The sequence below is a fragment of the Micromonospora sp. R311 genome, from assembly GCF_056780015.1.
The window spans coordinates 113,142-226,203 of sequence record NZ_JBSWCE010000006.1; the positions used below are offsets into that span (position 1 = coordinate 113,142).

General features: G+C 73.6%; 105 protein-coding genes and 1 tRNA gene (2 of these 106 only partly in view). 67 read left to right on the plus strand and 39 right to left on the minus strand.

What is annotated here, in order from left to right; translation table 11 throughout:
• From AC1WTP_RS06840 to AC1WTP_RS06860, 5 genes are all read left to right on the plus strand, one after another.
• Positions 1-34 carry the end of a YciI family protein gene (locus tag AC1WTP_RS06840; RefSeq protein ID WP_447136143.1) on the plus strand. Its footprint begins 332 nt before the window's first position, so only the last 34 of its 366 coding nucleotides appear in the window; its start codon lies off the left edge, out of view; its stop codon occupies positions 32-34.
• Between the two features lie 368 nt (positions 35-402).
• On the plus strand, positions 403-1,851 hold the full coding sequence (gene pyk / locus AC1WTP_RS06845) for a pyruvate kinase (protein ID WP_481648368.1): 1,449 nt from the start codon (positions 403-405) through the stop codon (positions 1,849-1,851).
• Positions 1,848-2,732 carry an acyl-CoA thioesterase gene (locus AC1WTP_RS06850; protein ID WP_481648369.1) on the plus strand — a complete coding sequence of 295 codons (885 nt, stop codon included), beginning with the start codon at positions 1,848-1,850 and terminating at the stop codon, positions 2,730-2,732. Before pyk ends, AC1WTP_RS06850 begins: the two co-directional genes overlap by 4 nt.
• Before the next feature lie 81 nt (positions 2,733-2,813).
• Positions 2,814-3,284, plus strand: coding sequence for an RrF2 family transcriptional regulator (locus AC1WTP_RS06855; RefSeq protein WP_481648370.1), 471 nt, complete (start codon positions 2,814-2,816; stop codon positions 3,282-3,284).
• Positions 3,285-3,417: 133 nt separating this feature from the next.
• Positions 3,418-4,380 (plus strand): sulfite exporter TauE/SafE family protein, encoded by a 963-nt coding sequence (locus AC1WTP_RS06860; RefSeq protein ID WP_481648371.1) that lies wholly within the window; start codon positions 3,418-3,420, stop codon positions 4,378-4,380.
• A gap of 37 nt (positions 4,381-4,417) precedes the next feature.
• Here AC1WTP_RS06860 and AC1WTP_RS06865 read toward each other — a convergent pair whose 3' ends face one another.
• Positions 4,418-5,800 (minus strand): pyridoxal-dependent decarboxylase, encoded by a 1,383-nt coding sequence (locus AC1WTP_RS06865; RefSeq protein WP_481648372.1) that lies wholly within the window; start codon positions 5,798-5,800, stop codon positions 4,418-4,420.
• Positions 5,801-6,020: 220 nt separating this feature from the next.
• On the opposite strand from AC1WTP_RS06865, the gene AC1WTP_RS06870 reads away from it, so the two are divergent.
• Complete coding sequence (locus tag AC1WTP_RS06870) at positions 6,021-8,270, plus strand: rhamnogalacturonan lyase family protein (protein ID WP_481648373.1); 2,250 nt, start codon at positions 6,021-6,023, stop codon at positions 8,268-8,270.
• 206 nt (positions 8,271-8,476) lie between these two features.
• Here AC1WTP_RS06870 and AC1WTP_RS06875 read toward each other — a convergent pair whose 3' ends face one another.
• Together AC1WTP_RS06875 and AC1WTP_RS06880 are read right to left on the minus strand one after the other, a co-directional pair.
• The gene (locus AC1WTP_RS06875) at positions 8,477-9,481 is read right to left on the minus strand and encodes an LLM class flavin-dependent oxidoreductase (RefSeq protein ID WP_481648374.1); all 1,005 of its coding nucleotides are present in this window, start codon (positions 9,479-9,481) and stop codon (positions 8,477-8,479) included.
• Positions 9,482-9,527: 46 nt separating this feature from the next.
• Positions 9,528-10,007, minus strand: a complete 480-nt coding sequence (locus AC1WTP_RS06880) for an Lrp/AsnC family transcriptional regulator (protein ID WP_481648375.1) — start codon at positions 10,005-10,007, stop codon at positions 9,528-9,530.
• Positions 10,008-10,090: 83 nt separating this feature from the next.
• Between AC1WTP_RS06880 and AC1WTP_RS06885 the strand changes: the two genes are divergently transcribed.
• The gene (locus AC1WTP_RS06885; RefSeq protein ID WP_481648376.1) at positions 10,091-11,269 is read left to right on the plus strand and encodes a trans-sulfuration enzyme family protein; all 1,179 of its coding nucleotides are present in this window, start codon (positions 10,091-10,093) and stop codon (positions 11,267-11,269) included.
• Positions 11,270-11,340: 71 nt separating this feature from the next.
• On the opposite strand, the gene AC1WTP_RS06890 is transcribed toward AC1WTP_RS06885, so the two are convergent.
• The 3 genes from AC1WTP_RS06890 to AC1WTP_RS06900 all read right to left on the minus strand — a co-directional run bounded on the left by AC1WTP_RS06890 (position 11,341) and on the right by AC1WTP_RS06900 (position 12,953).
• Complete coding sequence (locus AC1WTP_RS06890) at positions 11,341-11,991, minus strand: Rossmann-fold NAD(P)-binding domain-containing protein (RefSeq protein ID WP_481648377.1); 651 nt, start codon at positions 11,989-11,991, stop codon at positions 11,341-11,343.
• A 102-nt stretch (positions 11,992-12,093) separates the two neighbouring features.
• Entirely contained in the window at positions 12,094-12,843 is a 750-nt protein-coding gene (locus AC1WTP_RS06895) for a helix-turn-helix domain-containing protein (protein WP_481648378.1), read from the minus strand.
• 32 nt (positions 12,844-12,875) lie between these two features.
• A tRNA-Leu gene (locus tag AC1WTP_RS06900) sits at positions 12,876-12,953 on the minus strand.
• A 96-nt stretch (positions 12,954-13,049) separates the two neighbouring features.
• Between AC1WTP_RS06900 and AC1WTP_RS06905 the strand changes: the two genes are divergently transcribed.
• The 8 genes from AC1WTP_RS06905 (at position 13,050) to polA (ending at position 23,027) form a co-directional block, all read left to right on the plus strand.
• Positions 13,050-13,670 carry an ANTAR domain-containing response regulator gene (locus AC1WTP_RS06905; RefSeq protein WP_302921694.1) on the plus strand — a complete coding sequence of 207 codons (621 nt, stop codon included), beginning with the start codon at positions 13,050-13,052 and terminating at the stop codon, positions 13,668-13,670.
• A 55-nt stretch (positions 13,671-13,725) separates the two neighbouring features.
• Complete coding sequence (locus tag AC1WTP_RS06910; RefSeq protein ID WP_481648379.1) at positions 13,726-14,904, plus strand: hypothetical protein; 1,179 nt, start codon at positions 13,726-13,728, stop codon at positions 14,902-14,904.
• Between the two features lie 317 nt (positions 14,905-15,221).
• Positions 15,222-16,370: a branched-chain amino acid ABC transporter substrate-binding protein gene (locus AC1WTP_RS06915; protein ID WP_481648380.1), complete on the plus strand. Its 1,149-nt coding sequence runs from the start codon at positions 15,222-15,224 to the stop codon at positions 16,368-16,370.
• A gap of 62 nt (positions 16,371-16,432) precedes the next feature.
• Positions 16,433-17,416, plus strand: a complete 984-nt coding sequence (locus AC1WTP_RS06920) for a branched-chain amino acid ABC transporter permease (protein ID WP_481648381.1) — start codon at positions 16,433-16,435, stop codon at positions 17,414-17,416.
• Positions 17,413-18,570 (plus strand): branched-chain amino acid ABC transporter permease, encoded by a 1,158-nt coding sequence (locus tag AC1WTP_RS06925; RefSeq protein WP_481648382.1) that lies wholly within the window; start codon positions 17,413-17,415, stop codon positions 18,568-18,570. The genes AC1WTP_RS06920 and AC1WTP_RS06925 overlap by 4 nt, the downstream gene beginning before the upstream one ends.
• Entirely contained in the window at positions 18,563-19,504 is a 942-nt protein-coding gene (locus AC1WTP_RS06930; RefSeq protein ID WP_481648383.1) for an ABC transporter ATP-binding protein, read from the plus strand. The genes AC1WTP_RS06925 and AC1WTP_RS06930 overlap by 8 nt, the downstream gene beginning before the upstream one ends.
• On the plus strand, positions 19,491-20,204 hold the full coding sequence (locus tag AC1WTP_RS06935) for an ABC transporter ATP-binding protein (RefSeq protein ID WP_481648384.1): 714 nt from the start codon (positions 19,491-19,493) through the stop codon (positions 20,202-20,204). The genes AC1WTP_RS06930 and AC1WTP_RS06935 overlap by 14 nt, the downstream gene beginning before the upstream one ends.
• Positions 20,205-20,327: 123 nt before the next feature.
• Complete coding sequence (polA, locus tag AC1WTP_RS06940) at positions 20,328-23,027, plus strand: DNA polymerase I (RefSeq protein ID WP_481648385.1); 2,700 nt, start codon at positions 20,328-20,330, stop codon at positions 23,025-23,027.
• A 63-nt stretch (positions 23,028-23,090) separates the two neighbouring features.
• Here polA and AC1WTP_RS06945 read toward each other — a convergent pair whose 3' ends face one another.
• From AC1WTP_RS06945 to AC1WTP_RS06955, 3 genes are all read right to left on the minus strand, one after another.
• Positions 23,091-23,519 carry a DUF3140 domain-containing protein gene (locus AC1WTP_RS06945; protein ID WP_481648386.1) on the minus strand — a complete coding sequence of 143 codons (429 nt, stop codon included), beginning with the start codon at positions 23,517-23,519 and terminating at the stop codon, positions 23,091-23,093.
• Positions 23,506-23,727 carry a hypervirulence associated TUDOR domain-containing protein gene (locus tag AC1WTP_RS06950; RefSeq protein WP_481648387.1) on the minus strand — a complete coding sequence of 74 codons (222 nt, stop codon included), beginning with the start codon at positions 23,725-23,727 and terminating at the stop codon, positions 23,506-23,508. Before AC1WTP_RS06950 ends, AC1WTP_RS06945 begins: the two co-directional genes overlap by 14 nt.
• A gap of 105 nt (positions 23,728-23,832) precedes the next feature.
• Positions 23,833-24,636, minus strand: a complete 804-nt coding sequence (locus tag AC1WTP_RS06955) for a class I SAM-dependent methyltransferase (RefSeq protein WP_481648388.1) — start codon at positions 24,634-24,636, stop codon at positions 23,833-23,835.
• 390 nt (positions 24,637-25,026) lie between these two features.
• On the opposite strand from AC1WTP_RS06955, the gene rpsA reads away from it, so the two are divergent.
• Both rpsA and coaE read left to right on the plus strand, forming a co-directional pair.
• Positions 25,027-26,517: a 30S ribosomal protein S1 gene (gene rpsA, locus AC1WTP_RS06960; RefSeq protein WP_481648389.1), complete on the plus strand. Its 1,491-nt coding sequence runs from the start codon at positions 25,027-25,029 to the stop codon at positions 26,515-26,517.
• 745 nt (positions 26,518-27,262) lie between these two features.
• Positions 27,263-28,444: a dephospho-CoA kinase gene (coaE, locus tag AC1WTP_RS06965; protein WP_481648469.1), complete on the plus strand. Its 1,182-nt coding sequence runs from the start codon at positions 27,263-27,265 to the stop codon at positions 28,442-28,444.
• Between the two features lie 63 nt (positions 28,445-28,507).
• Here the strand turns inward: coaE and AC1WTP_RS06970 are convergent, their stop codons facing one another.
• Complete coding sequence (locus tag AC1WTP_RS06970) at positions 28,508-30,184, minus strand: hypothetical protein (RefSeq protein ID WP_481648390.1); 1,677 nt, start codon at positions 30,182-30,184, stop codon at positions 28,508-28,510.
• A gap of 532 nt (positions 30,185-30,716) precedes the next feature.
• Here AC1WTP_RS06970 and uvrB point away from each other — a divergent pair.
• From uvrB to AC1WTP_RS06985, 3 genes are read left to right on the plus strand one after another with little or no spacing between them, the layout of a single operon-like run.
• Complete coding sequence (uvrB, locus tag AC1WTP_RS06975; protein ID WP_481648391.1) at positions 30,717-32,828, plus strand: excinuclease ABC subunit UvrB; 2,112 nt, start codon at positions 30,717-30,719, stop codon at positions 32,826-32,828.
• A 60-nt stretch (positions 32,829-32,888) separates the two neighbouring features.
• Positions 32,889-33,374 carry a VOC family protein gene (locus AC1WTP_RS06980; RefSeq protein ID WP_481648392.1) on the plus strand — a complete coding sequence of 162 codons (486 nt, stop codon included), beginning with the start codon at positions 32,889-32,891 and terminating at the stop codon, positions 33,372-33,374.
• Entirely contained in the window at positions 33,293-34,150 is an 858-nt protein-coding gene (locus AC1WTP_RS06985; protein WP_481648393.1) for a helix-turn-helix domain-containing protein, read from the plus strand. The genes AC1WTP_RS06980 and AC1WTP_RS06985 overlap by 82 nt, the downstream gene beginning before the upstream one ends.
• Before the next feature lie 31 nt (positions 34,151-34,181).
• Here the strand turns inward: AC1WTP_RS06985 and AC1WTP_RS06990 are convergent, their stop codons facing one another.
• Both AC1WTP_RS06990 and AC1WTP_RS06995 read right to left on the minus strand, forming a co-directional pair.
• Entirely contained in the window at positions 34,182-34,940 is a 759-nt protein-coding gene (locus tag AC1WTP_RS06990) for an SDR family oxidoreductase (protein ID WP_481648394.1), read from the minus strand.
• 137 nt (positions 34,941-35,077) lie between these two features.
• The gene (locus tag AC1WTP_RS06995) at positions 35,078-35,371 is read right to left on the minus strand and encodes an antibiotic biosynthesis monooxygenase family protein (RefSeq protein ID WP_481648395.1); all 294 of its coding nucleotides are present in this window, start codon (positions 35,369-35,371) and stop codon (positions 35,078-35,080) included.
• Positions 35,372-35,526: 155 nt separating this feature from the next.
• Between AC1WTP_RS06995 and AC1WTP_RS07000 the strand changes: the two genes are divergently transcribed.
• Both AC1WTP_RS07000 and AC1WTP_RS07005 read left to right on the plus strand, forming a co-directional pair.
• On the plus strand, positions 35,527-35,703 hold the full coding sequence (locus AC1WTP_RS07000) for a hypothetical protein (RefSeq protein WP_481648396.1): 177 nt from the start codon (positions 35,527-35,529) through the stop codon (positions 35,701-35,703).
• Between the two features lie 370 nt (positions 35,704-36,073).
• Positions 36,074-37,072 (plus strand): TerC family protein, encoded by a 999-nt coding sequence (locus AC1WTP_RS07005; protein ID WP_481648397.1) that lies wholly within the window; start codon positions 36,074-36,076, stop codon positions 37,070-37,072.
• Positions 37,073-37,177: 105 nt separating this feature from the next.
• Here AC1WTP_RS07005 and AC1WTP_RS07010 read toward each other — a convergent pair whose 3' ends face one another.
• Both AC1WTP_RS07010 and AC1WTP_RS07015 read right to left on the minus strand, forming a co-directional pair.
• Positions 37,178-38,095, minus strand: coding sequence for a C40 family peptidase (locus AC1WTP_RS07010; RefSeq protein WP_481648398.1), 918 nt, complete (start codon positions 38,093-38,095; stop codon positions 37,178-37,180).
• A 59-nt stretch (positions 38,096-38,154) separates the two neighbouring features.
• Positions 38,155-39,252 (minus strand): mandelate racemase/muconate lactonizing enzyme family protein, encoded by a 1,098-nt coding sequence (locus AC1WTP_RS07015; protein ID WP_481648399.1) that lies wholly within the window; start codon positions 39,250-39,252, stop codon positions 38,155-38,157.
• Between the two features lie 124 nt (positions 39,253-39,376).
• On the opposite strand from AC1WTP_RS07015, the gene AC1WTP_RS07020 reads away from it, so the two are divergent.
• Positions 39,377-40,174 (plus strand): tyrosine-protein phosphatase, encoded by a 798-nt coding sequence (locus AC1WTP_RS07020; protein WP_481648400.1) that lies wholly within the window; start codon positions 39,377-39,379, stop codon positions 40,172-40,174.
• On the opposite strand, the gene AC1WTP_RS07025 is transcribed toward AC1WTP_RS07020, so the two are convergent.
• Both AC1WTP_RS07025 and AC1WTP_RS07030 read right to left on the minus strand, forming a co-directional pair.
• Positions 40,140-40,841 (minus strand): lysoplasmalogenase, encoded by a 702-nt coding sequence (locus tag AC1WTP_RS07025; RefSeq protein WP_481648401.1) that lies wholly within the window; start codon positions 40,839-40,841, stop codon positions 40,140-40,142. The genes AC1WTP_RS07020 and AC1WTP_RS07025 overlap by 35 nt on opposite strands.
• A 73-nt stretch (positions 40,842-40,914) precedes the next feature.
• Positions 40,915-41,817, minus strand: a complete 903-nt coding sequence (locus tag AC1WTP_RS07030; protein ID WP_481648402.1) for a serine hydrolase — start codon at positions 41,815-41,817, stop codon at positions 40,915-40,917.
• Positions 41,818-41,919: 102 nt separating this feature from the next.
• Here AC1WTP_RS07030 and AC1WTP_RS07035 point away from each other — a divergent pair, with 102 nt between their 5' ends.
• Entirely contained in the window at positions 41,920-42,585 is a 666-nt protein-coding gene (locus AC1WTP_RS07035; RefSeq protein WP_481648403.1) for a class I SAM-dependent methyltransferase, read from the plus strand.
• A gap of 118 nt (positions 42,586-42,703) precedes the next feature.
• Here the strand turns inward: AC1WTP_RS07035 and typA are convergent, their stop codons facing one another.
• Entirely contained in the window at positions 42,704-44,572 is a 1,869-nt protein-coding gene (gene typA / locus AC1WTP_RS07040; protein WP_481648404.1) for a translational GTPase TypA, read from the minus strand.
• Between the two features lie 136 nt (positions 44,573-44,708).
• Here typA and AC1WTP_RS07045 point away from each other — a divergent pair, with 136 nt between their 5' ends.
• The gene (locus tag AC1WTP_RS07045; protein ID WP_481648405.1) at positions 44,709-46,112 is read left to right on the plus strand and encodes a DedA family protein; all 1,404 of its coding nucleotides are present in this window, start codon (positions 44,709-44,711) and stop codon (positions 46,110-46,112) included.
• A 31-nt stretch (positions 46,113-46,143) separates the two neighbouring features.
• Positions 46,144-47,022: a lytic transglycosylase domain-containing protein gene (locus tag AC1WTP_RS07050; protein ID WP_481648406.1), complete on the plus strand. Its 879-nt coding sequence runs from the start codon at positions 46,144-46,146 to the stop codon at positions 47,020-47,022.
• Between the two features lie 52 nt (positions 47,023-47,074).
• Here the strand turns inward: AC1WTP_RS07050 and AC1WTP_RS07055 are convergent, their stop codons facing one another.
• A complete protein-coding gene (locus tag AC1WTP_RS07055) occupies positions 47,075-49,201 on the minus strand; it encodes an MMPL family transporter (RefSeq protein WP_481648407.1) in 2,127 nt (708 codons plus the stop codon).
• 148 nt (positions 49,202-49,349) lie between these two features.
• On the opposite strand from AC1WTP_RS07055, the gene AC1WTP_RS07060 reads away from it, so the two are divergent.
• From AC1WTP_RS07060 to AC1WTP_RS07080, 5 genes are all read left to right on the plus strand, one after another.
• Entirely contained in the window at positions 49,350-49,862 is a 513-nt protein-coding gene (locus AC1WTP_RS07060) for a MarR family winged helix-turn-helix transcriptional regulator (RefSeq protein WP_447136223.1), read from the plus strand.
• A 2-nt stretch (positions 49,863-49,864) separates the two neighbouring features.
• Positions 49,865-51,529, plus strand: a complete 1,665-nt coding sequence (locus tag AC1WTP_RS07065; protein WP_481648408.1) for a CocE/NonD family hydrolase — start codon at positions 49,865-49,867, stop codon at positions 51,527-51,529.
• 157 nt (positions 51,530-51,686) lie between these two features.
• A complete protein-coding gene (locus AC1WTP_RS07070) occupies positions 51,687-52,571 on the plus strand; it encodes a hypothetical protein (protein ID WP_481648409.1) in 885 nt (294 codons plus the stop codon).
• A 105-nt stretch (positions 52,572-52,676) separates the two neighbouring features.
• Entirely contained in the window at positions 52,677-53,252 is a 576-nt protein-coding gene (locus AC1WTP_RS07075; protein ID WP_481648410.1) for an ArsR/SmtB family transcription factor, read from the plus strand.
• Positions 53,249-54,571, plus strand: coding sequence for an MFS transporter (locus AC1WTP_RS07080; protein ID WP_481648411.1), 1,323 nt, complete (start codon positions 53,249-53,251; stop codon positions 54,569-54,571). Before AC1WTP_RS07075 ends, AC1WTP_RS07080 begins: the two co-directional genes overlap by 4 nt.
• 48 nt (positions 54,572-54,619) lie before the next feature.
• Here the strand turns inward: AC1WTP_RS07080 and AC1WTP_RS07085 are convergent, their stop codons facing one another.
• The gene (locus tag AC1WTP_RS07085) at positions 54,620-54,823 is read right to left on the minus strand and encodes a cold-shock protein (protein WP_007072071.1); all 204 of its coding nucleotides are present in this window, start codon (positions 54,821-54,823) and stop codon (positions 54,620-54,622) included.
• Positions 54,824-54,995: 172 nt separating this feature from the next.
• Here AC1WTP_RS07085 and AC1WTP_RS07090 point away from each other — a divergent pair, with 172 nt between their 5' ends.
• Both AC1WTP_RS07090 and AC1WTP_RS07095 read left to right on the plus strand, forming a co-directional pair.
• Positions 54,996-55,691 (plus strand): class I SAM-dependent methyltransferase, encoded by a 696-nt coding sequence (locus tag AC1WTP_RS07090; RefSeq protein ID WP_481648412.1) that lies wholly within the window; start codon positions 54,996-54,998, stop codon positions 55,689-55,691.
• Between the two features lie 101 nt (positions 55,692-55,792).
• Positions 55,793-56,401, plus strand: coding sequence for a DedA family protein (locus AC1WTP_RS07095; protein ID WP_481648413.1), 609 nt, complete (start codon positions 55,793-55,795; stop codon positions 56,399-56,401).
• A gap of 198 nt (positions 56,402-56,599) precedes the next feature.
• On the opposite strand, the gene AC1WTP_RS07100 is transcribed toward AC1WTP_RS07095, so the two are convergent.
• Positions 56,600-57,253 (minus strand): MBL fold metallo-hydrolase, encoded by a 654-nt coding sequence (locus AC1WTP_RS07100; RefSeq protein ID WP_481648414.1) that lies wholly within the window; start codon positions 57,251-57,253, stop codon positions 56,600-56,602.
• A gap of 8 nt (positions 57,254-57,261) precedes the next feature.
• Positions 57,262-57,978, minus strand: a complete 717-nt coding sequence (locus AC1WTP_RS07105) for a maleylpyruvate isomerase family mycothiol-dependent enzyme (protein ID WP_481648415.1) — start codon at positions 57,976-57,978, stop codon at positions 57,262-57,264.
• A gap of 169 nt (positions 57,979-58,147) precedes the next feature.
• Here AC1WTP_RS07105 and rsgA point away from each other — a divergent pair, with 169 nt between their 5' ends.
• The 4 genes from rsgA (at position 58,148) to uvrC (ending at position 65,288) form a co-directional block, all read left to right on the plus strand.
• Positions 58,148-59,227 (plus strand): ribosome small subunit-dependent GTPase A, encoded by a 1,080-nt coding sequence (gene rsgA / locus AC1WTP_RS07110; protein WP_481648416.1) that lies wholly within the window; start codon positions 58,148-58,150, stop codon positions 59,225-59,227.
• A gap of 175 nt (positions 59,228-59,402) precedes the next feature.
• A complete protein-coding gene (gene uvrA, locus AC1WTP_RS07115; protein ID WP_481648417.1) occupies positions 59,403-62,345 on the plus strand; it encodes an excinuclease ABC subunit UvrA in 2,943 nt (980 codons plus the stop codon).
• Positions 62,346-62,557: 212 nt separating this feature from the next.
• The gene (locus AC1WTP_RS07120) at positions 62,558-63,040 is read left to right on the plus strand and encodes a Rieske (2Fe-2S) protein (RefSeq protein ID WP_481648418.1); all 483 of its coding nucleotides are present in this window, start codon (positions 62,558-62,560) and stop codon (positions 63,038-63,040) included.
• A gap of 262 nt (positions 63,041-63,302) precedes the next feature.
• The gene (gene uvrC, locus AC1WTP_RS07125) at positions 63,303-65,288 is read left to right on the plus strand and encodes an excinuclease ABC subunit UvrC (RefSeq protein ID WP_481648419.1); all 1,986 of its coding nucleotides are present in this window, start codon (positions 63,303-63,305) and stop codon (positions 65,286-65,288) included.
• A 153-nt stretch (positions 65,289-65,441) separates the two neighbouring features.
• Here the strand turns inward: uvrC and recQ are convergent, their stop codons facing one another.
• Positions 65,442-67,289: a DNA helicase RecQ gene (gene recQ, locus AC1WTP_RS07130; RefSeq protein WP_481648420.1), complete on the minus strand. Its 1,848-nt coding sequence runs from the start codon at positions 67,287-67,289 to the stop codon at positions 65,442-65,444.
• Positions 67,290-67,528: 239 nt separating this feature from the next.
• Between recQ and rapZ the strand changes: the two genes are divergently transcribed.
• From rapZ to AC1WTP_RS07170, 8 genes are all read left to right on the plus strand, one after another.
• Positions 67,529-68,416: an RNase adapter RapZ gene (gene rapZ, locus AC1WTP_RS07135; protein ID WP_447136221.1), complete on the plus strand. Its 888-nt coding sequence runs from the start codon at positions 67,529-67,531 to the stop codon at positions 68,414-68,416.
• On the plus strand, positions 68,413-69,393 hold the full coding sequence (locus tag AC1WTP_RS07140) for a gluconeogenesis factor YvcK family protein (RefSeq protein WP_481648421.1): 981 nt from the start codon (positions 68,413-68,415) through the stop codon (positions 69,391-69,393). The genes rapZ and AC1WTP_RS07140 overlap by 4 nt, the downstream gene beginning before the upstream one ends.
• A gap of 55 nt (positions 69,394-69,448) precedes the next feature.
• Positions 69,449-70,429 carry a DNA-binding protein WhiA gene (gene whiA / locus AC1WTP_RS07145; RefSeq protein WP_076467662.1) on the plus strand — a complete coding sequence of 327 codons (981 nt, stop codon included), beginning with the start codon at positions 69,449-69,451 and terminating at the stop codon, positions 70,427-70,429.
• 261 nt (positions 70,430-70,690) lie between these two features.
• Positions 70,691-71,695: a type I glyceraldehyde-3-phosphate dehydrogenase gene (gap, locus tag AC1WTP_RS07150; protein ID WP_481648422.1), complete on the plus strand. Its 1,005-nt coding sequence runs from the start codon at positions 70,691-70,693 to the stop codon at positions 71,693-71,695.
• Positions 71,692-72,891 (plus strand): phosphoglycerate kinase, encoded by a 1,200-nt coding sequence (locus tag AC1WTP_RS07155; RefSeq protein ID WP_481648423.1) that lies wholly within the window; start codon positions 71,692-71,694, stop codon positions 72,889-72,891. The genes gap and AC1WTP_RS07155 overlap by 4 nt, the downstream gene beginning before the upstream one ends.
• Positions 72,891-73,682, plus strand: coding sequence for a triose-phosphate isomerase (gene tpiA, locus AC1WTP_RS07160; RefSeq protein WP_481648424.1), 792 nt, complete (start codon positions 72,891-72,893; stop codon positions 73,680-73,682). Before AC1WTP_RS07155 ends, tpiA begins: the two co-directional genes overlap by 1 nt.
• Before the next feature lie 93 nt (positions 73,683-73,775).
• A complete protein-coding gene (gene secG / locus AC1WTP_RS07165; protein ID WP_447136025.1) occupies positions 73,776-74,036 on the plus strand; it encodes a preprotein translocase subunit SecG in 261 nt (86 codons plus the stop codon).
• Between the two features lie 136 nt (positions 74,037-74,172).
• A complete protein-coding gene (locus AC1WTP_RS07170) occupies positions 74,173-74,517 on the plus strand; it encodes an RNA polymerase-binding protein RbpA (RefSeq protein ID WP_481648425.1) in 345 nt (114 codons plus the stop codon).
• Between the two features lie 54 nt (positions 74,518-74,571).
• On the opposite strand, the gene pgl is transcribed toward AC1WTP_RS07170, so the two are convergent.
• The 6 genes from pgl to tkt form a co-directional block, all read right to left on the minus strand.
• Complete coding sequence (pgl, locus tag AC1WTP_RS07175) at positions 74,572-75,342, minus strand: 6-phosphogluconolactonase (RefSeq protein WP_481648426.1); 771 nt, start codon at positions 75,340-75,342, stop codon at positions 74,572-74,574.
• Between the two features lie 81 nt (positions 75,343-75,423).
• A complete protein-coding gene (locus AC1WTP_RS07180; protein WP_481648427.1) occupies positions 75,424-76,440 on the minus strand; it encodes a glucose-6-phosphate dehydrogenase assembly protein OpcA in 1,017 nt (338 codons plus the stop codon).
• Between the two features lie 70 nt (positions 76,441-76,510).
• The gene (zwf, locus tag AC1WTP_RS07185) at positions 76,511-78,061 is read right to left on the minus strand and encodes a glucose-6-phosphate dehydrogenase (protein WP_481648428.1); all 1,551 of its coding nucleotides are present in this window, start codon (positions 78,059-78,061) and stop codon (positions 76,511-76,513) included.
• Positions 78,062-78,063: 2 nt separating this feature from the next.
• The gene (locus AC1WTP_RS07190; RefSeq protein ID WP_481648429.1) at positions 78,064-79,713 is read right to left on the minus strand and encodes a glucose-6-phosphate isomerase; all 1,650 of its coding nucleotides are present in this window, start codon (positions 79,711-79,713) and stop codon (positions 78,064-78,066) included.
• A gap of 76 nt (positions 79,714-79,789) precedes the next feature.
• Positions 79,790-80,968 (minus strand): transaldolase, encoded by a 1,179-nt coding sequence (gene tal / locus AC1WTP_RS07195; protein WP_481648430.1) that lies wholly within the window; start codon positions 80,966-80,968, stop codon positions 79,790-79,792.
• Positions 80,969-80,983: 15 nt separating this feature from the next.
• A complete protein-coding gene (gene tkt / locus AC1WTP_RS07200; RefSeq protein WP_481648431.1) occupies positions 80,984-83,122 on the minus strand; it encodes a transketolase in 2,139 nt (712 codons plus the stop codon).
• Between the two features lie 277 nt (positions 83,123-83,399).
• On the opposite strand from tkt, the gene AC1WTP_RS07205 reads away from it, so the two are divergent.
• The 3 genes from AC1WTP_RS07205 to AC1WTP_RS07215 all read left to right on the plus strand — a co-directional run bounded on the left by AC1WTP_RS07205 (position 83,400) and on the right by AC1WTP_RS07215 (position 85,948).
• On the plus strand, positions 83,400-84,356 hold the full coding sequence (locus AC1WTP_RS07205; RefSeq protein WP_481648432.1) for a heme o synthase: 957 nt from the start codon (positions 83,400-83,402) through the stop codon (positions 84,354-84,356).
• A gap of 333 nt (positions 84,357-84,689) precedes the next feature.
• Positions 84,690-85,025 (plus strand): hypothetical protein, encoded by a 336-nt coding sequence (locus AC1WTP_RS07210; RefSeq protein WP_447136017.1) that lies wholly within the window; start codon positions 84,690-84,692, stop codon positions 85,023-85,025.
• A gap of 2 nt (positions 85,026-85,027) precedes the next feature.
• On the plus strand, positions 85,028-85,948 hold the full coding sequence (locus tag AC1WTP_RS07215) for an ATP-grasp domain-containing protein (RefSeq protein ID WP_481648433.1): 921 nt from the start codon (positions 85,028-85,030) through the stop codon (positions 85,946-85,948).
• Positions 85,949-86,247: 299 nt separating this feature from the next.
• Here AC1WTP_RS07215 and AC1WTP_RS07220 read toward each other — a convergent pair whose 3' ends face one another.
• The gene (locus tag AC1WTP_RS07220) at positions 86,248-87,252 is read right to left on the minus strand and encodes a COX15/CtaA family protein (RefSeq protein WP_481648434.1); all 1,005 of its coding nucleotides are present in this window, start codon (positions 87,250-87,252) and stop codon (positions 86,248-86,250) included.
• Between the two features lie 98 nt (positions 87,253-87,350).
• On the opposite strand from AC1WTP_RS07220, the gene AC1WTP_RS07225 reads away from it, so the two are divergent.
• The 10 genes from AC1WTP_RS07225 (at position 87,351) to AC1WTP_RS07270 (ending at position 95,859) form a co-directional block, all read left to right on the plus strand.
• A complete protein-coding gene (locus tag AC1WTP_RS07225; protein WP_481648435.1) occupies positions 87,351-88,109 on the plus strand; it encodes a helix-turn-helix transcriptional regulator in 759 nt (252 codons plus the stop codon).
• Positions 88,106-89,536: a Fe-S cluster assembly protein SufB gene (gene sufB, locus AC1WTP_RS07230; protein WP_481648436.1), complete on the plus strand. Its 1,431-nt coding sequence runs from the start codon at positions 88,106-88,108 to the stop codon at positions 89,534-89,536. The genes AC1WTP_RS07225 and sufB overlap by 4 nt, the downstream gene beginning before the upstream one ends.
• A gap of 134 nt (positions 89,537-89,670) precedes the next feature.
• The gene (gene sufD, locus AC1WTP_RS07235; protein WP_481648437.1) at positions 89,671-90,819 is read left to right on the plus strand and encodes a Fe-S cluster assembly protein SufD; all 1,149 of its coding nucleotides are present in this window, start codon (positions 89,671-89,673) and stop codon (positions 90,817-90,819) included.
• Positions 90,819-91,145, plus strand: coding sequence for a non-heme iron oxygenase ferredoxin subunit (locus AC1WTP_RS07240; RefSeq protein ID WP_447140048.1), 327 nt, complete (start codon positions 90,819-90,821; stop codon positions 91,143-91,145). The genes sufD and AC1WTP_RS07240 overlap by 1 nt, the downstream gene beginning before the upstream one ends.
• Positions 91,145-91,918: a Fe-S cluster assembly ATPase SufC gene (sufC, locus tag AC1WTP_RS07245; RefSeq protein WP_447140047.1), complete on the plus strand. Its 774-nt coding sequence runs from the start codon at positions 91,145-91,147 to the stop codon at positions 91,916-91,918. Before AC1WTP_RS07240 ends, sufC begins: the two co-directional genes overlap by 1 nt.
• An 18-nt stretch (positions 91,919-91,936) precedes the next feature.
• A complete protein-coding gene (locus AC1WTP_RS07250) occupies positions 91,937-93,241 on the plus strand; it encodes a cysteine desulfurase (protein ID WP_481648438.1) in 1,305 nt (434 codons plus the stop codon).
• Positions 93,241-93,717, plus strand: coding sequence for a Fe-S cluster assembly sulfur transfer protein SufU (gene sufU, locus AC1WTP_RS07255; protein WP_481648439.1), 477 nt, complete (start codon positions 93,241-93,243; stop codon positions 93,715-93,717). Before AC1WTP_RS07250 ends, sufU begins: the two co-directional genes overlap by 1 nt.
• Positions 93,714-94,121: a metal-sulfur cluster assembly factor gene (locus AC1WTP_RS07260; RefSeq protein ID WP_481648440.1), complete on the plus strand. Its 408-nt coding sequence runs from the start codon at positions 93,714-93,716 to the stop codon at positions 94,119-94,121. Before sufU ends, AC1WTP_RS07260 begins: the two co-directional genes overlap by 4 nt.
• 386 nt (positions 94,122-94,507) lie before the next feature.
• A complete protein-coding gene (locus tag AC1WTP_RS07265; RefSeq protein WP_481648441.1) occupies positions 94,508-95,134 on the plus strand; it encodes a LysE family transporter in 627 nt (208 codons plus the stop codon).
• A gap of 71 nt (positions 95,135-95,205) precedes the next feature.
• On the plus strand, positions 95,206-95,859 hold the full coding sequence (locus AC1WTP_RS07270) for an acVLRF1 family peptidyl-tRNA hydrolase (RefSeq protein WP_481648442.1): 654 nt from the start codon (positions 95,206-95,208) through the stop codon (positions 95,857-95,859).
• 127 nt (positions 95,860-95,986) lie between these two features.
• On the opposite strand, the gene ypfJ is transcribed toward AC1WTP_RS07270, so the two are convergent.
• Positions 95,987-96,901 (minus strand): KPN_02809 family neutral zinc metallopeptidase, encoded by a 915-nt coding sequence (gene ypfJ / locus AC1WTP_RS07275; protein ID WP_481648470.1) that lies wholly within the window; start codon positions 96,899-96,901, stop codon positions 95,987-95,989.
• A gap of 246 nt (positions 96,902-97,147) precedes the next feature.
• Here ypfJ and AC1WTP_RS07280 point away from each other — a divergent pair, with 246 nt between their 5' ends.
• On the plus strand, positions 97,148-98,752 hold the full coding sequence (locus tag AC1WTP_RS07280; RefSeq protein WP_481648443.1) for an ABC-F family ATP-binding cassette domain-containing protein: 1,605 nt from the start codon (positions 97,148-97,150) through the stop codon (positions 98,750-98,752).
• A gap of 56 nt (positions 98,753-98,808) precedes the next feature.
• On the opposite strand, the gene AC1WTP_RS07285 is transcribed toward AC1WTP_RS07280, so the two are convergent.
• Together AC1WTP_RS07285 and AC1WTP_RS07290 are read right to left on the minus strand one after the other, a co-directional pair.
• Positions 98,809-99,543, minus strand: a complete 735-nt coding sequence (locus AC1WTP_RS07285; protein WP_481648444.1) for a VOC family protein — start codon at positions 99,541-99,543, stop codon at positions 98,809-98,811.
• 158 nt (positions 99,544-99,701) lie between these two features.
• Positions 99,702-100,301, minus strand: coding sequence for a cadmium resistance transporter (locus AC1WTP_RS07290; RefSeq protein WP_481648445.1), 600 nt, complete (start codon positions 100,299-100,301; stop codon positions 99,702-99,704).
• Between the two features lie 233 nt (positions 100,302-100,534).
• Here AC1WTP_RS07290 and AC1WTP_RS07295 point away from each other — a divergent pair, with 233 nt between their 5' ends.
• From AC1WTP_RS07295 to AC1WTP_RS07305, 3 genes are all read left to right on the plus strand, one after another.
• On the plus strand, positions 100,535-100,762 hold the full coding sequence (locus AC1WTP_RS07295; protein WP_007462679.1) for a helix-turn-helix domain-containing protein: 228 nt from the start codon (positions 100,535-100,537) through the stop codon (positions 100,760-100,762).
• Positions 100,763-100,808: 46 nt separating this feature from the next.
• Positions 100,809-101,576 carry an enoyl-CoA hydratase/isomerase family protein gene (locus tag AC1WTP_RS07300; RefSeq protein WP_481648446.1) on the plus strand — a complete coding sequence of 256 codons (768 nt, stop codon included), beginning with the start codon at positions 100,809-100,811 and terminating at the stop codon, positions 101,574-101,576.
• 112 nt (positions 101,577-101,688) lie between these two features.
• The gene (locus tag AC1WTP_RS07305; protein ID WP_481648471.1) at positions 101,689-103,665 is read left to right on the plus strand and encodes an ABC transporter ATP-binding protein; all 1,977 of its coding nucleotides are present in this window, start codon (positions 101,689-101,691) and stop codon (positions 103,663-103,665) included.
• Between the two features lie 3 nt (positions 103,666-103,668).
• Here the strand turns inward: AC1WTP_RS07305 and mug are convergent, their stop codons facing one another.
• From mug to AC1WTP_RS07335, 6 genes are all read right to left on the minus strand, one after another.
• The gene (gene mug, locus AC1WTP_RS07310; RefSeq protein WP_481648447.1) at positions 103,669-104,343 is read right to left on the minus strand and encodes a G/U mismatch-specific DNA glycosylase; all 675 of its coding nucleotides are present in this window, start codon (positions 104,341-104,343) and stop codon (positions 103,669-103,671) included.
• Complete coding sequence (locus AC1WTP_RS07315) at positions 104,340-105,101, minus strand: SDR family oxidoreductase (RefSeq protein ID WP_481648448.1); 762 nt, start codon at positions 105,099-105,101, stop codon at positions 104,340-104,342. The genes mug and AC1WTP_RS07315 overlap by 4 nt, the downstream gene beginning before the upstream one ends.
• A gap of 91 nt (positions 105,102-105,192) precedes the next feature.
• Positions 105,193-105,627, minus strand: coding sequence for an SCO6045 C-terminal-like domain-containing protein (locus tag AC1WTP_RS07320; protein WP_481648472.1), 435 nt, complete (start codon positions 105,625-105,627; stop codon positions 105,193-105,195).
• 200 nt (positions 105,628-105,827) lie between these two features.
• The gene (locus AC1WTP_RS07325; protein WP_481648449.1) at positions 105,828-106,646 is read right to left on the minus strand and encodes an MbnB/TglH/ChrH family RiPP precursor modification enzyme; all 819 of its coding nucleotides are present in this window, start codon (positions 106,644-106,646) and stop codon (positions 105,828-105,830) included.
• Positions 106,643-107,551 (minus strand): TIGR04222 domain-containing membrane protein, encoded by a 909-nt coding sequence (locus AC1WTP_RS07330; protein WP_481648450.1) that lies wholly within the window; start codon positions 107,549-107,551, stop codon positions 106,643-106,645. The genes AC1WTP_RS07325 and AC1WTP_RS07330 overlap by 4 nt, the downstream gene beginning before the upstream one ends.
• A gap of 162 nt (positions 107,552-107,713) precedes the next feature.
• Positions 107,714-108,286 carry a TetR/AcrR family transcriptional regulator gene (locus tag AC1WTP_RS07335; protein ID WP_447140035.1) on the minus strand — a complete coding sequence of 191 codons (573 nt, stop codon included), beginning with the start codon at positions 108,284-108,286 and terminating at the stop codon, positions 107,714-107,716.
• A 105-nt stretch (positions 108,287-108,391) separates the two neighbouring features.
• Between AC1WTP_RS07335 and AC1WTP_RS07340 the strand changes: the two genes are divergently transcribed.
• From AC1WTP_RS07340 to AC1WTP_RS07350, 3 genes are all read left to right on the plus strand, one after another.
• Positions 108,392-109,261 carry a carbon-nitrogen hydrolase family protein gene (locus AC1WTP_RS07340; protein WP_481648451.1) on the plus strand — a complete coding sequence of 290 codons (870 nt, stop codon included), beginning with the start codon at positions 108,392-108,394 and terminating at the stop codon, positions 109,259-109,261.
• A 112-nt stretch (positions 109,262-109,373) separates the two neighbouring features.
• Positions 109,374-110,018, plus strand: coding sequence for an HAD family hydrolase (locus AC1WTP_RS07345; protein WP_481648452.1), 645 nt, complete (start codon positions 109,374-109,376; stop codon positions 110,016-110,018).
• A gap of 228 nt (positions 110,019-110,246) precedes the next feature.
• Positions 110,247-111,176 carry a serine protein kinase RIO gene (locus AC1WTP_RS07350; protein WP_481648453.1) on the plus strand — a complete coding sequence of 310 codons (930 nt, stop codon included), beginning with the start codon at positions 110,247-110,249 and terminating at the stop codon, positions 111,174-111,176.
• 52 nt (positions 111,177-111,228) lie between these two features.
• On the opposite strand, the gene AC1WTP_RS07355 is transcribed toward AC1WTP_RS07350, so the two are convergent.
• Positions 111,229-111,477 carry a DUF2630 family protein gene (locus AC1WTP_RS07355; protein WP_447140031.1) on the minus strand — a complete coding sequence of 83 codons (249 nt, stop codon included), beginning with the start codon at positions 111,475-111,477 and terminating at the stop codon, positions 111,229-111,231.
• A gap of 102 nt (positions 111,478-111,579) precedes the next feature.
• Between AC1WTP_RS07355 and AC1WTP_RS07360 the strand changes: the two genes are divergently transcribed.
• Both AC1WTP_RS07360 and AC1WTP_RS07365 read left to right on the plus strand, forming a co-directional pair.
• A complete protein-coding gene (locus AC1WTP_RS07360) occupies positions 111,580-112,497 on the plus strand; it encodes an N-acetyltransferase family protein (protein ID WP_481648454.1) in 918 nt (305 codons plus the stop codon).
• Between the two features lie 161 nt (positions 112,498-112,658).
• Positions 112,659-113,062: the beginning of a cytochrome P450 gene (locus AC1WTP_RS07365; protein ID WP_481648455.1), read on the plus strand. 982 nt of this gene lie beyond the right edge of the window; only the first 404 of its 1,386 coding nucleotides appear in the window; its start codon is at positions 112,659-112,661; its stop codon lies off the right edge, out of view.

Below are 113,062 nucleotides of genomic sequence, written 5' to 3' on the forward strand. Positions count from 1 at the left end.
GCTGGAGTTTCCGCTGGCCAAGACGGAGAGCTGAGCGGGGCGGATCCAAAGGTGGCTGTCGTCGTCGCGACGGCGCCCGGCCGGTGCCCGGTGCCACGGTGGCGCAGCGAGGAGCACCATCCGGGCGCGCCGGGTGCCGGCGGCCGGGCCCGGTCGAGGAGTCGCCATGACCTCCGCCACCACCCCCGGTGTCGAGTTGGGCCGCCGGCGGGAGCACCCGGGCGCCGGTCCGCGGTGGGGGCGTACGATTCCCGGCGCGCGGTCGCCGATGCCCGCCACCTCAACGTTCCCGGCGCGGGTTCCGCCCGCCGGCTGCGCGCGGATCGCGCGTCGTTGGACAATTTGTTCCGCAGTCCCGCAAGGGGTCGGCCCGAAGTGCGACCCGGAGGAGAGACTAGCCTGATGGGCGTGACACGCCGCGCGAAGATCGTCTGCACTCTTGGTCCTGCCACCTCGTCGCCGGAACGGATCCGGGGGCTCGTCGAGGCGGGCATGAACGTGGCGAGACTCAACTTCAGCCACGGCAGCCACGAGGACCACGAGGCGGTGTACCGGCTGGTCCGCGAGGCGGCGGAGGCGGCCGGGCGGCCGGTGGCGGTGCTGGCCGACCTCCAGGGGCCCAAGATCCGGCTGGGCCGGTTCGCCGAGGGCCCGCACGAGTGGCGCACCGGCGACTCGGTGGTGATCACCGGCGACGAGGTGCTCGGCAGCAAGGACCGGGTCTCCTGCACCTATCGGAAGCTGCCGCAGGAGGTCAAGCCCGGCGACCGGCTGCTGATCGACGACGGCCGGGTGGCCGTGGAGGTCACCGACGTCACCGGCAACGACATCCGCGTCCTGGTCACCGAGGGCGGCCCGGTCTCCAACAACAAGGGCGTGTCGCTGCCCAACGTGGCGGTCAGCGTGCCCGCCCTCTCCGAGAAGGACGCCGAGGACCTGCGCTTCGCCCTCGGCCTCGGGGTCGACCTGGTCGCTCTCTCCTTCGTCCGCTCCGCCGACGACATCAAGCTGGTACACGGGATCATGGCCGAGGTCGGGGTGCACCGGCCGGTGCTGGCCAAGGTCGAGAAGCCGGAGGCGGTCGATCACCTCGAGGCGATCGTGCTGGCCTTCGACGGGGTCATGGTCGCCCGCGGCGACCTCGGCGTGGAGCTGCCGCTGGACCAGGTCCCGCTGGTGCAGAAGCGCGCCGTGCAGCTGTGCCGGGAGAACGCCAAGCCGGTCATCGTGGCCACCCAGATGCTCGACTCCATGATCGAGAATTCCCGGCCGACCCGGGCGGAGGCCTCCGACGTCGCCAACGCCGTGCTCGACGGCGCCGACGCGGTGATGCTCTCCGGCGAGACCAGCGTCGGCAAGTACCCGGTGCTCACCGTCAGCACCATGGCCAAGATCGTCACCACCACCGAGTCCGGCTCGATCGGGGTGCCCCGGCTGCAGCACGACCCGCGTACCCACGGCGGCGCGCTCACCGTCGCCGCCTCCTCGATCGCCCGGGCGATCAGCGCCAAGGCGCTGGTCGCGTTCTCGCAGACCGGCGACACGGTGCGACGGCTCAGCCGGCTGCACTGCGACCTGCCGCTGCTGGCCTTCACCCCGGTGCCCGAGGTGCGCAACCAGCTGGCGCTCTCCTGGGGCGTGGAGACCTTCCTGATGCCGTTCGTCGAGCACACCGACGACATGTTCCGCCAGGTCGACCAAGCGCTGCTCGGCCTCAACCGGGCCAACCCCGGCGACTACGTGGTGATCGTCGCCGGCAGCCCGCCCGGCACCCCCGGCTCGACCAACACGCTGCGCGTACACCAGCTCGGGTCGCTGGTCGACGCGGCGTCCGCACGGGCGCTGCAGTGACCACCCCCGGGGCCGTGGTCGGCCAGGCCGCCGTCGACCAGCTGCTGGAGGTCCTCGACCTCACCCCGACCGGCGAGATGACCTTCCGGGGGATCAGCCCGCCGGTCGGCCCGCAGCGGGTGTACGGCGGCCAGGTCGCCGGTCAGGCGCTGGTCGCCGCCGGCCGGACGGTCGACCCGGAGCGCACCGTGCACTCGCTGCACGGCTACTTCGTGCGGGCCGGCGACCCGGTCGAGCCGATCGCCTACGAGGTGGAGAACATCCGCGACGGCCGCTCCTTCTCGGTGCGCCGCTGCGTCGCGCTCCAGCACGACAAGCCGATCTTCTTCATGTCGGCCTCGTTCCAGCGGGCCGAGGAGGGGCTGGACCACCACGCCCCGCTCCCGCCGGACGTGCCCGGCCCGGACGACGTCCCGACCATGACCGACCGGCTCTCCCGCTACCCCGAGCGGCTCGGCATCTGGGGGCAGATCCCGCGCCCGATCGACGTGCGCTACGTCGGCGAGCCCGGCTGGGTACGCCCCGGTGACCGGCCCGCCGACCCGCACCAGCGGGTCTGGATGCGCATCGACGGCAAGCTGCCCGACGACCCGCTGCTGCACGCCTGCGCGCTGGCCTACGCCTCCGACCTCACCCTGCTGGACTCGGTGCTCTCCGTGCACGGCGAGGTCTGGGGCCCGGGCGGGGTGGTGGGCGCCAGCCTGGACCACGCGCTCTGGTTCCACCGGCCGTTCCGCGCCGACGAGTGGTTCCTCTACGACTGCTGGAGCCCGTCCGCGTCCGGTGCCCGGGGGCTGGCCACCGGCCGGATGTTCACCCGTGACGGCCGGCAGATCGCCAGCGCCGTCCAGGAGGGTCTGCTGCGCCGCGTCGGGGCGTGAACCGGGCCGCGCACCGCGTCCGGCCGTTCGGCCGAGGGGCGATCGTCCAGGCGGGGTGACCGGCCGGCTAACCTTGCCGGCATGCGTCTCTCCGCCCGGGTCGACTACGCCCTTCGAGCGGTCGTCGAGCTCGCCTCGGTGACCGGTGGCGCCGGGCTCGGGCGGGGCCGACCGGTCACCGCCGAGCAGATCGCCCGCGCCCAGGAGATCCCGCCGAAGTTCCTGGAGAGCATCCTGCTGCAGCTGCGCCGGGGCGGCATCGTGCAGGCCCAGCGCGGCCCCGAGGGCGGCTACTGGCTGGCCCGTCCGGCGGCGGAGATCTCGCTGGCCGAGGTGATCCGGGTGATCGACGGTCCGCTGGCGCACGTCCGCGGGCAGCGCCCGGAGCAGCTCGGCTACCACGGCGCGGCCCGCGCGTTGCAGGACGTCTGGATCGCCCTGCGAGCCAGCGAACGGGAGATCCTCGAACTGGTCACCGTGGCCGACGTGGCCGGCGGCACGCTGCCCGGGCGGATCACCGAGCTGGTCGCCGACCCGCGCGCCTGGACCTGATCCCGCTCCCCGTTCCGGGCCCCGAGGGCGGGGCGCTGTCGTCTCATTGACCGAGCGGAGGCTTGACCCCGGCGGCGTCGTACCGCATTGTCGACCAAGTCGGTAGGAGATGCCGGAAAGTCGGGGGGCGCCCGTGCGCAAGCTGCTGGTCCTCGCCCTGGTCGGGCTCGCGGCGCAGCTGGTCGACGGCGCGCTCGGCATGGCGTACGGGCTGACCTCCTCCACCCTGCTGCTGTTCGTCGGCGTGGCACCCGCCGCGGCGTCGGCCTCGGTGCACCTGGCGGAGATCGGCACCACGCTCGCGGCCGGGGTGGCCCACTGGCGGTTCGGCAACGTCGACTGGCCGGTGGTGACCCGGATCGCCCTCCCCGGCGCGCTCGGCGCGTTCGCCGGCGCCACCTTCCTCAGCTCGGTCTCCACCGCCGCGGCCGCGCCGTGGATGGCCGGCGTCCTCTTCGCGCTCGGCGCGTACCTGCTGGTCCGCTTCTCCCGGCCGCTGCGGCGCAACCCCGCCGCCGGGCGGGCGCGCGGGCGGTTCCTCGGCCCGCTCGGCCTGGTCGCCGGCTTCGTCGACGCCACCGGCGGCGGGGGCTGGGGCCCGGTGGCCACCCCGGCGCTGCTGGTCGGCGGCCGGATGGCGCCGCGCAAGGTGATCGGCTCGGTGGACACCGCCGAGTTCGTCGTCGCCGGCGCGGCCAGCCTCGGCTTCCTCATCGGGCTCGGCGCGGAGGGCTTCCTGCTGCCCACGGTGGCCGCGCTGCTCGTCGGCGGCCTGATCGCCGCCCCGGTCGCGGCGTGGCTGGTCCGCATCGTCCCCGCCCAACTGCTCGGCGCGGCGATCGGCGGGGTGATCGTGCTGACCAACGCGAGGACGCTGATGCGCGCCGCCGATCTCGGCGCCCCGGCGAGGCCGGCCGTCTACGCCCTGCTGGCCGCCGGCTGGCTCGCCGCCCTGGCGCTGGCGCTCCGGGCACTGCACCGCACCCGGCGCGCCCCGGCCACGGCGGCCACCACGGGCGCGGCCGCCGGCCCGGTCGGTGCCCCGGGGGAGGTCCCGTCCGTCGCGCCCCGCCCGCTCGCCCCGGTCGACGGCTGACCGCCCCACGGCGTCCGCGTGGCGCGGGCGGGACCGGCTACCGCTCGTCGGCGGCGGCGCTGAGCAGCTCCCACGCCTCGTCGACGTGCGCCGGCCGGGTGAGCGGGGAGCCGACGGCCAGGCGCAGCGTGTACCGGCCGGCCACCCGGGTGTGGGGCAGGTGCACCCGGCCGGTGGCGTTCACCCGCGCCAGCAGCCGAGCGCTCGCCTCGTCACCGGCGCGTAGCCGGAAGCAGACCAGCGAGAACGGGTGCGGCGCCGCCAGCTCGAACCGCTCGTCGGCGCGGACGTGCGCCCGCAGCCCCTCGACCCCGTACCAGCGCAGCACGAACCAGAGCTTCAACGCCCGGAACCGGCGCCCCAGCGGCACCTGCCAGTCCCGGTAGTCGATCACCGCTCCGGACTCGGTGGCCGCGTTGCGCAGGAACTCCGGCATCACCGTCAGCGCCTCGATCAGCTCGCCCCGGTCGGCCACCCAGAACGCGTCGCAGTCGAAGCCGGTGAGCAGCCACTTGTGCGGGTCGAAGCAGTACGAATCGGCGTACTCCAGGCCGGCGTGCGACCAGCGCAGCTCCGGGCAGACCGCGGCCGCCCCGGCGTACGCGGCGTCCACGTGCAGCCAGCTGCCGTACTCCGCGCAGACGGCGCCGATCTCCGGCAGCGGGTCGACGGCGGTGGTGGAGGTGGTGCCGATGGTGGCCACCACGATCGTCGGTACGGCGCCGGCCGCCAGGTCCGCCTCGATCGCCACGCGCAGCGCCTCCGGCCGCATCGCCTGGCTCTCCGGGTCGACCTCGACCGGGCGTACCCCGTCGGTGCCCAGCCCGGCGATCCGGGCCGCCTTCTCGATCGAGGAGTGCCCGTGCGTCGAGGTGTACACCCGGTACCGCCGGTCGACGCCGGCGTCGCGCCACCGGCCGCCGCTGGCCCGGTGCAGCGCGGCCAGGGTGGCGACCAGGGTCGCGGAGGAGGCCGAGTCCTGGATGACCCCGCCGCCGCTGCCGCCGGAGCGGAACCGGGCCGGCAGGTCCAGCAGGTCGGCCAGCCAGTCCAGCATCGCCGTCTCCAGCTCGGTGCACGCCGGACCGGTCGCCCAGAGCATGCCCTGCACGCCGAGACCCGAGCTGACCAGGTCGCCGAGGACGCTGGGACCGCTGGTGTTCGCCGGGAAGTACCCGAAGAACCCGGGATGCTGCCAGTGCGTCAGCCGGGGCGCGACCAACGCGTCCAGGTCGGCCAGGACGGCGTCGACCGGCTCCCCCTGCTCGGGCGGGCCCGGCGGCAGCGCCGCGGCCAGGGCGCCCGGCGGGTCCGGCGAGGTGACCGGGCGCCGCTCCAGCGTCGCCCAGTAGTCGGCGATCCAGTCCACCACGGCATGCCCGGCGCGCCGGAACTCGTCCGGGCTCATGTGCTCAGCCACCCGACGAGTCGATCAAGAAACCGCCCCGTCCGGCAAGACCACGGTCGATTGTGTCGGGGAACCGGCCGCCCTAGCATCACTGGTGCGCGGAGCCCGCCACACCGACGCTGACCACGCGCGTCGGGACCATCGCCGCCAGCGCGGCGTACGCCCTCCGCCGGCCCGGGGCAGGCCGGCGGCGCCCGGTGGCCGCGCGCCCGCACCTCTCCGGAGGATCCGCATGCCCGTCATCCCTCGCCGCGCCGTGCTGCTCGCCGCGGCCGTCGCGGCCACCCTCACCGCCGGCGCCCTGACCACCCTCACCGCCGCGGCCGCCGCCGCCGGCTGCCGGGTCGACTACCGGGTCACCGACCAGTGGCCGGGGGGCTTCGGTGCCGACGTCACCGTCACCAACCTCGGCGACCCCTTCTCCGGCTGGACGCTGACCTGGACCTATTCCGCCGGCCAGCGGGTCGGCCAGGCGTGGAACGCCACGATCGGACAGTCCGGCGCGGAGGTCACCGCCCGCAACGTCGACTGGAACGCCGCCCTCGGCACCGGCGGCACCGCCACCTTCGGTTTCAACGCCACCTGGACCGACGCCGGCAACCCGGCCCCGACCAGCTTCGCCCTCAACGGCACCACCTGCACCGGCACCGTCCCCACCGGCACCCCGTCGACCCCGGCGCCGCCGACCACCAGCCCGCCGCCGACCAGCCCGCCGGCCGGCGCCGTGCAGATGGAGGACCTCGACCGGGGGCTGGTCAGCGTCCGCTCGGGCAGCGGCAACCTGGTCTCCTGGCGGCTGCTCGGCACCGAGACCGCCGGCGTCTCGTTCAACCTCTACCGCGGCACCACCCGGGTGAACGGCACACCGATCACCGGCGCCACCAACCATCTCGACGCGGGCGCGCCCGCCGGCGCCGCGTACACCGTGCGGGCCGTCGTCGGCGGCGTGGAACAGCCGGCGTCACCGCCCGCGCTCCAGTTCACCGCCGGCTACCTCGACGTGCCGCTACAGGTGCCGGCCGGCGGCACCACCCCGACCGGGGAGGCGTACACCTACTCCGCCGACGACGCCTCCGTCGGGGACCTCGACGGCGACGGGCGCTACGAGATCGTGCTCAAGTGGGAACCGTCCAACGCCAAGGACAACTCCCAGTCGGGCTACACCGGCAACGTCCAGGTCGACGCGTACACCCTGACCGGCACCCGGCTGTGGCGCGTCGACCTGGGCCGCAACATCCGCGCCGGCGCCCACTACACCCAGTTCCAGGTGTACGACTACGACGGCGACGGCCGCGCCGAGGTGGCCATGAAGACCGCCGACGGCACCCGCTCCGGCACCGGCCAGGTGATCGGCGACGCCTGGGCCGACCACCGCAACTCCAGCGGCTACATCCTGACCGGCCCCGAGTACCTGACCATGTTCGACGGCCGCACCGGCGCGGCCCTCTCCACCGTCGCCTACGACCCGCCGCGCGGCACCGTCTCCTCGTGGGGCGACAGCTACGGCAACCGGGTCGACCGGTTCCTCGCCGCCACCGCCTACCTCGACGGGCAGCGCCCCTCGCTGGTGATGGCCCGCGGCTACTACACCCGTGCGGTCATCGCCGCCTGGGACTTCCGCGACGGCACCCTGCGCCGGCGGTGGACCTTCGACTCGAACTCCGCCGGCAACGGCGCCGCCGCCGGCCAGGGCAACCACAACCTCTCCATCGCCGACGTCGACGCCGACGGCCGCCAGGAGATCGTCTACGGCTCGGCCACCGTCGACGACAACGGCCGGTTGATGTACGCCACCGGCTTCGGCCACGGCGACGCGCTGCACGTCGGCGACCTCGTGCCCGGCCGCACCGGCCTGGAGGTCTTCACCATCCACGAGTCCGGCGGCGCACCCGCGGCCGACCTGCACGACGCCCGCACCGGCCAGGTGATCTGGCAGCGGCCGAACAACGGCGGTGCGGAGGGTCCGGGCCGGGGCGTCGCCGGGGACATCCACGCCGGCAGCGCGGGCGCGGAGTTCTGGGGCGCCGGCACCACCATGGGCAACCTCTACAACGGCTCCGGCGGCAGCGTCGGGCGCAACCCGTCGTCGGCGAACTTCCTCGCCTGGTGGGACGGCGACCCCGTCCGCGAACTGCTCGACGGCACCCGGATCGACAAGTACGGCAGCGGCGGCGACACCCGGCTGCTCACCGCGAGCGGGGTGGCGGCGAACAACGGCACCAAGGCCACTCCCGCGCTCTCCGCCGACCTGCTCGGCGACTGGCGCGAGGAGGTCGTCTGGCGGACCACCGACAGCCGGGCGTTGCGGATCTACAGCACGCCCACGCCGACCAACACCCGGATCCACACCCTGATGCACGACCCGCAGTACCGGGTCGCGGTCGCCTGGCAGAACACCGCCTACAACCAGCCCCCGCACCCGGGGTTCTTCCTCGGCGACGGCATGGCGACCCCGCCGGCACCGGACATCCACCTGCGCTGAGCCCACCCCGCCGGCCCGGTCACGCCGGGCCGGCGGCGGAGGCGGCAGGCACCGGGCCGCGGCCGCGGAAATCCGCACAGCCACGGCCCGGTGCGCCACACCGCGGCATTCCCGACCCGTCCCGACCGGAAATGCCGTACCACCACCGGCACCAACGTTAGGCACGCTCCGCGTCGCGAGGGTGACGCCGGCGTGAAGATCGTGTTTCAGCGGCGCAGGCCGCCGGCCACCTGCTCGGCGATCAGCTCGTACGACCGCACCCGGTCGTCGACGTCGTAGACCAGCGTGGTGAGCATCAACTCGTCCGCGCCGGTGCGGGCCAGCAGGTCGGTCAGCTGCCGGCGTACCGTCTCCGGCGAGCCCATCGCCTGCCCCTCCCGGCGCTGCGCGACGAACTCCCGCTCCACCTCGGTGTACGGGTAGGCCGCCGCCTCGTCCGGCGTGGCCAGCGGCTCCGGGCGACCCGAGCGCAGCTTCAGGAACGACAGCCCGCTCGGTCCGGCCAGCCACTCGGCCCGCTCGTCGGTGTCCGCGCAGACCGCGTTCACCGCCACCATCGCGTACGGCCGCTCCAGCCAGCGCGACGGCCGGAAGCTCTGCCGGTACAGCGCCAGGGCGGGCAGGGTGTGCTGCGCGCTGAAGTGGTGCGCGAAGGAGAACGGCAGCCCGAGCAGGCCGGCCAACTGGGCGCTGAAGCCGCTGGAGCCGAGCAGCCAGATCGCCGGCTGCTGCCCCCGACCGGGAGTGGCGGTGATCGGGCCGGGCCGCTCGCCGCTGAAGTAGTTCATCAGGTCGGCCAACTCGCGGGGGAAGCCCTCCGCCGACAGCCCCTCCACGGTCCGGCGCAGCGCCAGCGCGGTCACCTGGTCGGTGCCCGGCGCCCGGCCGATGCCCAGGTCGATCCGGCCCGGGTGCAACGCCTCCAGGGTGCCGAACTGCTCGGCCACCACCAGCGGCGCGTGGTTGGGCAGCATCACCCCGCCCGAACCGAGCCGGATCGTGCCGGTGTGCGCGGCCAGGTGCGCCAGCAGCACCGCCGGCGCCGACGAGGCGATCGCCGGCATGTTGTGGTGCTCGGCCACCCAGAACCGGTGGTAACCCAGCTCCTCGGTACGCCGGGCCAGCTCGGTGGTGTGCCGGAGCGCCTCGCCGACGGTGGCGCCGGCCGCGACCGGAGCAAGATCAAGAACGGAGAGCGGTACGTCGATCACACGCCTGGCCAACCCGCAACGCGCCGGATCTGTTCCCCGGAGCGACTCAACCCACCCCGCGCGCCTGCTCGAAGATGAGGCTGGTCTCGGTGTGCTGCACCGCCGGATCGACCGCCAGGTGGTCCAGCACGAAATCCCGCAACGCGTCCGCCGACGCCGCCCGCACGTGCAGCACGTAGTCGTCCGCACCGGCCACGTGGAACACCGACACCACCCCGGGCAGGCGCACCGAGCGGGCCCGGAACGCGTCCACCACCGGCCGCTCGTGCGCGGTGAGCCGTACCGACACCAACGCCTGCAGCGGCAGCCCCACCGCCGCCGGATCCACCTCCGCGTGGAAACCCCGGATCGCCCCGCACTCGCGCAGCGCGCGGGTGCGGGCCAGGCAGGTTGAGGGCGCCACGCCGACCCGCTCGGCCAGGGCGTTGTTCGGCAGCCGGCCGTCCGCGGTCAACTCGGCCAGGATCGCGCGGTCGACGTCGTCCAGCGCCGCGAACCGCCGCACATCATTCGCTACAAGGGGCATGGAGCCATCCTCCATCGAATCAGCGCGACGCACCAAGGGCATTTCCCGAATCATCTGCGGAAGTATTGCTACCGATCGGCGTGATGTTCGATGCTCCCCCCATGACGACCGTGGACACCCGAGCCGTGCACGCCGGCCGCGACGACCTCGCCGGCCTCGGCGTCCACGTCCCGCCGATCGACCTCTCCACCACCAACCCGCTGCCGTCGGTCGACGCCGGCGGCGACGCGTACGAGACGCTGGCCACCGGCGGCACCCTCCCGCCCGGCGCCAGCGCCGTCTACCAGCGACTGTGGAACCCCACGGTGGCCCGCTTCGAGACCGCCCTCGCCACCCTCGAAGGCACCACCGAGGCGGTCGCCTTCGCCAGCGGGATGGCCGCCCTCACCGCCACCCTGCTCGCCGCCACCGCCGACGGGCGCCGCCACGTCGTCGCCGTCCGCCCCCTCTACGGCGGCACCGACCACGTCCTCGCCACCGGCCTGCTGGGCACCACCGTCACCTGGGCGGCCGCCGACCAGGTCGCCGCCGCGGTCGGGCCGGACACCGCCCTCGTCGTCGCCGAGACCCCGGCCAACCCCACCCTCGACCTGCTCGACATCGCCGCGCTCGCCGACGCCGCCGGCGACGTGCCGCTGCTCGTCGACAACACCGTCGCCACCCCGGTGCTCCAGCAGCCCGCCCGGCACGGCGCCGCGCTCGTCCTGCACAGCGCCACCAAGAGCATCGGCGGCCACGGCGACGTCCTCGCCGGCGTCGTCGCCTGCGACACCGACTGGGCCACCCGGCTGCGCCAGGTGCGCGCCCTCACCGGCGCGATCCTGCACCCGCTCGGTGGCTACCTGCTGCACCGTGGCCTGCAGACCCTGCCCGTGCGGGTCCGCGCCCAGCAGGCCGGGGCGGAGAAGCTCGCCGGCTGGCTCGCCGAGCACCCCGGCGTCGTCCGCGTGCACCACCCCTCGCTGCACGATCCCGCCGGGCTCGTCGGCCGGCAGCTGAGCGGCACCGGCAGCCTGCTCGCCTTCGAGGTACGCGGCGGCGCGCCCGCGGCCGCCGCCGTCGCCGGGGCCTGCCGGCTGATCACCCACGCGGTCTCGCTGGGCGGGGTGGACACGCTGATCCAGCACCCGGCCTCGCTGACCCACCGCCCGGTGGCGGGGGAGGCCAAGCCGGCCGGCGGACTGCTGCGCGTCTCGGTCGGGTTGGAGGACCCGGAGGACCTGCGCGACGACCTGGCGCGGGCGCTCGCGGAACTGGGCTGACCGCGCCGCCCCGCCCCTACGGTCAGGCGACGGGTGGGCCGGTTGGCGGCCGCGAGTTCGGTGACCGTCGGTCAGGTCAGGTCCCGGTTGGTCAGCACCCGCCGGGGCGAGCCCTGCCGGGCCACCCGCAGCATCGCCCGGCCGAGCCGGTCGGTGGTGGTGACCTGATTCGGCAAGAGCCGGCGCAGCAGCGGGAAGAGCGGACGGGTGACCGCGTACCCCAGCCGGTACCAGCGGGTCTTCGACACCACCCCGTGGGTCGGCTGGATGAAGCCGGGCCGGGCCGCGTAGCCGTTCGGCAGCAGGTCGAGGACGGCGTTCTCGGTGCGGCCCTTGACCCGCGCCCACATCACCCGGCCCCGGCCGGTCGGGTCGGTGCCGACGCCGGACACGTAGACGAACGTGACATCCGGGCTGACCTCGGCGAACAGCCGCGCCGCCGCCACCGGGTAGTCGTAGCTGACCCGGGTGTACGCCGCCTCGTCCAGGCCCAGCGACGAGACCCCCAGGCAGTAGAAGCAGGCATCCGCCCCGGCCAGCTCCTCCCGGAGCGGGTCGAGGTCGGCGAAGTCCTCGTGCCGGATCTCGCGCAGCTTCGGATGGCGCTGGCCGGTGGACGTCCGCCCGATCACCAGCACGCTGTGCACGTCGTCGGCGAGCAGGCACTCGCGGAGCACACCCTGCCCGACCATCCCGGTGGCCCCGAAGATGACGCCCCGCACCGGTACGCCCCGTTCCTCCCGGTCTCCCGGGCTGCGTCTGATACCCGAGCCGCGCCGGGCCTGTCGACCGCGTCGGCGGGCGAATACTACGGGGTTGACGCCTCAGGACTTCGGGCCGACGTGGTGGTCGAGGGCGGCGACGGCCTCGCGGCGGGCCACCGAGAGCGAGTTGCGGCGGTTCATCCGCCAGGCTATGCCGAGCAGGTCCAGCGCCCACTGGCAGAGGCCCATGATGTCCGCCGACTCGTTGGTGAACATGTAGCGCGGGTAGACGTATTTCCTGCCACGGACTGTCACCCGGTTGGCGAACCGGCAGCCGTCGGAGTGGAAGAGACCACGCAGGAAGTGGCCCGGGTAATCAGTGACGATCTTTTCCTGCCAGTCGGTCAGGACGATCGGCCGCTCGTGTTTCTTGCCGGGCCCGTGCTGCGGTAACAGGCACGGCCAGTGTGTGCCGTAACTCTGGACACCCACGCACCCCTGCTTCTGGACGTGTTGCACCGTGGTGGCCATCACCGCCCGCATGGCCTCGTCGCACGCCTTGATCAGGTTGGGCCAGGTGTCACTGCAGTAGATCCGGAGTACCGGCACCCGAGCCGTTGTCACAAGGTGGCCGTCCCCGAGATAGAGGCCGAGGAGATAGCCGTAGGCGGCGGGATCTGTCGGATTGTCGACGTCCCTCCGGCAGCGGAAGCACCGCACCTGGGTACCTTGCATCTTGGGTTCCGGGCGATCTCTGCACCAATACCGCACGGTGGCGTAGGGCAGCCGGAAGCGGCGGGCGACCTCTGCGACAGTGGCGCCGGCAAGAAACTGCTGCCGGGCGCGGGCGCGTATCTCTAGCGAGTGCACGACCCATCTTCGAACACCCGTACGACAATTTCTGGTGCCCTCGGTGGGATTCGAACCCACACTGTATGGATTTTGAGTCCACTGCCTGCTGCCGGTTGGGCTACGAGGGCATTCCGTGATTCAGCGTTACAAGCGTACCCACTACGCTAAGGGCGGCGACACCCGGCTGGGCGGGTGTCGGGTTCTGACTGGTGGGGGTAGGGCTCGTGGCCGAGACGCAGACGGATGCCGAGCGCAGGCGGGTACTGATCGCCGAGGACGAGGCGCTCATCCGGCTGGACCTCGCCGAGATGCTGGCCGAAGAGGGCTACGAGGTGGTGGGGGAGGCCGGTGACGGCGAGACCGCAGTCCGGCTCGCCGAGGAGCTCAAGCCGGATCTGGTCATCCTCGACATCAAGATGCCGATCATGGACGGGCTGGCCGCCGCCGAGCGGATCGCCGGCGCCCGGATCGCCCCGGTGATCATCCTGACCGCGTTCAGCCAGCGCGACCTGGTCGAGCGGGCGCGGGCGGCCGGTGCGATGGCCTACCTGGTGAAGCCCTTCCAGAAGAGTGACCTGGTGCCGGCGGTCGAGATTGCGCTCTCCCGCTACTCCGAGATCGCCGCGCTGGAGGCGGAGGTCGCCGGGCTCACCGACCGGCTGGAGATCCGCAAGACCGTCGAGCGGGCCAAGGGCGCGCTGATGACGACGTACGGGATGACCGAGCCGCAGGCGTTCAAGTGGATCCAGCGCACCGCGATGGACCACCGGATGACCATGAAGGAGGTCGCCGAGCGGATCCTCGCCGAGACCGCCGGCGGCGAGGTCGCCCAGCCGACCTCCTGAGGTACGCCGGTTCGGGGGGCACCGCGCCGGCCCCGTGATCGATAGCATCGGATCCATGCGTGGTCGGCGGCTGGTGGCGGTGCTCGGCATACTCGCCGTGCTGCTCGCCGGCTGCGAGCGGTCCACCGCGCACGACGGCGACAACCCCCAGCCGGTCAGCCCGGCCTGGCAGCCACTGACCCTGCCGGCGCCGCCAGGCGCGCCGGGGCGGCTGATGCTGCGCGACGCGGTCGCCTGCGCCGGCCGGTGGTACGTGGTGGGCGGCGTGGCCGACGCGGCCGGCGCGACCCGGCCGGCGGCCTGGACGAGCGGCGACGGCTCGTCGTGGACGGCGCTGCCGATCGTCGCGGATTCCTTCTACGGCAGGCAGAACGTGCTCTATTCGGTCGGCTGTCGCGACGGGGTGGCCGCCGTGGTGGGCGCGAAGGTCGGCGGCGCGCACGGCTATCCCCGGGTGAGCACCTGGCGGCAGCGTGCCGACGGCGCGCTGATCGAGGTTGCGGCGTCGTTCGAGACGTACGGCGGGCCGAAGGCGGTCAACGTGTCGCGGCTGACCGGCGGGCCGGCCGGCTGGTTGATCGTGGGAAACCGGTCCAGCGGCGCGGCGGCCTGGGTGTCGCCGGACGCGGCGGACTTCGCGATCATCGAGGGCGCGCCGGAGCTGGCCTCCGACGCGCGCGGGGTGAGCTGGGCGTTCGACGCGGTCGCCGGCCGGCAGGGCTGGCTGGCGGTGGGCGGCGTGCTGCCGAAGGGTCGAATCGACCGCGATCCGGCCGTCTGGACGTCGCCGGACGGGCGGTCCTGGCAGCGGACGACCCTGCCGGGCAGCGCCGACTACGAGGAGTTGCAGCGGGTGGTGCTGGCCGGCGAGACCGCGGTCGCGGTGGGGTTGCGCGGTCGGTCGTTCGGCGCGTGGCGGCAGGAACCGGGCGGCGACTGGGTCGCGGCGGGCGGTTTCGGCCAGCTCGGTCCGGGCGGCGTGCCGTCGGTGAGCGCGCTGGTGGCGTCCGGCGGGCGGCTGCTGGCCGCGGTCTCGGACGGGGCGCGGCACAGCGTCTGGACGTCGTCCGACCGGGGTGGGTCGTGGCAGGAGGTGGTCCCCGCGACGCAGTTGCCGGCGGGGGCGGACCGGGACGTCAGCCTGGTGGCGGCGGGGGACCGCTGGTGGCTGGCGGCGGACGACGGCACGCGGAGCGCCCTCTGGTGGGCGGTCGCCGGGCCGGCGCCGGGGTGATCGATTCGGGTCACTGGTCGACCGGCCGCTGACCGGCTTGCCGGGGTTTGCGCCGTCCCGCTCTGCGGACGGCCAACCGCCTAAGGACCGGTCAGCGGATTGACCTGTTACGGACATTGGTTGGATCCGGCGCGTCTTCGTAACGGTTTCGCAGACCCCGCCTCTAGGCCTTCCGAGACGGTATGAGTGTGGGTACGCTCCGCCATCACGAGCCGTAACGCAGGGGGCGTCCCTGCGGGGTGGGTGGAACTGCGGGTTGATGCTGTCCCCGTTGGTCGGGGTCGGTCACGCCCGCATCTGGAGGAGGTCAGGAAGCCGTGAGGCGAAGCTATGTACGGGCGCTCGGCACCGCCGCGCTCGCCGCGACGCTGGTTGCCGCAGCTGGATGCCAGGACTCTGGTGGCGATGGCGGCACCGCGTCCGGCGACTGCGGCGGCAAGATCGCGATCTTCGGCGCGTTCACCGGCGACAACGCGGGTCTGGTGATCCCGTCGCTGAACGGCGCGAAGCTCGCCGTGAAGCAGCACAACGAGAAGAACCCGGACTGCAAGGTCACCATGCAGGAGTTCGACACGCAGGGTGACCCGGCCGTGGCCACCCCGTTCGCGAACCAGATCGCCGGTGACAACTCGTTCCTCGGCGTCATCGGTGGTCACTTCTCCGGTGAGTCGGACGCGACCATGCCGATCTACCAGGCCGCCGGCCTGGCGATGGTGGCCCCGTCGGCGACCCGGACCGACCTCACCCAGAAGGGCAACACGTCCTTCTTCCGGGTGGTCGGCCACGACGGCACCCAGGCCGCCGCGGTGGCGGTCTACATGAAGTCGCAGAACGCGCAGAAGGTCTTCGCGATCGACGACGGCAGCGCCTACGGCGCGGGCATCACCGCCGAGCTGGGCAAGGCCCTCGGCCCGACCCTGGTCGCCACCGACAAGATCCAGGAGCGGCAGTCGCAGTTCGACGCCACCATCTCCAAGATCAAGGCGGCGCAGGCCGACTTCGTCTTCTACGGCGGTTACACCCGCGAGGCCGCTCCGCTGGTGCGGCAGATGCGCGCGGCCGGTGTCCAGGCCAAGTTCGTCGGCCCGGACGGTCTCTACGACCCGGCGTTCCCGCAGGGTGCCTCCGGTGGCGCCGAGGGCTCGATCATCACCTGCCCGTGCCTCCCGGCCGACAAGGCCGGCGGCACCTTCTCCGCCGACTACCAGAAGGAGTACGGCCAGGCGCCGGGTTCCTACGGTGCGGAGGGCTTCGACGCCGCGCAGATCTACCTGGACGCCTTCAAGGACGGCAAGAAGAGCCGGGCCGACATCCTGGCCTACGTGAAGGCGTACGACAAGCAGGGCGTGTCGAAGTACATCAAGTTCGACGACAAGGGTGACGTCGACCCGACGAAGGTTGTCATCTGGGCCTACCAGATCAAGGGCACGGCGATCGAGCCGCTGCAGGAGCTCAAGCTCAGCTGACGACAGCACTGGAGTACGGCCGGGGTGTTCGCCCCGGCCGTACTCGATGCAAGGAGACCCCGGTGAATTTCGACGAACTATTCGGCCATATCGGCCAGCACACCGTCGACGGGTTGTCCAAGGGGGCGATCTACGCCCTGATCGCCCTGGGCTACACGCTCGTCTACGGCGTCCTGCGCCTGATCAACTTTGCCCACTCCGAGGTCTTCATGGTCGGCACCTTCGCGGTGCTGGGCGTGTGGACCGCCTTCGGGGTGCAGAACAACCCGCCGATCGGGCAGGCCGTGCTCTTCCTGGTGCTCGGTCTGGTCGCCGCGGCGGTCGCCTCCGGCGGCACCGCGTTGGCGATCGAGCGGATCGCCTACCGCCCCCTGCGGCGCAAGAACGCGCCGCCACTGATCTTCCTGATCACCGCGATCGGCCTCTCGCTGGTGCTGGTCGAGGTCTTCGGCCTGCTGCTGCCGGACGTCGCGGGCGGTGCGCTGCCGTCGATGTTCGGCCGCGCCCGGCAGATCGTCGGCATGCCGACGATCATCCAGCAGGAGACGCTCTTCACCGTCGCCGGCACGGCGATCACGAACATCCAGATGATCGTGTTCGTCTCGGCCGTCGTGATGATGGCGGCCCTGGACTGGTTCATCAACCGCACCCGCTACGGCCGGGGCGTGCGGGCGGTGGCGCAGAACCCGGAGACGGCGGCCCTGATGGGCGTCAACCAGGAGCGCGTGATCATGCTGATCTTCGTGCTCGGCGGGATCATGGCCGGCGCCGCGGCCCTGCTGTGGAGCATGCGGTTCGGCTTCACCCAGAACAGCATCGGTTTCGTGCTGGGCCTGAAGGCGTTCACCGCGGCCGTGCTCGGCGGCATCGGCAACCTGCGTGGCGCGCTGGTGGGCGGCCTCTTCCTCGGCATCGTCGAGGTCTACGGCGCCACCCTCTTCGCGTCCAACTGGGAGGACGTCATCGCCTTCGTGGTGCTGATCGTGGTGCTGATGTTCCGTCCGACCGGCCTGCTGGGTGAGTCGCTCGGGAGGGCCCGCGCATGATCGACAAGATTCGCTCCGCAGACCAGCGGCGGGTCAGCCTGCTGACCTCGGTCGGCGACCGTTGGCGGGCGCTGCCCCGCTGGCAGCAGGCGATCGGGTTCGTCGCCTTCGTGGCGTTCCTCTACTACCTGCCGCTGCTCGGCGTCCCGGGCCTGACCTGGCTGCGTACCGACTCGATCGCCGGCGGCAACAACTGGGCCGGTGTGCTGTTCGTCTGCGCCATCTACGTGCTGGTGGCGATCGGTCTGAACGTGGTGGTGGGCCTCGCCGGCCTGCTCGACCTCGGCTACATCGGCTTCTTCGCCATCGGCGCGTACAGCGTGGCGCTGTTCGGCTCGGTGAACTCGCCGGTGGTGAAGTGGATCCAGCAGGAGTTCGACCTGCCGCCCACCTGGGCGGTGACCTGGGCGATCTGCCTGTTCATCGCGCTCGTGCTGACGCTGATCTCCGGCGTGCTGCTGGGCTGGCCGACGCTGCGCCTGCGCGGCGACTACCTGGCCATCGTGACGCTCGGCTTCGGCGAGATCATCCGGATCGTGGCCCGCAACGCCACCGGGGTGACCAACGGCCCGCAGGGCATCTCGGCGATCCCCGGGCCGGAGGGCCCGCCGTCGGCGCAGAACCAGATCTTCGGCCTGATCGACGCGAAGCCGTGGTACTGGTTGGCGATCACGACGGTGCTGTTGATGGTCTTCGCGGTGCGCCGGCTGGAGCACAGCCGGGTCGGCCGCGCCTGGCTGGCCGTCCGGGAGGACGAGGACGCCGCGGCGGTGATGGGTGTCTACCCGTTCAAGTTCAAGCTGTGGGCGTTCGCGATCGGTGCGGCGCTCGGCGGCCTGTCCGGCTTCCTGTTCGCCAGCCGGAACGCGTTCATCGACCCGACGCAGTTCAACGTGAACCTGTCCATCCTCTTCGTGGCGATGGTCGTGGTCGGCGGCTCCGGCAACATGGTCGGCGTGTCGCTCGGCGCGGTGCTGCTGGCCTACCTTCCGGAGCGGTTCCGGGAGATCGCCGACTACCGGTGGCTGGCCTTCGGTCTGGCCATGGTGCTGGTGATGATCCTGCGCCCGCAGGGCCTGATCCCCAGCCGGCGGCGGGCCCGCGAGTTGAAGGACCGCGCGGCGGAGGCAGAGGAGGCGCCCGCTCATGTCTGACCAGACCACCAGCACGACGGCGCCGAAGATCCCGACCCAGCCCGGGCCGCGGCCCGTGCTGCTCGAGGTCGACGACGTCACCCTCCGGTTCGGCGGCGTGGTCGCCCTCGACGGGATCAACTTCCAGATCCACGAGGGTGAGATCCTCGGCCTGATCGGCCCGAACGGCGCCGGCAAGACCACCACGTTCAACGTGATGACCGGGGTGTACAAGCCGACCTCCGGGTCGGTCCGGTTCCAGGGGCAGCGGGTCACCGGCCGCAAGCCGCACCAGATCAGCAAAATGGGCATCTCCCGGACGTTCCAGAACATCCGGCTCTTCCCGGAGATGACCGCGCTGGAGAACGTCATGGTCGGGACGGACTCCCGGCACAAGACCAGCGTGCCCGGGGCGCTGTTCCGGCTCTACCGGGTGCGGCCGAAGCCGGAGGAGCTGCCGCAGGTCACCGCGGACGCCGGCATCCGGCGGTCGTGGCAGGAGGTGCGCCGGACGTTCGCCAGGACGTTCGGTCTGTCCCGGCACACCCTCGAGGAGCGGGCGGCCGAGGCCAAGGCGATGGACCTGTTGCGCTTCGTCGGCATCGCCGACCGGGCCAACGACGCGGCGCGCAACCTGCCGTACGGCTACCAGCGCCGGCTGGAGATCGCCCGGGCGCTGGCCACCGAGCCGAAGCTGATCTGCCTGGACGAGCCGGCCGCCGGCTTCAACCCGGCGGAGAAGGAGGAACTGCTCGCCCTGATCCGCAAGATCCGTGACATGGGCCTGACCGTCCTGCTCATCGAGCACGACATGCGGCTGGTCATGGGGGTCACCGACCGGATCGTGGTGCTGGAGTTCGGCCGGAAGATCGCCGACGGCGCGCCCGCCGAGGTCAGTCGGGACCCGAAGGTGATCGCCGCGTACCTGGGGGAGTCCGCCGATGACGCTGCTTGAGCTCGAGAACGTTACCGTCGCCTACGGCCGGATCGAGGCGCTGCACGGCATCAGCCTCACCGTCAACGAGGGCGAGGTGGTGGCCCTGATCGGCGCGAACGGCGCCGGCAAGACCACCACCATGCGGGCCATCTCCGGCACCCGGTCGCTCTCCGGCGGTCGGATCACCTTCAACGGTGAGGACATCACCAAGCTCCGGGCCGACCTGCGGGTGGTCCGGGGGCTGTGCCAGTCCCCGGAGGGCCGGCAGATCTTCCCCGGCATGACGGTGATGGAGAACCTGGACATGGGGGCGTACACCCGGCGGGACTCCGCCGGCATCGCCGCCGACCTGGACCGGGTGCTGACCCTGTTCCCGCGGCTGGCCGAGCGGCGCAAGCAGGCCGGCGGCACGCTCTCCGGCGGTGAGCAGCAGATGCTCGCCGTCGGCCGGGCGCTGATGAGCCGGCCGAAGCTGCTGCTGCTGGACGAGCCGTCGATGGGTCTGGCCCCGATGGTGATCCGGCAGATCTTCGACATCATCACGGAGATCAACCAGCAGGGCACCACGATCCTGCTGGTGGAGCAGAACGCGCAGCAGGCGCTGTCCCGGGCGCACCGGGGGTACGTGCTGGAGACCGGTCGGATCGTGAAGGAGGGGTCCGGCCAGGACCTGCTGCACGACCCGGCGGTCAAGGAGGCGTACCTCGGCGTGGCCTGACCGCGTCGTACCGCCGGCGGCCGTCCGTCCCCGCGAGGGGGTGGGCGGCCGCCGGCGCTTTTCCCGCCCGGCGCCGGTGCCGCCGGCTCGGGGATGTCGGACGTACGGACTAGAGTCGCCTGCGTGACAGCTACGACCCCGCGCCTGCTCCTCGTCGACGGACACTCCCTGGCATACCGGGCCTTCTTCGCCCTGCCGGTGGAAAACTTCTCCACCACGACGGGTCAGCCGACCAACGCGGTCTACGGCTTCACCTCGATGCTGATCAACGTGCTGCGCGACGAGCAGCCGACGCACATCGTCGTCGCCTTCGACGTCTCCCGCCACTCCTTCCGCACCGACCGGTACGCCGAGTACAAGGCCGGCCGCAGCGAGACCCCGACCGACTTCAAGGGCCAGGTCAGCCTGGTCAAGGAGGTCCTCGCGGCGCTGCGCGTCCCGGTGGTGGAGAAGGAGGGCTACGAGGCCGACGACGTCATCGCCACGTTGGCCTGCCAGGCCCGCGACCAGGGGATGTCGGTGCTGATCACCACCGGCGACCGGGACGCGTTCCAGCTGGTCGACGACAACATCACCGTGCTCTACCCGCGCAAGGGCGTCTCCGACCTGGCCCGGATGGACCCGGCGGCGGTCGAGGCGAAGTACGGCGTGCCGCCGCAGCGCTACCGCGACCTGGCCGCCCTGGTCGGCGAGACCAGCGACAACCTGCCCGGCATTCCCGGCGTCGGCCCGAAGACGGCGGCCAAGTGGATCACCGCCTACGGCGGGGTGGAGGGCGTCATCGCCCGGGCCGACGAGATCAAGGGCAAGGCCGGCGACAGCCTGCGCGAGCGACTCGCCGACGTGATCCGCAACTACGAGATCAACTGCCTGGTCTCCGACCTGGAGCTGCCGCTGCGTCCGGAGGACGCCCGCTGGGCCGGCTGGGATCGCGAGGCGGTGCACCAGGTCTTCGACACCCTGGAGTTCCGGATCCTGCGCGACCGCCTCTACCAGTACCTCGAGGCGGTGGAGCCGGAGGCCGAAGCCGGCTTCGACCTGGCCGGCGAGGTGGTCACCGAGCCGGGCGCGCTGGCGCGCTGGCTGGGCGCGCACGCCCCGGCCGGCACCCCGGTCGGGGTCGCGGTCACCCTGGACACCGGCCCCAACCGGCGGCACACCGCCACCGTGACCGCCCTGGCGCTGGCCACCGCCGGCGGGGCGGCGGCCTGGGTCGACCCGGCCCGGCTGGACGCCGGCGACGAGGCGGCGCTCGCCGGCTGGCTGGCCGACGCCGGGCGGCCCAAGGTGCTGCACGACAGCAAGCCCGCGGTGCTCGCCTTCGCGGCGCACGGCTGGTCGCTGGAGGGCATCGTCCGCGACACCCAGATCGCGGCCTACCTGGCCCGCCCCGACCAGCGCTCCTACGACCTGACCGACCTGGCGCTGCGCTACCTGCACCGGGAGCTGCGGGTCGACGCGCCCGACGACGGCCAGCTCACCCTCGACGGGCTGGGCAACGAGGGCGAGGTCGAGCAGAACCTGATGCTCCAGGCCCGGGCCACCCTCGATTTGGCCGACGCGATCGACGCCGAGCTGTCCCGCGACGGCGAGCAGTCGGCCCGGCTGATGGCCGGGGTGGAGCTGCCGCTGATGCGGGTGCTGGCCGGCATGGAGCGCACCGGCATCGCCGCCGACACGCACTACCTGTCGGAGCTGGAGGCGCACTTCGCCGCCGAGGTGAAGGCGGCCGCCCAGGGCGCGTACGCGGCGGTCGGGCGGGAGTTCAACCTGGGCTCGCCCAAGCAGCTCCAGGAGATCCTCTTCGGCGAGCTGGGCCTGCCCAAGACCAAGAAGATCAAGACCGGCTACACCACCGACGCCGACGCCCTGCAGTGGCTCTACGCGCAGAACCCGCACCCGGTGCTGGAGCACCTGCTGCGCCACCGGGACGTGGCCAAGCTGAAGTCCACTGTCGACGGGCTGCTCAAGTCGGTCTCCGACGACGGCCGCATCCACACCACCTTCAACCAGACGGTGGCGGCCACCGGCCGGCTCTCCTCCACCGAGCCCAACCTGCAGAACATCCCGATCCGCACCGAGGAGGGGCGGCGGATCCGCCGCGCCTTCGTGGTGGGAGAGGGCTACGAGTGCCTGCTCACCGCCGACTACAGCCAGATCGAGATGCGGATCATGGCGCACCTGTCGTCGGACGACGCGCTGATCGAGGCGTTCAACTCCGGCGCCGACTTCCACGCCGCCACCGCCTCGTCGGTGTTCGAGGTGCCGGTCGCCGAGGTCACCGCCGACCAGCGGCGCAAGATCAAGGCGATGAACTACGGCCTGGCGTACGGGCTGAGCGCGTTCGGCCTCTCCCAGCAGCTCGGGATCAGCACCGAGGAGGCGCGCGGGCTGATGGAGAACTACTTCGCCGGCTTCGGCGGGGTGCGTGACTACCTGCACGAGGTGGTCGCCCGGGCCCGGCACGACGGCTACACCTCCACCATCCTGGGCCGCCGGCGCTACCTGCCCGACCTGGTCAGCGACAACCGGCAGCGCCGGGAGATCGCCGAGCGGATGGCGCTCAACGCCCCGATCCAGGGCTCGGCGGCCGACATCATCAAGCTCGCCATGCTGCACGTGGAGACCGCGCTGCGCGAGGCCGGGCTGCGCTCCCGGATGCTGCTGCAGGTGCACGACGAGCTGGTCTTCGAGGTCGCCCCGGGCGAGCGGGCGGCGCTGGAGGCGCTGGTGCGGCGCGAGATGGGGGGCGCGTACCCGCTGTCGGTGCCGCTGGAGGTGTCGGTCGGCGAGGGCCGCGACTGGAACAGCGCCGACCACTGACCCACCCCGGCGTCCGCCGGGTCGACGCGGCGGCCGGCGGCCCGCCGCGCCGGCCGCTGCGGGTCAGCGTCCCGGTCCCCGGCGCTCCTTCGGCGGTGCGCCGCGCCGTTCGAGGGCCTGCCGGGACCGGCCACCGGGCGGCGGCAGCGGGGCCTTGAGGGGGTCGTGACCCCAGTTCATCAGCGAGTACCGCCAACGGGTCTGGCGGACGTCGCCGCTCGGGCGCTGCGCCATGTGCCGCCGCACGTACCCGACGACCTTGCGCATGTGCCGGTAGTCGGTCTCGGAGAGCTCGCTGCGCTTGCGGCGCAGCAGGTCGATGATCCGGCGGCCCGACTCGTGCCCCACCGACTCGCCGCCCCTGGTGCCCTTGCGCCAGCCGACGTGCTTCGACTCGTCGGTCTCCAGCCACTTCGACAGCTCGCCGGGCTTCATGTTCACCGCCTCGGTGAACTCCTGGTACGTCTGCCGGGGTTCCTCATTCCGGCTCACGGCGCAGCACCTCCGGTCGGTGGGCGACGTCCCGGCCCGAGTCGTCGTTGCGGATCCGGTACTGCGGGTGCTCCGGGGACGCGTTCACGGCGTGCCCGCGCACGTGCGTCCGGTCGATCAGCTTCTCCTTCACCACGCCGTAGGCCCGGCCGCTGTGACTGGCCCAGGAGACGTGGTCACCCTCGCGGAATTCCCTCTTCTCGGCCATACGGCCTGGCTACCCCGGCCCTGCCGGGCGAAACGGCGACCGCTGTCGGGCTGCCACGGGGGCCGGCGGCCTGATCCCGAACGCCGGCAATCGGGACGCGAGTGCTCAGGCGGGCTTCTCGGCCACGAAGATGGCGGTGCCGGGGAAGAGCCGTCCGCGCAGCGGGCTCCACTGCCCCCAGATCCCCTCGTGTCCCGCCGGCCACTCCGGTTCCACCAGGTCGACCAGGCCGAACCCGGCGCCCACCAGCTCCCGGATCCGGTCGCCGAGGGTGCGGTGCTGCTCGACGTAGCTGGCCTCGCCGGTCTCGTCCTGTTCCACGTAAGGGGAGCGGTCGAAGTACGAGTGCACCGCGGTCAGCCCGCCCTCACCCGGGTCGTCGAGGAAGATCCACCGCATCGGGTGGGTCACCGAGAAGACCCAGCGGGCACCGGGCCGCAGCACCCGGAACACCTCGCGCATCACCGCCGCCGAGTCGGCCACGAACGGGATCGCGCCGAACGCCGTGCAGGCGGTGTCGAACGCCGCGTCGGCGAACGGCAGGGCCAGCGCGTCGGCCTGCACCAGCGGCACGCGTACGCCGGTGCGGGCGGCGGCGAGCGCGGCGTGCCGCAACATACCGGCGGAGAGGTCCAGGGCGACCGGGTGGGCGCCCTGGGTGGCCAGCCAGCGGGCCGCGGCGGCGGCGCCGCAGCCGAGCTCCAGCACCCGCCGTCCGGCCAGCTCGCCGAGCAGCCGCGCGTCGGCCTCGCGCAGCCCCTCCGGGCACCAGACGAAGTCGACCTCGCCGAGGAAGTCGCCGTGCTCGGCCTGGTAGTCGTCGGCGTCGGCGTCCCACCAGCGGCGGTTGGCCCGGCGGGCCTCCGCGTCGCCGACCCGGCGGCGGGTCACCCGGCTGTCGTCATCCACCCGCTCACGCTAGGCCCCGGCGCCGACCGGGCGGACGGGTGGGCACGGGTGACCGACCCGGGCGCGCCGTGGGGGTGGTGGGTCCGTTGTGACGGACGAGACAGCTGTGGTGCATTCCGTGTGATTTCTCGGCTTTCGCAGGTCACGAGGCGGCGAGGAGACGGGAGGGCTTGCACGCTGTGGTAATGCGCACGGTAGGCTAGACGATGCGCTCGCGGATCGTGTGCCTCGGCAGGGAGCAGGTGCGCGGTCTCCGGGACCACTGGCAGAGCCATCCATGATCTCACGCGATGACCTTTCGGTGTACCCGGCGACGAATCCGCCGGCGCGAACAGGTCACCGCGACACCAGCCTGCTGTGACACACCATCCGACCGGAGCAACCGCCCACATGACGAGCAGCATCGAGGCCCCCTCGAGCGCCACCCGGGTCACCCACGACGATCTCGGTTCCGAGGAGGCTTTCCTCGCCGCGATCGACGAGACCATCAAGTACTTCAACGACGGCGACATTGTCGAAGGCACCGTCGTCAAGGTCGATCGGGACGAGGTCCTGCTCGACATCGGCTACAAGACCGAGGGTGTCATCCCCTCTCGGGAGTTGTCGATCAAGCACGACGTGGACCCGGCCGAGGTCGTTTCGGTCGGTGACCACATCGAGGCCCTTGTCCTCCAGAAGGAGGACAAGGAGGGTCGTCTGATCCTCTCCAAGAAGCGGGCGCAGTACGAGCGGGCCTGGGGCACGATCGAGAAGATCAAGGACGAGGACGGCGTCGTCCGCGGCTCGGTCATCGAGGTGGTCAAGGGCGGCCTCATCCTCGACATCGGGCTGCGCGGCTTCCTGCCCGCGTCCCTGGTCGAGATGCGGCGGGTGCGCGACCTGCAGCCGTACGTCGGGCGCGAGCTCGAGGCCAAGATCATCGAGCTGGACAAGAACCGCAACAACGTGGTGCTGTCCCGCCGGGCCTGGCTGGAGCAGACGCAGTCCGAGGTGCGCACCGAGTTCCTCAACAAGCTGCAGAAGGGCCAGGTCCGCAAGGGCGTCGTGTCCTCGATCGTCAACTTCGGCGCGTTCGTCGACCTCGGCGGCGTGGACGGTCTGGTGCACGTCTCCGAGCTCTCCTGGAAGCACATCGACCACCCGTCCGAGGTTGTCGAGGTGGGCCAGGAGGTCGAGGTCGAGGTCCTGGACGTCGACCTGGACCGCGAGCGGGTCTCGCTGTCGCTGAAGGCGACCCAGGAGGACCCGTGGCGGCAGTTCGCCCGCACCCACGCGATCCAGCAGATCGTGCCGGGTAAGGTCACCAAGCTGGTGCCGTTCGGCGCCTTCGTCCGGGTCGACGACGGCATCGAGGGCCTGGTCCACATCTCCGAGCTGGCCGAGCGCCACGTGGAGATCCCGGAGCAGGTCGTCCAGGTCGGCTCCGAGGTCATGGTCAAGGTCATCGACATCGACCTGGAGCGCCGCCGGATCTCGCTGTCGCTCAAGCAGGCCAACGAGGGCTTCGTCGAGGGCGAGGAGCACTTCGACCCGACCCTCTACGGCATGGCCGCGACCTACGACGCCGAGGGCAACTACATCTACCCGGAGGGCTTCGACCCGGAGACCGGGGAGTGGCTCGAGGGGTACGAGAAGCAGCGCGAGACCTGGGAGCAGCAGTACGCCGAGGCGCGTCAGCGCTGGGAGGCCCACACCAAGCAGGTGCAGACCTCCCGGGCCGCCGACGCCGAGGCCGCTGCCAACCCGGCTCCGGCGGTCACCGGTGGCGGCGCCACCTCGACCACCCCGGCCCCGAGCCGGCAGGCCGAGGAGCCGGCCGGCACCCTGGCCACCGACGAGGCGCTCGCCGCGCTGCGGGAGAAGCTCGCCGGCGGCAAGTGACCCGCTGAACGACGAAGGGCCCCGTCCCCGCGATCGAGAGATCGTCGGGGGCGGGGCCCTCGCCGTTTCCCCGACCGGCCCGCCCCGGACACTCCCCGGGTACACCCGTGCCGCACTCACCGCCGCACCGCGCCGCCGCCGTGCGCCCCCGCCGCGCCGTGCCGCCCCGCGCCCCCGCCGCGCCGTGCCGCCTCGCGCTTCCCGTGCAAGATCCTGCTCGATCCTGGATGTAGTGGCATCGGAGGGTCCCGGAGGCCACTACATCCAGGATGGTGCGTGACCTTGCAGGGTGCGCACGGGGCGTGGGGCCCTGCCCCGGCTCTCCCGGAGGGCAGACCGGCAGGGCTACGCCCCCGGCGCCGCGTCGCGCCGCGTCGCGCCGCGCCGCGCCGTGGCGCGTTGCGTCGTGTGAGGGCTGTCCTTCGCAAGATCGTGCCCGATCCTGGATGTAGTGGCCTGGGAGCTTCCCGGAGGCCACTACATCGGGGATGGTGCGCGATCTTGCGGGAATGAGTTGGGCGGCGCGGAGCGTGCCGCCCCCGTCCCGGGAGAGGCCGGGCAAAGTTGCGGAGCGGCCGGGTAGGCAGGGCCGCGCCGGGCAGGCAGGCGGGGTGGGGTGGGCGGCGCCGGGCAGGCAGGCGGGGTGGGGCGGGCCGTGCCGGCCGGGGGCCGGTGGACCGGGACCGGAGTAGGGCGGTGAGCGCCCCGGTTTGGCGGCGGAACCGTGATCCGGTTGACTGATGCCGTGCTGATGGTGGGACTGACCGGGGGAATCGGCTCCGGCAAGAGCGCCGTGGCGGCCCGGCTGGCCGAGCGGGGCGCGGTGCTGATCGACGCCGACCGGATCGCCCGGGAGGTGGTCGCGCCGGGGACCGAAGGGCTGGCCGAGATCGTCGCCGCGTTCTCCGAGCGGGTGCTCGACGCCGACGGGGCGCTGGACCGGGCGGCCCTCGGGGCGCTGGTCTTCGCCGACGAGACGGCCCGCCGCCGGTTGGAGGCGATCACCCACCCCCGGGTCCGGGCGCGGACCGCCGAGCTGGCCGCCGCGGCGGGGCCGGACGCGATCGTGGTGAACGACGTGCCGTTGCTGGTGGAGGTGGGGCTCGCGCCCACGTACCACCTGGTGGTCGTGGTGGAGACGGCGGTGGCGACCCGGCTGGAACGGCTGGCCCGCGACCGGGGGATGGACCGGGCGGAGGCCGAGCGGCGGATCGCCGCGCAGGCCGACGACGCCCGCCGCCGGGCGGCGGCGGACGCGCTGCTGACCAACGACGGCAGCCTGGCCGACCTGCACGCGGCGGTGGACGCGCTCTGGTACGAGCGGCTGCTGCCCTTCGCGGCGAACCTGCGCGAACGCCGGGTGGTCCGGCCGGCGCGGGTCGAGCTGGCCGAGGCCGACCCCAGCTGGCCGCAGCAGTACGCCCGGCTGGCCGCCCGGATCCGGCACGCCCTCGCCCCGGTCGAGCCGCGGATCGACCACATCGGTTCCACCGCGGTGCCCGGGCTGGCCGCCAAGGACGTGATCGACATCCAGCTGGCCGTGCCGACGCTCGCCGACGCGGACGGCTGGTTCGCCGAGCGGCTGGCCGCGGCCGGGTTCCCCCGGTTGCCCGGCGAGTGGTGGGACAACCCGCGCCCGCCCGGCAGCGGCCGGTGGCCGAAGCGGCTGCACGGCAGCGCCGACCCGGCCCGCCCGGTCTACCTGCACATCCGGGCGGTGGACTCGCCGGGCTGGCGGTACGCCCTGCTGATGCGCGACCACCTGCGCGCCGACCCGGACCAGCGGGCGGCGTACCTGCAGGTGAAGCGGGAACTGGCCGCCGCCGCCCCGGACAGCGCCACGTACAGCACCGCGAAGGACCCCTGGTTCGACGAGGAACACCTGCGGGCCGAGGCCTGGGCCGCCCAGGTCGGCTGGCGGCCCTGACGATCCCACCGATCGCCACGCACCGGTTGCCGCCAGGGTCTGGCCGTCGCCGGCGCGGCGGTGTCAGCGGTCGGCCGGGCGGGTGCCGCCCGGTGCGGGTACGGCCCAGCGGGGCACCGCGCCGGGCGTCAGGTCGAGCTGGGCCCAGGCGCCCGGACGGGTGTGCAGCTCCAGCCGGCGCAGCAGCCCGGAACGGTCGATCCAGTAGCGCAGCAGCGCCCGGGGGGTGCGCAGCTCGACGACGTCGACCGTACGGCCGCCCAGGCTGTCGCCGCGCACCCGGAGCACCTCGCCGCGCCGTTCGGCTGAACCGCCGGCCCGTAGCGCCGCGTCGACCAGCAGGTCGAGGTCGTCGGCGCGGGCCGGCCCGGCTCGCCAGCCGTCCGCGGGCGGCGGCAGCGGCGGCCGGCCGGGCGTCTCGACGGGGCCGGGCACCGCGCTGGCCGGCAGCTGCGTTCGGGCGGTGCCGGCGGTGCCGTGGTGCAGCAGCGTCCGGCGGTTCGGCGTGCCCAGGTCGGCGACCGTCAGGTAGGCGCTGCGTCGCGTCCAGCTCAGCCAGCCGGCGCCGCGCAGGTTGGTGTCGGTGCCCACGGGTGCGGTCAGCGTGACGGTGGCGCCGCCGCGGGCGCGCAGCCGGCCCGGCAGGCGGTCCAGCCGGTCCCGCTCGGCGGCGGTGAGGGCCCGGGGCAGACCCGGCCGTCCGCCCAGCGCGTCGACCGGGCGCAGGGTGGGCCGGTTGGTGCGGTTCAGCTGCACCGCCACGGGGCCGACGCCGGGCAGCCGGGCCTCCAGCCGGTGCAGCCGGGCCGCCCGGTCCAACCAGTAACGCGGTTGCTCGGCGGTGGCCGGGCCGCCGGGCGGCGGGGCCTGGAGGATGTCCACCGGTTCCGCCCCCACGGTGGCCCGGCCCACCCAGCGGGCGGCGTCGAGCGCCGGGCCGGTCGGCTCGGGGCGGTCGGCGGCGAGGTGGAAGAGCAGGTCGACCAGCCGGGCGAGGCGGTGCTCGGGGGGCAGGTGGTGCAACCGCCAGCGATCCGTCGGGGGGACCAGCGGCGGCGGCGCGGGCGTCGGCACCGCGCCGGGGTCGGGGCGTAGCAGCAGCACCGTCGGGGTGGCCTGGAGCAGGCCCCGCTCCGGCCCGGCGCCCGGCCCGCCCACGTCCAGGTAGACCAGCGCTCGGGACCAGTCGACCCAGCCGACCAGCTCGGTGCGCGCCGCGCCGTCGCCGGCGGTCACGTGCAGCCCGGACCGCAGGTCCCGGTAGTTGGTGACCCGCATGGCGGCGAGCCGCTCGTGCTCCGCCGCGGTCAGCGCCCGGGCTGGCTCCGGAGGGTCGGGCGCCCAGCTCAGCAGCCCGGCGACCAGCGCGGCGGCGGAGAGCACGGCGACGACGGCGAGCACCAGGAGGGTGGTCCGGCGCCGCCGGGCGAGCCCGCGGCGGAGCGGACCGCGGCGGACCGGGCCCGGCTCGCCGGCCAGGACCCGGCGGATCGCGTCCTGGTCGCGGTTCAGGATCCGGCGGGCCCCGCCGGGCGTCCTGGCGTCGTCGGGGCCGGTGCGGGCGGCCGCCGGGTCACGGCGGCGCCACGCGGCGGTACGGCGGAGAAGACCCGTCCGTTGGTCGGCCGGCTCGGCCAGGCCGGTGCCGCCGGCGCGACGGCCGCGGGACGGGTCCTGGTGGGTGTCGTCGGGCCTGCCGTCGGCGTCGCGGCTGCCACGCGCCGGTCGTGAGGTCTCCACAGGTAGTTGAACGGGCCGGAGCACGCCGGGGTGACGAGCCGGGGGCGGGCTGACCGGGTCGGGAGGGCTGACGGCCCGGAGCGGCGCCGGGGTGCACGAGCCCGGGCCCGACCGGCGGGCGGACGAGCCGGAGCCGGGCCGGCGGACAGGGTTGACGGGCCGGCGCCGGGCTGACCCGGCCGGGGTTGGACGGCTCGTCCGAGATCAACATGCCCGGGCACGCCGGGCGGTGGTGACGAACAGGGGTTGACCGGCGGACGGCGGTGACGAGCAGGGGCGCTCGCGGCGGCCGGTCTGCGCGTCACGCGCGACCACTCGGGTGCGCACGCCGGGAGTGCCGGGTGCTGCGACCCCTGTGCCGGGGGCGGGCCGGCTGATGACGGCCTGGCCACCTGCCCGGTCGGCCGCCGCGAGCGGCCTACACGAAGAGCCTAGCGGGGTGAGATGGGCCACACAATGGGAATATCGAAGCCGATCAGGGACCGACCGTAGTCGGGGCGGAGTGTCGGACCCCGGGCGTACCGTTGGGGTCATGGCGCTCGACATTCCCCGACTCGACGGCCGGTTCCAGGTCGTCAGCGAGTTCCAGCCCGCCGGCGACCAGCCGGCCGCGATCGACGACCTGGAGCGCCGGGTCCGGCGCGGTGACCGCAACACGGTGCTGCTCGGCGCGACCGGCACCGGCAAGAGCGCCACCACCGCGTGGCTGATCGAGCGGTTGCAACGGCCGACGCTGGTCCTCGCACCCAACAAGACGCTCTGCGCGCAGCTCGCCAAGGAGTTCAGCGAGCTGCTGCCGCACAACGCGGTCGAATACTTCGTCTCCTACTACGACTACTACCAGCCCGAGGCCTACATCCCGCAGACCGACACCTACATCGAGAAGGACTCCTCGATCAACGAGGAGGTGGAGCGGCTGCGGCACTCGGCGACGATGTCGCTGCTCACCCGCCGCGACGTGATCGTGGTGGCGACCGTCTCGGCGATCTACGGTCTGGGCACCCCGGAGGAATACCTCGACCGGGCCGTGCGGGTCGCGGTCGGCCAGGAGCTCGACCGCGACCAGCTGCTGCGCCGCCTGGTCGACATCCAGTACACCCGCAACGACATGGCCTTCAACCGTGGCACCTTCCGGGTCCGCGGTGACACGCTGGAGATCATTCCGGCCTACGAGGAGCTCGCCGTCCGGATCGAGCTGTTCGGCGACGAGGTGGAGAAGCTCTACTACCTCAACCCGCTCACCGGCGACGTGGTCCGTGAGGTGGACCATCTGCTGATCTTCCCCGCCACGCACTACGCGGCCGGGCCGGAGCGGATGGAGCGGGCGATCCGCGACATCGAGACCGAGCTGGGCGAGCGGCTGGCCGAGCTGGAGCGGCAGGGCAAGCTGCTGGAGGCGCAGCGGCTGCGGATGCGCACCACCTACGACATCGAGATGATGCGGCAGGTCGGCTTCTGCTCCGGCATCGAGAACTACTCGATGCACATCGACGGCCGGCTGCCCGGCAGCCCGCCGCACTGCCTGCTCGACTACTTCCCCGACGACTTCCTCACCGTGGTCGACGAGTCGCACGTCACCATCCCGCAGATCGGCGGCATGTACGAGGGCGACGCGTCCCGCAAGCGGATGCTCATCGACCACGGCTTCCGGCTGCCCAGCGCGGCCGACAACCGGCCGCTGCGCTTCGACGAGTTCCTCGAGCGGGTCGGCCAGATGGTCTTCCTCTCCGCCACCCCCGGCCCGTGGGAGCTGGAGCAGTCCCAGGGCGAGTTCGTCGAGCAGGTGATCCGCCCGACCGGCCTGATCGACCCCGAGGTCGTCGTCAAGCCGACCAAGGGCCAGATCGACGACCTCATGCACGAGATCAAGCTGCGTACCGAGCGGGACGAGCGGGTGCTGGTCACCACGCTCACCAAGAAGATGGCCGAGGACCTGTCGGACTATCTGCTCGAGAACGGCATCCGGGTGCGCTACCTGCACTCCGAGGTGGACACGCTGCGCCGGGTCGAACTGCTGCGCGAGTTGCGTAAGGGCGACTACGACGTGCTGGTCGGCATCAACCTGCTCCGGGAGGGCCTCGACCTGCCCGAGGTGTCGTTGGTGGCGATCCTGGACGCCGACAAGGAGGGCTTCCTGCGCAGCGGCCGGTCGCTGATCCAGACCATCGGCCGGGCGGCGCGGAACGTCTCCGGTCAGGTGCACATGTACGCCGACAAGATCACTCCGTCGATGGCGGACGCGATCGACGAGACCAACCGGCGGCGGGCGAAGCAGATCGCGCACAACGAGGCGCACGGGATCAGTCCGGAGCCGCTGCGCAAGAAGATCCACGACATCCTCGACGACATCTACCGCGAGGCGGAGGACACCGAGCAGAACACCCGGGTCGGCGGCGCGGTGCGGCAGCTCTCCCGGGGCAAGGCGCCGGTCAAGGAGACCCGCAGCCGCGGCCGGGGCGGCGCCGCCGCGCCGGCGCGGGAGGGCATGGCGCGGGCCGAGTTGGCGCAGCTCATCCAGGAGCTGAACGACCAGATGCTGGCCGCCGCGCGGGAGCTGCAGTTCGAGCTGGCCGCCCGGATCCGTGACGAGGTGGCCGATCTCAAGAAGGAGCTGCGCGGGATGGATGCCGCCGGCGTGAAGTGACCGCGGGCGGCCCGGGTCGACGTGAGTCGCCGTCGCCGCCCTCGCCGTGTCGGCTTCACGGTGCACGCGCGCTACGACGCCCCGGACGGTGCGGTGGGGCACGCCGAGCTGACCCTGGACACCGGCATGGTCATGGTCGGCGGGCGGGCGGATCCGCGGCCCCGGCCGGGCGACGGGGACTGGCCGGTCTACGTGGCGGTCGGCGACGTCGACGCGCACTGCGCCCGGGCCCGGGCGGCCGGCGCCGAGATCGTCCGGGAGCCGTTCGACACCGACTGCGGCTCCCGCGACTACCCGGCCCGGGCCCTTGCCGGCGACGTCTGGGCCTTCGGCATGCACCGGCCGTCACCTGCGGCGGCGGCGCCGGGCCGGTGGCCGGCCGATCCCGGGACGATTGCTGTGCGCAAGCGTGGTATTGCGCTGGGTGATCATCCTGCGTACTCTCCCTCGGTGGGGAGGCGGGGATGCCGGTGCCAACGAGTCCTGTCATTCGACGCGCGCGGCTCGGAGCCGAGCTGCGCCAGCTGCGCCGGCGGGAGGCGCTGACCCTGGAACAGGTCTGCGACCGGCTGGGCTGGGCCTCCACCTCCAAGCTGTCCCGCATCGAGCTGGGGCAGAGCCGGCCGGACCTCGCCGACGTGCTCGACCTGCTGGACGTCTACCAGGTGCCGGCGCCGCAGCGGGACGCGTTGATCGTCATCGCCCGGGACGCCGCCACCACCCGGGGCTGGTGGAAGGCGCTGGGCGAGATGGGCGAGCGGCAGCGCACCTATGCGGAGCTGGAGGCGGGGGCGGCGAGCATCGTCGACTACCAACCCGCCGTGGTGCCCGGGCTGTTGCAGACCCCGGCGTACGCCCGGCTGCGGATCGCGGCCGGGCGGCTGCTGGAACCCGGCGTGGACGTCGAGGCCGACGTGCGGGCCCGCCTCGTCCGGCACGAGGTGCTCCGCCGCCCCGAGCCGCCCCGCTACACGGCGTTGCTCGGCGAGGCCGCCTGCGATCCCGCCGACGCGCCGCCGGAGGTGTGGCGCGAGCAGCTGCGGCACCTGGTCGGCCTGGCCGAGCTGCCGAACGTGACGATCCGGCTGCTGCCCCGGGGCGTCGCCGCGCGGGGGGTGCAGCCGCTCACCCCGTACTCGTGCTACTCCTTTCCGGATCCGGCCGACCCACGCACCGTGATGCTGGAGGCGCTGACCACCGACGTGCGCCTGGTCGCCGCGCCGGACGTGGACCGGTACGAGCGGATCACCGGCTGGCTGCTGGGTGCGGCCCTGCCGGCGGAGGAGAGCATCGCGGAGCTGGCCCGGCGGGCCGCCGGCTGAGACCGGCCCGAGCGGGCGAGCCGGCCGCGGGTCACACGTGGCGGCGGAAACCGCCCTCGGAGTCGATCACCTGCCCGGTGATCCACCCGGCGTCCGCCGAGCAGAGGAACCGCACCAGCCGGGCGGCGTCGGCCGGGGTGCCCCAGCGCCCGCCGGGGAAGAGTCGCGCCACCGCGGCGTGCACGTCCGGCGGGGCGTAGCCGGTGTCGGTGGGCCCCGGATTGACGCAGTTGACGGTGATGCCCGCGGGCATCAGCAGCGGGGCGAGCTGGACGGTCAGGTTCTCCACCGCCGCCTTGCTGGCCGCGTACGCCAGCTCGCCGGGCATCGGGCCGAGTCGCTGTCCGCTGGAGAAGAGCACCAGCCGTCCGCCGGATCCGCCGGTGAAGGCCGCCGCGAACGCCTCGGCGAGCAGCAGTGTGGCCCGAACGTTGACCAGCAGGTGCCGGTCGATCTCCGTGGGGTCGAGCGCTCCGAGCGGGGTGTGCGTGGAGTACGCGTGCACGGCCACCACCGCGTCGAGCCGGCCGTGCCGGCGTACCGCCTCGGCGACCAGCTCGGCGGGCGCGGTCGGGTCGAGCAGGTCCGCCGGGACGTACCCGGCGCCACCCAGCTCGCCCAGCAGGGCCGGCACGCCGTCGGGGTCGCCGCCGTAGGGCTGCGCCTCGTCGAACGCGGGCAGCCCGGTGAGCAGCAGCCGCCAGCCGTCCGCGGCGAGCGTGCGGGCGACCGCCGCGCCGATGCCGATCCGCCGGCTCAGGCCGGTCACCAGGGCCACCCGGTCAGTCATGATCGCCAGTTAACCGACCGCGGCGGTCACCGGCCAGCGATTATCGCCGCGCGGTCACCGGGCCCGGCGCCCCCGAGCCCGTCGGGACCGGCGACCGGCGCGTGCGAGGCGGAGGTTAGAACGGGGGTACGACAGACTCAGGCGGGCACGTCGACGAAGTGCTCGACCAGCGGCGGGTTGGCGAAGTACGGGCCGATCAGCTCTCGCCACCGGGTGAACCGCTCGGTGCCCCGGAAGTTCTCGTCGTGCGCCTCGACCGAGTCCCACTCGACCAGCAGCACGAAGCGGGACGGCGACTCGACGCCCCGGGTCATCCGCACCGACCGGCAGCCCGGGGTGCCGGCGAGCACCGGGTGCCCCTGGGCGTACGCGGCGGCGAACTCGTCCTCGTGTCCCGGCAGTACGTCGATGAGCGCGACCTCAAGCACCATGCCGGCGAGCCTTTCACGCCGCGGTGGCGGACGCGCGCGGTGGGGGCCTGTTCCCGGTGGCCGGGCGGCTCCGGGGTGGGCGCGCGGAGTGGGGAGCGGCATGATCGGCTGGCTCACGACGACGGGTTGCGCGACGGCGAGCACCTGCGGGCGTGGTGACCGAGCGGTTCCGGGCGGAGCTGGCCGGGCGCGGGGTGCCGGTGGTCGAGCTCGGCGGCCCGCTCCCGCGGCGGCTGGCCCGGGCGGTCGCCGTCTGCGCGGAACTGCTCGCGGCCGGCTGGTCACCGGCCGACCCGCTGGTCGCGCCCGACCAGGAGCACCTAGCCTCCTAGGACGCACTACGGGATGTGTGCCCCGACTCACCACGGACGCCAACAGGAGGAATCTGCCCGATCTGCGGGGGTTGGGGGCGTCCCCGGTGGTGAGGTGGGGGAGGACACCGAGCGCCCAAGGTGCGGTCACTGGTCGCAGTGGGGAAGAATGATGGTTGAGGAGGGGAGTATTCCCTCGCGACGGAGTCGTCAGCACGGTCGAGCGCCGGCCCCCCGGTGGCGCGACCCGGCCCCGTGGGTCGCCGCCCCGCTTGCGGGACGGCGACGGAAGAGACCTCCGACAGTCACCAGAGTCAGCGTCGCCGGCACGCCGTGCCCCGCAGGGGCGTACGGTGTGCCGGACGTTGCGTGTCTGCCGGAGGAATAAACGTTGGACGTGTCCGGACTGGTGTGGGCGGGGACCCTCGTCGCACTGACCGCGATCCTGCTCGTCGACCTGCTGATCATCGGTCGGCGGCCGCACGAGCCGAGTGTGCGCGAGTCGAGCCTCTGGGTCGGCTTCTACGTCGCCCTCGCCCTGATCTTCGGCGCCGGCGTCTGGCTGGCCGCCGGACCGAGCGCGGCCGGGCAGTTCTACACCGGTTGGCTCACCGAGTACAGCCTCTCGGTGGACAACCTCTTCGTCTTCGTGATCATCATGGCCCGCTTCGCGGTGCCCCGGCAGTACCAGCAGAAGGTGCTGCTCGTCGGCATCGTGCTGGCGCTGGTCATGCGGGGCGGGTTCATCGCCGCCGGCGCGGCGCTGATCTCCCAGTTCTCCTGGGTCTTCTACGTCTTCGGCGCGTTCCTCATCTACACCGCGATCAACCTCGCGCGGCAGGGCGAGCCGGACGAGGACGAGTTCACCGAGAACGTGCTGATCCGCTGGAGCCGCAAGGCGCTGCCGATCTCCAAGAACTACGACAGCGCGAAGCTCACCACGCACGAGAACGGCCGGCGGATGTTCACCCCGATGCTGATCGTCATGATCGCGATCGGCACCACCGACCTGATCTTCGCGCTCGACTCGATCCCGGCGATCTTCGGCATCACCCAGGAGCCGTACCTGGTCTTCACCGCGAACGTGTTCGCGCTGATGGGGCTCCGGCAGCTCTACTTCCTGCTGGGCGGCCTGCTGGACCGGCTGATCTACCTCAGCTACGGGCTGGCCGTGGTGCTCGGCTTCATCGGCGTCAAGCTGGTGCTGGAGGCGCTGGCCGACAACAACCTGCCGTTCATCAACGGCGGCGAGCACGTGGCCTGGGCCCCGCACATCCCGATCTGGCTCTCTCTCACGGTCATCCTCGGCACCCTGCTGGTGGCGACGATCGCCAGCCTCATGAAGTCGTCCCGGGACCGGCGCCGGATGCTGGCCGAGGCGCGCCGCTGACCCACCGGTCGGCCGGCCCGCCCGGCGGGGGCGTCGACGCCGCAGCCGAGACGTGAGACGAGGGGCGCTCCCGCCAGGGGGCGCCCCTCGGTCGTGCGGGGCGGGTCAGACCCGGTGCGCGCCGACCAGGGTGGCGGTGCGGTCCTCGGGTAGCCGCTCCTCCAGCACCCGGCGGCGCCGGTAGCAGGCGTGCAGCATCCGCCGCTCGTCGCCGGGGCGGGGCGCGGCGGTGACGATGCCGATGTGGTGGATCTTCCGGCCCGGACGGGCGAAGAAGTAGAGGTCGCCGGGGCGTTCGGCGCCCAGCGGCACCGGGGTGGTCGCCTCGGCCTGGTCGTCGGCGTCGCGCGGCAGCACCACGCCGAGCCGCCGCCAGGCCAGGTGCACCAGGCCGGAGCAGTCGATGCCGTACGCCGACACCCCGCCCCAGATGTAGACGACGTCGAGCAGCCGGGCGGCGACGGCCAGCACCTCGCCGGCCGTCGGCGGCGTGGTCGGCACCGGCACCGCGTGCGCGGCGGGCAGCCAGAGCGGGTCGGCGTGCCCGGGGGCGTGCACCGGGCGCCACCCGTCCACCGGCGGCCCGGCCGGGGTCAGCCGGGTGCCGAGGATCACGCCGGGCAGCACCACCTCGCCGCCGGGGGTGGCGCGCAGCGCGGTGACCGTGGCGTCGACCACCATCGGGTCGGCGCCGGCCACCGCGCCGGCCGGGGCGAGCTGGTCGGCCGGCAGCCAGCCGGGGTAGCCGCGCGGGTCGAGTTTGGCGGCCGGCTGCTGCACCGCGACCACGTGCGCCCAGCCGTCCGGGCGCACCTCGGTGACCAGCACCCGCTCGCCGAGCAGCAACTGGCTCAGCACGCAGTCGCCGACCTGCTGGTCGGTGTTCATCCCGGAGATCCAGGCCGGGATGTCGGTGCGCGCGGCGAGGGCGGGCCGGTCGACCGGGCGTACCGCCTCGGGGGAGGCCCACAGGGTCGCCACGGCGACCCCGACCACGGCCTCACGGCCCGGTTGCAGCTCCACGGTCCACCCCCAGCTCGTGCCGCCTCTTGCCGTGACCCTATGAAAGATTCCAACGGCCATCAACTAGAAGACTGCACTTTTGCTTCATTGACGGTGCTGATCCCGAGACCCGGGGCATCCGGCAGCACCACGGTCGCGCCCTCGTAGCGGATCCCGCCCCGCACCGGCGACCAGGCCAGCCACCAGGCGGCGTCCAGGTCGGAGATCGCCGTGGTGCGGTAGGCGGCGACCAGGCTGGCGGCGGCGCCGATGCCCACCTGGCTCTCCATCATGGACCCGACGACGGTGCCGAGGCCGTGCGCCGCGGCCAGGTCGAGCAGGGTCCGGGCCGGGTGCAGGCCGCCGCACTTGGCGAGCTTGACGTTGACCATGTCGGCGGCCCGGCGGCGGATCACCTCGACCAGGTCGCGCGCGCCGAAGACCGACTCGTCGGCGAGGATCGGCACCTGCACCCGGTCGCTGACCCAGGCCAGCCCGTCCAGGTCCCACCGGGGCACCGGCTGCTCGACCAGTTCGACGTCGAGGCCGGCGTCCTCGATGCCCCGGATCACCCGGACCGCCTCGCGCGGTGTCCAGCCCTGGTTGGCGTCCAGCCGGATCCGCACCCCGTTGCCCACCGCGGCGCGTACCGCCCGGACCCGCTCCAGGTCGCCGGCGGCGTCGGTGCCCACCTTGAGCTTGAGCACCCCGAACCCCTCGGCCTGCCGCTGCCGGGCCGCGGCCGCCAGGTCCACGGCATCGCCCGCCGCGAGCGTGACGTCGGTGGGCACCCGCAGGCCGGTGCCGCCGAGCAGCCGCACCAGCGGCACGCCGAGCCGCCGGGCGGCGAGGTCGTGCAGCGCGACGTCGACGGCGGCCTTGGCGGCCTCGTTGCCGGCCGCCGCCCGCTGGACCTCGGTGCAGCGGGCCACCAGGTCGTCCGGGTTCCGGCCGGTGAGCATCGGGCCGAGCAGGTCCCGCACGCAGGCCTCGGCGCCGGCGACCGACGCGCCGGTGACCTGCCAGACCTGCGGCGCCTCGCCGAACCCGGAGCGGCCGTCGCCGTCGACCAGCTCGACGACCAGGGTCTGCACGGTGGTGGTCCGGCGCAACGCGGTGACGAACGGGGTGTGTAAGGGGGCGCTGAGCCGGTGGGTGCGTACCGCGGCGATCGTCATGTGCGGCACCCTATATGCGGACGGGCAGCGACCGGGGAGGCCGGATGAGCGTGGGTCACCGAGCGAATCGTCAACGCGGTGCGGCGACGCCCCGCGCCGGCGCCGAGCGAAGCGGGGCGGCGGCGTGAGGGAGCGGGACTGGGCACTGGTGGGCGCGCCGAACGCGCGCGACCTCGGCGGCATGGTCGGCGCCGACGGCCGGCGGGTGCGCCCCGGCGTGCTGATCCGCACCCCGGCGCTGGGCCGGCTCACCGACGAGGATCTGCCGGTGCTGGCCAAGCTCGGCCCGGCCTGCGTGGTCGACCTGCGGGACCTCTCGGAGCAGGTGGTCGCCCCGCCGGACCGGCTGCCCGGCGAGCCGCGGGTGCTGCACCTGCCGGTGCACGACGCGGAGCACCCGGTCTTCACGTACGTCTCGGCGGTGCTGCTCGGCCACGACCTGGGCGCGTACACGCAGCTGGCCGAGCAGGGGACGCCGGCGGCGATGGCGGCCATCTACCGCTGGTTCGTCACCGGGGCGGCGGCCAGGGCGAACTTCGCCGAGGCGGTCCGGGCGGCCGCCCGGCCGGAGAACCTGCCGCTGCTCTACCACTGCTCGGCGGGGAAGGACCGCACCGGCTGGCTCACCGTGGTGCTGCTGCACGCGCTCGGCGTGGACGAGGCCGCGATCCGGGCCGACTACCTGGCGAACAATCCGCTGACCGCGAGCCTGCGCGAGGTGATCCTGGAGGCCATGCGGCAGCGGCAGCCCGCCCTGGACGTCGAGGCGGTGCGGCCGGTGCTGGAGGTGCGCCCCGAGTACCTCGACGCGGCGTACGCGGAGGTGCGCCGGGTGCACGGCTCGTTCGGGACGTACCTGCGTGACGGGCTCGGGCTGACCGACGAGGTCATCGACTCGCTGCGGGCGTACCTGCTGGAGTGAGCGGCGCCGGGCGGGCGGGGCTGCGGGCGGCCCACCCGGTGACGATCAGGGCCTGCCCGGCGGCGTAGGTCGCCATCACCCAGATCGGCGGCCCGGGCAGGGTGGCCACCTCGGCCACGCCGGTCGCGATGAGCAGGTCGGAGCCGAGGAAGAGCGCGCCGCCGAGGCCCACCCGCCAGCCGTGCGCCGCCGCGGTGGTGGCCATGGTGGCCAGGGCGACCGCGTAGCCGGCCACCGGCACCGCCAGCCCGGCGTCGGTGAGCCCGGCCCACATCCAGGCCAGCGCGGCGACGGTCAGCACCGCGTACGCCACGGCGACGGCGAGCAGCGGCGGCCGGCGCAGCGCGGCCGCCGCGCCGCCGCGGGTGAAGGCCGCGATGTAGCAGACGTGGGCGGCGAGGAAGAGCGCCATGCCGGTGAGGAAGGCGGCGGTGCCGTCGCCGAGCAGCGCGACGTCGCCGCCGGTGGAGAAGGCCAGCGCGGCGAGGACCAGCCGGGTCGGCCGGGCGCCGCGGTCGGCGGCGGCCCGCCAGAGGTACGCGGCCAGCAGCGGCATCAGCAGCGGCTTGGTGAGCAGGACGGCGAGGTCGCTGTCGGCGGCGTTGGCCAGCAGGTTCGCGCACGTCACCAGGACGAAGGCGGTCAGGATGGTGCGGCTGCGGGGCATCGGTGGCTCCTCGGGGCGGTGGCCAGCAGCGTAGGCGGTACGGCGGCCGGGGGCCATCCGTCGGAGCCCGGGGCTATCCGGCGGTACGAGGTGAGCCGGTCGGCGGTCCGTCGGTGCGCAGGTCGTGCCGGGCGGCCCAGACGGCGGCGGAGACCTCGGCGATCAGGTGGCAGGCGTCGTCCTCGGGCTCCTCGCCGGTCGGGCCGCCGTCGGCGAGGTCGGTGGTGGTGCAGACGACGATCGCGTACGGGGGCGCGTCGGCGGGGAAGACCACCCCGGCGCCGTGGCGCACCCCGCGGACCCAGCCGTTCTTGTGCGCGATCCGGGTGCCGGCGGGCAGGCCGGCGGCGAGGTCCTCGCGGTGTTCCTGGGCGAAGAGCACGTCGAGCATGTCGGCGCAGCCGGCGGGGGAGGCCAGCGGGCCGGGCCGGGTGGCGCCGGTGGCCAGCGCGCCGAGCAGCGCGGCCAGGTCGGCGGCGGTGACCAGGTTGGTGATGCCGGCGTCGCGGGCGGCGAAGTCCTCGATGCCCCGGCCGGTGACCGCGTGCCGGGCGCCGGCGAGCGCCCAGACCTCGGCGACGGCGGGCAGGCCGACGTGGCTGATGACCAGGTTGGTGGCGAGGTTGCTGGAGCGCACGATCATCCGGTGGGCGAGCCAGCGCAGCGGGGCGGTGCCGCCGACCCGCGCCCAGACCGCGTCGTCGTTGTCGTAGTGCTGGGCGCAGGTGAAGCAGGGCGCGTCCGGCTGCGCCGAGTCGAACGCGTTGCGCACCGGCACCGGGGCGTCCAGGTCGAGGGCGCCCGCCTCGGCGGCGCGGTGCAGCGCGGCGAGGACGGCGACCTTCATGGTGCTCGCCGCGTAGTGGGTGGCGTCGGGCAGCCGGGTCCAGGTGGCGGCCGCGTCGAGCCGGCCGGCGTACGCCGAGACGGTGCCGGGCACCCGGTCCAGCCGGGCGTCGAGGTCATCCCAGGTCATGCCGGTGACCGTAGCCGATCATCGGGTCGGCGAGCGCGGGGGACGACCCGCCGCCGGCCGCCGGGGCGGCGCGGCGGCCGGAGTGCGGCCTACTGTGCGGGGATGACGGTCGCCGCATACGACGCCTACGCCGACTGGTACGAGGAGTACGTCAACGACACCTCCGCCGACTACATGGACCGGGTCCGGCAGCGGCTGGGCGAGCTGCTGGGCCCGGGTGCCGGCCGCTGCCTGGACGTCTGCTGCGGCACCGGGGCGCACGCGGCGGAACTGCGCCGACTGGGCTGGTACCCGGTCGGCGTCGACCTGTCGACCGGGCAGCTGCGGCACGCCCGTGGCCGGCTGCCGGTCGCGGTGGCCGACGCCGCGGCGGTGCCGGTGGCCGACGCGGCGGTGCCGGCCGCGGTCTGTGTGCTCGCGCACACCGACGTGCCGGACTACGCCGCGGTGGTCGCCGAGGTCGCCCGGGTGCTGTCGCCCGGTGGCCGTTTCGTCCATCTGGGCGTGCATCCGTGCTTCGTGGGGGCGTTCGCCGACCGCTGCGACCCGGCCCGGATCGTGATCGACGAGGGGTACGCGGTGCGCGAGCGCAGCTTCCGGGCGTGGGCGCCGCACGGGGTGCGGGCCCGGGTCGGTGCCTGGCACGTGCCGCTGGCCGACCTGTTCGACGCGGTGCTGGCGGCCGGCCTGTCGGTGACCCGGGTGGTGGAGTCCGGTGCGGGGCCAGTGCCGGACGTGTTCGGCCTGGCCGCGGTGAAGCCGACCTGACCGGCGGCGCCGTTCGGCCCGGCACCGACGGCCCGGACGGAGTCCCGTGTCGGTCCGGAGAAACGACGCGGGGCCGGCCCGCGCGTGGCGGACCGGCCCCGGCCGGTGCGGCGGTTGCTCAGCCGGCGTGCTTGCGGCGGGCGGTGGCCCGGGCGCGGGCGGTCTGGTCGAGCACCACCTTGCGGATCCGGACCGCGGCCGGGGTCACCTCGACGCACTCGTCCTCGCGGCAGAACTCGAGCGCCTGCTCCAGCGACAGCTTGCGCGGCGGGATCAGCTTCTCGGTCTCGTCGGCCGTCGACGAGCGCATGTTGGTGAGCTTCTTCTCCTTGGTGATGTTGACGTCCATGTCGTCGGAGCGGGAGTTCTCCCCGACGATCATGCCCTCGTACACCTCGGTGCCCGGCTCGACGAAGAGCTGGCCCCGCTCCTGGAGGTTGGTCATCGCGAACGCGGTGACCGAGCCGGCCCGGTCGGCGACCAGCGACCCGTTGTTGCGGGTGCGCAGCTCGCCGAACCACGGCTCGTACGACTCGAAGACGTGGTGCAGGATGCCGGTGCCCCGGGTCTCGGTGAGGAACTCGGTGCGGAAGCCGATCAGCCCGCGGGCGGGGACCAGCCACTCCATCCGGATCCAGCCGGTGCCGTGGTTGACCAGCTGCTCCATCCGGCCCTTGCGGGTGGCCAGCAGCTGGGTGATCGCGCCCAGGTACTCCTCCGGGGCGTCGATGGTCAGCCGCTCGACCGGCTCGCAGGTCTTGCCGTCGATCTCCTTGGTGACCACCTGCGGCTTGCCGACGGTCAGCTCGTAGGCCTCGCGGCGCATCTGCTCGACCAGGATGGCCAGCGCCAGCTCACCGCGGCCCTGCACCTCCCAGGCGTCCGGACGCTCGGTGGGCAGCACCCGCAGCGACACGTTGCCGACCAGTTCCTTGTCCAGGCGGTCCTTGACCATCCGGGCGGTGACCTTGGCGCCCTTGACCCGGCCGACCAGCGGCGAGGTGTTGGTGCCGATGGTCATCGAGATGGCCGGTTCGTCGACGGTGATCAGCGGCAGCGGCTGCGGGTTCTCCGCGTCGGCCAGGGTCTCGCCGATCATGATCTCGGGGATGCCGGCGACCGCGATGATGTCGCCCGGGCCGGCCGAGTCGGCCGGCTTGCGCTCCAGGCCCTCGGTCATCAGCATCTCGGAGATGCGCACCCGCTGGGTGCTGCCGTCGGTGCGGCACCAGGCCACGGTCTGGCCCTTGCTGATGGTGCCCTGGCGCACCCGGCACAGCGCCAGCCGGCCGAGGAACGGGGAGGCGTCGAGGTTGGTCACGTGCGCCTGCAGCGGCGCGTCCTCCTCGTACGCGGGCGGCGGGATGGTGTCCAGCAGGGTGCGGAACAGCGGCTCGAGGCTGTGGCTGTCGTCGGGCACCGCGCCGTCGGCGGGCTGGGTCAGCGAGGCGATGCCGTCGCGGGCGCAGGCGTAGACGATCGGGAAGTCGATCTGCTCCTCGTCGGCGTCCAGGTCGAGGAAGAGCTCGTAGGTGTCGTCCACGACCTCCTTGATCCGGGCGTCCGGCCGGTCCACCTTGTTAATCACCAGGATGATCGGCATGCGTGCCTTGAGCGCCTTGCGGAGCACGAACCGGGTCTGGGGCAGCGGGCCCTCGCTGGCGTCCACCAGCAGCACCACGCCGTCGACCATGGTCAGGCCGCGCTCCACCTCGCCGCCGAAGTCGGCGTGGCCCGGGGTGTCGATGATGTTGATGGTGACCGGGTCGGAGCCGTCCGCCGGCAGGTAGCGCACGCCGGTGTTCTTGGCCAGGATGGTGATGCCCTTTTCCCGCTCGAGGTCCATCGAGTCCATGACCCGCTCGGTCGTCTCGCCGCGGGCGCCGTAGGCGCCGGCCTGCCGCAACATGGCGTCGACCAGGGTCGTCTTGCCGTGGTCGACGTGGGCGATGATGGCGACGTTGCGGAGGTCGGTGCGAAGCTGCATACCCTCCATACTCTCCTGTCTGCGGTTGCCGGGGTCCGGTCGGGGTCAACCCCCAGATGGCCCGGGTCTCTGGCGAAACTCCTGTCCCAGCCGTTCGGACGGCTGGCATGCTGACCCTCGTGTTCATGGGGGCCGAGTGCACGACCTGCTGACGTCTCTGCAGGGCCTGCCGGCCCTGCTGATCTACCTGGTCGCCGCGCTGATCGTCGCGGCGGAGACCGCCGTGATCTTCGGACTGCTGGTGCCGGGCGAGGCGACCCTGCTGCTGGTCGGCTTCCTAGCGTACGCGGGGACGCTACGGCTCGCCCCGACGCTGCTGGTGATGGTGGTCGCCGCGGTGATCGGCGACACACTCGCCTTCCGCGCCGGCCGGCGGTACGGGCCGCGGCTGCGCGCCAGCCGGCTCGGCGCCCGGGTCGGCCCGCACCGGTGGACCCGGGCCGAGGCGATGCTCGGCCGGCTCGGCGGGCGCGGGGTGTTCACCGCCCGCTGGGTCGCCTTCGCCCGCACCCTGGTGCCCCGGCTGGCCGGCGCGGCCGGCATGCCGTACCGGCGGTTCGCGCCGTGGAACGCGGCCGGGGTGGCCACCTGGGTGGGCGGGTCGGTGCTGGTGGGCTACCTGGCCGGCGAGTCGTACGAGACGGTGTCCCGGCTGCTCGGCCGGGCCACCGGGGCGGTGCTGGTGCTGCTGGCCGCGCTGGTCGCGGTGGTGCTGGCCGGGCGGTGGCTGGGCCGCAACCCGGACCCGGCTCGGGCGCTGCTGTCCCGGGCCGCCGGGCTGCCGCCGGTGCGCTGGTTCAGCGCCCGGTACGGCATCCTGTTCTTCCTGCTCGCCATGCGTATCGGCCCGGCCTGGACGCTGCTGCTCAACCTGGTCGCCGGGCTGCTGCTGCTCTTCGTCGCCGGGCTGGCCATCGCCTGGCTGCTCGGCGTGGTGGTGCGGCACAGCGGGCTGGCCGTGGTCGACGGGGCGATCGCCGGGTGGTTCGCCGACCGGCGTACCCCCGGGGCGGTGGACGCCGCCCTCGCGGTGGTCTCGGTGCTGCGCGGCTCGTTCCTGATCGTGGTGGTGGCGGTGCTGGCCGCGGTGCTGGCCTGGCGGCACCGGCCCTGGCAGGCCGACCTGCTCAGCGTGGTCGGCACGGCCGGCGCGTTCATGCCGCTGGTGGTGCTGGCCGTGGTGGCCGACCTGGCCGGTCCCGGCGGCGGGGCTGTCCTGTTCCCGACCCAGACCGCGGTGGTGACCGCGAGCCTGTGCACCCTCGCCTGGCTGGTGTCCCGGCAGGCCCGCTGGCCGGTGGCGGTGGCCGCCTGGACGGCCGCCGCGGCCGGGGTGGTGGGCCTCGGCGGCGCCCGCCTCTACCTGGGCCTGGGCACCGCCAGCGGGATCGCCGGCTCGGTGCTGCTCGGGGTCGCCTGGACGACAGTGTTCATGGTGGCCTGGGCCACCCGGGACCGGGCGGTGGGCGGTGCCCGGGAGCCGGTGGACGAGCCGGACGCGCTGTCACCAGGACCCCGCCGGCCGGTCCGGCCCTGTTAAGGTGCGGCCACCGCACGGGGGAGGGGTAGGGATGCGTCGACGCACGGATCGGCTGGCGGCCGTACTGCTGGTCGGGGCGCTGCTGGCCGGGACGGTGGCCGGCTGCGCCGGACGGCGGGCCGGGACGGACGAACCGGCCGTGCCGGTGGCCGCGCCCACCACGTTGCCGGGCGGCGACCCGGCAGAGGGCGAGCCCGACGGGGAACCGTCGGCCGCGCCGAGCGCGGTCGAGGCGATGGGGGCCGCGCCCACCCGCACCGCGTCGCCGAAGGCCACCCCGAGCCGTACGCCGACCCGGGCCACCAGACCACGACCGGTGGCCAAGCCGCCGACCGAGACGAAGGTGCCGCCGGCGCCGCCGAAGCCGCCGTCGAACGATTGCGAGCCGAGCTACGAGGGCAGCCAGGCGACCCGGGCCCAGGTGAAGACGGCGTTGGCCGACGCGGCGGCGAAGACGTACTGGCCGACCTCCGCCCCGAGCATCAGGATCCCGCTGAACCTGGTCAAGGCGACCGCGTGGCAGGAGAGCGGCTGGCAGTCCAACATCATCGCCTGTGACGGCGGAATCGGGCTGATGCAGGTGATGCCGGGCACCGCCGACTGGATGAACCAGCGGTTCGGGCAGAGCTACGACATCCGCGACTACCGCGACAACGCCTACCTCGGCGCCAACTATCTGGCCTGGCTGACGAAGTACATCGGGGACATGTACTTCGAGGCCGACTACCGCCTCGACGCCGCCCTGTGCTCCGCCGAACTGGATTCCTGCCTGCTCAACGCGGTCATCGCGGCGTACAACTACGGCCACGGCGCGGTCGCGGTGGAGGGGGAGCCGCTGGCCATCCCCAACCCGAGCTACGTGCGCAACGTGCGGGCGCTGATGACCGAGTGCGTCTGCCTGGGCTACTGAGCCCGCGGCGGGGCCGGGGCGGCGGCGGTGCGGCAGGCGACCCCGGCGCCGCTCAGTGCCGGGCGGCCACCGGCTCACCGCGCGCCGGGTCGCCCTCGACGGTGGGCCGCCCGATCCGGCCCGGCCACCAGAACCGGTCGCCGAGCAGGAACGCGAGCGCCGGCACGAGCACCGTCCGCACCAGCAGGGTGTCGAGCAGGACGCCGATGCAGACGATGATCCCGATCTGGGTGAGCAGGATCAGCGGCAGCACCCCCAGCACGGCGAAGACCGCCGCGAGCAGCACCCCGGCGCTGGTGATCACCCCGCCGGTCACCCGCAGCGCGGAGAGCGCGCCGGCGCGGGTGCCGGTGGCGCGGGCGTCCTCGCGGGCCCGGGTGACCAGGAAGATGTTGTAGTCCACCCCGAGGGCGACCAGGAACACGAAGGCGAGCAGCAGCACCTGACTGTCCAGCGCGGGGAACCCGAGCAGGTGGTCGAAGAGCAGCCAGGCCGCGCCCAGGCTGGCGAAGAACGACGCGATCACGGTGAGTACCAGCAGCACCGGGGCGAGCAGGCCGCGCAGCAGCAGCACCAGCACGGCGCCGACGAGCAGCAGGATGATGGGCAGGATCAGCCGCAGGTCCCGGCCGTTGGCCTCGTCGGAGTCGTAGGTGCCGGCGACCGTGCCGCCGACGAGCGCCCCGGCGAAGGCGTCGGCGCCGTCGACCGCGGGCGGGGCGGAGCCGGGCACCGCGGCGACCGCGTCGCGCAGCGCCTCGATCGCCCGGTCCGAGGCGGCCGTGCCGGGTTCGGTGTCGAGCACGACGTCGACCTGGGCGACCGCCGCGCCGGCCGCGCCGGGGCGCGCGGATGCGACGCCCGGGACGCCCGCGGCGGCGTCCGTGACGGCCCGCACCGCCGCGGGCGTGGTGAGCACGGCGACCGGCTGGGTGGTGCCGGCGGGGAAGGCCCGGGCGAGGGTCTCCGCGCCGGCGACCGCCTCGGGCTCGACCCGGAACTGCTCGGTCTCCGACAGTCCGGTGCGGATGCCGAGCCCGCCGAGGGCGAGCCCGGCCAGCAGCAGCACCGCGGCCGCCGCGACCGGCGCGGGACGGCGCTCGACGGCGGCGCCGAGCCGGCCCCAGAGCCGGCCGTCGCGGACCGCGCCGCCGACCCGGGGCACGAACGGCCAGAACAGGCCGCGACCGAAGATCACCAACGCCGCGGGGAGGACGAACAGCGCCGACGCCATGGCGAGGACGACGCCGGTCGCGCAGGCCACGGCGAGCGCCCGGTTGAGTTCCTGCTCGGACAGCAACAGGGTGAGCACGCCGAGGACGACGGTGCAGCCGCTGGCGAGGATGGGCTCGGCGGTGCGGCGCAGCGCGGCCCGCATCGCCACGAAGCGGTCCGCCTCGCGCCGCAACTCCTCCCGGTAGCGGGCGATGAGCAGCAGCGCGTAGTCGGTGGCCGCGCCGAAGACCAGGACGCTGGCGATGCCGGTGACGGCGCCGCCGGGGAGGTTGATGCCGACCGCCGGGACGATCGTGTCGAGGGCGCGCAGGGTGAGCTGCTCGGTCGCCGCGACGACGACCAGGGGCACGATCCACAGGAACGGGCTGCGGTAGGTGATCAGCAGCAGCAGCGCGACCACGGACGCGGTGACGACGAGCAGGGTGGTGTCGGCGCCGTCGAAGACCTTTGCCAGGTCGGTGGTGAACGCGGGACCGCCGGTCACCGCGACGGTGAGCGACGCGGGCACGTCGTCCAGGGACGCGCGGAGGTCGTCGACCCGGCCGGCGATCTCCTCCTGACCGCCGGCGGTCGACAGCGGCACGGCGACGAGGGCGACGGTGCCGTCCGGGGAGACCTGCGGCGGGCCGACCCGGCCGCCGACGGCGAACCGGCCGAGGTCGTCGGACCGCCCGGTGAGCGCCGCGCGGTCGGCCGCGGTGAGCGGGCCGCCGTCGGCGCGGCTGACCACGACGATCGCCGGCTGGACGTCGCGCGAGGGCAACTGCTCCTGTAGGCGCTCGACCTGGGTCGACTGCCAGCGCAGGGACAGGCCGGTGGACGAGACGGGCGCCGGGTTGTCGGGCTTCGGGAGGCCGAAGACGGCCGCGCCGACGACGATCGCGGCGACCACGGTGAGCCAGGCGGCCGGCCGGCCGCGGGCGACGCGGGTGAACAGGGACATGGTTGCCTCCCGGTCTCCGGCCGGCGGGGCGGCGTCCCCGCACCATATCTCCCGGCTGCCAAGTATCTCGACGGCCGAGATTATCGGCCGCTGAGTTAGGCTGCAACTCGAGAACGGGGCGGCGGGGAAGGCGGACGTGGCGCACGACATGTACCGGCGGCGGGAGACCCCGCGCGAGCGGCTGGTCGCCGAGATCACCGCGGAGCTGCGCCGCTACTCCAGCGACGCCCAGCACGTCGGGCACGCCTTCGCCGCCCTGCACGGGCTGGGCGCCACCGACCTGCAGGCGCTGATCGCGGTGATGGACGCCGAACTGGCCGGCCAGCCGATCACCCCCGGACGCCTCGGCGAGCAGCTCAACCTCTCCTCCGGCTCGGTCACCGCGCTGATCGACCGGCTGGAACGGGCCGGGCACATCCGGCGCGACCGGGACACCGCCGACCGGCGCAAGGTCTTCCTGCGCTACGCCGACCGGGGCGCCGAACTGGCGCTGGACTTCTTCCGGCCGCTGGGACGGCGTACCGACGAGGTGATGTCGGGGTTCACCGACGACGAACTGGCGGTGGTGCACCGGTTCATGTCCGCGATGGGCGCCTCGCTGCGCGAGCACCGCGACGCCGTCCGGGCGGCCCGATCCGCCCCGCCCCGCCGCCCGGGCTGACCGTGCGGCTGGACCGGCTCGTCACCCGGGTCGCCACGGCGGCGCTGCGGCTGCCCCCCGCGCGTACCCGGCGGGTCACCCTGACCCGGGACGTCCCGGTGCGGGTCCGCGACGGCGTGGCGCTGCGCACCGACCACTACGCCCCCGACCTGCCCGGCGCGCCGGTCGTGCTGATCCGCACCCCGTACGGGCGGGGCGGGCCGATGCGGCTGCTCGGCCGGCTCGCCGCCGAGCGGGGCTTCCACGTGGTGATCCAGTCCTGCCGCGGCACGCACGGCTCGGGCGGGGTGTTCGAACCGCTGGTGCACGAGCGCGACGACGGACTGGACACCCTGGACTGGCTGCGCCGCCAGCGCTGGTGGACCGGGGCGTTCGGCATGTTCGGCGCCAGCTACCAGGGCTTCGTGCAGTGGGCCCTGGCGGCCGACGCGGGCGACGAGCTGCGGGCGATGGTGGCCGTGGTGACCGCCTCGGCCACCCGGGACTCCACCTACGCCGGGGACTCGTTCGCCCTCGACACCGTGCTCACCTGGGCGGAGCTGCTGCAGGCGCAGACCGTGCCCTGGCTGGCCCGGCAGTGGGAACTCAAGCGCGGGCAGCCCCGGCTGACGGCCGCCCTGGCCCACCTGCCGCTGGCCGAGGCGGACCGGATCGCCACCGGGGTGACCGTGCCGTTCTTCCAGGAGTGGCTGCGCCACCACACCCCGACCGCGGACTACTGGCGGACCCGGGTCTTCGACGACCGGATCGGGCAGGTGCGCGCGCCGGTGGTGATGCTCGGCGGCTGGCACGACATCTTCCTGCCGGCCCAACTGCGCGACTTCGCCGCCCTGCGCGCCGCCGGGGCCCGCCCCCGGCTGACCGTGGGGCCGTGGACGCACGGCAGCCCGGGGCTGTTCGTCGCGGCCCTGCGCGACGGCCTGGACTGGCTCGACGAGCACCTCGCCGGTCGCCCGGCGGGCCGGACCGCGCCGGTGCGGGTGCACGTCGGCGGCGTCGGCGGTGGCTGGCGCGACCTGCCCGACTGGCCGCCGCCGGCCACGCCCACCCGGTGGCACCTGCACCCGGCCGGCGCGCTGGCCACCGATCCGCCGGTGCCGTCGGCGCCGGACGGGTTCTGGTACGACCCGGCCGATCCCACCCCCTCGCTCGGCGGTCCGCTGCTCGTCGCCCAGCGCGCCGGGCCGGTCGACAACCGCCCGGTGGAGGCCCGGCCCGACGTGCTCACCTGGACCAGCGCGCCGCTCGCCGGCCCGGTCGAGGTGGCCGGGCCGGTGCGCGCCGAGATCCACGTGCGCAGCGAACTGTCGTACCTGGACGTCTTCGTGCGACTGTGCGACGTGGACCGGCGCGCCCGGTCCTGGAACGTCTGCGACGGGCTGGTCCGGATCGAGCCGGGGCGCTATCCGGTCGACGCCGCTGGCGCCGTGCGGGTGCCGGTGGAGCTGTGGCCCACCGCCCACCGGTTCGCGGCCGGGCACCGGTTGCGCCTCCAGGTCTCCGGCGGCGCCCACCCCCGGTACGCGCGCAACCCCGGCACCGGGGAACCGCTCGGCACCGCCGTCACGCTACGTGCCGGCCATCGAGAGATCCTGCACGACCCGGAGCACCCGTCGGCGGTCGTACTGCCCGTCGTCCACTCCGGTCGTCGCCTGCCTCCACGGTGAACTGACCCCGTTTGAACTGGGCGTTCGTCCATTGACTGGGTTATCGTTGAGCAACGCCCGGCGTTGTGCACCAGTTGGCCGGGCCCGCGCGTGTAGCCCCCTCACCGCGTACGCGGTGTCACTGTCGTGCCCGGCCCCGACCCGACTAGGGGGACCCATGACGCGCGCACCCACCAATCTGCTGACCGTGCGCAACCTGCTGCTCACCCATCTCAACGTCGATCCCAACCGGGTACGGAGCCAGGACCTCGAACCGGCCGAGGTCGGCATCGTCGGTGACTCCGCCCACCGCGGGGGCTACCACTGCGGTTCCGACCGGGTGGTCACGAACGACTACTCGGTGGTGGAGTCGCCCCGGGACCGCGAAGGGCTCACCCTGGACGCCGCGGCGCTCGACGTCGGGCAGTTCCAGGTCAGCTCCGGCGGACGCACCCACGACCTGCGTAGTTTCTCCGTCTGGTGCGTCGGCCAGTGCGCCGCCAACGCCCCGGACACCCGGGACATCCGGGAGATCATCTACTCCCCGGACGGCAGGGTCGTCCGGCGGTGGGACCGGCTCGGCCGGCGCAGCACCGGCGACGACTCCCACCTGTGGCACACCCACTTCAGCTTCTTCCGCGACGCGATCAAGGCGGGCCGGGACCAGACCCCGCTGTTCCGTCGCTACCTGACCACCATCGGCCTCATCGAGGGAGACGACATGACCCCGCAAGAGCACGCCTGGCTGGAGACCATCCACCGCAACCTGACCGTCCTGGACGGCCGCAACCCGGTCGGGCAGATCTACACCCGGATGGCGCTGGGGGAGGACCACACCAACACCAGCTACGTCGTACCGCACCCGAACCTGAAGACCCTCGGCGCCCAGCTCAGCGCCGTACAGTCCGCGCTGACCGCGCTCGCCGGCAAGGACGTCACCGACGAGCCGGCGATCGTCGCCGGGGTGCTGGCCGGGCTGACCCCGGAGAAGATCGCCGCGGCGATCCCACCCACGCTGGCCCGACAGGTCGCCGAGGAACTGGCCCGTCGGCTGGCCGCCTGACCCGACCGCCGGCGCGGCACCCCCCGCGCCGCGCCGGCGAGTCCGGCAAGAGGTATTACGCAATGGCTCTTGCGAAAGAGCTGTTGCGGATGCGACGCTGAAGGCATGCCGAACCCCGACGTACGCCAGGTGACCGACTCCCGGGTGCTGGCCGCGCTCGCCCACCCGCTGCGCCGACGCCTGATGGACGTGCTCAAGGTGCACGGCCCGTCGACCGTCGGCCTGCTCGCCGACCGCACCGGGCAGGCCCCGGCCAACGTCAGCCACCACCTCAAGGTGCTCGCCGCCGCAGACCTCGTCGCCGAGGCGCCGGAGCTGGCCCGCGACCGGCGCGAGCGGTGGTGGCGCCTGGTCAGCCGGGGGGTGCGCTGGTCCAGCGCCGACTTCGACACCGACCCGGCGGCCCGGGCAGTGGCTGACGCCGCCACCTCGCTCAACCTCGACCGGCACGTCGCGCTCGCCCGCGCCTGGCACGCCGCCGACGAGGCCGCGCACGACGCCTGGGGTGAGGGGCCGTTCTCCATCGACCGCTGGCTGCACCTCACGCCCGAGGAGTTGGCCGAGCTGGGCCGCGAGCTGAACGACCTGCTCGCCCGCTGGACGGAGCGGACGGTGCCCGACGACGGGCGCCGCCGCGAGCCGGTCTTCCTGTTCGCCCACGGCCTTCCGGCCACGCCGTGAGCACGCCGGCGCCGGCCCGACCCGCCAGCCCGGACCAGCGGGTGCCGGCCGGCGAGGCCCGCGCCCGGCGCCCGGCGGCCGGATCCGGGCTGCGGGGCCACCGGGACTTCCGGCTGCTCTGGGCCGCGCAGACGGTCAGCAGCGTCGGCAGCAACGTCACCGCGGTGGCGCTGCCCCTGGTCGCGGTGACCGTGCTCGACGCGAGCACCTTCGCGGTGGCGGTGCTCACCGCGGCGGCCTGGCTGCCCTGGCTGCTGATCGGCCTGCCGGTCGGTGCCTGGGTGGACCGGCTTCCCCGCCGGCCGGTGATGATCGCCTGCGACCTGGTCTCGGCCGCGCTGTTCCTCAGCGTGCCGCTCGCCGCGCTGCTGGACGTGCTCACCGTCGGGCAGTTGCTGGTGGTGGCCCTGGGCGGCGGCGTGTCCCGGGTCTTCTTCGAGACCGCCGACCAGGTCTACCTGCCGGTCCTGCTGCGCCCGGAACAGGTGCCGGCGGGCAACGCCCGGATCCAGGCCACGCAGACCGCCAGCTACGTGCTCGGGCCGGGGATCGCGGGCCTGGTGGCGCAGCTCGCCGGCGCGGTCACCGCGCTGCTGCTCGACGCGCTGAGCTTCCTGGTCTCCGCGGCCTGCCTGCTGCGCATCCGGCGGGTCGAGCCGCGGCCGGAGCGGACCGGCCACACCTCGTCGCTGCGGCGGCAGATCGCCGCCGGTATCCGGTTCGTCGCCGCGGATCCGTACCTGCGGGTGCTGACGCTGTTCGGCGCGGCCAGCAACATCGGGCTGGTCGGCTACCAGGCCGTGCTGGTGGTGTACCTGGTCCGCGAGGCGCGGGTCGAGCCGGGCCCGGTCGGCGTGCTGGTCGCGGTGATGAGCCTCGGCGGCATCGTCGGCGCGGTGCTGGCCACCCGGCTCGGGCGGCGGCTCGGCACGGCCCGGGCGATCCTGCTGGCGGCGGCGTTGACCGGGCCGCCCGCGCTGCTGATCCCGCTGGCCGGCCCGGGCGCCGGGCTGGTCTGGCCGGCGCTCGGCGGGGTGCTGGTCAGCCTCGGGGTGGCGGTCGGGAACGTGCTCAAGAGCAGCTTCCGGCAGACCTACCCGCCGCACCACCTGCTCGGCCGGGTGACGGTCAGCATGCAGCTGCTCAACTACGGGACGATCCCGTTGGCCGCGGTGGCGGCCGGCGCGCTCGGCAGCGTCCTCGGCACCGGCACCGCGATCGGCGTGATGACCGGCTGGCTGGCGCTCACCCCGCTGATCCTGCTGGTCGGGCCGCTGCGGCGACGGCGGGACCTGCCCGCCGCGCCGGCGGAGCCGTGAGGCGTACTGCGGCGGCGGCCGTCACCGGCCGCCGCCACCGACACGGGTCTACATCGGGCGGACGTTGTCCGCCTGCGGACCCTTCTGCCCCTGGGTCACCTCGAACTCGACCTTCTGGCCCTCGTTCAGCTCCCGGTAGCCGCTCGTCGCGATGGCCGAGTAGTGGACGAACACGTCCGGACCCCCGCCGTCCTGCTCGATGAAGCCGAAGCCCTTTTCCGAGTTGAACCACTTAACCGTGCCGGTTGCCATGCATCTCTCCTGTTCGAAGCGGCTGACCGCCGGCCGTCGGCCGATGATCGCCCTGTACCTCCTCGACAGTAACGGGCCAAACCCTGATCTGCTGGGCGAAGTGCCGCAGGCGGTGCGGCGAACTCCGCGGGTCGGCATCGCGAAAGCCGCCCGGTGGCGGTCCCGCTGCGGCATGCTTGCGCCGGTGAACGAAGCCGCGGACGCCGCCCTCAGCGACCTGGAGCGGGAGATCCTCGCCCCCGGCGGTGGGCTGGACCGGCTCCGACTGGTGCGCACCCCGTTCGTCCCCGAGGTGCGGTTGCACCTGGCCGAGGACGCGATCGTCTGGTGGGCCCGGATGGAGGCGCACGCCGGGCGCAGCCTGCCGCCGCCGTACTGGGCGTCGGTCTGGGCCGGTGGGCAGGCCCTCGCCCGGTACCTGCTCGACCATCCGGAACTGGCCGCCGGCCGCCGGGTGCTCGACCTGGCCGCGGGCTCCGGACTGGTGGCGATCGCCGCCGCGCTCGCCGGCGCCCGCCGGGTGGTGGCCAACGACATCGACCCGTACGCGGTCGCGGCCGTCACGGTCAACGCCCGGGCCAACCGGGTCGCCGTCGCGGCCACCGGCGGCGACCTGCTCGACTCCGACGGCGGCGGGGTGGACCTGCTGGTGGCCGGGGACGTCTTCTACAGCGCGCCGATGGCCGCCAGGATGCTGGCCTTCCTGCGCCGGGTCGCCGCCACCGGCGCCGACGTGCTGGTCGGCGACCCCGGGCGGGGTCACCTGCCGCCGGACCGGCTGACCGTGGTCGCCGACTATCCGGTGCCGACCACCGAGCCCAGCGTCGACTCGCCGGTGCGCCGGGTGCAGGTGCTGCGCCCCCGCTGACACCGGGCCGCCCTCAGGGTCCACCCCGAGCCGGGATTCAGGGTGGGCTGGGGAGCAAAACCCGATGTCCACGGTGGTGCGGCGGTCATAGCGTACGGGGCATGGCGGATTGGCTGGCCCAGGTCGGAGAGCTTCCCACCACCCTGCTCATGGGGGTGCTCGGGGTGGTCATGCTCTTCGACGCCGTACCGCTGCTGGGGGTGCTGGTGCCGGGCGACGTGGCGATCCTCGCCGCGGTCGGGGTGGGGCGGCCGGCCACCGGGCTGGCCACCTTCGCCGCCGTGGTGGCCGGTTGCCTGGCCGGGTGGTCGCTGAGCTTCCTGGCCGGCCGCCGGTGGGGGGACCGGCTGCGGCACAGCCGGGTGGGCGGCTGGATCGGCGAGTCGCGCTGGGCGGCGGCGGAGGGGATCCTGCGGCGCGGGGGCGGCCGGATGGTGCTGGTCGCCCCCTTCCTGCCGGTGTTCAACGCGCTGCTGCCGCTGGCCGCGGGCGGGCTGCGGATGTCGTACCGGCGGTTCCTCGGCTGCGCGACGCTCGGCGCCGCCGCCTGGGCCGGCCTCTACCTGGTGCTCGGCACCGCGTCCCGGTCGCTGGCCGGGCTGCTGCCGGGCCCGGCCAGCCCGATGCTGGTCACCATGGCGGTCGGCCTGCTGCTCGCGGCGCTGGTGTTGCTGGGTACGCGACGGCGGCTGCGGGCGCTGGCCGGGTGAGCCTGGTGCCTGGGGTCGCTGGTCGGGTGACCCTGGTTGCGGTTGGGGGAGGGGGCCTGCCGTGCCCGGCTCCGGGCGGTCAGGCTTGATCCCTGCGCCGGGCACGGCAGGCCCCCTCCCCGTCGTGGACCGGGTTCGTCCGGGAGTGGGGGCGCCGCCGCCGGATTTAGGGGATCTGAGGTGGTGTGCTGGGTCGGGTTACCAGCCGCGGGTGCGCCACTGGGGGAGGGCGGGGCGTTCGGCGCCGAGGGTGCTGTCCTTGCCGTGGCCGGGATAGAACCAGGTCTCGTCGGGCAGTTGGGCGAAGAGCTTGCGCTCGACGTCGTCGATCAGGGCGGCGAACCGCTGCGGGTCCTTGTCGGTGTTGCCCACCCCACCGGGGAAGAGGCTGTCGCCCGTCCAGAGGTGCGGCGTGCCGGCCGGGTCGCGGTAGAGCAGCGCGATCGAGCCGGGGGTGTGACCGCGCAGGTGGATGACCTCCAGCGGGCAGTCGCCGACCCGCACCCGGTCGCCCTCGACGAGCGGCTCGGTCTCGATCGGCAGCCCGGCGGCGTCGTCCGGGTGCGCCAGGGCGCGGGCGCCGGTCTTGGCGACCACCTCCTCCAGCGCGACCCAGTGGTCCATGTGCTGGTGGGTGGTGACCACGGTGGCCAGGCCGGCGTCGCCGACCAGCTCCAGCAGGTGCGGCGCCTCGTTCGCGGCGTCGATCAGCAGCTGCTCGCCGGTCGCCCGGCAGCGCAGCAGGTAGGCGTTGTTGTCCATCGGGCCCACCGAGACCTTGGTGATGGTGAGCCGGTCGAGCTCGCGTACGGCCGGCGTGCCGCCGGGCGGGACGTCTCCGCTGTAGGTCATGACGGGGTCTATATCCATTCCGGTGGTTCGGGGAGCGGACCGTCCGGGGTGACGGTCAGCACGGCGCCGCGGCTGCGTCCGATCAGCCAGGCGGCGAGTTCGGGGGCGGCGCCGGTGACCACGGGCGCGTGCGCCCGGTCGCCGATCAACAGTTCGTGCCGGCTGCCGTCGAACCGCAGCACCATCGGCGGCGCGTCGCCGCGCTCGGCCAGGTCGGTCGCCACCTCGTGCAGCAGCCGGTGGCCGAACGCCTCGGGCCAGTCGGCCGCCCGGTGCCCGGCGTCCAGGTCGACGTGGTGCACCTCCAGCTCCCGCAGCCGGCCCCAGACCAGCAGGGCGGCGACCTTGGGGCCGCGTGGCGTGTCGACGGTCGCCGCCCACGCGTCGGCGGGCATCGCGGCCACCGCCTCGGCGAACCGGTCCGCCGAGCGGCGCAGGTCGTCCAGGTGCGCCTCGGGTGGGCGGGTGGCGCCGGCCTCGATGTCGGCGGCGCGTGCCGCCGCCGACGCGTACATCGACACCGGCTCGCCGGTGCGGGCCGCGGTGAGCAGGTTGACGAAGCCGTCGGCGTTGCGGGCCAGGTGCGTCAGCACGTGCCCGCGGGTCCAGCCCGGCAGCAGCGACGCGGCGGCGATGTCCGCGCTGTCGAAGGTGGCCGCCGTGCGCAGCAGGCGCGCCGTGGCGTCGTCCACCTCACCGGTCAGCAGGAGTGGATCCGTGGTCACGTTCCGACCCTAACCGTCGGCCGCCCGCACGTCGCCGGGGAAATCGCTTTCGGCGCGCCGCCGGGCACCCTACCGTCGGCTCGAACGCGGCACCGGAACTCGGAGGAGGTGGTGATCATGCCGGTCTCAGCACGCGTGCGTCACCCGCTCCGACACCGATGAGGATGCCATGACCATCGATCTGACCGCCCTCGGCTGGGACGCCGACCGGGCGGCACAACCGCGCCGCCGCACCGACCACCGCCCGGGCCGGGTGGCCCGGGTCGACCGGGGCGTCTGCACCGTGCTCTGCGCGGACGGTCCGGTGCGCGCCACCCTGGGCGGGGCGGTGCTGGCCGCCGCCGCCACCGACCTGACCCAGCTGCCCTGCGCCGGGGACTGGGTGCTGCTCGGCACCTGGCCGGACCGGCGGGTGACCGTCGAGACGGTGCTGCCCCGGCGCACCGCGCTGATCCGGCGGACCGCCGGCAAGGACGCCAGCGGCCAGGTGCTGGCCGCGAACCTGGACGCCGCCGCCGTGGTGGAGCCCGTGCACCCCGAGCCGGACGTCGGCCGGATCGAGCGGCTGCTCTCCCTCGCCCACGAGTCGGGGGCCCGGCCACTGGTGGTGCTCACCAAGGCCGACCTGGCGGCCGACCCGGCGGCGATCGCCCGGCAACTCGCCGCCGTCGCGCCCGGGGTGCCCGTGCTGCCGGTCAGCGCCGAGGGCGGCACCGGGCTGGACCCGCTGCGCGCCGAGGTCGCGCCCGGCCGCACACTGGCCCTGCTCGGCCCGTCCGGGGCCGGCAAGTCCAGCCTGGTGAACGCCCTGGCCGGGGCGGTGGTGATGCCCACCCAGGCGATCCGCCGGGTGGACGGCAAGGGGCGGCACACCACCACCTGGCGGGCGCTGGTTCCGGTGCCCGGCGGCGGGGCCGTGCTGGACACCCCCGGCGTGCGCGCGGTCGGCCTGCTCGACGGCGTGGCCGGGCTCGACCGGGCCTTCGCCGACATCGCCGAGCTCGCCACCGGCTGCCGGTACGGCGACTGCGGGCACGACGGGGAGCCCGGCTGCGCGGTGCGTGAGGCGCTGGAGAGCGGCGAGCTGCTGGCGCGACGCTGGGAGAGCTGGCGGCGGCTGCAGCGCGAGGTGGCGTACGAGACCCGGCGCCGGGAGACCCGGCTGGCGGCCGAGCGGCGCGGCGGCTGGCGCGGCGTCCGCCGCCGGGCGAACCGGCCGGCCCGGCCGCCCTCGCCCGGCGGGTTCTGAGGCGCCGGGCGAGGGCGGCCGACCGGGCTGAGCTGGGGGAATGCGCCGGCGCGGAAAAGTGTCGTACCTCGGGGCTAGAGTTGCCGAGGCGCTTTTCTGCGCCCGCACAACCGCTCAGAATCACCACGGAGCGGACAGATTCTCCTCATCTTCTTCACCCGGGAGTACACGGACAGTGGCCGACCGACTGATCATCCGTGGCGCGCGCGAGCACAATCTGCGTGACGTCAGTCTCGACCTGCCCCGGGATGCCCTGATCGTCTTCACCGGGCTCTCCGGGTCGGGCAAGTCGAGCCTGGCCTTCGACACGATCTTCGCCGAGGGGCAGCGCCGCTACGTCGAGTCGCTCTCCTCGTACGCCCGGCAGTTCCTCGGCCAGATGGACAAGCCGGACGTCGACTTCATCGAGGGCCTCAGCCCGGCCGTCTCGATCGACCAGAAGTCCACCTCGCGCAACCCCCGGTCCACCGTCGGCACGATCACCGAGGTCTACGACTACCTCCGCCTGCTCTTCGCCCGCATCGGCGAGCCGCACTGCCCGGTCTGCGGCGAGCGGATCTCCCGGCAGAGCCCGCAGCAGATCGTCGACCGGGTGCTCGCCATGGCCGAGGGCACCCGGTTCATGGTGCTCGCCCCGGTGATCCGCGGCCGCAAGGGCGAGTACGTCGACCTCTTCGCCGAACTTCAGGCCAAGGGCTACGCCCGGGCCCGGGTCGACGGTGTGGTGCACCCGCTGACCGAGCCGCCCAAGCTCAAGAAGCAGGAGAAGCACACCATCGAGGTGGTGATCGACCGGCTCAGCGTCAAGCCGAGCGCCAAGCAGCGGCTCACCGACTCGGTCGAGGCCGCGCTCGGGCTCTCCGGCGGGCTGGTGCTGCTCGACTTCGTCGACCTGCCCGAGGACGACCCGGGGCGGGAGCGGCGCTTCTCGGAGAACCTGGCCTGCCCGAACGACCACCCGCTGGCCATCGAGGACCTGGAACCCCGGGTCTTCTCCTTCAACGCCCCGTACGGCGCCTGCCCGGAGTGCACCGGCCTGGGCACCAAGAAGGAGGTCGACCCCGAGCTGGTCGTGCCCGACCCGGAGCGCACGCTGCGCGAGGGCGCCATCCAGCCCTGGGCCACCGGCCACAACCTCGAATACTTCCTCCGCCTGCTGGAGGCGCTCGGCGAGGCCGAGCACTTCGACGTCGACACGCCCTGGCGGGCGCTGCCCTCCCGGGCACAGAAGACCATCCTGCACGGCTCCGACGACCAGGTGCACGTGCGCTACCGCAACAAGTACGGCCGCGAGCGCTCCTACTACACCGGCTTCGAGGGCGTGGTGCAGTGGATCGAGCGCCGGCACTCGGACACCGAGTCCGAGTGGTCGCGGGACAAGTACGAGGGCTACATGCGGGACGTGCCCTGCGCGGCCTGCGGCGGCGCCCGGCTCAAGCCGGAGGTGCTCGCGGTCACCATCGCCGGCAAGAGCATCGCCGAGGTCTGCAACCTGTCGGTGGGCGAGTGCGCCGAGCTGCTGGCCGGCATCGAGCTGACCGACCGGCAGAAGATGATCGCCGAGCGGGTGCTCAAGGAGATCAACGCCCGGCTGCGGTTCCTGCTCGACGTCGGCCTGGACTACCTCTCCCTGGACCGGCCGGCCGGCACCCTCTCCGGCGGCGAGGCGCAGCGGATCCGGCTGGCCACCCAGATCGGCTCGGGCCTGGTCGGCGTGCTCTACGTGCTGGACGAGCCGTCCATCGGGCTGCACCAGCGCGACAACCACCGGCTGATCGAGACCCTGGTCCGGCTGCGGGGCCTGGGCAACACGCTGATCGTGGTCGAGCACGACGAGGACACCATCCGCACCGCCGACTGGATCGTCGACATCGGCCCGGGCGCCGGCGAGCACGGCGGAAAGATCGTGCACAGCGGCTCGGTGCCGGCGCTGCTGGAGAACCAGGAGTCGGTGACCGGGGCGTACCTCTCCGGCCGCAGGTCGATCCCGACGCCGAAGCAACGCCGCCCGCAGACCCCCGGCCGCGAGCTGGTGGTGCACGGCGCGCGGGAGCACAACCTGCGCAACCTGACCGTGTCGTTCCCGCTCGGCCAGCTCATCGCGGTCACCGGGGTCAGCGGCTCCGGCAAGTCGACCCTGGTCAACGACATCCTCCACGCCGTGCTGGCCAATCAGATCAACGGCGCCCGGCTGGTGCCCGGCCGGCACACCCGGGTCTCCGGGCTGGAGCACGTCGACAAGGTCGTCGGCGTCGACCAGTCGCCGATCGGGCGGACGCCACGGTCCAACCCGGCCACCTACACCGGGGTCTGGGACCACGTCCGCAAGCTCTTCGCCGAGACCACCGAGGCCAAGGTCCGGGGGTACGGCCCCGGCCGGTTCTCGTTCAACGTCAAGGGTGGCCGCTGCGAGGCGTGCTCCGGCGACGGCACGATCAAGATCGAGATGAACTTCCTGCCCGACGTGTACGTCCCGTGCGAGGTCTGCAAGGGTGCCCGCTACAACCGGGAGACCCTGGAGGTGCACTACAAGGGCAAGACCGTCTCCGACGTGCTGGAGATGCCGATCGAGGAGGCGGCCGAGTTCTTCTCCGCCATCCCGGCGATCCACCGGCACCTCAAGACGCTGGTCGACGTGGGCCTGGGCTACGTCCGCCTGGGGCAGCCGGCGCCCACCCTCTCCGGCGGCGAGGCGCAGCGGGTGAAGCTCGCCTCCGAGCTGCAGAAGCGCTCCACCGGGCGGACGGTCTACGTGCTCGACGAGCCGACCACCGGCCTGCACTTCGAGGACATCCGCAAGCTGCTGATGGTGCTCGAGGGCCTGGTCGACAAGGGCAACACGGTGATCACCATCGAGCACAACCTCGACGTGATCAAGTCGGCGGACTGGTTGATCGACATGGGCCCCGAGGGCGGGCACCGGGGCGGCACGGTGCTGGCCACCGGCACCCCCGAGGAGGTCGCCGAGGTGGCCGAGAGCCACACCGGCCAGTTCCTGCGCCAGGTGCTCAAGCTCGACGGCGAGGCGAAGGGCGCGACCGCGGCGACCTCCCGCGCGGCCAAGGCCAACGGCACCAAGGCCCGGGCCGCCCGCAAGGTCCCCGCCGGCACCCGCTGACCCGACACCGCATCCCCGACCTGTTGACCATGAGGTTGGCGGCGAAGATGATCGCCATGACCGCCGCCAACCTCATGATCAACCAGAGCGGCCCGGCCAGCGGTGGCGGCGTCCGGTCGCCGATCGGGTGAACCGGCGGGGACCGGGCTGCGTGTCCCAAGGTGTGGCCGCGAGATCATGAGGGGCGGCGGCAGCCGAGAGAAAGGCGAGGCATGAGTGACGATCAGGTGCTGACCGGGTCGGCCACCCAGACCCGGCGGGCCCTGCTCGCCGGCGCGGGAGCGGCCGGGGCGGCGGTGGTTTTGGCGGCCTGCGGCGGCGAGGATTCCGGCGACGGCTCCGCGCAGACCAGCGGCGGGCCGGCCGTACCGAGCAGCGGCGACGCCGGCGGGGGCGACCGCCAGGGGGCGCAGTCGCTGGCCCGGACCGCGGACATCCCGGTCGGTGGCGGCCTGGTCCTCCCCGCGGCGGGCGTCGTGATCACCCAGCCGACGCCCGGCGAGTTCAAGGGCTTCGACCCGATCTGCACCCACCAGGGCTGCCCGGTGACGAACGTCGACGGCGGCACCATCAACTGCACCTGCCACAACAGCAAGTTCTCCATCGCCGACGGTTCGGTCAAGGCCGGGCCGGCCACCAAGCCGCTGGCGCCGAAGGACGTCAAGGTCACCGGCGACCAGATCTCGCTGGCCTGACCGGCCGCCCGGCCCGGCGGCCGGGCCGGGCGGCCGGGTCAGCGGGTGAGCCCGGCGGGTGGGCTCGGGGCCGGGCCGGCAGGCGGGTCGAGATCGACTCGGGCGGCGGCGGGCCCGGGGGTGCCCGGGTGGCCGGTCGCCACGAACCGCGGCACAGCCCGGGTCGGTCGGGCCGGCCAGGTCCGGCGGCGAGCGCACCCGGCCCGCGCGCCCGCCGCGCCGATCGGGAAGCGTGTCGGGGGCGCGGACTAGGCTTGCTGCCGTGGCTGACCCCTCGACCTACCGTCCCGCGCCGGGCACCATTCCGGAGTCGCCCGGGGTCTACCGCTTCCGCGACGGCACCGGCCGGGTGATCTACGTCGGCAAGGCGAAGAACCTGCGCAGCCGGCTCAACTCCTACTTCGCCGACCTGTGGGGCCTGCACCAGCGCACCCAGCAGATGGTCACCACGGCCGAGTCGGTGGACTGGGTCACCGTCGGCACCGAGGTCGAGGCGCTCCAGCTCGAATACACCTGGATCAAGCAGTACGACCCGCGGTTCAACGTCCGCTACCGCGACGACAAGTCCTACCCCTACCTCGCGGTCACCCTCGACGAGGAGTTCCCGCGCCTGCAGGTGATGCGGGGCGCCAAGCGCAAGGGGGTGCGCTACTTCGGGCCCTACTCGCACGCCTGGGCCATCCGCGAGACGCTCGACCTGCTGCTGCGGGTCTTCCCGGCGCGTACCTGCTCGGCCGGGGTGTTCAAGCGGGCCGGCCAGGTCGGCCGGCCCTGCCTGCTCGGCTACATCGGCAAGTGCTCGGCGCCCTGCGTGGGTAGCGTCTCCGCCGAACAGCACCGCGAGATCGTCGACGGCTTCTGCGACTTCATGGCCGGCCGCACCGACACCATGGTGCGCAAGCTCGAACGCGAGATGACCGAGGCCAGCGAGCAGTTGGAGTTCGAGCGGGCGGCCCGGCTGCGCGACGACGTCGCCGCGCTGCGCCGGGCGATGGAGAAGCAGACCGTGGTGCTCGGCGACGGCACCGACGCCGACGTGGTGGCGTTCGCCGACGACCCGCTCGAGGCGGCCGTCCAGGTCTTCCACGTCCGTGACGGCCGGGTCCGCGGCCAGCGCGGCTGGGTGGTGGAGAAGACCGAGGACCTGACCACCGGTGACCTGGTGCACCACTTCTGCACCCAGGTTTACGGCGGTGAGCAGGGCGAGGCCGACGTGCCGCGCGAGCTGCTGGTGCCCGAGCTGCCCGCCGACGCCGACGCGCTGGCCGACTGGCTCTCCAGCCACCGGGGCAGCCGGGTCTCCCTGCGGGTGCCGCAGCGCGGCGACAAGCGGTCGCTGCTGGAGACGGTGGCACGCAACGCCAAGGACGCGCTGGCCCGGCACAAGCTGCGCCGGGCCGGCGACCTGACCACCCGCGGCAAGGCGCTCGACGAGATCAGCGAGGCGCTCGGCATGCGTACCTCGCCGCTGCGGATCGAGTGCTTCGACGTCTCGCAGATCCAGGGCACCGACGTGGTGGCCAGCATGGTCGTCTTCGAGGACGGCCTGCCCCGCAAGAGCGAGTACCGCCGGTTCATCATCCGGGGCGCCACCGACGATCTCTCCGCGATGTCCGAGGTGCTGCGCCGCCGGTTCGCCCGCTACCTCGACGCCCGGGCCGAGACCGGCGAGGTGGGTGTGGAGTCGGCCGACGACCCGGACGCCCCCGCCGGGCAGGCCGGCCCCGACGAGCCCCGGGTGGGCGCGCTGGTGGATCCGACCACCGGCCGGCCCCGCAAGTTCGCGTACCCGCCGCAGCTGGTGGTGGTCGACGGCGGCGCGCCCCAGGTCGCCGCGGCCGCGCAGGCGCTCGCGGAACTCGGCATCGACGACGTCGCGCTCTGCGGGCTGGCCAAGCGGCTGGAGGAGGTCTGGCTGCCCGACGACGAGTTCCCGGTCATCCTGCCCCGCACCTCGGAGGGGCTCTACCTGCTGCAACGGGTCCGCGACGAGGCCCACCGGTTCGCCATCACCTTCCACCGGCAGCGGCGCTCCAAGCGGATGACGGAGTCGGCGCTGGACAGGGTCCCCGGGCTGGGGGAGATGCGGCGCAAGGCGCTGCTGCGGCACTTCGGGTCGCTCAAGCGGCTCTCCGCAGCCACCGTCGAGGAGATCACCGAGGTGCCGGGCGTGGGCCGGCGGACGGCCGAGGCCGTCCTGGCCGCGTTGAACGGCGACGACACCGCGAAGGCGCCGTCGACCGACTGACCGCGCCGTTGCCCTGGCGGGTCCCGGTGGGCGCCACCTGGAGTCGATCACGGTGCTCCCGGGCGCGGCGCCCCTGGGCATGGCGGCCCCGGGCGCGGCGCCCTGGGCGGGCGCCCCGGGCACGGCGCCCCGGGCGCGGTGCGCCTGGGGTGGTCAGGCCGGGGTGTCGGCGAGCACGGCGAGGATCTGCTCGCCGTATTTCGCCAGCTTGTTCTCCCCGACGCCGCCGACCCGGGACAGCTCGGCCAGCGACCCGGGCGCGTCGGTGGCGATCTGCCGCAGGGTGGCGTCGTGGAAGATCACGTACGCCGGCACGCCCTGCTCCTTGGCGGTGGCGGCCCGCCAGGCGCGCAGCCGCTCGAAGACCCCGGCGGCGGCCGGGGCGAGTTCGGCGACGACGGTGGCCGCCCCGCGCGGCTTGGCCGCCGGCGGCGCGGCCACCCGCTCCGGTTCGCGTCGCATCATCACCGTGCGGCGGCGGCCCAGCACCTCGGCGCTGGCGTCGGTGAGCACGAGCGTGCCGTAGTCGCCCTCGACCGCCAGCAGGCCCTCGGCCAGCAGTTGCCGGACCACACCCCGCCACTCGGCCTCGCGCAGCTCGCCGCCGATGCCGAACACGGTCAGCGAGTCGTGGCCGTGCTGGGTGACCTTGTCGGTGGCCCGGCCGAGCAGGATGTCGATGCAGTGCCCGGCGCCGAAGCGCTGGTTGCGCTCGCGGTCGAGCCGGAACACCGTGGAGAGCAGCTTCTGCGCGGCCACCGTGCCGTCCCACGACTCGGGCGGGCTCAGGCAGGTGTCGCAGTTGCCGCAGCCGGCCGTCATCGGTTCGCCGAAGTAGTCGAGCAGCTGCGCGCGGCGGCAGCGGACCGTCTCGCAGAGCGCCAGCATCGCGTCGAGATGGGCGGCCAGGTTCCGGCGGTGGGCCAGGTCGCCCTCGGAGGTCTCGATCATCTTGCGCTGCTGCACGACGTCCTGCAGGCCGTACGCCAGCCAGGCGGTCGACGGCAGGCCGTCCCGGCCGGCCCGGCCGGTCTCCTGGTAGTAGCCCTCGACGGACTTCGGCAGGTCCAGGTGGGCGACGAACCGGACGTCCGGCTTGTCGATGCCCATCCCGAAGGCGATCGTCGCCACCATCACGAGGCCGTCCTCGCGCAGGAACCGCTGCTGGTTGGTGGCGCGGGTGGCCGCGTCCAGACCGGCGTGGTAGGGCAGGGCCGGGATGCCGTTGGCGGTGAGGAACTCGGCCGTCTTGTCGACCGAGGCCCGGGAGAGGCAGTAGACGATGCCGGCGTCGCCGGGGTGCTCGTCGCGCAGCAGGCTCAGCAGCTGCTTGCGCGGCTCCCGCTTGGGCACGATGCGGTACTGGATGTTGGGCCGGTCGAAGCTGGCCACGAAGTGCCGGGCGTCGGCGAGCTGCAACCGGGTGGCGATCTCGGTGCGGGTGGCGCTGGTGGCGGTGGCGGTCAGCGCGATCCGCGGCACCCGCGGCCAGCGCTCGTGCAGCATCGACAGGGCCAGGTAGTCCGGCCGGAAGTCGTGCCCCCACTGCGCCACGCAGTGCGCCTCGTCGATGGCGAACAGGGCGATCTCGCCCCGGTCGAGCAGCTGCTGCACGCCACGGGTGCCCAGTGCCTCGGGGGCGAGGTAGAGCAGGTCCAGCTCGCCGGCGAGGAACGCCGCCTCGACCCGGCGGCGGGCGTCGAGATCCTGGGTGGAGTTGAGGAACCCGGCCCGCACGCCGACCGCGGTCAGCGCGTCGACCTGGTCCTGCATCAGCGCGATCAGCGGCGAGACCACCACCGCCACACCGGGGCGGACCAGCGCCGGGATCTGGTAGCACAGCGACTTGCCGCCTCCGGTGGGCATCAGCACCAGCGCGTCGCCGCCGGCCACCACGTGCTCGATCACCTCCTGCTGGAAGCCGCGGAAGGCGTCGTAGCCGAACACCCGGCGCAGCACCCCGAGCGGGTCGGCGGTGCGCAGGTCGGTGGGGGAAGCCATCCGCGGATTCTACGAGCGGCGGCCGACACCCGGCCGGCCCGCGCCGCCCGGGCGCGCCGGGCGGACCGGACACCGGGGGACACCCCGGGACGGGCGTACGCCGGGCCCCTCGGCCGGGCGGGATAGAGTCGCTGATTGACCAGTGCGCGACCGGGGACGCCCGGCCGCGGCACCACGGCTTGGGGGTAGGGGTGAGCGAGGCGGGTACGGCCGAGGAGCGGGGCGGCGTCCCGGCGGGGATCGCCGGGCAGCCCGCGCCGGCGGAGTCGGACACCACCCTGGTGGTGGTCACCGGCCTGTCCGGGGGCGGCCGCAGCACGGTGGCGCGGGCGCTGGAGAACGTCGGCTACTACGTGGTGGACAACCTGCCGCAGGCGCTGATGCTCGACATGGCCGAGCTCGCGTTCAAGGCGGGCGGCGCGGCCCGGCGTACGGCGATGGTGCTCGACGTCCGGTCGCGGGCGTTCTCCACCGACCTGGCCGGGGCGATCCGGGAGCTGAAGGAGCGCGGCTTCTCGCCCCGGGTGGTCTTCGTCGACGCCGACGACGAGGTGCTGATCCGCCGGTTCGAGAGCGTCCGCCGGTCGCACCCGCTGCAGGGCGACGGGCGGCTGGCCGACGGCATCGCGGTCGAGCGCGGCCTGCTGGAGGAGGCCCGGGACCAGGCCGACGTGATCATCGACACCAGCCACCTGAACGTCAACCAGCTGCGCCGGCGCATCGAGGAGCTGTTCGGCGGCGAGGACGCCCGCCGGCTGCGGGTCACCGTGCTCTCCTTCGGCTTCAAGTACGGCCTGCCCCCGGACGCCGACTTCGTGCTCGACGCCCGTTTCCTGCCCAACCCGTACTGGGTGCCGGAGCTGCGCGAGCACACCGGGCGGGAGGAGGCGGTCAGCTCGTACGTGCTCGGCCAGGAGGGCGCCGACACCTTCGTGGCCTCGTACGCCGACCTGGTCAACGCCACCACCACCGGCTTCGAGCGGGAGGGCAAGCGCTACCTGACCGTGGCCGTGGGCTGCACCGGCGGCAAGCACCGCAGCGTGGCGATCGCCGAGGAGCTGGCCGCCCGGCTGCGGCAGTCCGGCCTCGCCGCCAACGCCCAGCACCGGGACCTGGGGCGGGAATGACGACGACGAAGGTGGTCGCCTTCGGCGGCGGGCACGGGCTGTCCGCGTCGCTGCGGGCGCTGCGCCGCTGCGCCCCCGAACTCGACCTCGACATCACCGCGGTGGTCACCGTCGGCGACGACGGTGGCTCCAGCGGCCGGCTGCGCGCCGAGCGGGGTGGCCTGCCCCCGGGTGACCTGCGCCAGGCGCTGGTCGCGCTGGCCGGCGACCACCCGGCGACCCGGCGCAGCGCCGGGCTGTTCCAGCACCGCTTCGCCGCGGCGCCCGCCGAGGGCGCCGGCCCGGCGGACGGGCTGGCCGGGCACGCGGTGGGCAACCTGGTGCTCTGCGGGCTGATGGAGCTGCTCGGCGACCCGGTGACCGCGCTGGAACACGCCGGCGCGATGCTCGGCACGGTGGGCCGGGTGCTGCCGATGTCCTGCGAGCCGGTGGGCATCGAGGCGCGGGTCCGCGGCGTCGACCCGGACCGCCCGGACGAGGTGCGTACCGTCGCCGGCCAGCACCAGGTCGCGGTGACCGCCGGCCGGGTCGAGTCGCTGCGGCTCACCCCGGCCGCGCCCCGGGCCTGCCCGGAGGCGGTCGCCGCGATCGGCGCGGCGGACTGGCTGATCTTCGGGCCGGGCAGCTGGTACACCAGCGTGCTGCCGCACCTGCTGGTGCCGGAGCTGGCCCGGGCGATCGTCGGCAGCCCGGCCCGCCGGCTGGTCACCCTCAACCTCGCCGCGGAGAAGGAGACCCTGGGGCTCTCGGTCGCCGACCACCTCGCCGCGCTGCGCTGGTACCTGCCGGAACTCAAGGTCGACCTCGTGCTGGCGGATTCCAAGGCGGTGGGTGACCCCGAACCGGTCGAACGTGCGGCAGAATCGCTGGGTGCCCGACTGGTCCTCGCCCCCGTCGCGGTCACCGACGGCACTCCCCGTCATGATCCGGCCGCCCTGGGCGCCGCACTGGTGCCCGTCCTGGGCGCCGATCGTTAGACACGTACGTAATCTCCGGCGACACGCCGGAACCGGGTCCGTGAGGGGACGCACAATGGCGATGACGGCTGCGGTCAAGGACGAGCTGAGTCGGGTCGACGTGCCCAAGCCCTGCTGCCGGCGGGCGGAGATGGCGGCGCTGCTGCGCTTCGCCGGCGGGCTGCACATCGTCTCCGGCCGGGTGGTGGTGGAGGCGGAGCTCGACACCGGGGCGGTGGCCCGGCGGCTGCGGCGGGAGATCGCCGAGGTCTACGGCTACCCCAGCGAGATCCACGTGCTCGCCTCGGGCGGGCTGCGCAAGGGCAGCCACTTCATCGTCCGGGTGGTCAAGGACGGCGAGGCGCTCGCCCGGCAGACCGGCCTGCTGGACGTGCGCGGCCGGCCGGTGCGCGGGCTGCCGCCGCACGTGGTCGCGGCGAACGTGTGCTGTGCGGTTTCGGCCTGGCGCGGCGCGTTCATGGCGCACGGCTCGCTGACCGAGCCGGGCCGCTCCAGCGCGCTGGAGATCACCTGCCCCGGCCCGGAGTCGGCGCTCGCCCTGGTCGGCGCGGCCCGGCGGATCGGCATCACCGCCAAGAACCGCGAGGTGCGCGGGGTGGACCGGGTGGTGGTCAAGGACGGCGACGCGATCGCCGCGCTGCTCACCCGCATCGGCGCGCACTCCAGCGTGCTGGCCTGGGAGGAGCGCCGGGTGCGCCGCGAGGTGCGGGCCACGGCGAACCGGCTGGCGAACTTCGACGACGCCAACCTGCGCCGCTCGGCGCGCGCCGCGGTCGCCGCCGCCGCCCGGGTCACCCGGGCGCTGGAGATCCTCGCCGACGACGCGCCGAACCACCTCACCTCGGCGGGCCGGCTGCGGCTGGAGCACCGGCAGGCCTCGCTGGAGGAGCTGGGCGCGCTGGCCGACCCGCCGCTGACCAAGGACGCCATCGCCGGCCGGATCCGCCGGCTGCTGGCGCTCGCCGACAAGCGCGCGCGGGACCTGGGCATCCCGGATACCGAAGCGGCCGTCACGCCCGACATGCTCGTGGTCTGATAGGACGGTGAGGCGTCGCGGTGGCGAGCGATCACCACCCGACGCAGCGCGCCGCCGCGTGCTCGGATAAGGTCGCTGCGTACGGCAAGGGGGCCGGCACCGGTTCTCCTCGCCGTTCTCACCGCCTCGGGCGGTCAGGTCTCCACGACCGCGGCGGGGTGGCCGAGATGAACCGTCAACGGCCGGCTCCAACGGTCGGCGCACACCACTTCGCCGGCTGTGATCCCACGCCGGCGGACAGAACGCGAGGAGATGGGACCTGTGACCATCCGGGTTGGCATCAACGGCTTCGGCCGGATCGGCCGCAACTTCTTCCGGGCAGTGCTGGCGTCCGGCGCTGACGTCGAGGTTGTGGCGGTCAACGACCTGACCGACAACGCGACGCTCGCCCACCTTGTCAAGTACGACAGCATCCTGGGCCGCCTCCCGCACGAGGTCAAGGCGACCGCCGACGAGATCACCGTGGGCGGCAAGACCATCAAGGCGTACGCCGAGAAGGACCCGGCGAAGCTGCCGTGGGGCGAGGTCGGCGCGGACGTGGTCATCGAGTCCACCGGCTTCTTCACCGACGCCACCAAGGCCAAGGCGCACATCGACGGCGGGGCCAAGAAGGTCATCATCTCCGCGCCGGCGAAGAACGAGGACGTCACGGTGGTGATGGGCGTCAACCAGGACCAGTACGACCCGGCCAAGCACACCATCATCTCCAACGCCTCCTGCACCACCAACTGCCTCGCCCCGATGGCGAAGGTGCTGCACGACACGTTCGGCATCCAGCACGGCCTGATGACCACCATCCACGCCTACACGCAGGACCAGAACCTGCAGGACGCGCCGCACAAGGACCTGCGTCGGGCCCGGGCCGCCGCGCTGAACATCGTGCCGACCTCGACCGGCGCGGCGAAGGCGATCGGGCTGGTGCTGCCGGAGCTCAAGGGCAAGCTGGACGGCTACGCGCTGCGGGTGCCGATCCCCACCGGATCGACCACCGACCTGACCGTGAACCTTAACCGGGAGACCACGGTCGACGAGGTCAACGCCGCGATGAAGGCGGCCGCCGACGGGCCGCTCAAGGGCATCCTGGTCTACAACGAGGACCCGATCGTCTCCACCGACATCGTGACCGACCCGGCGTCCTGCATCTTCGACGCGCCGCTGACCAAGGTGGTCGGCAACCAGGTCAAGGTCGTCGGCTGGTACGACAACGAGTGGGGCTACTCGAACCGCCTGGTGGACCTGGTCAAGCTGGTGGGTCAGTCGCTGTGAGCATCCGGACCCTCGACGACCTGCTCGCCGAGGGGGTGTCGGGTCGGCGCGTGCTGGTGCGCGCCGACCTGAACGTCCCGCTCGACAAGCAGACCGGCGACATCACGGACGACGGCCGGATCCGGGCCGTGCTGCCCACCCTGGGCGCGCTGACCGGGGCCGGCGCGAAGGTGGTCGTCTGCTCGCACCTCGGCCGCCCCAAGGGCTCGCCGGACCCGCAGTTCAGCCTCCGGCCGGTGGCCGGGCGGCTCGGTGAGCTGCTCGGCGCCCGGGTGCACTTCGCCACCGACACCGTCGGCGACTCCGCCCGCTCCACCGTGGACGCGCTCGCCGACGGCGAGGTGGCGCTGCTGGAGAACCTGCGTTTCAACGCGGGCGAGACCAGCAAGGACGACGCCGAGCGGGGCGCCTTCGCCGACCAGCTCGCCGCGTTCGGCGACGCCTACGTCGACGACGCGTTCGGCGCGGTGCACCGCAAGCACGCCAGCGTCCACGACGTGCCGGCGCGGCTGCCGCACGTCGCCGGCCGGCTGGTGCTGCGCGAGGTGGAGGTGCTCTCCACGCTCACCGGCGACCCGGCCCGCCCGTACGTGGTGGTGCTCGGCGGCTCCAAGGTCTCCGACAAGCTGGCCGTGATCGAGGCGCTGCTGCCCACGGTCGACCGGCTGCTCATCGGCGGCGGCATGTGCTTCACCTTCCTCAAGGCCCGGGGCCACGAGGTTGGCAGCTCGCTGCTCGAGGAGGAGATGGTCGAGACCTGCCGCAACCTGATGGAGCGCTCCGGCGGGAAGATCCTGCTCCCGGTCGACGTGGTGGCCGCGGACGCGTTCGCCCCGGACGCCGCGCACGACACCGTGCCGGCCGACGGCATCCCGAGCAAACGGGTCGGGCTGGACATCGGCCCGGAGACGGTGGCCGGGTTCGCCGCCGCGCTCAAGGGCGCGAAGACGATCTTCTGGAACGGCCCGATGGGCGTGTTCGAGATGCCGGCCTTCGCCAACGGCACCCGCGGGGTCGCCGAGGCGATCGCCAAGTCCGACGCGTTCACCGTGGTCGGTGGCGGCGACTCGGCGGCGGCGGTCCGTGCACTGGGCCTGGACGAGTCCGCTTTCAACCACATATCCACCGGCGGCGGCGCCTCCCTGGAATACCTCGAGGGCAAGACCCTCCCCGGCATCGCGGCCCTGGAGAACTGATGGCGAGCACCACCCGCCGGCCGCTGATGGCCGGCAACTGGAAGATGAACCTGAACCACCTCGAGGCGAACCTGCTGGTGCAGAAGCTGGCGGCCAGCCTCAGCGAGAAGCAGCTCGGCGAGGTCGAGACGGTGGTGCTGCCGCCGTACACCGACCTGCGGACGGTGCAGACCGCCGTGGACGGCGACAAGCTGCTGATCGGCTACGGCGCGCAGGACCTCTCGCCGTACCCGTCCGGGGCGTACACCGGCGACATCGCCGGTCCGATGCTGGCGAAGCTGGGCTGCACGTACGTGGTGGTCGGGCACTCCGAGCGGCGGGCCTACCACCACGAGGACGACGCGATCGTCAACGCGAAGGTGCAGGCCGCGTTGACCCACGGGCTGACCCCGATCCTCTGCGTGGGGGAGGGGCTGGAGGTCCGCGAGCGGGGCGCGCACGTGCCGCACTGCTGCGACCAGCTGGACGCCGCGCTGAACGGGCTGACCCCGGACCAGGTCACCAAGGTCGTGGTCGCGTACGAGCCGGTGTGGGCGATCGGCACCGGCAAGACGGCGACCCCGGAGGACGCCCAGGAGGTGTGCGGGGCGGTCCGCTCCCGGCTGGTCGAGACCTTCGGTCAGGACACGGCTGACCAGGTCCGGATCCTCTACGGCGGCTCGGTCAAGGCGTCCAACGTCGCCGCGATCATGGCCCAGCCGGACGTGGACGGCGCGCTGGTCGGCGGGGCGAGCCTCGATGCCGAGGAATTCGCGCAGATCTGCCGGTTCCCGGAGCACATCGCCCGCTGATCGCTCGCTATCCTTGACTCCGCCCGTCCGCCGGTCGGTGCCGCGTGCCCGACCTGCCGGGCGAGGATCGCTACGAGAGGACTGACCCCAGCCATGCCGATCTGGTTCGCATACACGTTGATCGTGTTGCTGATCATCACGAGCATCCTGCTCACCCTGCTGATCCTGCTGCACCGAGGTAAGGGTGGTGGGCTGTCGAGCATGTTCGGCGGCGGCGTCAGCTCCAGCCTGGCGGGGTCGTCGGTGGCCGAGAAGAACCTGGACCGCTACACCGTTCTGGTGGGTATCGTCTGGTTCGCCTGCATCGTCGGGCTCGGCCTCTGGCTCCGGCTGCAACTCAGCGCCGGCGCCTGAGCAGCCCGTCGAGTCGTACAATCTGCGCGCGGTCCGTCCCCGACGGGCCGCGCGCAGTCCGTTTCACCCCCCGCTGCACCGCGTCGCCCGCCGCCACCTGAGCGGCGGTCCCCTCCGACGACAGGAGCGAGCAGCCGTGCCGAACGGCCACGTCATCCGGGGCTCCCGGATCGGGTCCGCACCCGAACGCCCCGCCGAGCGCTACGAGCCGGCGCCCTGCCGGCCGGTCGCCTACTGGTGCCGCAACGGGCACCACACCGAGATCCGGATCGCCGCCGAGGCGGAGGCGCCCCCGGTCTGGGACTGCCCGCGCTGCGGCTTCCCCGCCGGGCAGGACGCGCAGAACCCGCCCGGCCGGGCGCGGTCCGAGCCGTACAAGACCCACCTGGCGTACGTGAAGGAACGGCGTACCGACGCCGAGGGCGAGGCCATCCTGGCCGAGGCGCTCGCCGCGCTGCGCCGCCGCCGCGGCGCCGGCTGAGCGCCGCCGCCCACCCGGGTCCGCCGGCGCCCCCGGCCGGGCCGCCGCCCCGGCTCAGCGCAGGCTGCGCAGCCGGGCCGGCACGTCGGCCGCGGCGGCCCGGTCCAGCAACCAGAGGGTACGGCCGGTGCCCTGCACCCCGGCCGCCGGCAGCTGCACCGGCCCCGCCCCGACCAGCGCCATGCCCACCGCGTGGGCCTTGTCCGCGCCGCTGGCCACCAGCCAGACCTCCTCGGCGGTGTTGATCGCCGGCAGGGTGAGGGTGGTGCGCACCGGCGGCGGCTTCGGGCTGCCCCGCACGGCACTCACCGGCCGGCTCTCGTAGTGCACCGGGTGCTCGGGGAAGACCGAGGCGACGTGCCCGTCCTCGCCGACGCCGAGCAGCAGCACGTCGAAGTGGGGGAGCAGCGCCGTGCCCGGCCGGGCCGCGACGGCCAGCTCGGCGGCGTACCGGGCGGCCGCCTCCTCCGGATCGGCGCCGGCCGGGCCGTCCGACGCCGGCATCGGGTGGATCCGGGCCGGGTCCAGCGGCACCGCGTCCAGCAACGCCGCCCGCGCCATGGTCTCGTTGCGCTCCGGGTCGCCGGCCGGCAGGAACCGCTCGTCGCCCCACCAGACGTCGACCCGGGACCAGTCCACCGCGTCCCGGGCCGGCAGCGCCGCCACCGCCCGGTAGACGGCGGCGGCGATCCGCCCGCCGGTCAGCACCATCGCCGCCTGCCCCCGCGCGGCCTGCGCGTCGAGCAGCCGCACCACCAGCCGGGCCGCCACCGTCTGCGCCAGCAGTTCGGCGTCGGCGTGGACGGCGACACTCGCCTCACTCATTCGTCGTGCCTTCGCTTCCCGACCGCCGCGCGGTCGCTGTCCGTGGTGCCCGAGGGGGCCGTACGCCGGCCGTCGGGGCGCTCAGTGCTCGGCGCTCGTGCCGGCGTGCGCGGTGACGCCCGCCTCGGCCCGCTGCGCGGTGGCCGGGTCCTTCCAGACGTGCACCCGCTGGGCCGGGCGCTGGTCCAGGCCGGTCAGCCCGGCGGCGGCGCCGAGCGCCTCCGCGTACACCTGGTCGGCGTCGAGCCGGCGCAGCTCCTCGGCCAGTTCGTCGCCGAGCGGCCGGCGGACCAGCGGCAGGTTCCGGTCGTCCTGCCCGGACCGCCGGAAGGTGGCCATGCTGTCCTCCCGGGTCAGCGTCAGCTCGTCGCCGTTGGCGCAGCGCAGCTGCACCTCACGCATCCGGGGGTACTGGTCGGTGGTCTGCCAGCGCGGGCTGATGCCCAGCCGGCTGCCCAGCCAACCGATCATCAGCGCGGCCGTCGGGTCGCTGCCCGGCGCGACCACGGTGGCCTCGGTGACCCGCGCCTGGGTGGTGTCGAACGCCCCGGCCACCAGCGTGCGCCACGGGGTGATCCGGGTCCAGGCCAGGTCGGTGTCGCCCGGGGCGTAGTCGCGGGCGCGCTGCCGCAGCGCCTCGATCGGGTCGGCGGCCTGCGCGGTGTCGGTGATCCGCCGGTCGGCCACCACGCCGAGGAAGTCGGTGGCGATCTCGGCCGGCGGCTCGCCGTGCCACCAGGTCACCACCGGCACGTCCGGCACCAGCAGCGGCATCACCACCGACTCGGCGTGCAGCGCGAGCCGGCCGTACATCCGGGTGACCACCGCCTCGCCCGGGCCGAGCCGGCCGCCGACGACGATCTCCGCGTCCAGCCGGTTGCGCTCCCGCTCGACGTCCGAGCGGACCACCACGATCAGCCGGCACGGGTGGGCGGCGGAGGCGATGGTCGCCGCCGCCTCCGCCTCTCGGACCCGCTTCTCGTCCACCACCACGATCAGCGTGAGGGCCATCCCGCTGGCCACCCCGCCGGCGCTGCGACGTTCCGCGGCGAGCGCCTTGACCACCTCGTTGCCGGTGGTGTCCCACAGGCCGATCACTGGAGCCTCCCGGTCCGCCCGCGCCCGGCGTCCGCCGCGCCGAGCCTGATGATTCGCCCGCTTCGCCCGCTCATGCCCGCCGCCAGGACCGGCCCTCGCGGGCCAGCATCTCGTCGGCGGCCCGGGGACCCCACTCGCCGGCGCGGTAGGGCTCCGGCTTCGTGCCCGCCCAGGCCTGCTCCAGCGGGTCCACCACCTGCCAGCTCTGCTCCACCTCGGCGGCGTCCGGGAAGAGGGTGCGGTCGCCGATCAGCACGTCCAGCACCAGCCGCTCGTACGCCTCGGGGCTGGACTCGGTGAACGCCTCGCCGTACTGGAAGTCCATCGCGATGTCGCGGACCTCCATCGTGGTGCCCGGCACCTTGGAGCCGAACTTCAGCACCACGCCCTCGTCCGGCTGCACCCGGATGACCAGCTGGTTGTTGCCCAGCGACTCCATGTCGGCCGGGTTGAACGGCAGGTGCGGCGCCTTCTTGAACATGATGGCCACCTCGGTGACCCGGCGCGGCAGCCGCTTGCCGGCCCGGATGTAGAACGGCACCTCGGCCCAGCGCCGGTTCTGGATGCCCAGCCGCACGGCCACGTAGGTCTCGGTGGTGGAGTCCGGCGGGACCCCCTCCTCGTCCAGGTAGCCCACCGCCCGCTGGCCGCCCACCCAGCCCGGCAGGTACTGGCCGCGCACGGTGCCCTGGGAGACGTCCCCGGGCAGCGTGATGGCCTTGAGCACCTTCAGCTTCTCGGTCCGGATCTCGTCGGCGTCGAAGCTGGTCGGCTCCTCCATCGCCACCAGCGCGAGCAGCTGGAGCAGGTGGTTCTGCAACACGTCCCGCGCCGCGCCGGCACTGTCGTAGAAGCCCGCCCGGGTGCCGATGCCGACGTCCTCGGCCATGGTGATCTGCACCGAGTCGACGTACTTGGAGTTCCACAGCGGCTCGAACAGGTTGTTGGCGAACCGCAGGGCGAGGATGTTCTGGACCGTCTCCTTGCCCAGGTAGTGGTCGATCCGGAAGACGTCCTCCCGGGTGAAGACGTCGTCCACCAGGTCGTTGAGCGCCTTCGCCGAGGGCAGGTCGTGGCCGAACGGCTTCTCCACCACCACCCGGCGCCAGCCGCCGGACTTGGCGTTGTCGGCCAGCCCGGTGCGGGCCAGCTGCTTGAGCACCACCGGGAAGGCGGCCGGGGGGATGGAGAAGTAGAAGGCGGCGTTGCCGGGGATGCCGTGCGTCTGACGCAGCTCGTCGAGGGTGGTGGCGAGGTGGTCGAAGGCGGCGTCGTCGTCGAACGAGCCGCCGACGAACTTGATGTTGCCGGCCAGCCGCGCCCAGACCTCCTCCCGCCAGGGGGTGCGGGCGTGCTTCTTCGCCGCCTCGCAGGCCAGCGTCTCGAAGTCGCCGTCGCCCCAGTCCCGGCGGGCGAACCCGAGGACCACGAACCCGGGCGGCAGCAGGCCCCGGTTGGCGAGGTCGTACACCGCCGGGAGCAGCTTCTTCCGCGCCAGGTCGCCGGTGACGCCGAAGATCACCAGAGCGCACGGCTCCGGGATCCTCGGCAGCCGCCGGTCCTGCGGGTCGCGCAGCGGGTTCACGCCGCCTCCTCGCTCCGCTCGGTCCACGTTGTTCATCGTCACGCCCGCAGCGCCCCGACCGCATCGAGCAGCTGGGCCAGCCCCGCCGACCGGTCGGTCAGGTGCAGCCGCAGCACCGGGCGCTCCCGGCCGGCCAGCGCCTGCCGGTCGCCGGCGGCCTGCGCCGCCTGCAGCTCGCCGAAGGTGTACGGCTTGCCCGGCACCGGCAGGTCGTCGGTGACCGCGCCGGTCAGCTGGAGGTAGCTGCCGACCTGCGGGCCGCCCTTGTGGTACTGGCCGGTGGAGTGCAGGAACCGGGGACCCCAGCCGAAGGTGACCGGGCGCCCGGCGGCGCCGGCGAGCAGCGGCCGCAGCCGGGCCGCGTCGGCGTCGGCGAACCGGTCCAGGTACGCCATCACCGCCAGGTAGCCGTCGTCACCCAGCCCGTCGACCAGCCAGCGCAGCACGCCGGCCAGGTCGCCCGGGGCGCCCGCCGGGGCGTACACCTCGATCGCGCCCTCGGTGAACGACGGCGCCTCCGCCGGCGGACCGGAGGCCAGGATCTTGTTGGTGTTCTCCTTGCTCTCGGTGACGTTCGGCTGGTTGAACGGGTCGATGCCGAGCACCACGCCGGCGACCGCGGTGGCGTACTCCCAGGTCAGGAACTGGGCGCCGAGCGGGCCGTTGACCGCCACGTCCGGGGCGGCGCCGCCGCCGGGCACGTCGCCGGCACCCAGCGCGCCGCCGTAGGTCACGGTGAGCACGTCCGGCCCGGTGGCGCCCGGGCTGTCGGGCGACTCGACCACGACCGGCAGGATGCCGACCCCGGCCTTGCCGGTGGACTCGGCGATCAGCTGCTCGGCCCAGTCGCCCAGCCCGTCGATGCCGGTGCCGTCGGCGACCAGCGCGATCTTGTCCCGGCCCGTGGTGGCCGCCGCGCCGAGGGCGGCGCCGAGCGCCAGGGCCGGATTGTCCCGCTCCCGGCCGAGCGCGTCGGAGAGCGCCTCCGCCTCGTCCAGCAGCTCGGCCACCTCGGCCCCGGCCAGCGCCGACGGGACCAGCCCGAAGGCGGTCAGCGCCGAGTAGCGGCCGCCCACGTTCGGGTCGGCCAGCACGGTGACCGCACCCATCTCGACGGCGGTCTGCTCCAGCGGCGAGCCCGGGTCGGTGACGATGACGAAGTGCCGGCCGGCCTCCGCCTCGGTCATCCCGGCGTCGAGGAACGCCTGCCAGTACGCGCGGCGGTGGCTGTCGGTCTCCACGGTCGACCCGGACTTGCTGGCCACCACCACCACGGTCCGCTCCAGGCGGTCGGCCAGCGCGGCCCGCACCTGCCCCGGGTCGGTGGTGTCGAGCACGGTCAGCTGCTTGCCGAGGGTCCGCGCGATGACCTCGGGAGCCAGCGAGGAGCCGCCCATCCCGGCGAGCACCACGTGGTCCAGGTCGGCCAGCTCCGCCTTCAGCTCGGCGAGCTGGGGGAGCAGCTCGCGGCTGCGGCGGTGGGTGTCCACCCAGCCGAGGCGGATCTTCGCCTCGGCCTCGGCGTCCGGGCCCCACAGCGTGGCGTCCTTGCCGGCCAGCCGGCCCGGTACGCCGTTGGCCACCAGCGCCTGCCGGGTGGAGGCGGGGGCCGACCGGTCGACCGCGTCCGCCCCGTGCACCGCCATCCCGGCGGCCGCCTCGACCGGCCCCGCCAACAGGTCGCTCATGCCGCCGCCCCGCTTCGCCCGGCGGCGCCACGAGGCGCCGCCGCGCCGGGCCGACGGTTCGTTCGCTGAGGCTCGCTCACGCGTTACCTCCCGCCTGCTGCGCGGCCTGGGCGTTGCCCTTGGCGGCCTGGCCGGGGTGGCTGGTGCCCTGCCCGGCGGCCGCCAACGACTTGCGGACGCCGTCGATCAGCTCCAGCCAGCTGGCCTCGAACTTCTCCACGCCCTCGCGCTCCAGCACGGCGATCACGTCGGTCATGTCGACGCCCGCCGCAGCCAGGTCGGTGAAGACCTGCCGGGCCTCGTCGTACGAGCCGGTGATGGTGTCCCCGCGGGTCTCGCCGTGGTCGGCGTAGGCGTGGATGACCGGCTCCGGCATGGTGTTGACCGTGCCGGGGGCGATCAGCTCCTCGACGTAGATCACGTCCCGGTAGTCCGGGTTCTTGGTCGAGGTGGAGGCCCACAGCGGCCGCTGCGGGTGCGCCCCGGCGTCGGCCAGGGCCTGCCAGCGGTCGGAGGAGAAGACCTCGCCGTAGCGCTCGTAGGCCAGCTTGGCGTTGGCGATCGCGGCCTTGCCGCGCAGCGCCCTGGCCTGGTCGGAGCCGATCTTCTCCAGGCGCTTGTCCACCTCGGTGTCGACCCGGGAGACGAAGAACGAGGCGACCGAGCCGATCTTCGACAGGTCGTGCCCGTTCGCCCTGGCCTGCTCCAGGCCGGCGAGGAACGCCTCCATCACCTGGGAGTAGCGGTCCAGCCCGAAGATCAGCGTCACGTTGACGCTGATCCCCTGGGCGAGGGTCGCGGTGATCGCCGGCAGGCCCGCCTCGGTGGCGGGGATCTTGATGAAGAGGTTGGGCCGGTCGATCAGCCACCACAGCGCCCCGGCCTCGGCGACGGTCTTCTCCGTCTCGTGGGCCAGCCGCGGGTCCACCTCGATGGAGACCCGGCCGTCCACCCCGGCGCTCGCGTCGTACGCCGGCCGCATCACGTCGCAGGCCCACCGCACGTCGTACGTGGTGAGCAGGCGGACGGCCTCCTCGACGTCCACGCCACGGATGGCGAGGTCCTTCAGCTGCCAGTTGTACTCGTCCGCGTCGCTCAGGGCCTTCGCGAAGATGGTCGGGTTGGAGGTCACCCCGACCAGGTGCTTCTCCCGGCGCAGCGCGTCCAACCCGCCGGAGCTCAAGCGGGTCCTCGAAAGATCGTCGAGCCAGACCGCCACACCCGCGGCGCTGAGCTCTCCCAGCCTGTCCGTCATGCCGTCCACGCTCCCTCAGTTGCCGGTCGTGTTACCGGTGATGTCGCCCACCCGGGTCAGGGCCGCGTGCGCGGCGGCCACGATCCGGTCGGGGGTGAACCCGAACTGCTCGAAGAGCACGGAGTGCGGGGCGCTCGCGCCGTAGTGCTCCAGGCTGACGGTCTCGCCGCAGTCGCCGACGATCGCGCGCCAGGACATGGCGATGCCCGCCTCCACGCTCACCCGTGCCTTTACCCCGCGCGGCAGCACCGACTCCCGGTACGCCTCGTCCTGCTCGTGGAACCACTCCTGGCAGGGCATGGACACCACCCGGGTGGGGGTGCCGTCGGCCTCCAGCCGCTCCCGCGCGGTCAGGCAGAGCTGCACCTCGGAGCCGGTGCCGACGATGATCACCTGGGGCTTGCCGGTGGACGCCTCGGCCAGCACGTAGCCGCCCTTGGCCGCGCCCTCCGCGCCGGCCAGCGTCGACCGGTCGAGGGTCGGCAGCGGCTGGCGGCTGAGCGCCAGCGCGGTCGGCCGGTCGGTGTGCTCCAGCGCCTGCCGCCAGGCCCAGGCCGTCTCGTTGGCGTCGGCCGGGCGGACCACGTCCAGGCCGGGAATGGCCCGCAGCGCGGTCAGGTGCTCCACCGGCTGGTGGGTGGGGCCGTCCTCGCCGAGGCCGATCGAGTCGTGCGTCCAGACGTAGATCACCGGCAGCTTCATCAGCGCGGCGAGCCGCACGGACGGCCGCATGTAGTCGCTGAACACCAGGAAGGTGCCGCCGTACGGGCGGGTGCCGCCGTGCAGCGCGATGCCGTTGAGGATCGCGCCCATGGCGTGCTCGCGGATGCCGAAGTGCAGCGTGCGGCCGTACTCGTGGCCGGGGAAGTCCTTGGTGGCGTGGGTGGCCGGGATGAAGGACGGCTCGCCCTTCATCGTGGTGTTGTTGCTCTCGGCCAGGTCGGCCGAGCCGCCCCACAGCTCCGGCAGCACCGGCGCGAGCGCCTCCAGCACCTTGCCGGAGGCGGCCCGGGTGGCGATGCCCTTCGCGTCGGCCGGGAACTCCGGCAGCGCGTCGGCCCAGCCCTGCGGCAGCGTCCGGGTGGCCATCCGGTCCCAGAGCGTCCGGCGTTCCGGGTTGGCCTGCGCCCAGGCGTCGAAGGCCGCGGTCCACGCGCGCTGGGCCTCCGCGCCGCGCTCCATCACCTGCCGGGCGTGCGCGAGGACCTCCTCGTCCACCTCGAAGGTCCGCTGCGGGTCGAAGCCGAGGATCTGCTTGGTGGCGGCCACCTCGTCCGCGCCGAGCGCGGAACCGTGGATCTTGCCGGTGTTCTGCTTGTTCGGCGCGGGCCAGCCGATGATGGTGCGCAGCGCGATGAAGGAGGGACGGCCGGTCTCCGCCTTCGCCGCCAGCAGCGCCCGGTGCAGCGCCTCCACGTCCTCGTGGTAGTCGCCCTGGTCGGCGTCGCCGCGGCGCCAGTCGACCGTCTGCACGTGCCAGCCGTACGCCTCGTAGCGGGCCGCCACGTCCTCGCTCTTGGCGATCCGGGTGTCGTCCTCGATCGAGATCTCGTTGTCGTCGTAGATCACGCAGAGGTTGCCCAGCTGCTGGTGCCCGGCGAGCGCGCTGGCCTCGTGGCTGATGCCCTCCTCGATGTCGCCGTCCGAGGCGATGCACCAGATGTCGTGGTCGAAGACGGAGGCGCCCGGCTCGGCCTCCGGGTCGAACAGGCCGCGCTCGCGGCGGGCCGCCATGGCCATGCCGACCGCGTTGCCGAGGCCCTGCCCGAGCGGCCCGGTGGTGGTCTCCACGCCGGGGGTGTGGCCGTGCTCCGGGTGGCCCGGGGTGAGCGAGCCCCACTGCCGCAGCGACTGCAGGTCCGTCAGGGCCAGCGGGTAGCCGGAGAGGAAGAGCTGGATGTAGAGGGTGAGGCTGGAGTGCCCGGCGGAGAGCACGAACCGGTCCCGGCCGGGCCAGTTCGGGTCGGCGGGGTTGTGTCGCATGACCCGGTTGAAGAGCAGGTAGGCCGCGGGCGCGAGGCTCATCGCGGTGCCCGGGTGGCCGTTGCCGGATTTCTCCACGGCGTCCATGGCCAGCACGCGGACGGTGTCGACGGCCCGGCGGTCGAGGTCGGACCAGTTCAGTGCGGGGTGCTCGGGTCGGTTGGCAGCCACGATGGTTGTGCTCCTCGGCAGATGGGCGGAACCCTCACTGGTGACCCTATCGAGCGGTCCTAAACGTCCGCCCGGGGATCTCTGCATGCTGGTCTGTACGGGTCCGGGAGGATCGGCGTTCGATCTCCGCTCCGCCGTCGCGGTGTGACGCCCCGCACCGTTGCCGGGTCGGCCGGGCAGCCAAAACGACAGCGCGTAGTGTGTGGGGCGGTGTGCGGACCCGACCCGGGCCCGGCCGACCCGACCTCCCCCTGCCGACGCCGGAAGGTGGCAATCCGTGAGCATGATCACCGACCGCCCCGTCAGCACCCCTGCCGGGCAGCCGGTGCGCGCGGGGGCGCAGGAGGCGGTCGCCGCGCGGCGGGACGTCCGGGCGGTGCTGGCGGCGTACGTCTCGCTCACCAAGCCGCGGATCGTCGAGTTGCTGCTGGTCACCACGGTGCCGGCGATGATGCTCGCGCACGGTGGCATGCCCTCGCTCTGGCTGGTCGCCGTGGTGCTGGTCGGCGGCTCGCTCGCGGCCGGCGCGGCCAGCGTCATCAACTGCTACATCGACCGGGACATCGACCAGCTGATGCGGCGCACCAAGCGCCGTCCGCTGCCGGCGCACACGGTGACCCCGCGCAACGCGCTGATCTTCGGGTTGGTGCTGGCCGTGGTCTCGGTCGCGCTGATGGCCGCGTTCACCAACCTGCTGGCCGCCGGGCTCACCCTGGCCGCGATCGTCTACTACGACCTCGTCTACACCCTCTGGCTCAAGCGCACCACGACGGCGAACACGTTCTGGGGCGGCGCCTGCGGGGCGGCACCGGTGCTGATCGGCTGGGCGGCGGTGACCGGGTCGCTGGCGCCGGCGGCGTGGGCGCTCTTCGCGGTGGTCTTCTTCTGGCAGATGCCGCACTTCTACCCGCTGGCGATGAAGTACAAGGACGACTACGCCCGGGCGGGCATCCCGATGCTGCCGGTGGTGGCCTCCGCCCGCCGGGTGAACGCCGAGATCATCATCTTCGCCTGGCTCACCGTGGCGTCGTCGCTGGCGGTCTGGCCGCTGGGGATGAGCCTGATCTACGGGGTGCCCACCCTGGTCGTCGGCACCATCTTCCTGGTCGAGGCGCACAAGCTCGCCCGCCGGGTGGCTCGGGGCCAGGCGGTCAAGCCGATGCGGCTGTTCCACTGGTCGACGACCTACCTGACCATCCTGTTCGCGGCCGTCGCGCTGGACGCGCTGATCTGACCCGCGGCCGGCCCGGCCGACGTCGATGTCGGGCCTTCCGGCCGGCCCGTTTCGCGGTGGCTCCGCGTCCCGGCCGGGCCGCGAGGGATGGACAAATCACCATCATGGATGAGTTGTCCGAGTTTAGCGTCACAACGAGGAAACTTTCGCCATGAGTCCGACCGGCTCAACCTGAGCCGGGTCGGGGTGGTATGCCGGGCCAGTATGCGAGCCGAAGTCCGGATATAACCGGGCAGATCGCCTTTGGTTCTTCTTAAACCTCGAGGTAATTGGCATCACAAAAGCTTCACGGTTCTCGCCCACCCGGGTGGAAGTCTGCTTAGGCTTCGCGTCATGGCAGATGGTTCCGATACGACGCTGACGGCCGAGCAGACCGCCTCCGAGCAGGCCCCCAACGGCCTGGTCGCGGGGATCAAGTCGTTCGCCGCCGGACACGGCGGGGCGAAGGCGGTCATCGAGTACGTCGGCAAGCGGGGCGCCCGCATCGTCCTGGTGGGCGCGGACGGGGCGTGGGGCGACCAGTTCGCCGACGACACCGTCGTCGCGCGGCAGGCCTGCGCCAAGGCGGGGGTCACGATCGAGAACGCCTGGGAGCGTGAGCTGATGGACCAGATGCGTCCGAGCAACGACCTCTGGCGGTCGATGGCCCGACGCACGATGGCCCGCTGACCTTGACCGACCACCACCAGTCGACCCGGGGGGAACCCCGGGTCGCTCTCGTCACCTGCACCGACCTGCCCGACCTCGACCCGGACGACCGGCTGGTGCTCGCCCCGCTGGCGCGGCACGGCGTGGCTGCCGAGCCCGTGGTCTGGGACGACCCGACCGTCGACTGGGCCGGCTACGACCTGGCCGTGCTGCGGTCCCCGTGGGACTACGCGCTGCGCCGCGACGAGTTCGTCGCCTGGGCCGCCACGGTGCCCGCCCTGGCCAACCCGGCCGACGTGGTCCGCTGGAACACCGACAAGCGCTACCTGGCCGAACTCTCCGCGGCCGGGGTGCCGACCGTGCCCACCTCCTGGGTCGCGCCGGGGGAGAGCTGGCAGCCGCCCGCCGACTCCGGCGAGTACGTGGTCAAGCCGGCGGTCAGCGCCGGCAGCCAGGACACCGGCCGGTACGACCTGGCCGACCCGGAGCACCGGGAACTGGCCGTGGCGCACGTCCGGCGGCTCTCCGCGGCGGGACGGGTGAGCATGGTCCAGCCGTACCTGCGCGCGGTGGACACCGCCGGCGAGACGGCGCTGCTCTTCCTGGCCGGCCCGGACGGCCTGGCGTTCAGCCACGCGATCCGCAAGGGCCCGATGCTCACCGGCCCGGACCTGGGCGTGGAGGGGCTCTACAAGGCCGAGGAGATCGGCGCGCGGACCGCCGCCGAGGAGCAGTTGGCGGTGGCGGAGAAGACCCTGGCGGCGGTGCCGGGTGGCGCGGAGCGGCTGCTCTACGCCCGGGTCGACCTGATCCCCGGCGCGGACGGCGCCCCGGTGCTGGTCGAGCTGGAACTGACCGAGCCGTCGCTCTTCCTCGGCCACGCCGACGGCGCCGCCGACCGCCTGGCCGCCGCCATCCGCACCCACCTGACCCGCCGGCCCTGACCGCCCCCCGACCCACCGGCCCGGCCCGGCCCGGCCCCCGAACCCGCCGGCCCTGCCCGGCCCGGCCCCTGATCCCGCCGGCCCGGCCCGCGCCCCTGACCCGCCGGCTCCCCGGCACCGAACACCACCCACCCGGCCCCGCCGGTCCCCCACGGACCGCGGGGCCGGCTCACGTCCGGTTGCGCCCCCGGGCTCCGGCCAAGATCCGCACAACATCCCGGAAGTAGTGGCCTCAATTTCGCGGGAGGCCACTACTTCCCTGAAGTTGCGCGGATCTTGCGTGGAGCGCGGGCCCCGGGTCAGGCGGTGGCGGGGACGGGGGTGGCGGCCGGGGTGGCGGAGGCGGGCTCGGCGGTGAGCGGACGGCGTTCGCGGGTCGACCACTGCACCGCCAGGGTGGCGAGCAGGACCAGGCAGGAGCCGAGCATGTGCGCCCCGACCAGCAGCCCGGGCAGGTGCAGGAAATACTGCACGAAGCCGATCGCGCCCTGGCCCAGTTCGACCGCGACCAGCACGACGGCGGCCCGCTCGGCCCGCCGGGCGCCGACCGCCCGGAACGCGAAGATCATCGCCGCCGAGAGGCCGAGCAGCAGGAAGACCGCGTCGGCGTGCACCTGGGAGATCGTCTCCGGGTCCAGCCCGTTGCGCGCCGCGCCCTGGTCGCCGGCGTGCGGCCCGCTGCCGGTCACCCAGGTGCCGATCACCAGCACCACGGCGCTGACCGCCGTGGTGAGCAGGGCCAGCGCGCGCAGCGGGCCGGGCACCACGGCTACCGCCGGGCCGTCCGGGTCCACGGTCCGCCGCCAGAGCGCGTACGCGGCCGCGATGACGGCCATCGAGGCGAGGAAGTGCAGCCCGACCACCCACGGGTTGAGGTTGGTCAGCACGGTGATCCCGCCGATCACCGCCTGGGCCGGGATGCCCAACAGGACACCGACCGCGAGCGGCAGCAGCCCCGGCCGCCGGGGCCGGTGCAGCAGCACCGCCAGCAGCACCGCCGCCGCGATGATCCCCACCGCGAAGGTGAGCAGCCGGTTGCCGAACTCGATCGCTCCGTGCACGCCCATCTCGGCGGTGGCGACGTAGGAGCCGTCGGTGCACCGCGGCCAGGTGGGGCAGCCGAGGCCGGAGGCGGTCAGCCGGACGGCCCCGCCGGTGACCACGATGCCCACGTTCGCGATGATGGAGGTGAGGGCGAGGTTGCGCAGCAGCGCGGCGGAGACCGGAAACCGGACGAACGGGCGTTGCGGCGCGGCGGGGGCCGGGGACCGGGCGGGACGCTTCACGGCGCAAATCCTACGCACCGTAGTGATCGAGAGTCGTGCGACTCCGTCCGGACGGTGGTTCGGATCACCGGGACCCGGGTTTGCGGGCCCCTGGCGAATTACGTAACGTTGGCGTTGTGAAAAACGCGGCGGGGCTCTCCGGGCACCAGCCGGCGACCGCTCCGGTCGCCGGTCAGCCCGCGTCCGCCGCGGATCTCTCCACCCGGGACCGGGTCACCCAGTTGCTGCTGGAGCGGGGCGCCACCACCGCCGCGCAGCTCGGTTCGGCCCTCGGGCTCAGCCCGGCGGCGATCCGCCGGCACCTGGACGCCATGCTCGCCGACGGTGACGTGGTCGCCCGCGAGCAGACCGTCCGCGGCCACCGGGGCCGCGGCCGCCCGGCGAAGGTGTTCCTGCTGACCGAGGCGGCCCGGGTCCGCTGCGGCACCCACCACTACGACAACATGGCCACCGCCGCGCTGCGCTGGATCGCCAGCAACGGCGGTTCGCAGGCGGTCGAGGCGTTCGCCGCCGAGCAGGTCTCCGCCCTCGAGGCGCGCTGCCGGGCGGCCATGGAGGACGCCGGCGACGACCCGCTGGCCCGGGCGGAGGCGCTCGCCGGAGCGCTGACCGCCGAGGGCTACGCTGCGAACGCGTCCACGATCGCCTCCGGCGGCCAGCTCTGCCAGCACCACTGCCCGGTGGCGCACGTGGCCGCCGAGTTTCCCCAGCTGTGCGAGGCCGAGACCGCGGTGATCTCCCGTCTGGTCGGCACCCACGTGCAGCGCCTGGCCACCATCGCGCACGGCGACGGGGTGTGCACCACGCACATTCCGGCCCAGCCGGGGCGTGTTCAGTCCGGTAAGACCGTCACCACTGTGAGGACAGATAGATGACCGAGCAGATCGTCCAGCCCCTGACCCAGGAGGAGCAGCTCGCCGCTCTGGGTCGCTACGAGTACGGCTGGGCCGACCCGGACGTCGCCGGTGCCGTCGCCCAGCGCGGCCTCAACGAGGCGGTGGTGCGGGACATCTCGGCCAAGAAGAACGAGCCGGCCTGGATGCTCGACCTGCGGCTGAAGGGCCTGCGGCTGTTCGGCCGCAAGCCCATGCCGGCCTGGGGCGCCGACCTCACCGGGATCGACTTCGACAACATCAAGTACTTCGTCCGGTCCACCGAGAAGCAGGCCACCAGCTGGGAGGACCTGCCCGAGGACATCAAGAACACCTACGACCGGCTGGGCATCCCGGAGGCCGAGAAGCAGCGCCTGGTCGCCGGTGTCGCGGCGCAGTACGAGTCCGAGGTGGTCTACCACAAGATCCGTGAGGACCTCGAGGAGCAGGGTGTCATCTTCCTGGACACCGACACCGCGCTGCGCGAGCACGAGGACATCTTCAAGGAGTACTTCGGCACGGTGATCCCGGTCGGCGACAACAAGTTCGCCGCGCTGAACACCTCCGTGTGGTCCGGTGGCTCGTTCATCTACGTGCCGAAGGGCGTGCACGTGGAGATCCCGCTGCAGGCCTACTTCCGGATCAACACGGAGAACATGGGCCAGTTCGAGCGGACGCTGATCATCGTCGACGAGGGTGCGTACGTGCACTACGTCGAGGGCTGCACCGCGCCGCTGTACTCCTCCGACTCGCTGCACAGCGCGGTGGTGGAGATCATCGTCAAGAAGAACGCCCGGTGCCGCTACACGACCATCCAGAACTGGTCGAACAACGTGTACAACCTGGTCACCAAGCGCGCCGTCTGCCACGAGGGCGCGACCATGGAGTGGGTCGACGGCAACATCGGCTCCAAGGTGACCATGAAGTACCCGGCGGTCTACATGACCGGCGAGCACGCCAAGGGCGAGGTGCTCTCGGTGGCCATGGCCGGCGAGGGGCAGCACCAGGACGCAGGCGCCAAGATGGTGCACGCCGCGCCGCACACCTCCTCCACCATCGTGTCGAAGTCGATCGCCCGGGGCGGCGGCCGTACCTCGTACCGGGGCCTGGTCCAGGTGCTGGAGGGCTCGCACCACAGCCGGAGCACGGTCAAGTGCGACGCGCTGCTGGTCGACACCATCTCCCGCTCGGACACCTACCCGTACGTCGACATCCGCGAGGACGACGTGGCGATGGGGCACGAGGCGACCGTCTCCAAGATCAGCGACGACCAGCTCTTCTACCTGATGAGCCGTGGTCTGAGCGAGGACGAGGCGATGGCGATGATCGTGCGCGGCTTCATCGAGCCGATCGCCAAGGAGCTCCCGATGGAGTACGCCCTGGAGCTCAACCGCCTGATCGAGCTCCAGATGGAGGGCGCGGTCGGCTGACCCCGACCGGGGCGGCGACCAGCCCGACCCGCTTGCGGGGCCGCGCGAACGCCGACCTGTCTGGCCGGGCCGCACGAACACCGACCGACCCTCCAGTTAATGACACCGTCGTCGCAGAACAGACCAAGGAAGAGATGACTACCCAGGCTTCCGCGCCGCCCAGCACCAAGTCGCAGGCGCTCCGCTCGTACGACGTCGCCGACTTCCCGGCCCTGACCGGCCTGGAGGAGGAGTGGCGGTTCACCCCGCTCAAGCGCCTGCGCGGGCTGCTGGACGGTGCCGTGACCGAGGAGTCGGCGCACTGGCCCGCCCTGGAACACGGTCAGCTGCCCGAGGGGATCACGGTCGGCACGTTGGCCAAGGACGATCCACGCCGGGGCAGCGTGCTGGTCCCGGTGGACCGGATCAGCGCACGGGCCTACGGCGAGTCGGATCCCGGCACGCTGGTGCGGGTGGCCCGGGAGGCGGTGGTCACCGAGCCCGCGATCATCACCGTGCACGGTGGTCCGTCCGACGTGGTGGCCTTCGCCCACACGTTCGTGGAGGTCGGTGCGCTGTCCGAGTCGGTCGTCGTGCTGCGGCACGTCGGCGGCGGCACCCTGGCCGACAACGTCGAGGTGAGCGTGGCCGACGGGGCGAAGCTGACCCTGGTCACCATCGCCGACTGGGCGGACGACGCGGTGCAGGCACAGCACCTGAAGATCAAGCTGGGCCGGGACGCGAAGGTGATCCACGTCCAGGTGAGCCTCGGCGGCGACCTGGTCCGGCAGTACACCTCGGTGGAATACACCGACCGGGGCGGCGAGGCCGAGCTGTACGGCCTCTACTTCGCCGACTCCGGCCAGCACCTGGAGCACCGGCAGCTGGTCGACCACAGCGTGCCGGACTGCCGCAGCTACGTCGGCTACCGGGGCGCCCTGCAGGGCGAGAGCGCGCGCACCGTCTGGGTGGGCGACGTGCTGATCCGCGCCGAGGCGACCGGCACCGACACGTACGAGATCAATCGGAACCTGCTGCTCACCGACGGCGCCCGGGCGGACTCCGTACCGAACCTGGAGATCGAGACCGGCGAGATCGCCGGCGCCGGCCACGCGAGCGCGACCGGCCGGTTCGACGACGAGCAGCTGTTCTACCTGATGGCCCGGGGCATCCCGGAGACCGAGGCGCGCCGCCTGGTGGTGCGCGGGTTCTTCGCCGAGCTGATCAACAAGATCCCGGTCGAGGAGCTGCGCGAGCGGCTCGGCGACGCGATCGAGGCCCGGCTGGCCAAGGCGGGCGCCTGATGATCCGGATCTGCTCCACGGAGGACGTGCCGAAGGGGACCGCGATCAGCGCGGACGTCGACGGCACCCCGATCGCGCTGGTGCACGGCGAGGACGGCGAGTTCTACGCCGCCTACGACGAGTGCTCGCACGCCGCGGTCGCCCTCTCCGAGGGCGAGGTCGACGGCTGCACGCTGGAATGCTGGCTGCACGGTTCCCGTTTCGACCTGCGTACCGGTGAGCCGACCGGGCTGCCCGCCACCGAACCCGTACCCGTCTACCCCGTCGAGGTCCGTGACGGGGACATCTACGTCAGCCTCACGCCGAGCAATGGAGTGACCCGATAATGAGCACCCTGGAGATCCGCGACCTGAAGGTGTCGGTCAAGCTGCCCGAGGGTGAGCTCAAGCCGATCCTGGCCGGTGTCGACCTGACCGTCCGCTCGGGCGAGACCCACGCGATCATGGGCCCGAACGGCTCCGGCAAGTCCACCCTGGCCTACTCGATCGCGGGCCACCCGAAGTACGAGATCACCGGCGGTTCGGTGACCCTCGACGGCGAGGACGTGCTGGCCATGTCCGTCGACGAGCGGGCCCGCGCCGGCCTCTTCCTGGCCATGCAGTACCCGGTCGAGGTGCCCGGCGTCTCGGTGGCCAACTTCCTGCGGACCGCCAAGACCGCGATCGACGGCGAGGCGCCGAAGCTGCGCACCTGGGGCGGTGAGCTGCGCGGGGCGATGGAGCGGCTCCAGATGGACCCGGCGTTCGCCCAGCGCAACGTCAACGAGGGCTTCTCCGGCGGTGAGAAGAAGCGGCACGAGATCGTGCAGCTGGAGCTGCTCAAGCCGAAGATCGCCATCCTCGACGAGACCGACTCCGGCCTGGACGTGGACGCGCTGCGCGTGGTCAGCGAGGGCGTCAACCGGGTCCGCGACACCGGCGACACCGGGATGCTGCTGATCACCCACTACACCCGGATCCTGCGCTACATCAAGCCGGACTTCGTGCACGTCTTCGTGGCCGGCCGGATCGTCGAGCAGGGCGGCCGGGAGCTGGCCGACAAGCTCGAGGAAGAGGGCTACGAGCGGTACGTCGCCGGGGCCGGTTCGGCGCGGGCCTGAGGGTAAGGACCAGCTGAGGTGACCACCATCGCGATCCCGCCCGGGATGCCGCAGTACGACGACGTGCCGCGCTACGACGTGGCCAAGGTGCGCGCCGACTTCCCGATCCTCGACCGGGAGGTCAACGGGCACCGGCTGGTCTATCTCGACAGCGCCAACACCTCGCACAAGCCGCGGCAGGTGCTCGACGTGCTCGCCGAGCACTACGCGATGCACAACGCCAACGTCTCCCGCTCGGTGCACACGCTGGGCACCGAGGCCACCGAGGCGTACGAGGGCGCCCGGGCCAAGGTCGCCGCGTTCATCAACGCGCCGGGCGTGGACGAGGTGGTGTTCACCAAGAACTCCACCGAGGCGATCAACATCGTGGCGTACGCCTTCTCGAACGCCTCGCTGCGCCCGGACGCCGACCCGCGGTTCCGGCTCGGCCCGGGCGACGAGGTGGTGATCTCCGAGATGGAGCACCACTCGAACATCGTGCCGTGGCAGCTGCTCTGCGAGCGCACCGGTGCGACGCTGCGCTGGTTCCCGGTGACCGACCAGGGGCGGCTGGACGAGTCGGGCCTGGACGACCTGGTCACCGAGCGGACGAAGATCGTCTCGCTGGTGCACATGTCGAACATCCTCGGCACGGTCAACGCCACCGCGCGGATCACCGAGCGGGTGCGCGAGGTGGGGGCGCTGCTGCTGCTGGACTGCTCGCAGTCGGTGCCGCACATGCCGATGGACGTGGTCGACTACGACGCCGACTTCATCGTCTTCACCGGGCACAAGATGTGCGGCCCGACCGGCATCGGGGTGCTCTGGGGGCGGGCGGAGCTGCTCGCGGCGATGCCGCCGGTGTTCGGCGGTGGTTCGATGATCGAGACGGTGGCGATGGCGGGGTCCACCTTCGCCGCGCCGCCGGCCCGGTTCGAGGCGGGCACCCCGCCGATCGCCGAGGCGGTCGCGCTCGGCGCCGCGGTGGACTATCTCAGCGGCATCGGGATGCGGGCCATCCAGTGGCACGAGAAGGAGCTGACGGCGTACGCGCTGGAGGCCCTCGCCACGGTGCCCGGCCTGCGGATCTTCGGGCCGACCGTGCCGGTGGGCCGGGGCGGGACGATCTCGTTCGCCCTGGGTGACGTGCACCCGCACGACGTGGGGCAGGTGCTCGACTCGCTCGGCGTGCAGGTACGGGTGGGGCACCACTGCGCCCGCCCGGTCTGCACCCGGTTCGGCGTGCCGGCCACCACACGGGCCTCGTTCTACCTCTACACCACCACCGGGGAGATCGACGCCCTGGTGGCGGGCCTGGAGCAGGTGCGGAAGGTGTTCGACTGATGCAGCTCGACCAGCTCTACCAAGAGATCATCCTGGACCACTACAAGCACCCGCACGGTCGCGGCCTGCGGGACGCGGACGACCCGGCGGACCGGGTGGCCGATGCGCACCACGTCAACCCCACCTGCGGTGACGAGGTCACCGTCCGGGTCGCCACCGACGGGGACGTGCTGCACGACGTCTCGTACGACGGCATGGGCTGCTCGATCAGCCAGGCGTCGGCGAGCGTGCTGCACGAGCTGCTGGTCGGTCGGGGCGCGGGTGAGGCGTTCGAGGTGCACGAGGCGTTCGTGCAGTTGATGTCCGGCCGTGGTCAGGTCATGCCGGACGAGGACGTGCTCGGTGACGGGGTGGCGTTCGCGGGTGTCGCCCGCTACCCGGCCCGGGTGAAGTGCGCGCTGCTGCCGTGGATGGCGTTCAAGGACGCCGCGGCACGCGCCGGCGTGGGCGTGAGCCCGACGGAGGTAAAGGCATGAGTAGCGAGGACACCGCCACCGCGGCGACGCCGCCGACCGAGGGCGCGGCCGGCACGCCGGCCGCCGGGGCGGCGGGCGGCAAGGCCGCCGTCGCCGACATCGAGGAGGCGATGAAGGACGTCGTCGACCCCGAGCTGGGCATCAACGTGGTCGACCTCGGCCTGGTGTACGGCGTGCACGTCGACGAGGAGAACGTCGCCACCCTGGACATGACGCTGACCTCGGCGGCCTGCCCGCTCACCGACGTGATCGAGGACCAGGCCCGGCAGGCGCTGACCACCGGCCCGGGCGGCGGCCTGGTCAGCGACATCCGGATCAACTGGGTCTGGCTGCCGCCGTGGGGGCCCGACAAGATCACCGACGAGGGGCGCGACCAGCTCCGCTCCCTCGGCTTCAACGTCTGACCCGGCCCCGCCGGACTCCGTCGAGCGCGTCGCCCACCCGGGCGCCGCGCTCGACGCGTCTCCACCCCGCTCCCCACCCGCCCACATTCGAGATCGTCTGATGCTCAGCCGGCGCCAGCGAGCCGTCTCGCCCTACTGAGCAGCAGACGACCACGGGCGACAACGTGAGGGGCGGGGGATGGGGGCGGGGTCGGGCGATGCCGGTCGCCGGCCGGCGGGGTGGGGTCGGGGGCGGGGTGGAAATTGGTGGCGGGGGTGGGGGTGGGGGCGCAGGATGGGCGGGTGATCGAGACGTACCGGATGAAGCCCGCACCTGTCGCCGCGGCCACCGCCGCGCGCCGACAGCGCTCGGCACCCGGTCGCGCCTCGACCCGCCGCCGACGGTCGTGACCGGCGCGTTCCTGGCCGGCGTGGTCGCCGGCTACGGCGTCGCCATCCCGGTCGGCGCGATCGCCGTGCTCATCCTCGGCCTCAGCGCCCGAACGTCGTTCCGGGTCGGTGCCGCCGCCGCGCTCGGGGTGGCCACCGCCGACGGGCTCTACGCCGCGGTGGCGGCCCTTGGCGGGGCCGTGGTCGCCGGGCTGATCGCCCCGGTCGCGGGGCCGCTGCGGCTGGCCGCGGCGCTGGTGCTGCTCGCCATCGCCGCACACGGCGCCCGGCGGGCGGTGCGGCCCCGCACCCCGACCGGTGCGGCCGGTCCACGCCGAGGGCTGGACACCCCGCCCCGGGCGTTCGCCGGCGTGCTCGCGCTCACCCTGCTGAACCCGGCGACCGTGGTCTACTTCGCGGCGCTGGTGCTGGGCCGGGGCGACGCCGCCGACCCGGATCCGCTGGCCGCCGCGCTCTTCGTGCTCGGCGCCTTCGTCGCCTCCGCGAGCTGGCAACTGCTGATCGCCGGCGGCGGCACCCTGGTCGGCCGGGTGCTCGCCGGCCCGCGCGGGCGGCTGGTCACCGCGCTGCTCTCCAGCGCGATCATCGCCGCGCTGGCGGTGGCCATGCTGCTGCCCGACTGAGCCGTCCACCGGCACGGTCCCGGTCCCGGGCCAGCGCCCGGGCGTGTCGACCGGTGCCGTACGGTCGGGCGATGAGCAGCAGACCCGCAGCGGGGGGCGGCCGGTGGGTCGAGGTCGACCCGGGCCGGGTGGGCCGCTGGGTCGACGGCTTCACCGACCGGCACGGCCCGCCCACCACCACCGTCGAGGGGTACGGCCTGCTGCTCGCCGCCCCGGACGGCGCGACCGCCGAGCTGCACACCCCGCCCGGCGCCCCGGCCACCGCGGACCTGCCCGGTTTCCTGGCCGCCGCGACCGCGCCGCGCCGGATCGGGCTGCTGCTCGCCCGCAAGGGCGCCGTGGCGGTCGGCGTGGTGGCGGGGGAGGAGCTCACCGTCTCCAAGGTGGACACGCGGTACGTGCAGGGGCGGACCGCCGCCGGCGGCTGGTCCCAGCAGCGCTTCGCCCGGCGGCGCGACAACCAGGCGAAGGCGGCGCTGGGCGACGCGGCCGAGCTGGCCGTACGGCTGCTGCTGCCGGAGGCGTCGTCGCTGAGCGCGTTGGTCTGCGGCGGCGACCGGCGGGCGGTGGACGCGGTGCTCGCCGACCGGCGGCTCGCCCCGCTGGCCGCGCTGCGCGCGGAGCGCCTGCTGGACGTGCCGGAACCCCGGCACGCCGTGCTGGTCGGCGCGATCGCGGCGGCCCGTGCGGTCCGGATCCTGGTCCGCGACCCCGCCCCGGCCTGACCGGTCCTCAGCTGGTCCGACGCCGCGACGCTGTCCCGCCTGACCGGTCCTCGGCCGGCCCGCGCCCACCGCGGGACGATTCCCGGGTGACCGGCTGCTCCGGCCGGGCCGACCGGGCCTCAGCAGGTCAGAGCGCGCCGCCGAAGGTGTCGCAGGACTTCGGGTCACCGCTGGAGTAGCCCCGGGTGAACCACTCCTTGCGCTGGGCCGAGGAGCCGTGGGTGAACTCCTCCGGGTTCACCGGCCGGTTCGCCCGCTCGGAGATGGCGTCGTCGCCGATCTTCTCCGCGGTGTCGATGGCCTGCGCGATGTCCTGCTCGGTGATGCTGGTGAAGATCTTCTGGCCGCTCTCGTCGGCGGTACCGGTGGCGTTCTTGGCCCACGCCCCGGCGTAGCAGTCGGCCTGCAGCTCCAGCTTCACCGACAGCGCGCTCGCGTCGTCCGGGTCGCGCTGCTGCTGGCGGCGCATCTGCGCCTCGGTGCCGAGCAGGTCCTGCACGTGGTGGCCGTACTCGTGGGCCAGCACGTACGGCTGGGCGAACTCGCCTTCGGCGCCGAGCTGGTCGGCGAGCACCCGGTAGAAGGTCAGGTCGATGTAGACCAGGTCGTCCGCCGGGCAGTAGAACGGGCCGACGCCGGAGTCCGCCTGGCCGCAGGCGGTGCTCACCCCCTGGCTGAAGAAGACGGTGCGCGACGGCCGGTACTGCTCGCCGAAGGCCTGCGGGAGCGCGGTGCGCCAGTACGCCTGGATCGAGTTGACGTAGAGGGTGTTGCGGCAGTCCAGCTGCTGGAGCGCGTCCTCGGCGGAACACTTCTGCTCCAGCGAGGTGTTGTCGCCCTGCTCACCGCCGCCGTTGGTGGCGGCGTTCAGGCCGAAACCGCCGCCGACCAGGGCGACCAGCACGGCGATGACGATGCCGACGATGCCGCCGCGGCCGCCGCCGATCGGGATGGGGATGCCGCCCAGCCCGCCGCCTCCGCCGGACCCTCGCCGGTCGTCCACCTGGCTGGTGTCGATCCGCGCGTTCTCGTTCAGCTCCATGTCAACCCCGATCACCGTTTTGATCCGTCTTGGTGGTTGCGGTGCCGGACCGGGTCCGGACGCCGATTCGGTACCCGATGATCTTGCTCGGTAATCCGGCGAGGAAGTCGGACGGCGCCCGGTACACTTGCCCCGTGCTGCTCTGCGAAGGCTGAACCGCCCCGCGCCGACGGTGTCCTCCGGCCCGCCGGCGCTCTCGCGTGCCCTGAGTCAGCCCTTCCAGACCCCGAGAGCGAGTACCTCGAAATGATCACTGCCACCGGCCTGGAGTTGCGCGCCGGCGCCCGGATCCTGCTGTCCGACACCACGCTGCGGGTGCAGCCGGGCGACCGGATCGGCCTGGTCGGCCGTAACGGCGCCGGCAAGACCACCACGCTCAAGGTGCTGGCCGGCGAGGGGCAGCCGTACGCCGGTCAGATCGACCGACGCAGCGCGATCGGCTACCTCCCGCAGGACCCGCGTACCGGCGACCTGGAGGTCACCGGCCGGGACCGGGTGCTCTCCGCCCGCGGCCTGGACGTGCTCATGGCCCAGATGAAGGAGATCGAGGCCAAGCTGGCCGACGGCGCCGACGACAAGCTGGTCCGCCGCTACGGCGCGCTGGAGGACCAGTTCGCCTCCCTGGGCGGGTACGCCGCCGAGGCCGAGGCCGCCCGCATCTGCGCCAACCTCGGGCTGCCGGACCGGGCGCTCGCCCAGACCATCGGCACCCTCTCCGGCGGCCAGCGCCGCCGCATCGAGCTGGCCCGGATCCTGTTCCGCGACGCGGGGGAGAACGGCGGCGGCATCCTGCTGCTCGACGAGCCGACCAACCACCTCGACGCCGACTCGATCACCTGGCTGCGCGGCTTCCTCGCCAACCACAAGGGCGGCCTGATCGTGATCTCCCACGACGGCTCGCTGCTGGAGTCGGTGGTGAACAAGGTCTGGTTCCTCGACGCCACCCGCTCGGTGGTCGACGTCTACAACCTGGGCTGGAAGGCGTACCTGGAGGCCCGCGAGACGGACGAGCGGCGCCGCCGCCGGGAGCGGGCCAACGCCGAGAAGAAGGCCGGCGCGCTGATGGCGCAGGCCGACAAGATGCGGGCCAAGGCCACCAAGACCGTCGCCGCGCAGAACATGGCCCGCCGGGCCGAGAAGCTGATCGCCGGGCTGGAGGAGGTCCGCGTCGCCGACAAGGTGGCGAAGGTGCGCTTCCCGAGCCCGGCCCCGTGCGGCAAGACGCCGCTCACCGCGACCGGCCTGTCCAAGTCGTACGGCTCGCTGGAGATCTTCACCGACGTCAACGTGGCGGTGGACCGGGGCTCCCGGGTGGCCATCCTCGGGCTCAACGGCGCCGGCAAGACCACCCTGCTGCGGATGTTGGGCGGCCTGCTGGAGCCGGACACGGGCGAGGTGCACGCCGGGCACGGCCTGCGGCTGGGCTACTACGCCCAGGAGCACGAGACGCTCGACGTGGACCGGACGGTGCTGGAGCACATGCGCAGCGCCGCCATCGAGCAGACCGACACCGACCTGCGCAAGATCCTCGGCGCGTTCCTCTTCTCCGGCGAGGACGTGGAGAAGCCCGCCGGGGTGCTCTCCGGCGGCGAGAAGACCCGGCTGGCCCTGGCCACGTTGGTCTGTTCCGGGGCGAACGTGCTGCTGCTCGACGAGCCGACGAACAACCTCGACCCGGTCAGCCGGGAGCAGGTGCTCGACGCCATCGCCCGCTACCCGGGCGCGATCGTGCTGGTCACCCACGACCCCGGCGCGGTCATGGCGCTCAAGCCCGACCGGGCCATCCTGCTCCCCGACGGCGACGAGGACGCCTGGAGCGACGACCTCCTCGAACTCGTCGAACTCGCCTAGGGCGCGTCGCGACGCCCGGGCTGGTGGCCGTGGTGCGCGGAGGACGAGGGTTTGGGTCAGCCCGGGGTGAGGAGGCAGAACTCGTTGCCTTCCGGGTCGGCGAGGACCGTCCACGGGACGCTTTGGCCCAGGTCGATGGGGGTGGCGCCGAGAGTCCGCAGCCTGGCCGCCTCAGCCACCAGGTCGTCGCCCGGATAGGGGCGGACGTCGAGATGGACGCGGTTCCACACGGTCTTCACGTCGGGTGTACGGATGAACCGCAGATATGGGCCGACGCCCTTGGCGGAGCGCAGGACCGCGTTGTGGTCGGTCACCGTGTGCAGGGTCCAGTCCGTGGCTTCGCTCCAGAAGCGGGCCATGGCTCGCGGATCCGCGCAGTCGGCCACTACCGCGGCGATCGGTCCGGTGTCCCGGTAGAGCGGTTGCGGGTCCAGCACGCAGAACTCGTTGCCCTCCGGGTCGGCCATGACCGTCCAGGGGACGTCGCCCTGGCCTATGTCGGTGGGTGTTGCGCCGAGATCCTTCAGGCGCGTGACCAGCTCCGCCTGATGGGTCGCCGAGGTGGTGGCGAGGTCGACGTGCACGCGGTTCTTCACCGTCTTGGGTTCGGGGGAGGCGATGAGGTCGAGGCAGACGGCGACGGGGTCGGGGTAGACGAAGCCCTCGGGTTCGAGGTTGGTCACGCCGGGTCCCTCGCTGGAGACTCCCCAGCCGAGCGCCTGCGCCCAGAAGCCGCCCAGCGCGGAGTCGTCCCGGGCCTTCATGTTGATTTGAACGAGCCGCGTTGCCATGCCGACGATGCTAGGTGTTCTGCCCACCCCCTGCCCATCGCCCCTTGATCATGAAGCTGTCGTCGGCCGTGCCGGCGTTCCGGCGACAGCTTCATGATCAATTGCGCCGCCGGCGCCCCCGCCCGCGCTGTGCGGCGTTGGCGGGCCGGGTGGGCGGGTCAGCGGGGCAGGGTGAGCAGGTGGGTGAGGACGCCGGAGGTGGTCAGGATGACCACGCCGATGGCGATGAAGATGGTCGGGACCAGCCAGTGGCCGGCGCGTTCGACCAGGCGGGTCACCCGGGGATGGTTGCCGAGCCAGGCGCCGGCCGCGCACCATAGCGCGATCAGCACCACGAAGACCAGCAGGAAGACCGCGCTGTCAGCGGGGCCGAGGGCGCGGAACACCGGCACGTAGACAGCGACGTTGTCGGCGCCGTTGGCGATCGTCACCCCGGCCACGCCGAGCGCGGACCCGACCACCGCGGGGGCCTCGTCGTCGTCGGTGTCGAGCAGGGCCCGCACGCCGAGCGCGATCGGGAGCAGCCCGAGCAGCCCGGTCCACGGGTCGGGCACCACCAGCAGCCCGGCCGCGACCACCGCGCTGGCCACCGCGAGCGCGCCGATCCCCAGGTACTGCCCGGCGACGATCTGCCACGGGCGGGGCCGGCCGGTGGTGCGGGCAGCCACGAAGAACAGGGTCAGGATGACGATGTCGTCCACGTCGGTGGCGGCGAACACCACGGCCGCGCCGACCGCGGTGCCCAGTAGATCGATCACCCGGGCAGGGTACGGCCCGGCCCGCCGCCCCCGGTCCGGCACCGCCGCCGCGCCCGCCCGGTCCGCCGGTGCCGGGTGGCCGGACGGCCGTCCGGGGCGTCACCCTATCGGGAACCTGACATCGCATAGCGTGTCGATTGGCGAAGAGTTGATATCTGGCGCATGATCGTTCGAGGCGGTCTAATAGGTGGGACCGTATCCGAACCGCACAGTCTGGGACGTGAGGACACAGCATGGCAGCCACGGGCACAGCCACCAGCACTGAGAAGGGTCGCCGGATCGTCGGAGCCGAGCGTCAGACGCTCGCCAAGGACCTGGTAAAGCGGTATACCTCGGGGGAGAGCATCCGCGCGCTCGCGGCCTCGACCGGCCGTTCCTACGGGTTCATCCACCGGGTGCTCACCGAGTCCGGGGTGCAGCTGCGGCAGCGTGGCGGGGCCCGGCGCCGCAAGAAGGCGTGACCCGCCCACCAGCGTCGTCCACCAGCGCCGCGCCCCGGGCCGCCCGGTGACCGCCGAGGCGACCGGGGTACGGCTGGACTGCGACGGGCCCGTCGCGACGGTGACGTTGTGCCGGCCCGACGTGCTCAACGCGCAGACCCCGGCGATGTGGCGCGCGCTGAGCGACTTCTCCCGCGACCTGCCCGGTGACGTGCGCGTCGTGGTCGTCCGCGGCGAGGGGCGGGCGTTCTCCGCCGGCCTCGACCTGTCGGTGGCCGGCGCGTCCGGGCCGGGCTCGTTCGCGGAGCTGGCCACCCTGTCCGAGCCGGAGTGCGCCGAGCGCATCGCCGAGTTCCAGGCCGCCTTCACCTGGCTGCACCGGCCGGACGTGATCTCCGTGGCGGCCGTGCAGGGTCACGCCATCGGCGCCGGCTTCCAGCTCGCGCTCGCCTGTGACCTGCGGGTCCTCGCCGAGGACGCGAAGTTCTCGATGGCCGAGGTGACCCTCGGCCTGGTGCCCGACCTCGCCGGCACCAAACGCCTGGTCGACCTGGTCGGCTACTCCCGCGCGCTGGAGATCTGCGCCACCGGCCGGCGGATGGACGCCGCCGAGGCGGACCGGATCGGCCTGGCCACCCTGGTCGTGCCGAACGCCGAACTCGACGGCGCGGTCCGTGACCTCACCGCCGGGCTGCTGGCCAACAACCGGGACGCGGTGGTGGAGATCAAGGCGCTGCTGACCGGCGCCGGCGCCCGGTCCGCCGCCGAGCAGCAGCGGGCCGAACGGGAGGCGCAGACCCGTCGGCTGCGCGATCTCGCCGGACGGGGAGAATAGTAAGGACCGTTCGGGAAGATCCGGGTTACGACCGAGGTTGTCAGAGTCGTCGGGAGAATTGACCTGACGGTGTGGTCAGCCCGACGACCCGGAGGTGAGTGTGTCCAACCCGATGTCCGGTGGCGGCATGGGCGGCTGGAGCATGCTCCGGTCGATGCGCAGCCGGGACGAGATCTCCGCCCACCGGCTCCAGCGCGGCGTGGCCGGCCGCATCGTGGACTTCGCCCGTCCCTACCGCCGCGACATCGTCGTCTTCCTGGTCACCGTGGTGCTGGCGGCGATCATCGGGGTCGCCACCCCGGTGCTCGCCGGTGACGTGATCGACGGCATCAGCCGGGGCGGCCCGGAGGCCGGCTCGCTGGTCGTCCGGCTGGCGCTGGTGATCGCCGCGCTCGCGGTGGTCGACGCGCTGCTCTCCCTGGCCCAGCGGTGGTATTCGGCCCGGATCGGCGAGGGCATCATCCTCGACCTGCGCACCCGGGTCTACGACCACGTCCAGCGGATGCCGCTGCAGTTCTTCACCCGCACCCAGACCGGCGCCCTGGTCAGCCGGCTCAACAACGACGTGCTCGGCGCCCAGCGGGCGTTCACCTCGACCCTCTCCGGTGTGGTCAGCAACGTCATCCAGCTGGTGCTCACCGCCGCGGTGATGTTCACCCTCTCCTGGCAGATCACCGTACTGTCGCTGGTGCTGCTGCCGGTCTTCATCATCCCGGCCCGCCGGGTCGGCCGGCGGCTGGCCGAGATCACCCGCGAGTCGTACAACCTCGACGCCAAGATGAACGCGACGATGACCGAGCGGTTCAACGTCGCGGGCGCCCTGCTGGTCAAGCTCTTCGGCCGGCCCGAGGTGGAGGCCCGCCGGTTCGCCGGCCGGGCCGAGCGGGTGCGCGACATCGGCATCCAGTCGGCGATGTACTCGCGGACGTTCTTCGTGGCGATGCTGCTGGTCGCCTCGCTGGCCCAGGCGCTCACCTACGGCCTCGGCGGCTGGCTGGCGGTCACCGGTTCGGTGAGCGCCGGCACGGTGGTGACCCTCGCCCTGCTGCTCACCCGCCTCTACGGCCCGCTGACCGCGCTCTCCAACGTCCGGGTGGACGTGATGAGCGCGCTGGTCTCCTTCGACCGGGTCTTCGAGGTGCTCGACCTCGAGCCGGCCATCCAGGAGAAGCCGGACGCCGCGCCGGTGCCCCGCGGCAACGGCCGGGTCGAGTTCCGCGACGTGCGGTTCCGCTACCCGAGCGCCGCCGACATCTCGCTGGCCTCGCTGGAGGAGGTCGCCACGCTGGACCGGACGGTCAACGAGCCGGTACTCAAGGGCGTCTCGTTCGCCGTCGAGCCGGGGCAGATGGTGGCCCTGGTCGGTCCTTCCGGCGCGGGCAAGTCGACGCTGTCGATGCTGATCTCCCGGATCTACGACGTCACCGACGGGCAGGTGCTCGTCGGCGGGGTCGACGTCCGCGACGCCACCCTCGACTCGCTGCGCGACGAGATCGGCGTGGTCACCCAGGACTCCCACCTGTTCCACGAGACGATCGCCGAGAACCTGCGCTACGCCAAGCCGGGCGCCACCGACGACGAGCTCTGGGCGGCGCTGGCCGGCGCCCAGGTCGCCGACCTGGTGCGCTCCCTGCCCGACGGCCTGGAGACCACCGTCGGCGAGCGGGGCTACCGCTTCTCCGGCGGCGAGAAGCAGCGCATCGCGATCGCCCGGCTGCTGCTCAAGGCCCCCTCGATCGTGATCCTGGACGAGGCGACCGCGCACCTGGACTCGGAGAGCGAGGCGGCGGTGCAGCGGGCGCTGTCGGTGGCGCTGACCGGGCGGACGGCGCTGGTCATCGCGCACCGGCTCTCCACCGTCCGGGACGCCGACCAGATCCTGGTCCTCGACGACGGGCGGATCGTGGAGCGGGGCCGGCACGACGAGCTGGTCGCCGTGGGCGGCCTGTACGCCGAGCTCTACCGCACCCAGTTCGCGGTGGCCGACTCGCCCACCCCGTACGCGAACGCGACCGGTCCCGAGCCGGTGGCGCTGCCGATGCGCTCGTACGTGCCCGACGAGGCGCTGCCCCCCGCCGCGGCGAACTGACGGTCAGCCGGTCGCCACGGCCCGCAGCTCGGCGAAGGCGGCGCCCAGCGTCACCGGGGTGAAGTGGGCGTTCAACCCGCTGGGGTTCGGCAGCACCCAGAGCCGGGCACCGGCCAGCGGCTCCGGCTGCGGGCCGAAGCCGGCCTTCGGCCGGGCGAACCCGATCCGGTACGCGGTCACCCCGAGGACGGCCACCCACCGGGGCTGGTACCGCTCGACCTTGCCGGTGAGGACCTCCGCACCCGCCACGAGCTCGGCGGCGGTCAACTCGTCGGCCCGGGCGCTGGCCCGGTCGACCATGTTGGTGATGCCGAGCCCGTAGCCGGGCAGCTCGTCCTGCTCGCTCGGGTGCAGCTGGCGCGGGGTGAAACCGCCGCGGTGCAGCGCCGGCCAGAACCGGTTGCCGGGCCGGGCGAAGTGCCAGCCGGTGGCCGCCGACCAGAGCCCCGGATTGATCCCGACGAAGAGCACGTCGAGCCCGGGCGCGATGACGTCCGCAAGGGTCCGGTCCGCCGCGGCGGCCAACTCCTCCCGGGTGGGCCGGGGCCAGGGCCCGCCCGCCCGGCTCCGCGCCGGCTCCGACCGCGCCCCGCCGTCGGTCCCGGGTGACGGCGGTGCAAAGCGCCCGGGCCCGGATCGGCCCGGGCTGCCGGGGCGCCGGGCGCGGCCGGCGGTCACAGGCCGCGCAGCGCGCCACCGTCGACCGGGACGGTGACCCCGGTCAGGTAGCTCGCCGCGGGGGAGAGCACGAACGCGGCGACCCGGCCGAACTCCGCCGGCTCGCCGATGCGGCGCAGCGGGATGGCCGCCTCGGCCTCCGCCCGCGCCCGGTCGGCGTCGCCGGTCGCGGCGAACAGTTCCCGGTTGCGGTCGGTCATGATCCGTCCCGGCAGCAGGCCGACCACCCGGACGCCGCGGGGGCCGTACTCGTCGGCGACGTCCTTCGCCGCCCCGACCAGGCCGGGACGCAGGCCGTTGGAGATGCCCAGCCCCGGCACCGGGCCGCGGGCCGAGGTGGAGAGCACCAGGCCGATCGCGCCGCCCGGGGAGAGCGTGGCGGCCATCGTCCGCACCATCCGGATCGTGCCGAGGAAGACCGTCTCGAAGGAGCGCCGCCACTGCTCGTCGCTGATTGAGGCGGCGCTGCCCCGCGGCGGTCCACCCACCGAGACCAGCGCCCCGTCGAGCCGGCCGAAGTGCTCCCGGGCTGCCGCCACCAGGCGCTCCGGAGTGTCCGGGTCGGTCAGGTCGGCGGGCAGCCCGACCGCCCGCCCGGGCCCGCCGAGTTGCTCGGCGGCCGCGGTGACCGCGTCCGCCTCCCGGCCGGAGAGCACCACCCGGGCGCCGTCGGCGACCAGGCACTCGGCCGTGGCGTAACCCAGGCCGCGGGAGGCGCCGGTGAGCACGTACACCCGATCCGTCAGTCCGAGATCCATGCGTCGATCCTCCCGCATCCGGCCGGATCCGCCAGTCACGGGCTCGGCGCCGGGCGGCTGCCCGGATCCGGGCGGGCGCCGGCGCCGGTGGTCAGCGCCGGGCGGGCCGCAGCAGGCGTACCCGACCGGCGAGCTGCACCGCGACGGCGCCGCCGGCGCGCCCGAGCCCGGGCAGCCGCCGGGGCCGCGGGGCCCGGCCGCCGTCGTAGCGGTCGGTCGCCTCGCGCACCGCCAGCTCCTCCGCGCCGAGCGGGGGCAGCACGCCGCGGTCGCGCAGCGCGCGGGCCAGGTCCCAGCCGTCGCGCAGCGAGCCCGCGGTGGGGCGGCCGGCCGCCCAGCCGGCGAAGGTGGCCGGCCAGTCCGCGCCGAAGCCGGCGGCGAGCAGCGGCCAGTGCCGGGCGACGTCGCCGGCTCGCTTGCGCAGCAGCGCCGCCCGCGCGGCGGCCAGCGGCGCCGGGGCGAAACCGGGCGGCGCCGGGGCGCCGGCCACCAGCGCCGCGACCAGTTCCGCCTGCCGGGCGGCCAGGTCGCCCGCCGGCCGCCCGGCTGGTTCGGCCTCCGGTCGCGCAGCCGGGTCGGCTGAGGGTCGCGGGGGCGGATCTGCCGCCGTCCGCGGGGCCGGATCGGCTGCCGGTCGCGGGGCCGGGTCGGCCGCCGTCCGCGGGGCCGGATCTGCCGCCGTCCGCCGGCGAGGATCGGCTGCCGGTCGCGCGGCCGGGCCGGTGGTCACGTGACCACCGGGAAGCCGGACGCGGCGGCGAGGGCGTCCAGTTCGGCGCGGAGCGTGGCCGCGGGCGGGTAGTGCCCGTCCCGTTCCAGCAGCAGCGCCGGCGGCCGGCGCCGCGCGCACAGCCTGCCGAGCAGGTCGAGCACGCCGGCGGGCACCGGGTCGGTGTGCGTGTCGTGGTAGAAGCCGCCGTGCTCGGCGCCGCCGGCCACGTGCGCGTAGGCGACCCGCTCCAGCGGCAGCCGGTCCAGCAGCGCCACCGGGTCGGTGCCGCGGTTGCGCGCGTTGGCGTACACGTTGGCGACGTCGAGCAGCAGCAGCGCCCCCGTGCGGTCCAGGATCTCGGTCAGGAACGCGGCCTCGTCCAGCTCGTCGTCCGGCCAGTCGAACAGCGCCGCGATCGGCTCCAGCGCGAGCGGCACCGGCAGCTGCGCCTGGGCACGGTCCACGTTGGCGCAGACCGCGTCGACCGCCTCCCGGGTACGCGGCAGCGGCAGCAGGTGACCGGCCTCCAGCCCGCCGGCCCGGACGAACGCGATGTGCTCGCTGACCAGCGGGGCGTCCACCAGTTGCGCCACCGCGGCCAGCTGGCCGACCCGGGCCGGGTCGACCGGCTCCGCGCCGCCGAGGCTGAGCCGCACGCCGTGCGGCACGACCGTGACGCCCCGGTCGCGCAGCGCGGCCAGGCCGGCCGGCAGCGGGCCCGCCGCCGGCACGGACTCCGCCACCACCTCGACGAAGCGCAGCCCGGGCAGCTCGGCCACGAAGCCGGCGATCTCCGGCCGCCAGCCGATGCCCACCCCGGTGGGACCGGTCATCCGCCGCACCCCCCGCCGCCCCCGCAACCGCCGCCGCCCCCGCAGGAGCTGCCGCCGCCGCAGGAGCCGCCGCCGCTGCCGCAGCCGCCGGTGCCGCCGTTGCTGCCCAGGGCCTGCCGCTGGATCTCGGCCTGCTCGGCGAAGCCCGGGTCCATCGCCCAGAGCGAGGCGGTGCCGAACAGCGCCACGCCCATCGCGGCGCCGGCCGCGCCGTAGGTCGCGTACGCGGGGGCGGAGGCCGGCGCGAGGTGGACGTGGCGCTGGCGCAGGTTGCGCAGCGCGGCCCGACCGGCCCGGGTCCGGTACGGCACGCGGGCCAGGATCAGGACGGCCACCAGGATGCCCACCAGGCTGAGCGCGAGCCAGCCGACCGGCCGGTCGTTGGAGAGCCCCTGGAAGAGCCGGAACACGCCGAGGGCCAGCAGGAGCACCAGGGCCATCGCGCCGCGCCGGGCCGACTCGCGGCGGGCCGGCGACAGGGCCAGCCCGCGCTGTTCGAGGTCGGCGGCGAGCTGGTTGAGCGCCGCCGCCACCCACTGGTCCGTACGCACCTCCGAGACCCGGGCCCGGCGGGCGGCCGCGTTGTGGACCGCCTGGGCCAGCGGGGTGGCGCCGGCGGGCATCGGGCCGGTCGTGACGAGGCGGCGGTCCGGCCCGACGCCGAGGGAACCGGTGCCCCGCAGCGCCCCGAGCGTGGCGTGCACGGCCAGCGGCGCTCCGCCGTTGAGGTAGGCGGCCTGCTCCGGGCTGAGCAGGTCGTACCCGGGAGCGCGGGAGCCGGCGAGCACCCGGGCCCGGTGCACCGCGGCCAGGACCACGACCAGGACGGCCGCGGCGAGGTAGAAGCGCAGGAAGGCGGGGCCGGGGATACCCCAGGTGTCGCCCGGTGCGGCAAGGACGGACATCGGCTGCTCCTTCTCGCCGGAGGGATCGGCGGCCTCATTGTGGAGCAGGACCGCCACGCCGTACCGCCCCGCGCCGGGCGGCGCGGCACCTTCCGGCCGCCCCGGCGGGGGAGCGGGGCGGGGGTGGGCGTCGGGGGGCCTGGCGGCCCGCGGTGCCGGCGGTCAGCGCCGGCGGACCGCCTCCTCCACGAGGTCCAGCACCCGGCCGAGGTCACCGGCCGGCCGGCCCATGGCCAGGTGCAGCACCAGACCGTCGTAGGCGAGTTCCAGGAACTGCGCCAGCACGTCGATCGGGACGTCCTCGCGCAGGACGCCGGCCTCCCGCTGGCGGGCCAGCCGCTCCCGGGTCGCCTCGGCGATGGCCGCCGACCGCTCGGCCCACCGCTTGGCGAACGCCGGGTCGGTGCGCAGCCGCCGGGACACCTCCAGCTGGCTGCCGAGCCACCCGGTGGTGTCCGGGGAGACCGCCCGGGCCAGCAGGTCCCGCATCACCTGGACCAGACCGTTGCGGGCCACCGTCTCCACCATCACCGCGGCGTCGTCCTCGGCCACCGCGAGGAAGAGCGAGTCCTTGTCCCGGAAGTGGTGGAAGATCGCGCCCCGGGAGAGCCCGGTGGCCTCCTCGAGCCGGCGTACGGTGGCGCCCTCGTAGCCGTGCCGGGCGAAACACGCCCGCGCCGCGGCGAGGATCTCCTGCCGGCGCGCGTCGAGCTGGTCCTGGCTTACTCTGGGCACGAGTCGATCGTGACAGGTCACCCCGCGTCATGCAAACCGTACGTACGGCTTGGGTTCGGCCGTCGGTTGATCACTCCGCCGCCGCGCTCCCGATAGGATCGCGCCGTGACACCACCCCCCGCCCCCGCCGCCGTACCCGCCGTACCGCTGACCGTGGCGGCCGTGCAGGCCGAACCGGTCCCCGGCGACGTGGCCGGCAACGCGGCGACGGCCGCCCGGCTGGTCCGGCAGGCCGCCGCCCGGGGCGCCCGGGTGGCGGTGCTGCCGGAGCTCTTCCTGCCCGCGTACCACCCGCCGACGCTGGCGGCCGATCCGGCCGGCACCGACGTCGCGGCCGACCCGGCGGCGGGCGTCGACGACCCGCGGCTGGACCCGCTGCGGGCCGCCGCCCGCGACGGCCGCACGGTGGTGGTGGTCGGCGCGGCGGTCCGGCACCCGGACGGCCGGCGGACCATCTCCTCGCTCGTGGTCGACCGGGCCGGCGGCATCCGGGTCGGCTACGACAAGCAGCAGCTCTGGGGCGACGAGCGGGACCTGTTCACCCCCGGCCGGCGGGGCGCCACCCTGCTGGTCGACGGGTGGCGGCTCGGCCTCGGCATCTGCTACGACGGCTGCTTCCCCGAACACGGCCGGGCCGCCGCGGCCGACGGGGCGCACGGCTACCTCTGCCCGAGCGGCTACCTGGCGGGCTCCGAGCACCGCCGTGACCTCTACTACCCCGCCCGGGCGCTGGACAACACGATGTTCGTGGTCTTCGCCAACGCGGTCGGCGGCGAACCGCCGTGGCGGTTCAACGGCGGCGCGGCGGTCTACGACCCGGAGGGCCGCCCGCTGGCGCGGGGCGCGGACACCGGCGAGGACGTGCTGGTGGCGACGCTCGACCCGGCCACCCTGGCGGCCACCCGGGCGGCCCACTCCATGCTGGCGGACCGTCTTGCCGACCAGGGACCCGCCCGGGCGGTGCTCACCGCCTGACCCGGCGCGCGAGCCGGCGCCCCTGGTCGCCCCGGAGGGCCCCGCCGCTCGTCCCGGGAGGGAGACCGCCGGGCCCTGTCGGCGGGGCACCGGCGTCCCGTAGGGTGCCCGAGTGCCGCTGCTCCTGCTGGACCTGGACAACACCCTGCTCGACCGGACCGGCCCGTTCCGCGCCTGGGGTGAACGGTTCCTGGACGGCATCGGCGCGCCGCCGGCCGACATCGACTGGCTGGTCTCCATCGACGCCGACGGGCTCACCGACAAGTGGGACGTGGCCGACGCCATCCGGGACCGGTACGCCCTGCGCATCCCCTCCATCGACCTGGTGGAGGAGCTGTACGACGGGGTGGTGGCCAACGTCCGGCTGGACCCGCTGGTCGCCTGCGCGCTGCGGATCGTCGACGACGCCGGGTGGGTGCCGGTGGTGGTCAGCAACGGCACGGTACGCCAGCAGGAGGCGATGATCCGGCGGACCGGACTGGACCGGTTCGTGGCCGACTGGGTGATCTCCGAGGAGGCCGGGGTCAGCAAACCCAACCCGAGGATCTTCGCGCTGGCCGCCCAGCGGGTCCGGATGCCGTTGCGCGGGGCCTGGGTGGTCGGCGACAGCCCGGAGGCGGACATCGGTGGCGCCGCCGCCGTCGGCCTGCCCAGCGTCTGGCTGCACCGGGGGCGTACCTGGGCGGACCCGCGGTTCGCGCCGACCCGGACGGCGGACGGCCTGATCGCCGCCGTCGCCACCGTGCTCGCCGGCTGAGCGCAGCCGCGGGCCCGGGACGGCGTGTGGCGGCCGACCCGGCGGCGACCACGCCGCGCGCCCGGGCGGGTAATTCGGTTGACCGGCCGCGACCGGGTCGCGAGCATGGTCGGCGCATGGTGCGATCCCGGGCGTGCGCCCGGTCGAGGAGAGGGGGTCGGTCATGGCCGTCTTCGCAGGTCACTTCCACCTGCCTCCATCAGCCTCGAGCAAGGGATCACCACCGCAGTGCGCGATCACGACCTTCCGGCGCCCGAGCGCCGTACCCGCGGCAAGCGCCGCTTCGACGACGACGAACCGTTCTTCCTGAAGCGCGGCCGGGCAGCCGAGCCCGCCGCCCTCGCCGACCCGGACGCCGGGCCGGACCCGGACACCGGAGAGCGTTGGTCCTCCTGGGACGACGCCGTGCACGGCCCGCAACCCCACCCGGACTGGCTGGTCACCGAACTGGCCGCCAGGGACACCGAACTCGGTGTGCTCAAGACCGGCAAGGAGGCGGACGTCCACCTGGTCCGCCGGGCGGTGCCCGACACCGACCGGTCCTGCCTGCTGGCCGTCAAGCGGTACCGGGACCCCGAACACCGGCTGTTCCACCGCGACGCCGGCTACCTGGAGGGGCGCCGGGTGCGCCGGTCCCGGGAGATGCGGGCGATGGCCGGCCGGACGGCCTTCGGCCGGCAGATGATCGCCGGGCAGTGGGCGGCGGCCGAGTTCGCCGCGCTCTCCCGGCTCTGGGAGATCGGCGCCGCGCACGGCCGGATCGCCGTGCCGTACCCCGTCCAGCTGCGGGGCACCGAGCTGATGCTGGAGTTCGTGGGCGAGCCCGAGGAGGGGCGGGCCGCGCCCCGGCTGGCCCAGCTGCGGCCCGATCCCGCCCAGCTGCGCGACCTGTGGACGCAACTCGTCGACGCCCTGGTCGTCCTCGCCCGAGCCGGCTACGCGCACGGCGACCTGTCGCCGTACAACCTGCTGGTACACCGGGGGCGGCTGGTGCTGATCGACCTGCCCCAGGTGGTCGACGTGGTGGCCAACCCGCAGGGCCCGGAGTTCCTGGCCCGGGACGTCCGGGTGGTCAGCAGCTGGTTCGCGGCGCGCGGCCTGCCGGCCGACCCGACCGCGCTGACCGGGGAACTGCTGCGCGAGGCGGGCATCCGCTGAGACGCGCGCGTGCCGGGCGACCCGAGGGCCGCCCGGCACGCGCCGCCGGATCTCACTGGAGGTAGCGCTCGACCTCCGGCTTGGGGCGTACGCCCTGGGCGTCCGGGTCGCCGTGGGTCTGCCGGGCCGCCCGCCGGCGGCGCAGCAGGTCCCAGCACTGGTCGAGGGATTCCTCCAACTCGCGCAGCCGCTCGCGGGCCTCGTCGTCGGTGCCCGTCTCGTTGGCCTGCGCGTCCGCGCGCAGCCGGTGCTCCTCGTCGACCAGCTCGGAGATCCGGTTCAGGATGGTCTTGTCGTCCATGCCCCTGAGCCTGGCACAGGGTGCCCGGACCCGCGCGGATTCGTCCCCGGCCGATCCCGTCCGATCCGTGCGGGCCGACCCGCTGCGGTAGGTTGCCGGGCCATGACCGCCACCGTCCGCCCCGGCGGCCCGAGCGACGCCGAGGCCGTCGCCGAGCTGCTGCGGGCCACCCAGCCGTACATCGCCACCCCGGAACTGGTCCGCTGGCAGCTGACCGGCGCTCCGGCGGCGGAACGCTTCGGGCTGCTGGTCGCCGAGGCCGGCGACGAACTGGTCGGGGTCGCCCGGACCGGGCTGCTGCACGAGAGCGGCGAGCCCGGGTGGGGCTTCGTCAACCTGTCCGTGCACCCCCGGTGGCGGGGCCGCGGCGTGGGCTCCACGCTGCTCGCCGCCGCCGAGGCGCGGCTCGTCGGGCTCGGCGTGCGGCGGGCGTACGCCCGGGTGGCCGACGAGGCGGCGGCGGTCTCCTTCGCCGACCGGCGCGGCTACCGCCCCGGCCGCCGCTCGGTGCTGCTGGGCCTGGACCTGGCCGCCGCGGCGCTGCCCGAGTCCCCGCCGGTGGCGGTGCCGGTGCGGCTGGCCGCGGCGGCCGACCTGGACGACCCGCGCCCGCTCTACGAGGCCGACCTGGACGCCGCCCGGGACGAGCCCGGTGACGTCGGGATGGCGGAGGTCGGCTACGCCGACTGGCGGGCGGCGTACTGGGAGCGGCCGGACCTGGACCGGGCACTGACCACGGTGGCCGTCCTGGACGAGGTGGTGGTCGCCTTCAGCGTGGCGCTGACCGACGGCCGGGACCGCTACCAGTCGGGGATGACCGGAACCCGCCGCGACTGGCGCGGCCGGGGGCTGGCCCGGCTGGTGAAGGACGCGTCGCTGCGCGCGGCCCGGGCCGCCGGCTACCGGCAGGCCGTCACGGTCAACGACGCCGGCAACGAGGCGATGCTGGCGCTGAACCGGCGGTACGGCTACCGCCCGATCGGGGCCGAGTACCGCTACCTGCGGGATCTGCGGCCCTGAGGGTTCCCGCACCCTTCCCTTGTGGAGCAAGGGATTGCCGACCGCGAAAATTTCTCTTGGTGCGACTAGAGAAAGTTGATTCGGCAATGGCATGCTCGGCTGAGCGTTGACTCATCACAGTCACGCCATGACGCACAGTTGCCGAAGGGGGCACAGAGCACGTGGGAGTGTCACACACCGCGCACGTCCACACCCGACGGGCGGACGCGGTCCCACTGCGCCAGGTGGTGCCGAGCCTGCTCCGTGATCCGGCGCGGGCATTGGTCGAATTCGGGGAACGGTCCCGAGGCGAGGTGGTCAAGCTCAACCTCGGTTCGTTCCGTCCCTACCTGGTCACCCGGCCGGAGCACCTGCAACAGGTGCTCCGGGAAAAATCCACGAACTACGTCCGGGCCGGTGACGGGCTCCAGTGGCGACCGCTGAAGCGGTTGTTCGGCGAGGGCATCCTCAGCGACGGCGAGTACTGGTCGAACAGCCGGCACATCCTCCAGCCGCTGTTCACCGCGCGCCGGATCGACGGGCTGGTCGACCGGCTGGCCGAGGCGATCGAGGACGCGGTCGACGA

What these genes read in the sequence shown, in the direction of transcription:
- pyk (WP_481648368.1), top strand. Translation starts at nt 403, where the DNA reads ATGGGCGTGACACGCCGCGCGAAGATCGTCTGCACTCTTGGTCCTGCC.
- AC1WTP_RS06855 (WP_481648370.1), top strand. Translation starts at nt 2,814, where the DNA reads ATGCGTCTCTCCGCCCGGGTCGACTACGCCCTTCGAGCGGTCGTCGAG.
- AC1WTP_RS06870 (WP_481648373.1), top strand. Translation starts at nt 6,021, where the DNA reads ATGCCCGTCATCCCTCGCCGCGCCGTGCTGCTCGCCGCGGCCGTCGCG.
- AC1WTP_RS06880 (WP_481648375.1), bottom strand. Translation starts at nt 10,007, where the DNA reads ATGCCCCTTGTAGCGAATGATGTGCGGCGGTTCGCGGCGCTGGACGAC.
- AC1WTP_RS06885 (WP_481648376.1), top strand. Translation starts at nt 10,091, where the DNA reads ATGTTCGATGCTCCCCCCATGACGACCGTGGACACCCGAGCCGTGCAC.
- AC1WTP_RS06910 (WP_481648379.1), top strand. Translation starts at nt 13,726, where the DNA reads ATGCGTGGTCGGCGGCTGGTGGCGGTGCTCGGCATACTCGCCGTGCTG.
- AC1WTP_RS06925 (WP_481648382.1), top strand. Translation starts at nt 17,413, where the DNA reads ATGATCGACAAGATTCGCTCCGCAGACCAGCGGCGGGTCAGCCTGCTG.
- AC1WTP_RS06930 (WP_481648383.1), top strand. Translation starts at nt 18,563, where the DNA reads ATGTCTGACCAGACCACCAGCACGACGGCGCCGAAGATCCCGACCCAG.
- AC1WTP_RS06935 (WP_481648384.1), top strand. Translation starts at nt 19,491, where the DNA reads ATGACGCTGCTTGAGCTCGAGAACGTTACCGTCGCCTACGGCCGGATC.
- AC1WTP_RS06950 (WP_481648387.1), bottom strand. Translation starts at nt 23,727, where the DNA reads ATGGCCGAGAAGAGGGAATTCCGCGAGGGTGACCACGTCTCCTGGGCC.
- rpsA (WP_481648389.1), top strand. Translation starts at nt 25,027, where the DNA reads ATGACGAGCAGCATCGAGGCCCCCTCGAGCGCCACCCGGGTCACCCAC.
- uvrB (WP_481648391.1), top strand. Translation starts at nt 30,717, where the DNA reads ATGGCGCTCGACATTCCCCGACTCGACGGCCGGTTCCAGGTCGTCAGC.
- AC1WTP_RS06985 (WP_481648393.1), top strand. Translation starts at nt 33,293, where the DNA reads ATGCCGGTGCCAACGAGTCCTGTCATTCGACGCGCGCGGCTCGGAGCC.
- AC1WTP_RS06990 (WP_481648394.1), bottom strand. Translation starts at nt 34,940, where the DNA reads ATGACTGACCGGGTGGCCCTGGTGACCGGCCTGAGCCGGCGGATCGGC.
- AC1WTP_RS06995 (WP_481648395.1), bottom strand. Translation starts at nt 35,371, where the DNA reads ATGGTGCTTGAGGTCGCGCTCATCGACGTACTGCCGGGACACGAGGAC.
- AC1WTP_RS07015 (WP_481648399.1), bottom strand. Translation starts at nt 39,252, where the DNA reads ATGACGATCGCCGCGGTACGCACCCACCGGCTCAGCGCCCCCTTACAC.
- AC1WTP_RS07025 (WP_481648401.1), bottom strand. Translation starts at nt 40,841, where the DNA reads ATGCCCCGCAGCCGCACCATCCTGACCGCCTTCGTCCTGGTGACGTGC.
- AC1WTP_RS07030 (WP_481648402.1), bottom strand. Translation starts at nt 41,817, where the DNA reads ATGACCTGGGATGACCTCGACGCCCGGCTGGACCGGGTGCCCGGCACC.
- AC1WTP_RS07035 (WP_481648403.1), top strand. Translation starts at nt 41,920, where the DNA reads ATGACGGTCGCCGCATACGACGCCTACGCCGACTGGTACGAGGAGTAC.
- typA (WP_481648404.1), bottom strand. Translation starts at nt 44,572, where the DNA reads ATGCAGCTTCGCACCGACCTCCGCAACGTCGCCATCATCGCCCACGTC.
- AC1WTP_RS07050 (WP_481648406.1), top strand. Translation starts at nt 46,144, where the DNA reads ATGCGTCGACGCACGGATCGGCTGGCGGCCGTACTGCTGGTCGGGGCG.
- AC1WTP_RS07055 (WP_481648407.1), bottom strand. Translation starts at nt 49,201, where the DNA reads ATGTCCCTGTTCACCCGCGTCGCCCGCGGCCGGCCGGCCGCCTGGCTC.
- AC1WTP_RS07060 (WP_447136223.1), top strand. Translation starts at nt 49,350, where the DNA reads ATGTACCGGCGGCGGGAGACCCCGCGCGAGCGGCTGGTCGCCGAGATC.
- AC1WTP_RS07070 (WP_481648409.1), top strand. Translation starts at nt 51,687, where the DNA reads ATGACGCGCGCACCCACCAATCTGCTGACCGTGCGCAACCTGCTGCTC.
- AC1WTP_RS07075 (WP_481648410.1), top strand. Translation starts at nt 52,677, where the DNA reads ATGCCGAACCCCGACGTACGCCAGGTGACCGACTCCCGGGTGCTGGCC.
- AC1WTP_RS07085 (WP_007072071.1), bottom strand. Translation starts at nt 54,823, where the DNA reads ATGGCAACCGGCACGGTTAAGTGGTTCAACTCGGAAAAGGGCTTCGGC.
- AC1WTP_RS07090 (WP_481648412.1), top strand. Translation starts at nt 54,996, where the DNA reads ATGCTTGCGCCGGTGAACGAAGCCGCGGACGCCGCCCTCAGCGACCTG.
- AC1WTP_RS07095 (WP_481648413.1), top strand. Translation starts at nt 55,793, where the DNA reads ATGGCGGATTGGCTGGCCCAGGTCGGAGAGCTTCCCACCACCCTGCTC.
- AC1WTP_RS07100 (WP_481648414.1), bottom strand. Translation starts at nt 57,253, where the DNA reads ATGACCTACAGCGGAGACGTCCCGCCCGGCGGCACGCCGGCCGTACGC.
- rsgA (WP_481648416.1), top strand. Translation starts at nt 58,148, where the DNA reads ATGACCATCGATCTGACCGCCCTCGGCTGGGACGCCGACCGGGCGGCA.
- AC1WTP_RS07120 (WP_481648418.1), top strand. Translation starts at nt 62,558, where the DNA reads ATGAGTGACGATCAGGTGCTGACCGGGTCGGCCACCCAGACCCGGCGG.
- recQ (WP_481648420.1), bottom strand. Translation starts at nt 67,289, where the DNA reads ATGGCTTCCCCCACCGACCTGCGCACCGCCGACCCGCTCGGGGTGCTG.
- AC1WTP_RS07140 (WP_481648421.1), top strand. Translation starts at nt 68,413, where the DNA reads ATGACGACGACGAAGGTGGTCGCCTTCGGCGGCGGGCACGGGCTGTCC.
- whiA (WP_076467662.1), top strand. Translation starts at nt 69,449, where the DNA reads ATGGCGATGACGGCTGCGGTCAAGGACGAGCTGAGTCGGGTCGACGTG.
- tpiA (WP_481648424.1), top strand. Translation starts at nt 72,891, where the DNA reads ATGGCGAGCACCACCCGCCGGCCGCTGATGGCCGGCAACTGGAAGATG.
- secG (WP_447136025.1), top strand. Translation starts at nt 73,776, where the DNA reads ATGCCGATCTGGTTCGCATACACGTTGATCGTGTTGCTGATCATCACG.
- pgl (WP_481648426.1), bottom strand. Translation starts at nt 75,342, where the DNA reads ATGAGTGAGGCGAGTGTCGCCGTCCACGCCGACGCCGAACTGCTGGCG.
- zwf (WP_481648428.1), bottom strand. Translation starts at nt 78,061, where the DNA reads ATGAACAACGTGGACCGAGCGGAGCGAGGAGGCGGCGTGAACCCGCTG.
- AC1WTP_RS07190 (WP_481648429.1), bottom strand. Translation starts at nt 79,713, where the DNA reads ATGAGCGACCTGTTGGCGGGGCCGGTCGAGGCGGCCGCCGGGATGGCG.
- tal (WP_481648430.1), bottom strand. Translation starts at nt 80,968, where the DNA reads ATGACGGACAGGCTGGGAGAGCTCAGCGCCGCGGGTGTGGCGGTCTGG.
- AC1WTP_RS07210 (WP_447136017.1), top strand. Translation starts at nt 84,690, where the DNA reads ATGGCAGATGGTTCCGATACGACGCTGACGGCCGAGCAGACCGCCTCC.
- sufB (WP_481648436.1), top strand. Translation starts at nt 88,106, where the DNA reads ATGACCGAGCAGATCGTCCAGCCCCTGACCCAGGAGGAGCAGCTCGCC.
- sufD (WP_481648437.1), top strand. Translation starts at nt 89,671, where the DNA reads ATGACTACCCAGGCTTCCGCGCCGCCCAGCACCAAGTCGCAGGCGCTC.
- AC1WTP_RS07240 (WP_447140048.1), top strand. Translation starts at nt 90,819, where the DNA reads ATGATCCGGATCTGCTCCACGGAGGACGTGCCGAAGGGGACCGCGATC.
- sufC (WP_447140047.1), top strand. Translation starts at nt 91,145, where the DNA reads ATGAGCACCCTGGAGATCCGCGACCTGAAGGTGTCGGTCAAGCTGCCC.
- sufU (WP_481648439.1), top strand. Translation starts at nt 93,241, where the DNA reads ATGCAGCTCGACCAGCTCTACCAAGAGATCATCCTGGACCACTACAAG.
- AC1WTP_RS07260 (WP_481648440.1), top strand. Translation starts at nt 93,714, where the DNA reads ATGAGTAGCGAGGACACCGCCACCGCGGCGACGCCGCCGACCGAGGGC.
- AC1WTP_RS07270 (WP_481648442.1), top strand. Translation starts at nt 95,206, where the DNA reads ATGAGCAGCAGACCCGCAGCGGGGGGCGGCCGGTGGGTCGAGGTCGAC.
- ypfJ (WP_481648470.1), bottom strand. Translation starts at nt 96,901, where the DNA reads ATGGAGCTGAACGAGAACGCGCGGATCGACACCAGCCAGGTGGACGAC.
- AC1WTP_RS07280 (WP_481648443.1), top strand. Translation starts at nt 97,148, where the DNA reads ATGATCACTGCCACCGGCCTGGAGTTGCGCGCCGGCGCCCGGATCCTG.
- AC1WTP_RS07285 (WP_481648444.1), bottom strand. Translation starts at nt 99,543, where the DNA reads ATGGCAACGCGGCTCGTTCAAATCAACATGAAGGCCCGGGACGACTCC.
- AC1WTP_RS07295 (WP_007462679.1), top strand. Translation starts at nt 100,535, where the DNA reads ATGGCAGCCACGGGCACAGCCACCAGCACTGAGAAGGGTCGCCGGATC.
- AC1WTP_RS07305 (WP_481648471.1), top strand. Translation starts at nt 101,689, where the DNA reads ATGTCCGGTGGCGGCATGGGCGGCTGGAGCATGCTCCGGTCGATGCGC.
- AC1WTP_RS07315 (WP_481648448.1), bottom strand. Translation starts at nt 105,101, where the DNA reads ATGGATCTCGGACTGACGGATCGGGTGTACGTGCTCACCGGCGCCTCC.
- AC1WTP_RS07325 (WP_481648449.1), bottom strand. Translation starts at nt 106,646, where the DNA reads ATGACCGGTCCCACCGGGGTGGGCATCGGCTGGCGGCCGGAGATCGCC.
- AC1WTP_RS07330 (WP_481648450.1), bottom strand. Translation starts at nt 107,551, where the DNA reads ATGTCCGTCCTTGCCGCACCGGGCGACACCTGGGGTATCCCCGGCCCC.
- AC1WTP_RS07355 (WP_447140031.1), bottom strand. Translation starts at nt 111,477, where the DNA reads ATGGACGACAAGACCATCCTGAACCGGATCTCCGAGCTGGTCGACGAG.
- AC1WTP_RS07360 (WP_481648454.1), top strand. Translation starts at nt 111,580, where the DNA reads ATGACCGCCACCGTCCGCCCCGGCGGCCCGAGCGACGCCGAGGCCGTC.